This is a genomic window from Frigoribacterium sp. R86507 (genome assembly GCF_044597695.1).
Lineage (GTDB): Bacteria > Actinomycetota > Actinomycetes > Actinomycetales > Microbacteriaceae > Frigoribacterium.
Window position 1 is genome coordinate 900854 of sequence record NZ_CP139002.1, and the last position, 113843, is coordinate 1014696.

Annotated in this window: 104 protein-coding genes, 1 tRNA gene and 1 riboswitch (2 of these 106 running past the window's edge); of the genes, 53 read left to right on the forward strand and 52 right to left on the reverse strand. The window is 72.0% G+C overall.

What is annotated here, in order from left to right; all coding sequences use genetic code 11:
- From SJY14_RS04400 to SJY14_RS04445, 10 genes are all read left to right on the forward strand, one after another.
- Positions 1 to 508 carry the 3' portion of a carbohydrate ABC transporter permease gene (locus SJY14_RS04400; protein WP_152970376.1) on the forward strand. It extends 365 nt beyond the left edge of the window, so 508 of the gene's 873 nt are visible here — the last part of the coding sequence; the start codon falls outside the window, past its left edge; the stop codon is at positions 506 to 508.
- Positions 509 to 644: 136 nt separating this feature from the next.
- Positions 645 to 1400 carry a carbohydrate ABC transporter permease gene (locus SJY14_RS04405; RefSeq protein WP_218141852.1) on the forward strand — a complete coding sequence of 252 codons (756 nt, stop codon included), beginning with the start codon at positions 645 to 647 and terminating at the stop codon, positions 1398 to 1400.
- Positions 1401 to 1565: 165 nt separating this feature from the next.
- Positions 1566 to 2621 (forward strand): glycosidase, encoded by a 1056-nt coding sequence (locus tag SJY14_RS04410; protein ID WP_396599899.1) that lies wholly within the window; start codon positions 1566 to 1568, stop codon positions 2619 to 2621.
- A 108-nt stretch (positions 2622 to 2729) separates the two neighbouring features.
- A complete protein-coding gene (locus tag SJY14_RS04415) occupies positions 2730 to 4826 on the forward strand; it encodes a hypothetical protein (RefSeq protein WP_396599900.1) in 2097 nt (698 codons plus the stop codon).
- A gap of 111 nt (positions 4827 to 4937) precedes the next feature.
- A complete protein-coding gene (locus SJY14_RS04420) occupies positions 4938 to 5468 on the forward strand; it encodes a helix-turn-helix domain-containing protein (protein ID WP_396599901.1) in 531 nt (176 codons plus the stop codon).
- Positions 5465 to 5788, forward strand: coding sequence for a DUF86 domain-containing protein (locus tag SJY14_RS04425; protein ID WP_396599902.1), 324 nt, complete (start codon positions 5465 to 5467; stop codon positions 5786 to 5788). The genes SJY14_RS04420 and SJY14_RS04425 overlap by 4 nt, the downstream gene beginning before the upstream one ends.
- Before the next feature lie 40 nt (positions 5789 to 5828).
- Positions 5829 to 6074 (forward strand): hypothetical protein, encoded by a 246-nt coding sequence (locus SJY14_RS04430; RefSeq protein ID WP_396599903.1) that lies wholly within the window; start codon positions 5829 to 5831, stop codon positions 6072 to 6074.
- 129 nt (positions 6075 to 6203) lie between these two features.
- The gene (locus SJY14_RS04435) at positions 6204 to 6809 is read left to right on the forward strand and encodes a 2Fe-2S iron-sulfur cluster-binding protein (protein WP_071256349.1); all 606 of its coding nucleotides are present in this window, start codon (positions 6204 to 6206) and stop codon (positions 6807 to 6809) included.
- A complete protein-coding gene (locus tag SJY14_RS04440) occupies positions 6806 to 7933 on the forward strand; it encodes an FAD binding domain-containing protein (protein ID WP_396599904.1) in 1128 nt (375 codons plus the stop codon). Before SJY14_RS04435 ends, SJY14_RS04440 begins: the two co-directional genes overlap by 4 nt.
- Positions 7930 to 10062, forward strand: a complete 2133-nt coding sequence (locus SJY14_RS04445; protein WP_071256351.1) for a xanthine dehydrogenase family protein molybdopterin-binding subunit — start codon at positions 7930 to 7932, stop codon at positions 10060 to 10062. The genes SJY14_RS04440 and SJY14_RS04445 overlap by 4 nt, the downstream gene beginning before the upstream one ends.
- Before the next feature lie 73 nt (positions 10063 to 10135).
- Here the strand turns inward: SJY14_RS04445 and SJY14_RS04450 are convergent, their stop codons facing one another.
- Entirely contained in the window at positions 10136 to 11110 is a 975-nt protein-coding gene (locus tag SJY14_RS04450; RefSeq protein ID WP_396599905.1) for an XdhC family protein, read from the reverse strand.
- 144 nt (positions 11111 to 11254) lie between these two features.
- On the opposite strand from SJY14_RS04450, the gene SJY14_RS04455 reads away from it, so the two are divergent.
- A complete protein-coding gene (locus SJY14_RS04455; protein ID WP_396599906.1) occupies positions 11255 to 11905 on the forward strand; it encodes an NTP transferase domain-containing protein in 651 nt (216 codons plus the stop codon).
- A 17-nt stretch (positions 11906 to 11922) separates the two neighbouring features.
- Here SJY14_RS04455 and SJY14_RS04460 read toward each other — a convergent pair whose 3' ends face one another.
- Entirely contained in the window at positions 11923 to 12897 is a 975-nt protein-coding gene (locus tag SJY14_RS04460; protein ID WP_396599907.1) for a hypothetical protein, read from the reverse strand.
- Positions 12898 to 13218: 321 nt separating this feature from the next.
- Here SJY14_RS04460 and SJY14_RS04465 point away from each other — a divergent pair, with 321 nt between their 5' ends.
- Together SJY14_RS04465 and SJY14_RS04470 are read left to right on the forward strand one after the other, a co-directional pair.
- Positions 13219 to 13737, forward strand: coding sequence for a DinB family protein (locus SJY14_RS04465; RefSeq protein ID WP_396599908.1), 519 nt, complete (start codon positions 13219 to 13221; stop codon positions 13735 to 13737).
- Between the two features lie 213 nt (positions 13738 to 13950).
- On the forward strand, positions 13951 to 14496 hold the full coding sequence (locus SJY14_RS04470) for an MOSC domain-containing protein (protein WP_396599909.1): 546 nt from the start codon (positions 13951 to 13953) through the stop codon (positions 14494 to 14496).
- Positions 14497 to 14544: 48 nt separating this feature from the next.
- Here the strand turns inward: SJY14_RS04470 and SJY14_RS04475 are convergent, their stop codons facing one another.
- Positions 14545 to 14934: a DUF2256 and DUF3253 domain-containing protein gene (locus SJY14_RS04475; protein WP_054147090.1), complete on the reverse strand. Its 390-nt coding sequence runs from the start codon at positions 14932 to 14934 to the stop codon at positions 14545 to 14547.
- Positions 14935 to 15161: 227 nt separating this feature from the next.
- Here SJY14_RS04475 and SJY14_RS04480 point away from each other — a divergent pair, with 227 nt between their 5' ends.
- Together SJY14_RS04480 and SJY14_RS04485 are read left to right on the forward strand one after the other, a co-directional pair.
- Positions 15162 to 15902, forward strand: a complete 741-nt coding sequence (locus tag SJY14_RS04480) for a DUF805 domain-containing protein (protein ID WP_396599910.1) — start codon at positions 15162 to 15164, stop codon at positions 15900 to 15902.
- Positions 15903 to 16215: 313 nt separating this feature from the next.
- On the forward strand, positions 16216 to 17514 hold the full coding sequence (locus SJY14_RS04485; protein WP_396599911.1) for an MFS transporter: 1299 nt from the start codon (positions 16216 to 16218) through the stop codon (positions 17512 to 17514).
- A gap of 257 nt (positions 17515 to 17771) precedes the next feature.
- Here SJY14_RS04485 and SJY14_RS04490 read toward each other — a convergent pair whose 3' ends face one another.
- Both SJY14_RS04490 and SJY14_RS04495 read right to left on the reverse strand, forming a co-directional pair.
- Positions 17772 to 17897 carry a hypothetical protein gene (locus SJY14_RS04490; RefSeq protein WP_255349713.1) on the reverse strand — a complete coding sequence of 42 codons (126 nt, stop codon included), beginning with the start codon at positions 17895 to 17897 and terminating at the stop codon, positions 17772 to 17774.
- 114 nt (positions 17898 to 18011) lie between these two features.
- Positions 18012 to 18494, reverse strand: a complete 483-nt coding sequence (locus SJY14_RS04495; RefSeq protein WP_396599912.1) for an Asp23/Gls24 family envelope stress response protein — start codon at positions 18492 to 18494, stop codon at positions 18012 to 18014.
- 215 nt (positions 18495 to 18709) lie between these two features.
- On the opposite strand from SJY14_RS04495, the gene SJY14_RS04500 reads away from it, so the two are divergent.
- Both SJY14_RS04500 and SJY14_RS04505 read left to right on the forward strand, forming a co-directional pair.
- Entirely contained in the window at positions 18710 to 20278 is a 1569-nt protein-coding gene (locus tag SJY14_RS04500; RefSeq protein WP_396599913.1) for a cryptochrome/photolyase family protein, read from the forward strand.
- A gap of 264 nt (positions 20279 to 20542) precedes the next feature.
- Positions 20543 to 21163: a hypothetical protein gene (locus SJY14_RS04505; RefSeq protein WP_396599914.1), complete on the forward strand. Its 621-nt coding sequence runs from the start codon at positions 20543 to 20545 to the stop codon at positions 21161 to 21163.
- A 279-nt stretch (positions 21164 to 21442) separates the two neighbouring features.
- On the opposite strand, the gene SJY14_RS04510 is transcribed toward SJY14_RS04505, so the two are convergent.
- Together SJY14_RS04510 and SJY14_RS04515 are read right to left on the reverse strand one after the other, a co-directional pair.
- Positions 21443 to 22612, reverse strand: a complete 1170-nt coding sequence (locus SJY14_RS04510) for an SGNH/GDSL hydrolase family protein (protein WP_396599915.1) — start codon at positions 22610 to 22612, stop codon at positions 21443 to 21445.
- A 58-nt stretch (positions 22613 to 22670) separates the two neighbouring features.
- Positions 22671 to 24362, reverse strand: coding sequence for an ABC-F family ATP-binding cassette domain-containing protein (locus SJY14_RS04515; RefSeq protein WP_396599916.1), 1692 nt, complete (start codon positions 24360 to 24362; stop codon positions 22671 to 22673).
- Positions 24363 to 24394: 32 nt separating this feature from the next.
- On the opposite strand from SJY14_RS04515, the gene SJY14_RS04520 reads away from it, so the two are divergent.
- Together SJY14_RS04520 and SJY14_RS04525 are read left to right on the forward strand one after the other, a co-directional pair.
- On the forward strand, positions 24395 to 24529 hold the full coding sequence (locus SJY14_RS04520; RefSeq protein WP_396599917.1) for a hypothetical protein: 135 nt from the start codon (positions 24395 to 24397) through the stop codon (positions 24527 to 24529).
- A 103-nt stretch (positions 24530 to 24632) separates the two neighbouring features.
- Complete coding sequence (locus SJY14_RS04525; RefSeq protein WP_396599918.1) at positions 24633 to 25208, forward strand: hypothetical protein; 576 nt, start codon at positions 24633 to 24635, stop codon at positions 25206 to 25208.
- A gap of 42 nt (positions 25209 to 25250) precedes the next feature.
- On the opposite strand, the gene SJY14_RS04530 is transcribed toward SJY14_RS04525, so the two are convergent.
- The 9 genes from SJY14_RS04530 to SJY14_RS04570 all read right to left on the reverse strand — a co-directional run bounded on the left by SJY14_RS04530 (position 25251) and on the right by SJY14_RS04570 (position 35481).
- On the reverse strand, positions 25251 to 25673 hold the full coding sequence (locus SJY14_RS04530) for a hypothetical protein (RefSeq protein WP_396599919.1): 423 nt from the start codon (positions 25671 to 25673) through the stop codon (positions 25251 to 25253).
- Positions 25670 to 26032: a hypothetical protein gene (locus SJY14_RS04535; RefSeq protein ID WP_396599920.1), complete on the reverse strand. Its 363-nt coding sequence runs from the start codon at positions 26030 to 26032 to the stop codon at positions 25670 to 25672. Before SJY14_RS04535 ends, SJY14_RS04530 begins: the two co-directional genes overlap by 4 nt.
- A gap of 135 nt (positions 26033 to 26167) precedes the next feature.
- The gene (locus SJY14_RS04540) at positions 26168 to 26554 is read right to left on the reverse strand and encodes a hypothetical protein (RefSeq protein WP_396599921.1); all 387 of its coding nucleotides are present in this window, start codon (positions 26552 to 26554) and stop codon (positions 26168 to 26170) included.
- On the reverse strand, positions 26551 to 32010 hold the full coding sequence (locus SJY14_RS04545; protein ID WP_071256373.1) for a DUF6531 domain-containing protein: 5460 nt from the start codon (positions 32008 to 32010) through the stop codon (positions 26551 to 26553). The genes SJY14_RS04540 and SJY14_RS04545 overlap by 4 nt, the downstream gene beginning before the upstream one ends.
- A gap of 111 nt (positions 32011 to 32121) precedes the next feature.
- Positions 32122 to 32403 (reverse strand): pyrophosphorylase, encoded by a 282-nt coding sequence (locus tag SJY14_RS04550; RefSeq protein ID WP_071256375.1) that lies wholly within the window; start codon positions 32401 to 32403, stop codon positions 32122 to 32124.
- A gap of 108 nt (positions 32404 to 32511) precedes the next feature.
- A complete protein-coding gene (locus tag SJY14_RS04555; protein ID WP_071256376.1) occupies positions 32512 to 33312 on the reverse strand; it encodes a hypothetical protein in 801 nt (266 codons plus the stop codon).
- A 142-nt stretch (positions 33313 to 33454) separates the two neighbouring features.
- A complete protein-coding gene (locus SJY14_RS04560; RefSeq protein WP_396599922.1) occupies positions 33455 to 34600 on the reverse strand; it encodes an Imm26 family immunity protein in 1146 nt (381 codons plus the stop codon).
- A gap of 51 nt (positions 34601 to 34651) precedes the next feature.
- Positions 34652 to 35062 (reverse strand): hypothetical protein, encoded by a 411-nt coding sequence (locus SJY14_RS04565; RefSeq protein WP_071256379.1) that lies wholly within the window; start codon positions 35060 to 35062, stop codon positions 34652 to 34654.
- Between the two features lie 137 nt (positions 35063 to 35199).
- Entirely contained in the window at positions 35200 to 35481 is a 282-nt protein-coding gene (locus SJY14_RS04570) for a hypothetical protein (RefSeq protein ID WP_054147110.1), read from the reverse strand.
- 161 nt (positions 35482 to 35642) lie between these two features.
- Between SJY14_RS04570 and SJY14_RS04575 the strand changes: the two genes are divergently transcribed.
- The 3 genes from SJY14_RS04575 (at position 35643) to SJY14_RS04585 (ending at position 44354) form a co-directional block, all read left to right on the forward strand.
- Positions 35643 to 38468 carry a hypothetical protein gene (locus tag SJY14_RS04575; RefSeq protein ID WP_083396378.1) on the forward strand — a complete coding sequence of 942 codons (2826 nt, stop codon included), beginning with the start codon at positions 35643 to 35645 and terminating at the stop codon, positions 38466 to 38468.
- Entirely contained in the window at positions 38465 to 39874 is a 1410-nt protein-coding gene (locus tag SJY14_RS04580) for an ABC transporter substrate-binding protein (RefSeq protein ID WP_083396379.1), read from the forward strand. Before SJY14_RS04575 ends, SJY14_RS04580 begins: the two co-directional genes overlap by 4 nt.
- A gap of 76 nt (positions 39875 to 39950) precedes the next feature.
- Complete coding sequence (locus SJY14_RS04585) at positions 39951 to 44354, forward strand: FtsK/SpoIIIE domain-containing protein (RefSeq protein ID WP_396599923.1); 4404 nt, start codon at positions 39951 to 39953, stop codon at positions 44352 to 44354.
- 64 nt (positions 44355 to 44418) lie between these two features.
- Here the strand turns inward: SJY14_RS04585 and SJY14_RS04590 are convergent, their stop codons facing one another.
- Positions 44419 to 46473: a protein kinase gene (locus tag SJY14_RS04590; RefSeq protein ID WP_396599924.1), complete on the reverse strand. Its 2055-nt coding sequence runs from the start codon at positions 46471 to 46473 to the stop codon at positions 44419 to 44421.
- A gap of 131 nt (positions 46474 to 46604) precedes the next feature.
- Between SJY14_RS04590 and SJY14_RS04595 the strand changes: the two genes are divergently transcribed.
- Positions 46605 to 46790, forward strand: coding sequence for a PspC domain-containing protein (locus tag SJY14_RS04595; RefSeq protein WP_054147120.1), 186 nt, complete (start codon positions 46605 to 46607; stop codon positions 46788 to 46790).
- 51 nt (positions 46791 to 46841) lie between these two features.
- Here SJY14_RS04595 and SJY14_RS04600 read toward each other — a convergent pair whose 3' ends face one another.
- Together SJY14_RS04600 and clpS are read right to left on the reverse strand one after the other, a co-directional pair.
- Entirely contained in the window at positions 46842 to 47318 is a 477-nt protein-coding gene (locus SJY14_RS04600) for a DUF2017 domain-containing protein (protein ID WP_396599925.1), read from the reverse strand.
- Positions 47315 to 47620 carry an ATP-dependent Clp protease adapter ClpS gene (gene clpS / locus SJY14_RS04605; protein ID WP_396599926.1) on the reverse strand — a complete coding sequence of 102 codons (306 nt, stop codon included), beginning with the start codon at positions 47618 to 47620 and terminating at the stop codon, positions 47315 to 47317. The genes SJY14_RS04600 and clpS overlap by 4 nt, the downstream gene beginning before the upstream one ends.
- Positions 47621 to 47680: 60 nt before the next feature.
- A riboswitch (ZMP/ZTP riboswitch) is annotated at positions 47681 to 47764 on the forward strand.
- 44 nt (positions 47765 to 47808) lie between these two features.
- On the opposite strand from clpS, the gene glyA reads away from it, so the two are divergent.
- Both glyA and SJY14_RS04615 read left to right on the forward strand, forming a co-directional pair.
- Positions 47809 to 49113, forward strand: a complete 1305-nt coding sequence (glyA, locus tag SJY14_RS04610; RefSeq protein ID WP_071256565.1) for a serine hydroxymethyltransferase — start codon at positions 47809 to 47811, stop codon at positions 49111 to 49113.
- Positions 49110 to 50111: a bifunctional methylenetetrahydrofolate dehydrogenase/methenyltetrahydrofolate cyclohydrolase gene (locus SJY14_RS04615; RefSeq protein WP_396599927.1), complete on the forward strand. Its 1002-nt coding sequence runs from the start codon at positions 49110 to 49112 to the stop codon at positions 50109 to 50111. Before glyA ends, SJY14_RS04615 begins: the two co-directional genes overlap by 4 nt.
- Positions 50112 to 50758: 647 nt before the next feature.
- Here the strand turns inward: SJY14_RS04615 and galK are convergent.
- On the reverse strand, positions 50759 to 51964 hold the full coding sequence (gene galK / locus SJY14_RS04620; RefSeq protein ID WP_396599928.1) for a galactokinase: 1206 nt from the start codon (positions 51962 to 51964) through the stop codon (positions 50759 to 50761).
- Positions 51961 to 53064, reverse strand: a complete 1104-nt coding sequence (gene galT, locus SJY14_RS04625; protein ID WP_054146884.1) for a galactose-1-phosphate uridylyltransferase — start codon at positions 53062 to 53064, stop codon at positions 51961 to 51963. Before galT ends, galK begins: the two co-directional genes overlap by 4 nt.
- Positions 53065 to 53143: 79 nt before the next feature.
- Here galT and SJY14_RS04630 point away from each other — a divergent pair, with 79 nt between their 5' ends.
- A complete protein-coding gene (locus SJY14_RS04630; protein WP_396599929.1) occupies positions 53144 to 54010 on the forward strand; it encodes a DeoR/GlpR family DNA-binding transcription regulator in 867 nt (288 codons plus the stop codon).
- A 72-nt stretch (positions 54011 to 54082) separates the two neighbouring features.
- Positions 54083 to 55024, forward strand: a complete 942-nt coding sequence (locus SJY14_RS04635; protein ID WP_396599930.1) for an aldose 1-epimerase family protein — start codon at positions 54083 to 54085, stop codon at positions 55022 to 55024.
- A 456-nt stretch (positions 55025 to 55480) separates the two neighbouring features.
- On the opposite strand, the gene SJY14_RS04640 is transcribed toward SJY14_RS04635, so the two are convergent.
- Positions 55481 to 55553: transfer RNA gene (locus tag SJY14_RS04640), tRNA-Lys, on the reverse strand.
- 148 nt (positions 55554 to 55701) lie between these two features.
- Between SJY14_RS04640 and SJY14_RS04645 the strand changes: the two genes are divergently transcribed.
- From SJY14_RS04645 to SJY14_RS04655, 3 genes are all read left to right on the forward strand, one after another.
- Complete coding sequence (locus SJY14_RS04645) at positions 55702 to 56331, forward strand: hypothetical protein (RefSeq protein WP_043597263.1); 630 nt, start codon at positions 55702 to 55704, stop codon at positions 56329 to 56331.
- 811 nt (positions 56332 to 57142) lie between these two features.
- Positions 57143 to 57739 (forward strand): sigma-70 family RNA polymerase sigma factor, encoded by a 597-nt coding sequence (locus SJY14_RS04650; protein ID WP_396600248.1) that lies wholly within the window; start codon positions 57143 to 57145, stop codon positions 57737 to 57739.
- On the forward strand, positions 57736 to 58668 hold the full coding sequence (locus tag SJY14_RS04655) for an anti-sigma factor domain-containing protein (RefSeq protein ID WP_396599931.1): 933 nt from the start codon (positions 57736 to 57738) through the stop codon (positions 58666 to 58668). The genes SJY14_RS04650 and SJY14_RS04655 overlap by 4 nt, the downstream gene beginning before the upstream one ends.
- A 143-nt stretch (positions 58669 to 58811) precedes the next feature.
- Here SJY14_RS04655 and pstB read toward each other — a convergent pair whose 3' ends face one another.
- The 10 genes from pstB to SJY14_RS04705 all read right to left on the reverse strand — a co-directional run bounded on the left by pstB (position 58812) and on the right by SJY14_RS04705 (position 69898).
- Positions 58812 to 59591 (reverse strand): phosphate ABC transporter ATP-binding protein PstB, encoded by a 780-nt coding sequence (pstB, locus tag SJY14_RS04660; protein ID WP_054146880.1) that lies wholly within the window; start codon positions 59589 to 59591, stop codon positions 58812 to 58814.
- Between the two features lie 64 nt (positions 59592 to 59655).
- Positions 59656 to 60750 carry a phosphate ABC transporter permease PstA gene (gene pstA, locus SJY14_RS04665; protein WP_054146879.1) on the reverse strand — a complete coding sequence of 365 codons (1095 nt, stop codon included), beginning with the start codon at positions 60748 to 60750 and terminating at the stop codon, positions 59656 to 59658.
- On the reverse strand, positions 60750 to 61712 hold the full coding sequence (gene pstC / locus SJY14_RS04670) for a phosphate ABC transporter permease subunit PstC (protein WP_043597255.1): 963 nt from the start codon (positions 61710 to 61712) through the stop codon (positions 60750 to 60752). The genes pstA and pstC overlap by 1 nt, the downstream gene beginning before the upstream one ends.
- 135 nt (positions 61713 to 61847) lie before the next feature.
- A complete protein-coding gene (locus tag SJY14_RS04675; protein WP_369825316.1) occupies positions 61848 to 62948 on the reverse strand; it encodes a phosphate ABC transporter substrate-binding protein PstS in 1101 nt (366 codons plus the stop codon).
- Positions 62949 to 63175: 227 nt separating this feature from the next.
- The gene (locus SJY14_RS04680) at positions 63176 to 64117 is read right to left on the reverse strand and encodes an NUDIX hydrolase (protein ID WP_071256390.1); all 942 of its coding nucleotides are present in this window, start codon (positions 64115 to 64117) and stop codon (positions 63176 to 63178) included.
- A complete protein-coding gene (locus tag SJY14_RS04685; protein ID WP_071256392.1) occupies positions 64114 to 66285 on the reverse strand; it encodes an RNA degradosome polyphosphate kinase in 2172 nt (723 codons plus the stop codon). The genes SJY14_RS04680 and SJY14_RS04685 overlap by 4 nt, the downstream gene beginning before the upstream one ends.
- Positions 66286 to 66440: 155 nt before the next feature.
- Positions 66441 to 66659, reverse strand: a complete 219-nt coding sequence (locus tag SJY14_RS04690; protein WP_054146872.1) for a hypothetical protein — start codon at positions 66657 to 66659, stop codon at positions 66441 to 66443.
- A gap of 142 nt (positions 66660 to 66801) precedes the next feature.
- Positions 66802 to 68277 carry a hypothetical protein gene (locus SJY14_RS04695; protein ID WP_071256394.1) on the reverse strand — a complete coding sequence of 492 codons (1476 nt, stop codon included), beginning with the start codon at positions 68275 to 68277 and terminating at the stop codon, positions 66802 to 66804.
- A gap of 96 nt (positions 68278 to 68373) precedes the next feature.
- Positions 68374 to 69207 carry a mycothiol synthase gene (gene mshD, locus SJY14_RS04700; RefSeq protein WP_071256395.1) on the reverse strand — a complete coding sequence of 278 codons (834 nt, stop codon included), beginning with the start codon at positions 69205 to 69207 and terminating at the stop codon, positions 68374 to 68376.
- A 10-nt stretch (positions 69208 to 69217) separates the two neighbouring features.
- On the reverse strand, positions 69218 to 69898 hold the full coding sequence (locus SJY14_RS04705) for a winged helix-turn-helix domain-containing protein (protein WP_043597237.1): 681 nt from the start codon (positions 69896 to 69898) through the stop codon (positions 69218 to 69220).
- A 113-nt stretch (positions 69899 to 70011) separates the two neighbouring features.
- Here SJY14_RS04705 and SJY14_RS04710 point away from each other — a divergent pair, with 113 nt between their 5' ends.
- From SJY14_RS04710 to SJY14_RS04725, 4 genes are all read left to right on the forward strand, one after another.
- Positions 70012 to 70302: a hypothetical protein gene (locus SJY14_RS04710; protein WP_054146868.1), complete on the forward strand. Its 291-nt coding sequence runs from the start codon at positions 70012 to 70014 to the stop codon at positions 70300 to 70302.
- A 202-nt stretch (positions 70303 to 70504) separates the two neighbouring features.
- A complete protein-coding gene (locus SJY14_RS04715) occupies positions 70505 to 71128 on the forward strand; it encodes an FABP family protein (RefSeq protein ID WP_071256396.1) in 624 nt (207 codons plus the stop codon).
- A complete protein-coding gene (locus SJY14_RS04720; RefSeq protein ID WP_396599932.1) occupies positions 71121 to 72356 on the forward strand; it encodes a YgfZ/GcvT domain-containing protein in 1236 nt (411 codons plus the stop codon). Before SJY14_RS04715 ends, SJY14_RS04720 begins: the two co-directional genes overlap by 8 nt.
- A 33-nt stretch (positions 72357 to 72389) precedes the next feature.
- Entirely contained in the window at positions 72390 to 73505 is a 1116-nt protein-coding gene (locus SJY14_RS04725; protein ID WP_396599933.1) for an aromatic acid exporter family protein, read from the forward strand.
- Between the two features lie 16 nt (positions 73506 to 73521).
- On the opposite strand, the gene SJY14_RS04730 is transcribed toward SJY14_RS04725, so the two are convergent.
- Positions 73522 to 74298 (reverse strand): class I SAM-dependent methyltransferase, encoded by a 777-nt coding sequence (locus SJY14_RS04730; RefSeq protein WP_396599934.1) that lies wholly within the window; start codon positions 74296 to 74298, stop codon positions 73522 to 73524.
- A 41-nt stretch (positions 74299 to 74339) separates the two neighbouring features.
- On the opposite strand from SJY14_RS04730, the gene SJY14_RS04735 reads away from it, so the two are divergent.
- Positions 74340 to 75083, forward strand: a complete 744-nt coding sequence (locus SJY14_RS04735; protein ID WP_043597224.1) for a phosphoglyceromutase — start codon at positions 74340 to 74342, stop codon at positions 75081 to 75083.
- A 53-nt stretch (positions 75084 to 75136) separates the two neighbouring features.
- On the opposite strand, the gene SJY14_RS04740 is transcribed toward SJY14_RS04735, so the two are convergent.
- Positions 75137 to 75670, reverse strand: a complete 534-nt coding sequence (locus SJY14_RS04740; RefSeq protein ID WP_396599935.1) for an AAA family ATPase — start codon at positions 75668 to 75670, stop codon at positions 75137 to 75139.
- A 95-nt stretch (positions 75671 to 75765) separates the two neighbouring features.
- Entirely contained in the window at positions 75766 to 76419 is a 654-nt protein-coding gene (gene phoU, locus SJY14_RS04745) for a phosphate signaling complex protein PhoU (protein WP_043597221.1), read from the reverse strand.
- A gap of 238 nt (positions 76420 to 76657) precedes the next feature.
- Here phoU and SJY14_RS04750 point away from each other — a divergent pair, with 238 nt between their 5' ends.
- Both SJY14_RS04750 and SJY14_RS04755 read left to right on the forward strand, forming a co-directional pair.
- Positions 76658 to 77851 carry a cell wall metabolism sensor histidine kinase WalK gene (locus SJY14_RS04750; RefSeq protein ID WP_071256400.1) on the forward strand — a complete coding sequence of 398 codons (1194 nt, stop codon included), beginning with the start codon at positions 76658 to 76660 and terminating at the stop codon, positions 77849 to 77851.
- Between the two features lie 13 nt (positions 77852 to 77864).
- Positions 77865 to 78545, forward strand: coding sequence for a response regulator transcription factor (locus SJY14_RS04755; protein WP_043597216.1), 681 nt, complete (start codon positions 77865 to 77867; stop codon positions 78543 to 78545).
- Positions 78546 to 78672: 127 nt separating this feature from the next.
- Here SJY14_RS04755 and SJY14_RS04760 read toward each other — a convergent pair whose 3' ends face one another.
- On the reverse strand, positions 78673 to 79239 hold the full coding sequence (locus SJY14_RS04760) for a hypothetical protein (RefSeq protein ID WP_071256401.1): 567 nt from the start codon (positions 79237 to 79239) through the stop codon (positions 78673 to 78675).
- A gap of 166 nt (positions 79240 to 79405) precedes the next feature.
- Here SJY14_RS04760 and SJY14_RS04765 point away from each other — a divergent pair, with 166 nt between their 5' ends.
- The 4 genes from SJY14_RS04765 to rlmB are packed head-to-tail and all read left to right on the forward strand — an operon-like array spanning position 79406 to position 83646.
- A complete protein-coding gene (locus SJY14_RS04765; RefSeq protein WP_043597211.1) occupies positions 79406 to 79888 on the forward strand; it encodes a CarD family transcriptional regulator in 483 nt (160 codons plus the stop codon).
- A complete protein-coding gene (gene ispD, locus SJY14_RS04770; RefSeq protein WP_071256402.1) occupies positions 79878 to 81188 on the forward strand; it encodes a 2-C-methyl-D-erythritol 4-phosphate cytidylyltransferase in 1311 nt (436 codons plus the stop codon). Before SJY14_RS04765 ends, ispD begins: the two co-directional genes overlap by 11 nt.
- Positions 81185 to 82603: a cysteine--tRNA ligase gene (cysS, locus tag SJY14_RS04775; RefSeq protein WP_071256403.1), complete on the forward strand. Its 1419-nt coding sequence runs from the start codon at positions 81185 to 81187 to the stop codon at positions 82601 to 82603. Before ispD ends, cysS begins: the two co-directional genes overlap by 4 nt.
- Positions 82600 to 83646 carry a 23S rRNA (guanosine(2251)-2'-O)-methyltransferase RlmB gene (gene rlmB / locus SJY14_RS04780; protein WP_055974665.1) on the forward strand — a complete coding sequence of 349 codons (1047 nt, stop codon included), beginning with the start codon at positions 82600 to 82602 and terminating at the stop codon, positions 83644 to 83646. The genes cysS and rlmB overlap by 4 nt, the downstream gene beginning before the upstream one ends.
- A 74-nt stretch (positions 83647 to 83720) precedes the next feature.
- Here the strand turns inward: rlmB and SJY14_RS04785 are convergent, their stop codons facing one another.
- Positions 83721 to 85022 (reverse strand): DUF4032 domain-containing protein, encoded by a 1302-nt coding sequence (locus SJY14_RS04785; RefSeq protein WP_055974662.1) that lies wholly within the window; start codon positions 85020 to 85022, stop codon positions 83721 to 83723.
- Between the two features lie 143 nt (positions 85023 to 85165).
- Complete coding sequence (locus SJY14_RS04790; RefSeq protein WP_043597318.1) at positions 85166 to 86266, reverse strand: ABC transporter ATP-binding protein; 1101 nt, start codon at positions 86264 to 86266, stop codon at positions 85166 to 85168.
- Positions 86267 to 86539: 273 nt separating this feature from the next.
- Here SJY14_RS04790 and SJY14_RS04795 point away from each other — a divergent pair, with 273 nt between their 5' ends.
- Entirely contained in the window at positions 86540 to 87490 is a 951-nt protein-coding gene (locus SJY14_RS04795) for a DsbA family protein (protein ID WP_396599936.1), read from the forward strand.
- Here the strand turns inward: SJY14_RS04795 and SJY14_RS04800 are convergent.
- Positions 87487 to 88038: a metallophosphoesterase family protein gene (locus tag SJY14_RS04800; RefSeq protein WP_396599937.1), complete on the reverse strand. Its 552-nt coding sequence runs from the start codon at positions 88036 to 88038 to the stop codon at positions 87487 to 87489. The genes SJY14_RS04795 and SJY14_RS04800 overlap by 4 nt on opposite strands.
- A gap of 193 nt (positions 88039 to 88231) precedes the next feature.
- Here SJY14_RS04800 and SJY14_RS04805 point away from each other — a divergent pair, with 193 nt between their 5' ends.
- The 3 genes from SJY14_RS04805 (at position 88232) to SJY14_RS04815 (ending at position 92180) form a co-directional block, all read left to right on the forward strand.
- Complete coding sequence (locus tag SJY14_RS04805; RefSeq protein ID WP_055974653.1) at positions 88232 to 89365, forward strand: AI-2E family transporter; 1134 nt, start codon at positions 88232 to 88234, stop codon at positions 89363 to 89365.
- A gap of 288 nt (positions 89366 to 89653) precedes the next feature.
- On the forward strand, positions 89654 to 91612 hold the full coding sequence (locus tag SJY14_RS04810; protein ID WP_071256406.1) for an MDR family MFS transporter: 1959 nt from the start codon (positions 89654 to 89656) through the stop codon (positions 91610 to 91612).
- Positions 91593 to 92180 (forward strand): MarR family winged helix-turn-helix transcriptional regulator, encoded by a 588-nt coding sequence (locus tag SJY14_RS04815; RefSeq protein ID WP_396599938.1) that lies wholly within the window; start codon positions 91593 to 91595, stop codon positions 92178 to 92180. Before SJY14_RS04810 ends, SJY14_RS04815 begins: the two co-directional genes overlap by 20 nt.
- A gap of 89 nt (positions 92181 to 92269) precedes the next feature.
- Here the strand turns inward: SJY14_RS04815 and SJY14_RS04820 are convergent, their stop codons facing one another.
- The gene (locus SJY14_RS04820; RefSeq protein ID WP_071256407.1) at positions 92270 to 93313 is read right to left on the reverse strand and encodes an NAD(P)-dependent alcohol dehydrogenase; all 1044 of its coding nucleotides are present in this window, start codon (positions 93311 to 93313) and stop codon (positions 92270 to 92272) included.
- Positions 93314 to 93484: 171 nt separating this feature from the next.
- Positions 93485 to 94426, reverse strand: coding sequence for an ROK family protein (locus SJY14_RS04825; RefSeq protein WP_396599939.1), 942 nt, complete (start codon positions 94424 to 94426; stop codon positions 93485 to 93487).
- A gap of 82 nt (positions 94427 to 94508) precedes the next feature.
- Between SJY14_RS04825 and SJY14_RS04830 the strand changes: the two genes are divergently transcribed.
- Positions 94509 to 95432 (forward strand): carbohydrate kinase family protein, encoded by a 924-nt coding sequence (locus tag SJY14_RS04830; protein WP_396599940.1) that lies wholly within the window; start codon positions 94509 to 94511, stop codon positions 95430 to 95432.
- Positions 95433 to 95482: 50 nt separating this feature from the next.
- Here the strand turns inward: SJY14_RS04830 and SJY14_RS04835 are convergent, their stop codons facing one another.
- The 3 genes from SJY14_RS04835 to SJY14_RS04845 all read right to left on the reverse strand — a co-directional run bounded on the left by SJY14_RS04835 (position 95483) and on the right by SJY14_RS04845 (position 98027).
- Complete coding sequence (locus SJY14_RS04835; RefSeq protein WP_396599941.1) at positions 95483 to 96490, reverse strand: NADP-dependent oxidoreductase; 1008 nt, start codon at positions 96488 to 96490, stop codon at positions 95483 to 95485.
- 169 nt (positions 96491 to 96659) lie between these two features.
- Entirely contained in the window at positions 96660 to 97562 is a 903-nt protein-coding gene (locus SJY14_RS04840) for a neutral zinc metallopeptidase (RefSeq protein WP_071256408.1), read from the reverse strand.
- A 27-nt stretch (positions 97563 to 97589) separates the two neighbouring features.
- Entirely contained in the window at positions 97590 to 98027 is a 438-nt protein-coding gene (locus SJY14_RS04845) for a DUF5997 family protein (protein WP_043597192.1), read from the reverse strand.
- A 33-nt stretch (positions 98028 to 98060) separates the two neighbouring features.
- On the opposite strand from SJY14_RS04845, the gene SJY14_RS04850 reads away from it, so the two are divergent.
- The 4 genes from SJY14_RS04850 to SJY14_RS04865 all read left to right on the forward strand — a co-directional run bounded on the left by SJY14_RS04850 (position 98061) and on the right by SJY14_RS04865 (position 100260).
- Positions 98061 to 98786, forward strand: a complete 726-nt coding sequence (locus tag SJY14_RS04850; protein WP_396599942.1) for a LysR family transcriptional regulator substrate-binding protein — start codon at positions 98061 to 98063, stop codon at positions 98784 to 98786.
- Between the two features lie 51 nt (positions 98787 to 98837).
- Positions 98838 to 99620 carry an SDR family oxidoreductase gene (locus SJY14_RS04855; RefSeq protein ID WP_396599943.1) on the forward strand — a complete coding sequence of 261 codons (783 nt, stop codon included), beginning with the start codon at positions 98838 to 98840 and terminating at the stop codon, positions 99618 to 99620.
- 147 nt (positions 99621 to 99767) lie between these two features.
- Positions 99768 to 99977: a DUF2945 domain-containing protein gene (locus SJY14_RS04860; RefSeq protein WP_054146846.1), complete on the forward strand. Its 210-nt coding sequence runs from the start codon at positions 99768 to 99770 to the stop codon at positions 99975 to 99977.
- Between the two features lie 46 nt (positions 99978 to 100023).
- Positions 100024 to 100260: a hypothetical protein gene (locus tag SJY14_RS04865; RefSeq protein WP_043597179.1), complete on the forward strand. Its 237-nt coding sequence runs from the start codon at positions 100024 to 100026 to the stop codon at positions 100258 to 100260.
- On the opposite strand, the gene SJY14_RS04870 is transcribed toward SJY14_RS04865, so the two are convergent.
- On the reverse strand, positions 100253 to 101500 hold the full coding sequence (locus tag SJY14_RS04870; RefSeq protein ID WP_396599944.1) for an MFS transporter: 1248 nt from the start codon (positions 101498 to 101500) through the stop codon (positions 100253 to 100255). The genes SJY14_RS04865 and SJY14_RS04870 overlap by 8 nt on opposite strands.
- 86 nt (positions 101501 to 101586) lie before the next feature.
- On the opposite strand from SJY14_RS04870, the gene SJY14_RS04875 reads away from it, so the two are divergent.
- A complete protein-coding gene (locus SJY14_RS04875) occupies positions 101587 to 102285 on the forward strand; it encodes a TetR/AcrR family transcriptional regulator (protein WP_396599945.1) in 699 nt (232 codons plus the stop codon).
- 53 nt (positions 102286 to 102338) lie between these two features.
- Here the strand turns inward: SJY14_RS04875 and SJY14_RS04880 are convergent, their stop codons facing one another.
- Together SJY14_RS04880 and SJY14_RS04885 are read right to left on the reverse strand one after the other, a co-directional pair.
- Entirely contained in the window at positions 102339 to 103193 is an 855-nt protein-coding gene (locus SJY14_RS04880) for an ABC transporter permease (RefSeq protein WP_396599946.1), read from the reverse strand.
- On the reverse strand, positions 103190 to 104239 hold the full coding sequence (locus SJY14_RS04885) for an ATP-binding cassette domain-containing protein (protein ID WP_396599947.1): 1050 nt from the start codon (positions 104237 to 104239) through the stop codon (positions 103190 to 103192). The genes SJY14_RS04880 and SJY14_RS04885 overlap by 4 nt, the downstream gene beginning before the upstream one ends.
- A gap of 205 nt (positions 104240 to 104444) precedes the next feature.
- Between SJY14_RS04885 and SJY14_RS04890 the strand changes: the two genes are divergently transcribed.
- Entirely contained in the window at positions 104445 to 107945 is a 3501-nt protein-coding gene (locus tag SJY14_RS04890; RefSeq protein ID WP_396599948.1) for a bifunctional proline dehydrogenase/L-glutamate gamma-semialdehyde dehydrogenase, read from the forward strand.
- 141 nt (positions 107946 to 108086) lie between these two features.
- Here the strand turns inward: SJY14_RS04890 and SJY14_RS04895 are convergent, their stop codons facing one another.
- From SJY14_RS04895 to SJY14_RS04910, 4 genes are all read right to left on the reverse strand, one after another.
- Positions 108087 to 109070 carry an NAD-dependent epimerase/dehydratase family protein gene (locus SJY14_RS04895; protein ID WP_396599949.1) on the reverse strand — a complete coding sequence of 328 codons (984 nt, stop codon included), beginning with the start codon at positions 109068 to 109070 and terminating at the stop codon, positions 108087 to 108089.
- On the reverse strand, positions 109067 to 111823 hold the full coding sequence (locus SJY14_RS04900) for an alpha/beta fold hydrolase (protein WP_396599950.1): 2757 nt from the start codon (positions 111821 to 111823) through the stop codon (positions 109067 to 109069). The genes SJY14_RS04895 and SJY14_RS04900 overlap by 4 nt, the downstream gene beginning before the upstream one ends.
- The gene (locus SJY14_RS04905) at positions 111820 to 112842 is read right to left on the reverse strand and encodes a 3-oxoacyl-ACP synthase III (protein WP_071256414.1); all 1023 of its coding nucleotides are present in this window, start codon (positions 112840 to 112842) and stop codon (positions 111820 to 111822) included. Before SJY14_RS04905 ends, SJY14_RS04900 begins: the two co-directional genes overlap by 4 nt.
- A 183-nt stretch (positions 112843 to 113025) precedes the next feature.
- Positions 113026 to 113307, reverse strand: coding sequence for a hypothetical protein (locus SJY14_RS04910; protein WP_396599951.1), 282 nt, complete (start codon positions 113305 to 113307; stop codon positions 113026 to 113028).
- A 64-nt stretch (positions 113308 to 113371) separates the two neighbouring features.
- Here SJY14_RS04910 and SJY14_RS04915 point away from each other — a divergent pair, with 64 nt between their 5' ends.
- Positions 113372 to 113617 (forward strand): hypothetical protein, encoded by a 246-nt coding sequence (locus SJY14_RS04915; RefSeq protein ID WP_396599952.1) that lies wholly within the window; start codon positions 113372 to 113374, stop codon positions 113615 to 113617.
- A gap of 31 nt (positions 113618 to 113648) precedes the next feature.
- Here the strand turns inward: SJY14_RS04915 and SJY14_RS04920 are convergent, their stop codons facing one another.
- On the reverse strand, positions 113649 to 113843 hold the final stretch of the coding sequence (locus SJY14_RS04920) for an FUSC family protein (protein ID WP_396599953.1). 744 nt of this gene lie beyond the right edge of the window; 195 of the gene's 939 nt are visible here — the last part of the coding sequence; the start codon falls outside the window, past its right edge; it ends in the stop codon at positions 113649 to 113651.

Below are 113843 nucleotides of genomic sequence, written 5' to 3' on the forward strand. Positions count from 1 at the left end.
GGTCTGGCTGTTCCTGTTCAACGGCGACGGCCTGGTGAACAACCTGCTCGGACCGCTGGCCCCGACCCCGTCGTGGCTGATCAACTCGGCGTGGGCCATGCCCTCGATCGCGCTGTTCGTCACGTGGAAGCAGCTCGGGTTCTACATCCTGCTGTACCTCGCGGCACTGCAGAACGTGCCGAAAGAGCTGTACGAGGCGGCCTCGAGCGACGGTGCCGGCCCGATCCGGTCGTTCTTCACCGTCACCGTCCCGGGCGTGCGGCCGGCCACCGTGCTCGTGCTGCTCGTCTCGACCGTCACGGGGGCGAACCTCTTCACCGAGCCGTACCTGCTGACCGGGGGAGGCGGGCCGAACGGCGCGTCGACCTCGCCCGTGTTGCTGATGTACCAGAAGGGCATCGAGCAGGGGAACCCCGACCAGGCCGCCGCGATCGGCGTCGTGCTCGTGATCCTCGTGCTGGTCATCGCCCTGCTGCAGAACCGGTTCGCCGGCGGAAAGGAGGACTGACATGACCGTCTCCGACGAGACCACCGCCCGCCCCCGGCGGATCGCGAAGAAGCCGCCCCTGACCCGGGCCCAGACCACGTCGCGTGGCGTCGTGCTCGCCCTCGGCGCCCTGGCGTTCCTGTTCCCGTTCTACTACATGGTGATCGGCTCGCTGCAGACCAAGCCCGACCCGACCGTGGCCGGGGCGTTCCCGCACCCGTCGAACCTGACGGTCGAGAACTACGCCGCGATCGACAGCCGCATCGGGCTGCTGAGCGGCCTGCTCAACTCGGGCATCTTCACGGTCGGCGTGCTCGCCTGCACCCTCGTGTTCGGCGTGCTGGTCGGCTACGCGCTGGCCGTACTGCAGTGGCGCGGTCGCGGGGTCACCTTCGCGTTGGCGCTGCTGGTGCAGGTGGTGCCGTTCCAGCTGTTGATCATCCCGCTGTACGTGCTCATCGCGCGCAACTACGGGCTGAGCGACAACTACCTCGGCATGATCCTGCCGTTCGCCATCAACTCGACGGCGGTGATCATCTTCCGGCAGTACTTCCTGCAGCTGCCGAAGGAGCTCTTCGAGGCGGCACGCATCGACGGCACCGGCGAGTTCCGGCTGCTGTGGAACATCGCGTTGCCGCTCGTGCGCCCCGCGCTGGTCACGGCCCTGCTGCTGACCTTCATCGGCCCGTGGAACGAGTTCCTCTGGCCGTTCCTCATCACCAAGGAGGCGTCGATGCAGCCGCTCGCCGTGTCGCTGGCGAACTACATCAGCAACGTGGCGGCGACCGCGGCGAACCCGTTCGGCGCGACCCTCGCGGGCGCCGTCGTCCTGGCCGCACCGGTCGTGCTGCTGTTCATCGTGTTCCAGCGCTACTTCATCTCGACCGACGTCGGCTCGAGCGTGAAGGGCTGACCGACCGCCCACCACCCGAGGAGGCGCGGTGCCCGACCACCGCTCGCCGCGCCTCCTCGGCTCCCCGCCTCCAGACCGGGTCGCCGTGCCGGCGGCCCCCACCGCAGGAGGTGCGGTGCGATCCCCCTCGCGCCGCGCCTCCGTCGCTTCTCGAAAGGGCCTCCCATGGCTGACTTCCCGTACCGACTGACCCGCCTGGGCGTCGTGATGACGCCCGACCCCGACTCGCCCGACGAGGCCGAGGGGGTGCTCAACCCCGGCTCGGGGCGCGGGCCCGACGGCGAGCTCTACCTGCTGCCGCGGCTCGTCGCCACGGGCAACGTGTCGCGGGTCGGACTGGCCCGGGTCGTCGTCGAGGACGGCGTGCCCGTGGGCGTGACCCGCGAGGGCGTCGTGCTCGCCCCCGACCGCGGATGGGAACGCGGAGCGACCCACGCCGGCGTCGAGGACCCCCGCGTCACGTGGATCGAGGAACTCGGGCTGCACGTCATGACGTACGTCGCCTACGGGCCGCTCGGGCCACGCACCGCGGTCGCCGTGAGCGACGACCTGCGCGACTGGCGCCGGCTCGGGCCGGCCACCTTCGAGTACGTCGACGAGCTCGACACCGACCTCGGACTGTTCCACAATAAGGACACCGTGTTCTTCCCGTCGCCGGTCACCGCGCCCGACGGCGTGCGCAGCTTCGCCGTGCTCCACCGACCGATGTGGCACATCGGGGCGACCGTTCCGGGCGAGGGCAGCCCGCTGCCGGCCGGCGTCACCGACGGGCGGCACTCGATCTGGATCAGCTACGTGCCGGTCGACGCGGTCGCCGCCGACCCTCGGGCGTTGGCGCGCTGGGGGCAGCACCGGTTCGTCGCCGGCCCCGAGTTCGCGTTCGAGGAGCTGAAGATCGGTGGCGGCCCGCCCCCGCTGCGCGTCGACGAGGGCTGGTTGCTGCTGCACCACGGCGTCACGGGCGTGATCGACGACGCGTTCGCCCAGCAGCAGAACGTGAACTACGCGGCGGGCGGCATCATCCTCGACGCCGACGATCCGTCCCGCGTCGTCACCCGGTCGGAGGTGCCGCTGCTCGAGGCCGAGACCGCCGACGAACGCGACGGCATCGTGCCGAACGTCGTGTTCCCGACCGCCATCGAGGAGGTCGACGGCGTCCGGTACGTGTTCTACGGCATGGCCGACTCGAAGATCGGCGTCGCTCGCCTCGACCGAGCCTGAGGCCCCTCGCACACCGACGTCGAGCACGGACCGACGTCGAGCACAGCCCGACGTCGACCACGGCCCGACGACGACCACGGACCACTGACAAGAAGGAGGCGGTCGACGATGATCGCACGCAACTCACGATGGACTGGCGCGGCGCTGGCCGCGGCCCTGGCGACCGTGCTGGGGGTGACGGGGGCGCTGCCGGCTGCCGCCGCGCCTCCTGGTCCGGCGGCTGCTCCGAGCGGTACGGCTGCGCCGGCCGTCCCGACGGCCGCACCGGCCGTCGCGCCGCTGACGAACCTGGCGCACCTGGACTTCCTGCTCGACCGGACGACGCCCGCGCCCGAGGCCGGGCACTCGACCTACCGGCAGAGCACGGAGCCGACGCTCACGGTGCCGTGGACCTACGCCGACGCCCGCGACGGTGGCACCTTCGCCCGGGTGGGCGGCGGTCCGCTCGACCCCGCGACCGGGTACTGGGGGCAGGGCGCCTACAACAGCGACGACGTCTCGCGGACGGCCGTCGTGTACCTGCGCGACTGGCAGCAGACCGGTTCGGAGGCGAGCCGGGACAAGGCGTACGAGCTGTTGCGCGCGACCGCGTACTTCCAGACCACCACCGGTGACGACGCCGGCAACGTCGTGCTCTGGATGCAGCCCGACGGCACCTTCAACCGCAGCCCGGTGCCGGTCGAGTTGCCCGACCCCTCCGACAGCGGCAACAGTTACTGGCTGGCCCGGAGCATCTGGGCGTTCGGCGAGGGATACGCCGCGTTCGCCGACGAGGACCCCGAGTTCGCCGCGTTCCTGCAGCAGCGTCTGCAGCTCGGCGTGACGGCGCTGAAGCGCGAGACGCTCGCCCGCTACGGGCAGTACGACGTGGCCGACGGGGCGAAGGTGCCCGCGTGGCTGATCGGCTCCGGTGCCGACGCGTCGGCCGAGGCCGTCCTCGGGCTGGCCGCCTACTCGGCCGTCGTGCCGGGTGACGCGGCCTCGCGCACCGCGCTGACGCAGCTCGCCGAGGGCGTCGCCGCGATGTCGTCCGGCGACGGGCAGACCTGGCCGTACGGAGCCGTGCTGCCCTGGGCGAAATCCCGCTCGATGTGGCACGCCTGGTCGTCGCAGATGCCCGTCGCCCTGGCCCGGGCGTCGACCGTGCTCGGCCGACCCGACCTGCTGAAGCCCGCCGTGCTCGACCAGACGTCGTTCACGACGACGCTGCTCACCGCGAGCGGGCCCGACAACGCCTGGTACCCGACGCCCGTCGACCAGACGCAGATCGCCTACGGGGCCGACTCGCGGCTGCAGTCGGCGCTCGCCGTGGCCGGCGCCGGTGCGGGTGCGCCGGGCCTGAAGCGGATCGCGGCCGTCGCCGCGAGCTGGTACTTCGGCACGAACCGCTCGGGCACCCCCGTTTACGACCCGGCCACCGGCGTGACGTTCGACGGCGTGCAGGCCGACGGCACGGTGAACCGCAACAGCGGTGCCGAGAGCACGATCCACGGCCTGCTGTCGATGATCGCGCTCGACGGTGCGCCCGACGTCTCGGCCGAGGCGCAAGGGCTGACGAGCGTCACGTCGCGTGACGGCCTGACGGTGGTCGAGGCCGAGACGGCGGCGCCCACGACGGGCACGGTCGTCACGCCCGACTCGGCGTGGACGGGCGAGTCGCAGTACGGCGGCGGCTCGGCCCTGCGGCTCGAGCCCGGGCAGAGCGCGACGATCGCGGTGCCCGCGGGCTCCGGGTTGCGGCACGTCGAGCCGGTGCTGCTGGCCGCCGAGGGAGTGCGGTCGACGTCGGTCTGGAAGGCGGGACGCGTGCCCCTCGGGACGCTGACGACGCAGGCCGGGGCGCAGGGCGTGACCGCCGCCTCCGGGGCCTTGCTGCCCCAGACGCTCCCGGTGCCGATCGGTGCGGGAGCGACCGCGATCACCGTGACCGCCGGGCGGAACGCGACCGTGGTCGACGGCCTGATCGTGCGGCCGCTCGTCCAGCGACTCGTGCTCGCGGGCACGGCGGCCGACGGGCGGGCGACGACGACCGAGCTGCTGTCGTCGACGTCCCGGCTGCCGCTGCCGGCCTCGGTCGGCGTCCGTGGCACCCGGTCGTCGGTCTCGTCGTACGACGCGCAGGGCCGACTCGTGCAGCAGCGCGACGTGCAGGGCCGCAGCCTCGTGCTGGTGAAGCCCGGCGGCTTCGCCGTCCTCACCCGGTAGCGCCCCCGCCGAGACCCCAGGAACCCGCTCAGACCCCACGCCGCGCGCGAGGGTCTCGGCAGGTTCCTGGGGTCTCGTCGCGCGCCATGCACGATCGTATATAGTTCGATCATGATCACCACGGATGTTGGTTCGCGTTTGCGCGAGGCACGGGTCGCCGCGCGGCTGACGCAAGGCGAGGTGGGGCGGAGGGCAGGGCTGCCGCAGAGCGCCGTGTCGAGGTACGAGAACGGCTCGAAGACCCCGTCGTTGCCCGTGCTCGAGCGTCTCTTCGAGGCGTCAGGCCTCGACCTGGCGCTCACGCTCACGCCGTCTCGTCCTCGGACGTCCACGACCGCGTCCCCGTTCGTCGGGCCCGTGGGGCGCAGCGTGCAACCACGCCGTGCCGAACTGCGATCGTTCTTCGCGCACGAGGGGTTCGGCTCGCCCCAGGTCTTCGGCAGTGTCAGCCGAGGCGACGACCGCGCCGACAGCGACCTCGACGTCGTCGTCGACCTGCCCGATGGCCTCGGGTTGTTCGGGCTGGCGGCGGCTGCGCGTCGGGCGAGCGACATCGCCGGGGTCGTGGTCGACGTCGTGCCCCGCGACGGCCTGACCCCCGAGGTCGCCGAAGCGGTCTCGCGCGACGGGGTCGCCCTGTGAGCCGCCACGATCGGGCACGGCTGGACGACATCGCCGCCGCCCTGGCCGCCGTCGAGGCTCATCGGCGACGTGGCGACCTCACCGACGGGCTCGTCTTCGATGCCGTGCGGGTCCGCCTCATCGAGATCGGCGAGGCGGTGAAGGGGCTCTCGTCCGAGACGACGAGCAAGGCGCCCGAGATCCCCTGGGCCGACGTCGCCCGCATGCGTGACTTCCTCGCCCACCGGTACTTCGACACCTCGCACTCCGTGGTGGCGCACACCGTCGACCACGACCTGCCGGTGCTGTCGTCCGCCGTCGAGCGGCTGCGTCGCGGGTGACGCGCTCCGCGGACGAGGAGGCGCGGGTACGGTCGAGCGCATGAGCGACGACACGCAGACCCCCGGTCCCGACGGCGCCGGCCGTGACACGAGCCCGGGGCACGAGGTCGACCACGACCCGACCGGCATGACCGACGACGAGAAGCGGCACGACCAGCTGACCCGCGCCCCGAAGTCGGACGAGTCGGACGCAGCCCCGCGCATCACGACCGAGGACCGCGGTGACGGCGTCACCCGCATCGACGTCGCCGACACCGCGAAGGTCCGCCCGGGCAAGGCCGACTGACGCGGGGTGCCGGTCGGCGGGCCGCCTGCGGCGGCCGACCCGCGCCTCCTCGGCACCTCCCGCCGCCCTGCGCTTCGCAAACGGGACAGCACATGGGCACCCGCCTGCCCCCGGGCATACCGTGCACGCATGGTGTCCCAGGTCAGCGTAGAAACCAGTCCACCGAGCGCGGGCGCGAACCCGCCCGGCGTCCCGACGACGACGATCACGCTCGACGTCAACGGCAGCCCGCGCCGGCTCGAGGTCGACAACCGCACGTCTCTGCTCGACGCCCTGCGGGAGCGCCTCGATCTGACCGGCTCGAAGAAGGGCTGCGACCACGGCCAGTGCGGCGCCTGCACGGTCCTGGTCGACGGGCGACGCACCAACAGCTGCCTGGTCCTCGCCGTCAGCGCCGAGGGCAGTGACGTCACCACCGTCGAGGGGCTCGCCGACGGCGACGCCCTGCACCCGGTGCAGCAGGCGTTCCTCGACCGGGACGCCTACCAGTGCGGCTACTGCACGCCGGGCCAGATCTGTTCGACGGTCGGCATGCTCGAGGAGGCGCGGGCCGGCATGCCGAGCCACGTCACCACCGACATCACCAACGGCGAGATCGACCTCGACGACGAGGAGGTCCGCGAACGTCTCAGCGGCAACCTGTGCCGGTGCGGGGCCTACATGAACATCGTCCCGGCCGTGCACGACGCGGCCTGCGCGCACGACGCCGATGCGACCGAGGGAGCCACCCGATGAAGACCTTCGAGTACGAGCGAGCGACCGACGTCGCCTCCGCCGTCGCCACCCTCGACCGCACCCCGAACGCCAAGCCCTTGGGCGGCGGCACGAACCTCGTCGACCTGATGAAGCTAGGCGTCGAGCGGCCCGACCTGCTCGTCGACGTCAGCCGCGTCGACTTCGGAGGGGTCGACGAGCTGCCCGACGGCGGCCTCCGCATCGGCGCGGGGGTCCGCAACAGCGACCTCGCCGCGCACCCTCTCGTCCGCACCCGCTACCCGGCGCTGACACGGGCCCTCGTCAGCGCGGCCTCGGGTCAGCTGCGCAACCAGGCGACGACCGGCGGCAACCTGCTGCAGCGCACCCGGTGCACCTACTTCATGGACACCACGAAGCCCTGTAACAAGCGCGAACCCGGCACGGGCTGCGGCGCCGTCGCCGGGCTGTCGCGCGAACTCGGCATCCTCGGCGTCAACGACCTCTGCATCGCCACGCACCCGGGCGACATGGCCGTCGCCCTCGCGGCGCTCGACGCGGTCGTCGTCTTCGAGACCGTCGAGGGCGAGCAGCGCCTGCCGATCGACGAGTTCTTCCGTGAGCCGGGCGACGACCCGACCCGCGACACGAACCTGCCGGGCGGAGCGCTGATCACCGCGGTCGAGCTGCCGTCCCTGCCGGTCGCCACGAACTCCACGTACCGCAAGGCGCGTGACCGCCGGTCGTACGCCTTCGCCCTCGGCTCGGTCGCCGCCGCCCTCTCGGTCGACGAGGCCGGTCTCGTGACCGACGTGCGCATCGCCCTGGGCGCCGCGTCGCCCGTGCCCTGGCGTGCCCGCAAGGCCGAGGAGGCGCTGGTCGGCTCTCCGGCGACGCCCGCCTCGTTCGCGGCCGCCGCGCAACTCGAGCTGGCCGCCGCGACGACCACCGAGCAGAACGCCTTCAAGGTGCCGCTGCTGACCCGGCTCGTCGTGGGCGTGCTGAGCGAGCTCGCCGGCCTCGACCACGAGGGTGACGACCCGGCCGAGGACGTCGACCCGTCGCCGTTCCGCCCGACCGGCGCCAACGGGTCGCCCCGTCGCGTCGCGGCCGACGTCGAGCCCGGCACCCGGAATGCCACCGGCACCGAGGGGAGCGCGTCGTGACCGCCGTCGACGTCGTCACGCCGGTCGACACGAGCGTCCCCACCGGTCTCGGCGCCCCCGTCGCCCGGCTCGAGGGTCGGGACAAGGTGACGGGTGCCGCCCGGTACGCCTACGAGCACACGCCCGACGGCGTGCTGTACGGCTGGATCGTGCAGTCGACGGTGACGACCGGCACGATCACCGGCTCGAACCGCGACGAGGTGCTCGCGATGCCCGGCGTGCACGACGTCATCACGTACGAGCAGGCTCCACACCTCGAGGACGCCGAGGACGGCGAGCTGCTCGTCCTGCAGTCGGCCGAGGTCGCCTACCGCGGCCAGCCCGTCGCGCTCGTGGTGGCCGACACCTTCGACACCGCCCGCGAGGCCGCGTCGGCGCTCGCCTTCGAGTACGACGAGGGCGGCATCGACGTCGTGCTGAGCACCGACCACCCCAGCCTCTACGCCCCCGAGACCGTCAACGCGGGCTTCGAGACCGACACCTCGCAGGGTGACGTCGACGCGGCGATGGCCGATTCGTCCGTCGTGATCGACGAGACGTACGAGACGGCGGCCCTGTTCAACAGCCCGATGGAGCCGCACGCCACGGTCGCCACCTGGTCCGACGGCGAGCTCGACGTGCTCGACTCGAACCAGGGCACGAGCGGCGTCGCGACGTCTCTCGCCACGCTGTTCTCGCTCGACCCGTCCGCCGTGCGCGTCCGTGCCCAACACGTCGGCGGCGGCTTCGGTTCGAAGGGCTCGGCCCGCCCGGTCGTCGTCCTAGCCTCGATCGGAACCATGCTCACCGGTCGTCCGGTGAAGGTCGCCTACACGCGACAGATGATGTTCGCGATCGCGGGCTACCGCACGCCGACGATCTCGCGCATCCGCCTCGCCGCCGACTCCGAGGGGCACCTTTCGGCGCTCTCGCACCAGACGTACTCGCACTCGTCGACGCTGCAGGAGTTCACCGAACAGACCGCCGAGCCGACCCGCCACCTGTGGGCCGCTCCCAGCCGTCTGATGACGCACCGGCTCGCCCGACTCGACGTCCCGACGCCGCGCTGGATGCGTGCGCCCGGCGAGGCGCCCGGCATCTACGCCGTCGAGTCCGCGATGGACGAGCTGGCGCTCAAGCTCGACCTCGACCCGGTCGAGCTGCGCGTCCGCAACGAGCCCGAGGTCGACCCGCACACCGGGCAGCCGTTCAGCAGCCGGCACCTCGTCGACTGCCTGCGGCGTGGGGCCGAGCTGTTCGGCTGGGACGGCCGCGACCCGCGTCAGGCCGTGCACCGGGTCGGACGCTGGCTGGTCGGCACGGGCGTCGCCGCCGCGACGTATCCCGCGAGCGTGATGCCCGCGGGTGCCCGGGTCACCGCGCTGCCGGGTGGTCGCTTCGAGGTCGGCGTCAACGCGACCGACATCGGCCAGGGGGCCCGCACCGTGATGGCGCAGATCGCCGCGGCCGAGCTGGGGGTGCCCCTCGACCTGGTCGACCTGCACATCGCCGACAGCCGGCTGCCGACCGCAGGCGTGGCCGGCGGCTCGTCGGGCACGGCGTCGTGGGGGTGGGCGGTGACCAAGGCGAGTCGGCAGGTGACCGAGTTGCTCTCGCAGGGCCAGCCCGTGCCTCCGGAAGGTCTCGAGGTCGTCGTCGACATCGAGGAGGACATCGCCGCGATGAGCGACCACTCGCGCTTCGCCTACGGCGCCCAGTTCGTCGAGGCGCGCGTGGACCTCGACTCGGGTGAGGTCGTCGTGCCGCGGATGGTCGGCGTCTTCGCGGCCGGGCGCATCATGAACGCCCGCACGGCCCGGTCGCAGTTCGTCGGCGGCATGACCATGGGCCTGTCGATGGCGTTGCACGAGCACGGCATGCTCGACCCGACCCAGGGCGACTACGGCAACCACGACTTCGCGACGTACCACGTGGCGGCCAATGCCGACGTGGGCTCGATCGAGGTCGAGTGGCTCGACGAGGAGGACCCGCACCTCGCCCCGATGGGCGGCAAGGGCATCGGCGAGATCGGCAACGTCGGCGCGGCCGCCGCCGTGGCCAACGCCGTCGCCCACGCGACCGGCATCCGGGTGCGCGACCTGCCGATCCAACCCGACAAGCTGCTCGCCGGCCTGCCGACGCGGTACTGACACCGAGACCCCACGAAGTCGCCGAGACCCCCGTGCGCGCACGAGGGTCTCGGCGAGTACCTGGGGTCTCGCCTCAGCGGATCAGGTGGATGCTGCCGTCACGGTCGCGCAGCGGGGCCCGTGAGGCACCCGAACGCACGGCGAGCACCTCGGCCAGGATCGACACGGCGGTCTCCTCGGGCGTGCTCGCGCCGAGGTCGAGCCCGATGGGGGAGTGCAGGCGGGCCAGTGCGTCCGGCCCCACGTCACGCGACCGCAGTGCGGCCATGCGGCGGTCGTGGGTCGTCCGCGAACCCATCGCCCCGACGTACGCCGCGGGCGAGGCCAGCGCCGCCTCGACCAGGTCGGCGTCGAACCGTTCGTCGTGCGACAACACCGCGATCACGGTGCGCTCGTCGACCTCGGTGCGCGCCAGGTAGTTCGGCGGCCACTCGACGACGACCTCGTCGGCCGACGGGAAACGCTCGCGGGTCATGAAGACCGGGCGCGGGTCGCACACCGTCACGCGGTAGCCCAGCACCGCCCCGGCGTTGCAGAGGGCGACGGCGAACTCGACCGCCCCGAAGACGAGGAGGCGCGGCGGCGGCACCGAGCGCTCGCTGAAGACCCGCAGACCCTCGCAGTCGTCGACGGTCGGCACGACCTCGCCGGTGCGGACCGGTCCGAGTACGACGTGGGCCGACGCCTCCCGCCCGGCGGCCGCGTCGCGGAGGGCGGCGATCGTCTCGGCGTCGTCGGGGGTGACGAGCCGGGCGAGCACCTCGATGCGCCCGCCGCAGCTGAGCCCGACCTCGAACGCCGTCTCGTCGCTGAACCCGAACGTCTCGAGCTGCGGCGTGCCGTCGTCGAGCACCCGCGTGCAGATCTCGTAGACCGCGCCCTCGACGCAGCCGCCCGAGATGCTGCCGATCACGGTGCCGTCGACGGTGACGGCCATCGACGTGCCGACGGTCCGGGGCGCGCTGCCCACGACCGACACGGCGGTCGCGACCGCGAGGCGCTCGCCGGCGTCGAGTCGCGCCAGCAGGCGGTCGGCGATCTCGAACACGGGACTCCTCGGGGGCGGCGTCGGGTGGCGCCAGGTCTCGATGGTGCCACGGCCCGGGCCCCGGGGCACACCGCGCCGCCGGACGTTCGCCGCGTGGACCGTCGGACGATCGGCCCCGGCGCACGGCCTGACTAGCCTGATCGCATGCCCGACGCCGCCCGCCCGACGACCGCCGACGCGCCTCCCGCGACGGTCGGCCTCCTGCTCGCGGCCGGTGCCGGGACGCGCATGGGCCGCCCCAAGGCGCTCGTGGTCGACGAGCGCGGGCCCTGGCTGACCCGGGCCGTGGGGACGCTGCTCGACGGGAGCTGCGACCGCGTCGTCGTCGTGCTCGGTGCGGGCGCGACCGAGGCGCGAGCGCTGCTGGCCGCCGACCCGCGCCTCCTCGGGGTCGACGGTCGGGCGAGGGTGTCGGTCGTCGTCGCGGACGACTGGGCCGACGGCCTCGCGGGGTCCCTGCGGGCCGGGCTGGAGGCGCTCGCCGCGGGGGACCCCGAGGAGGCGCGGCTCGCCGTCATCACGCTGGTCGACTACCCGGGTCTGCCGTCGTCCGCCGTCGCGCGGTTGCTGTCACCCCCGGCCGCCGACGTACCGCTGGGCCAGGCTGCGCTGCGCCAGTCCGTCTTCCACGGACGCCCGGGTCACCCCGTCGTGGTCGGTCGCTCCCATTGGTCGGCTCTCGCGGCGTCCCTCACCGGGGATCGCGGGGCGGGCCCGTACCTGCGAGCCCACGCCGCCGACCCGGTCGACTGCTCCGACCTCTGGGACGGCCGCGACGTCGACGCGCCCGCCTGACCCGGCTTCACCTGGGTTCAGTTGCACTTCCCGCTGCCGCTGTAGCACGGGGTGTAGTTCGCGGGCAGGGGTTCCTGGCGCGGTGCGGGGGACTCCCACCGGTCGCCGGGGACGGGTGCGCCGACGGCACCGATCACGACCAGCCCGGCGACGACGACGGTCGCCACGACGACGCCTCGGTGCCCGGCGGTGATCGCGGCGAACAGCGCCACGACCAGGCATGCCAGGCAGGCGACGAGGGTCGTCAGCCAGCTCTGTGCGGCTTCCTCGCTGACCGTCACGGGTGAGCCGAGGAGGCTGAACTCGGCGGAGAACCACTGCCCGGCGAGCGAGAGCGTGAGCACGATGCCCGCCGCGAGGGCGAGCGCCTCGACGATCACGGCGACGCGGTGCACGAGGTGTCGGGGCGCCCGGGCCGCGGGGGCGTCGACGGTCGCGTGCTCGGCCGGACGTGCTCCGTCGCCGGGCGCGCGCTCGGCGGGCCGTGCTCCGGCACCGGACGACCCGTCGCCGCTGCCACGGCCCGACCGCGCGGCGAGCACGACGAAGGAGGCCAGGCCGACGGTCGTGACGAACGGCAGGCTGACGAAGACGACCGTGGGCAGCGTGTAGAGGGAGAAGCCCGCCCGGAGGCCCGACGTGATGCCCGACCCGACGGTGAGCTCGACGCCGGCCCGGGCCACGGCCGCCGCGGCGACGTAGAGCCAGGCCCGGCGTGACGCGGGGACGTCGGACCACCGCCACGCGACGAGCACGGCCAGGACGGCCCACACGACGAAGGGCACGAGCGAGGTCTGCGCGAGCGCGGCCGGCAGCTCGAGCAACGACGCCACCACGCGGCCGGCCGAGGCCGTCACGGTGAAGAGTGCCCCGCCGATGACGAGCAGGGCCGCGGTGGTGGCGATCACCCAGGCCACCTCGCGGCGGTCGACCCGCCGCCGAAGGTTCGCCGCCGCCCCCGCGAGCCGGCCCTCGTGCTGAGTGTTCGTCATGGGTCGACGCTAGTGGCGGGTCGCGGGGCCGACGTCATCCCGGAGGCGGATGTCGGTCGTGCGACGGCCCCGGCACGAGCCGCCGTCCTGCGAGCACGTCCCCGCCCCGCCATGCTCCGCCCCGCCCTGCCCTGCCCCGCCCTGCCCTGCCCCGCCCCGCCCCGCCCCGCCATGAACCCGGTTTCGAACCGCGCACCCGGTAGCAACTGGGTGCAGGGTTCGAAACCGGGTTCATCGCGGGGTCGCGGTTGGCGCCGGGGGCACCGACGTCGGCAGGATCTCGATGGTGCGTGCCGGGCCTTGCGTCCTAGCGTCGGTCCCATGCCGATCACTCCCGACACGAAGAACTGGACCTGGGTGCTCGAACGCCCCTGCGCCGACTGCGGCTTCGACCCCGCCGAGGTCGCGTTCCGCGACGTGCCGGGCCTCGTCCGGGAGAACGCCGCCGCCTGGCCCGCCGAGCTCGCCCGGCCCGACGCCCGCACCCGGCCCGACGACGCCACGTGGTCGCCGCTGGAGTACGGGGCGCACGTGCGCGACGTGTTCCGGATCTTCGACACGCGCCTCCGGCTGATGCTGGCCGAGGACGCGCCGACCTTCGCGAACTGGGACCAGGACGCCACGGCGCTCGACGACGACTACGCCGCCCAGCAGCCCGCGGTGGTGGCCGACGAGCTCGCGGCCGCCGCCGCCGTCGTGGCCGACGCGTTCGAGTCGGTGCCCGACGACCAGCTCGGTCGCACCGGCCTGCGCAGCGACGGCTCGGCCTTCACGGTCGACTCGCTCGCCCGCTACTTCGTGCACGACCCCGTGCACCACCTGCACGACGTCTGCCGTTGACCGGCGCCCCGGCAGGCAGAGCCGACCCGAGGCACCCCGGGCCCTCGTCGCACCGCCGACCGAACGTCGCACCGCCTGTTTCGACGGTGCGATGTCCATTCGGCGGTGCGACACCACCCGGGCCAGCCCCCGACCCCGGCCGACGCCGACGCCGACCCCGCCCGGGCACCCGCACCCTCGACCCCGGCACCCGACGCGGGCAGACTGGGCGACATGACCCGCGCCTCCGTCCTCTCGGTCAACGTCGACGACGCCCACCGGTTCAGCAAGCCGCCCGTCGAGCGGGTCACCCTGCTCGCCGGGCTCGGCGTCGAGGGCGACGCCCACCTCGGACGCACGGTGCAACACCGCTCTCGCGTCGCCCGCGACCCGAACCAGCCCAACCTGCGGCAGGTGCACCTGATGCACGCCGAGCTCTTCGCCGAGCTGGCCGCCCACGGCTACGACGTCGGGCCCGGCGACCTCGGCGAGAACGTCACCACGCACGGGGTCGACCTGCTCGGCCTGCCCGTCGGCACCGTGCTCACCCTCGGTCAGGAGGCGCGGGTCGAGATCACCGGACTCCGCAACCCGTGCCTGCAGATCGACCGCTTCGAGTCGGGCCTGCTGAAGGCCGTGGTCGGACGCGACGAGGCGGGCGAACTCGTCCGCAAGGCGGGCGTCATGGGCGTCGTGCTCACCGGGGGAGAGGTGCGACCCGGCGATCCCGTCGGCGTCGACCTGCCCGCCGAGCCCTGGTCGGCGTTGCAGCCCGTCTGATCCCCGTCGTTCGGCCCGCGCGTCCCGCTCACGGCGTCGCCGCGAGGCTCACGACCGGTGCCGACGGATGCGGATCGGACCCTTCGCCGTCGACGGGTCGACGACCGACCCGCCCTGCGTGATGTCGACCTCGCCCGCGGCGACCAGGCGTCGGGCCGCGCGGCGCACGGGCTCCATGAGGCCGCGCCAGGCGTCCTCGTCGTCGGGGTGCAGCGACCGCGCGACGTCCGACGGGCAGATCGTCGAGGTCGCCGCCCGGGCCGCCAGCAGGTCACGGATGCGCTGCTCGAGCTCGCGGTCCTGGGCCGTCACCTTGCGCTTGCGGCACGCGTCGCTGCAGTACGCGACCTCGTCCCAGTTCGACGCCCACTTCTTGCGCCACTCGATGGTGCGTCCGCACGATCGGCAGGTCTTCGGGTCGGGGGTCGCGGCGCTCATGCTGACAGTCAACGCGGGAGGCGCGGTGAGCGTTCCCGGGGACGCGCCCGTCGGTCCCTCCGCTGCGGACCGGACCCGCGCCTCCTGACCGTGCGGCATCGCGTGTCGTGCACCGCCCCGCGACGGGTCGAGGTGCCTTGCACGAGACGCGGTGCGACGCTGCGTCGGGGACATCTCGTCCGCGTGGGGGATGGAGGCGCGGGCACGGTCGGCGTACCGTCGTGCGGATGACCAGGGGCACGGCAGCAGGCCGAACGAACGGGGGCACGGCGGCAGGCGCGACGAGCGGCTCGTGGTTCGAGGTCGACCGGCTGCCGCTGCCCGGGGCCACGCCGATGCAGGCGGTGCGCCGGTTCGTCGGCAACGCCTACGTGGTGCACGCCCGGGCGGGCCGCGCCGAGTTCTGGTGGATCTCGCTCTTCCAGACCGTGCTCGGGCTCGTGGTCAACCTCGGCGTCGGGTCGCTCGTGCGCGGGGCGAGCGTGGTCTCGTGGTCCGTCGGGGCCTACGGCTCGTCGTTGTTCGCGCCCTGGCCGGTCGTCGTCCTCGGTCGCCCGGCCGGTGCGGGCCCGGGCGCCAGTCTGAGCCAGGGTGCCTCCCTCGAGGTCGGGCAGTTCTCGATCGGACCGTTCGGGCCCGCGGGCCCGGCGTGGGGAGGCATGACCTGGGTCGCCCTGGTCTGGGGGCTGTGGTGCCTGATGACCTTCGTGCCCATGGCGACGTTGACCATCCGGCGCCTGCACGGCGCCCGGGCCTGGGGGTGGGGCTGGTTCTGGCTCGGGGCGCTGATCCCGTTCCTGCAGATCGTCGTCGTGTTCCTGCTCGCCCGCGAGACCCAGCCGCCGAGCGCCCGTTTCCTCGAGCGCGACCGCGACCGTGACCGCGACCGCGCGCGTGACCGCGCACCCGACGCGGTCGACGACGCCGGAATCGAGCCCCCGCGGCCCGACCCGCCCCGCGCCTCCTGACGCCACCGCACCGCGTTTCGTGCACCGCACCGCGACTAGACGAGGTGCGGTGCACGAAACCCGGTGCGGTGCCGCACGCCGGGCCCCTGGCCAGGCCGGTCGGCAGCGGGTAGACTCGACCTCGGTCGGGCGGTACTCCCGGCCCCGGGCGTGCACGACAGCGCGCAGTCGGGATCACCATCCTCCCCGAGTCACCCACGGTCACCAGCGGCACGAGTCGCGAGGGCCGTGCCGCCGACAGATCGTCACGATCAGCCGGCCCGTGGCCGCCATCGGGTCGAGAGAACGGCGCCCGCCGACCACCCCAGGTTCCATGACACTCGCACCCCCGCGCCCCACGGCGCCCACGTCCACCCCGTCCGCCCGTTTCCCGTGGGCCGGCCTGATCGCCATCGCCGTCGCCACGTTCCTTTCGATCTCGGGCGAGATGCTGCCGACCGGCCTGCTGCCCGAGATGAGCGCCGACCTCGGCGTCACCGAGTCGAGCATCGGCCTGCTCGTCAGCGTCTTCGCCTTCACGGTCGTCCTCACCAGCACCGGACTGACCCACCTCACCCGCCGCCTGCCCCGGCACCTGATCGTGGTCGGCCTGATCGTCGTCCTCGCGATCAGCGCTGGCCTCACCGCCATCGCGCCGACCTACGAGCTCGTGCTCGCGAGCCGCGTGCTCGGTGGTCTCGCCCACGGCATGTTCTGGGCGATCGGTGGTGCCTACGCCGGTCACCTCGTGCCGCGGGCCCAGGTCGGCCGGGCGCTCGCGGTCGCGATGAGCGGCGGCACCCTCGCGTTCGTGCTGGGCGTCCCGCTCGGCACGGCGCTCGGTCAGGCCCTCGGCTGGCGTGAGGCGTTCGGCATCCTCGCCGGGCTCATGGCGCTCGGCGCGGTCTTCGTCTACAAGTTCCTGCCGCCGGTCGGTCGGGGCACGGCGCACGAGTCGACGCCGGAGCCGGTGACCGACGCGGTCCCGACGCTGGTCGACGGCACCGCGCCTCCGACGGGTGCTGCCGTCCGTCGTCGTCGCGCGCTGCCGAAGCCGAGCGTGCTCGGTGTCGTGCTGAGCTGCGTCATCACGGCGGTGTTCATGATCGGGCACTACTCGTTCTTCACCTACATCACGCCGTACCTCGTGCGGTCGACCGGGGTGCCCGAGCAGGGCCTCGCCGGGTGGCTCTTCGCGTTCGGCATCGCCGGGGCCGTGGGACTCGGCATGGTCGGCTGGTTCCTCGGGGCGCGGCCGCGGGTGAGCATCCCCATCGGGGTGGCCGTGGTCGGGCTCGCCGTGACCGGCATGCTGCTGTTCGAGGGCATGCTCGTGCCGTCGCTCGTGGCGTTCGTGCTGTGGGGCGTGACGTTCGGGGCGCTGCCGCCGCTGTTCCAGACGCGCATGCTGCAGGTCGCCCCCGAGCGGATGCGCGACCTGGCGAGCGCGTTCTACACGACCGGCTTCAACGCCGGCATCGGCGGAGGAGCGCTGATCGGCGCGCTCGTGCTCGACGGGTCCGGGCTCGACTCGCTGCCCGTGCTCTACATCGTGGTGGCCGCGGTGGTGCTGGTCGCGGTGCTCGCGAGCGACCGCCTGCTCGCGCGCCGCTCGGCCGGCCGCGTCGCCTGAGCCGCGCGCCGCTCGGCCCGCCGCACCGCCTGAGCCGCGCGCCGCTCGGGCTGCCGGCCTCGGCGTTCGCCGTCAGCACCGCAGGACGACCGCGCTTTCCCTGATCCGGCACGTACCGGATCGTCGGTGCCTTGATCCGGTACCTACCGGATCAAGGCGGGAGAGATGCCGCCCCCCGGGACGACGAAAGACGCAGGAGGCGCGACTCGCGTGAGTCGCGCCTCCTGCGTCCGAGGCGTTGCGGGGCGTGCGGTGGGTCAGCGGCGCCGACCGGGCTGCTGGTAGCCGCCGGCCTGGCCGTTGCCGCCGCCGCGCTTGTTCATGATCTTCTTGATGACGAAGCCCACGATGAGCGGGGCGAAGCGTCGGAGCAGTGATGCCATGGGGTGCCTCCTGGGGCGATGGTGCACGGGTCGTGCGGTCGAGCCGGTCGGCTCGGTGGGGTGCGGCCCGCGATGGTGCGGGAGACGATCGTGTCGGGACGACCGCCGCAGCTACTACTGAACCCGCTGCGCGTCGGCTTTGTCGCCCTTGTCGTCGTCGTCCTGGCCGGCGATGAAGATGTCGCTGACCTCGATGTTGATCTCGACGACCTCGAGCCCGACCAGCTGGGTGATGGCGTCGGCGACGGCCCGGCGGACGTCGTCCGCGACCTTCTGCACCGACAGCGGGTAGTCGACGACGATGCTGAGGTCCGCCGCGGCCTGGGTCTCGCCGACCTCGACCTTGACGCCCTGGCCGTGGTCCTGCTGGCCGACGGCGTTGCGCAGCGCACCCACGGCACGCGAGGCGCCGCCACCGATCGAGTGGACGCCGGGCACCTGGCGGGCGGCGATGCCCGCGACCTTGGCGACGACGCCGTCGGCGATCTGCGTGGTGCCCGCGGCGTCGGACGACACGGTCGACGCACCGTCGACGCGTGCGACGCCGTCGACGCGCGAGCTGGTGGTGGCGGTGGTGGGAGTGGCGGTGTTCGACATCTCGGGTCCTCTTTCGGCTGGGGGAGTCGTACGGATGGTCGTGCGGTGGTCGTCGTGCGAGCGGGCCGTGGTCCGTCGGGGCCGTGACCCGACCGGGCCGGGCCCGGGCGAACCGGGGCGACCCGGGCTGCACGTCAATGAGACGCCGGGTCCACCCCGTTCGTCACGGTGAACATGCTGGCAACCCGCTGAGTGCCCGCGTCTACTGTCGGGGCATGCAGCGCACCCGGTGGATCTTCCTCGACCAGCTCGGCCCGCACTTCGACGACGGCGACCCGATGCTGCTGATCGAGAGCCGTTCGTCGTGGCAGGGTCGCACCCTGCACCGCGCCAAACTGCAGCTGATCCTGTCCGCCATCCGGCACCGGGCGGCGGAGCTGGGCGACCGCGTCGACTTCCGGCAGGTCGAACATTATTCCGAGGCCCTCGAGGGGCGGGACGACCTGCAGGTGATCGATCCCACGTCGTACCGGGCCCGCCGCCTCGTGCGGTCGGTCGGCGCCGAGGTGCTGCCGAGTCGCGGCTTCGTCTCGAGCGAGGCCGAGTTCGCCGAGTGGGCCGCCGGTCGCCAGGGCGGTCGCGGCTCGGGCCGGTCCGGCGGGGCGACGGCGGACGCCGACGACGCCCGTCGAGGAGGCGCGGGTCGACCGACCGGCGCGTCCGGTGGTCGACCGGCACCGCGCCTCCTGATGGAGGACTGGTACCGGGCCGTGCGCCAGCGCACGGGCCTGCTGATGGAGGGTCCGCAGCCCGTCGGAGGCCAGTGGAACTACGACCACGACAACCGCGAGAAGCCGCCGAAGGGTGCCGCCACCCTCGGCCTGCCGCCGCAGGAGTGGCCCGCCGAGGACGACATCGACGCCGAGGTGCGGGCCGACCTCGAGCGCTGGGAGCGCGAGGGGGTCGTCCGGCTCGTCGGCGACGACGCGCCTCGCCGGTTCGCCGCGACCCGGGCCGAGGCGACGGCCGCCCTGGCGGACTTCGTCGAGGTGCGGCTGCCCGACTTCGGCCCGTTCGAGGACGCCACCCTGTCGGGCGACTGGACGATGGCGCACTCGCTGCTCAGCGCCCCCATGAACCTCGGACTGCTCGACCCGCGCGAGGTCGTCGAGGCCGCCGTCGCGTCGTACCAAGCTGGCGACGCCCCCCTGCGCAGCGTCGAGGGGTTCACCCGGCAGATCGTCGGCTGGCGCGACTGGGTCTGGCACCTCTACTGGCACCTCGGAGAGGACTTCGCGACGACGAGCAACGCGCTCGGGGCGACGCAGCCCCTGCCCGAGGTGTTCGCCGGGCTCGACGTCGAGGCGGTCGAGGCCGAGTGCCTCGGCGACACGCTCGACGGGCTGCGACGGCACGGTTGGAACCACCACATCCAGCGGCTGATGATCCTCGGCAACTGGGCCCTGCAGCGCGGGGTCGACCCGGCCGCCCTCAACCAGTGGTTCGTCGACATGTACGTCGACGGCACGCCCTGGGTGATGCCCGCGAACGTCGTGGGCATGTCGCAGCACGCCGACGGCGGCATCGTCGCGACCAAGCCGTACGCGTCGGGTGGCGCCTACATCAACCGCATGACCGACCACTGCGGCTCGTGCCGGTTCGACCCGAAGAAGCGACTCGGCGAGGACGCCTGCCCGGTGACCGCCGGGTACTGGGCGTTCCTCGACCGCGTCGAGCCGGTGCTCGCGGGCAACCCGCGCATGGGTCAGCAGTTCGCCGGGCTGCGCGGGCTCTCCGACCGTGAGGCCGTCGTCGAGCAGGAGCGCACCCGCACGACCTGGTGACGCGCGGCGCGGTGGCGTCGGCGTCGGGGCCGGGCCATCGCCTCCCCTCGCGAGCACCGGTCGGAGTGGAACCACCCCTGTGCCGTCGAACCACGCACCTGTGTGGTTCGACGGCACATCGGCGGTGCGGCTGTGGCGGCGGCGCTGGCGGCGCTGGCGGCGGCGGTCGAGTCGGCCCCGTCGGGGTCCTCGGAGGCGCCCCTCGTTAGGGTGACGTCAGCACCGGGCGCAGCGAGCCCGCGGCAGATCACGAGGGAGTCCCCGATGACCACGACCATGCGCAGAACGGCCGTGACGGCCACCACCACGGGCGTGCTCGCCCTCGGCCTGCTGCTCGCCGGCTGCACCTCAGGAGGCGCGGGTGGCGGTGACGACGCCGGTTCCGGCGGGTCGTCGGCCGGCTCGGGCGGCTCGGGGTCGACCGCGTCCGGCGAGGGCACCTTCGACGACCTCGCCAGCTGCGACGACGTCGGCTCGGCGCTCGGCGGTGTCGTGGACGGCCTCGAGCTGCGCGACGACAGCACGTTCTCGGGCGACCAGGCGAACTGCCAGTGGGCGACCCCGACCACCGAGGCCACCGACGCGGCCGACGTGACGGCGATCGTCGTCCTCGCCCAGCGCCAGGAGTTCAGAGCCGACGACATCAGCGCCCAGACCTCGCAGATCGAGGGCACCGAGGGAGTCGAGACCGTCGAGGACTCGCGCGTCGGTGCGTTCGGTGGCCAGGCGTTCTCGCAGACGGTGACGCAGCAGGGCATCACGGCCTCGGCCAGCACGATCCTCTCGCCGCACGGCCTGATCGCCGTCACGGCGACGGGTGCGGGCGACGCCGCCCCGCTCAGCACCGACGAGACGCTCGACGCCGCCTACGGCCTCTTCGACTGAGCCGCGCCGGGGCGGGCGCCGTCCTCGTGACGCGCCCGCGCCTCCTCGTCCACCCATTCCTCTGCCGACACGTCGCTCGAGTGGGCAGAAGATGCTCTCCGTCCGGCTGCGAGCGACATCTCCTGCCCACTCGACGTCACGTGCGGGCGAGCGCGGGCGGGCACGGGCGCCGAGTGGGCAGAAGATGCTCTTCGCCGACGGGTGAGCAGCATCTTCTGCCCACTCGGCGCAGCGACGCCCAGCCGAGCCGAGCCGAGCCGTGCCGTGCCGAGCCGCGGCTCAGCGGACGCTGAGCTGCTCAAGCACGTAGTCGGCGATGACGCGCTGGCCGGCGTCGTTCGGGTGCACCCCGTCGGCCGAGAGCAGCGAGGCGACCCCGTCGGCCGGCAGCGCGTCCGCGAGGTCGATGTAGGCACTGCCGGTCTCGTCGGCGAGGCGCTGCACGACCGCGTCGTACTCGGACGCGTCCCCGGCCAGTCCCTCGGTGAGGTTCGTCCCGGGCACGAACTCGCCCATCAGCATGACCGACGGCGGGTCGTCGAGGCTCTGCAGGCCGTCGATCAGGGTGCGGTAGTCGTCCTCGAACTGGTCCGGCGTGCGGCTGAACGCGTCGTTGGCGCCGAGCGTGATCGTGACGAGGTCGGGTTTCGTCGCGGCGATGGAGTCGAGGTACCCGGGCAGGTCGGCCGTGAACGTGCGGGCCGTGGCGCCGGAGCGGGACGAGTCGAAGAGCGTGATGCCGCGGTCGCGATCCCCGTCGAAGGCGGTCAGACCCTCGATGTCGACGGGCGTCTCGGCGTGGATGGTCACGGTGTGGGCCCCCGCGTCGAGCCCGGTCACGGACGAGATGCCGCTGGTGGCCATCGAGTCGCGCGTGTCGACCTCGACCGCGTCGCCGTCGTCGACCGTGTAGCTGAAGGTGCCGCGGCCGCTCGACCACCAGAGGTCGAGGTCGGTGCCCGTGAACGGGTACGTCGTGGTCGCGCCGGCGCCGAGCGTGACCGAGCGGTAACCGAGGTCGGCGGTGCGGGACGAGGCCGACACCGAGCCCTCGCTGCTCGAGGCCCAGCGCGCCCAGGTCGACGCCGGGGGAGCGACGGCGAACGCGGCCGGCCGGTAGCCGACCCCGCCCGGCACGTCGTCGGTCGGGTAGCGCTCGCGCAGGCCGTCGAGGGTCAGGTCGATCCAGCGGGAGTCCACGGTCGAGGCGCCCATGCCCTCGGAGATCGAGTCGCCGACGGCGACCCAGCGGGCGGAGTAGTCGTCACGGTCGTCGAGGGCGGTGGCCCAGTCGGCGAGCTCCGAGGAGGCGCGGGTCGGCAGGGCAGACGAGGTCCCGTCCGCGGAGGCGCCGCCCGTGGGCTCGCTCGGGGTTGTCGGGTTCGCGGTGCAGCCCGTAAGCAGGGCAAGGGCGACGGCGACCGCGACCAGTCGGGTGGTTCGGGTCATGACGACGACGGTAGTCGAGGCCCGGGGGAGTCGTTCACCGGCAGCGTCGTCGGCGGGCTCACGATTCGGTGACGGTGCCGCCCTCGACCCTCCAGTGGCGGTCGAGCCGGACCGTCTCGAGCATGCGCCGGTCGTGGGTGACGAGCAGCAGTGTGCCGTCGTACGACTCGAGGGCCTGCTCGAGCTGCTCGATGGCGGCGAGGTCGAGGTGGTTCGTGGGTTCGTCGAGCACGAGCACGTTGACGCCGCGGGCCTGCAGCAGGGCGAGGCCGGCCCGGGTGCGCTCGCCGGGCGAGAGCTCGTCGACCGGGCGCGAGACGTGGTCCGCCTTGAGCCCGAACTTGGCGAGCAGCGTCCGCACCTCGGCCTGGGGCCAGTCCGGCACGAGCGCCTCGAACGCGTCGGCCAACGGCACGTCGCCGGCCAGGAGTGCGCGGGCCTGGTCGATCTCGCCGACGGCGATGCTGGCTCCGCGACTCGCGCCTCCTTCGCTCGGCTGCTGCCGGCCGAGCAGGCCGCGCAGCAGGGTCGACTTGCCGGCGCCGTTCGGGCCGGTGATGCCGATGCGGTCGCCACCGTCCACCTGCAGCGACACCGGACCGAGCACGAACTCGCCCGTGGCGGGATCGCCCTGGCGGAACACGGCCCCGCTCAGGGTCGAGACGACCGAGCTCGACCGGGGGGCCGCGCCGATGGTGAACTCGAGCTGCCACTCTTTGCGCGGCTCGTCGACCTCGTCGAGGCGGGCGATGCGGCTCTCCATCTGGCGGACCTTCTGGGCCTGCTTCTCGCTCGACTCGGCCGACGCCTTGCGGCGGATCTTGTCGTTGTCGGGTGCCTTCTTCATCGCGTTGCGGACGCCCTGGCTCGACCACTCGCGCTGCGTCCGGGCACGACCGACGAGGTCGGCCTTCTTCTCGGCGAACTCGTCGTAGGCCTCGCGGGCGTGACGGCGGGCCGTCTCGCGCTCGTCGAGGTAGGCGTCGTAGCCACCGCCGAAGACCCGGTTCGACGACTGCGCGAGGTCGAGTTCGAGCACCTTCGTGACGCACCGGGCGAGGAACTCGCGGTCGTGGCTGACGAGGACGATGCCGCCGCGCTGCCCCTGCACGAAGCGCTCGAGTCGTTCGAGGCCGTCGAGGTCGAGGTCGTTGGTGGGTTCGTCGAGCAGCGCGATGTCGAAGCGGCTGAGCAGCAGGGCGGCGAGGCCGACGCGGGCGGCCTGGCCTCCGCTGAGGCCGGTCATGGGGCTGTCGAGGCCGACGGCTCCGTCGCCGTCACGGTCGAGGCCGAGGTCGGCGAGCACCTGGGGCAGACGCTCGTCGAGGTCGGCGGCGCCGCTGGCGAGCCACCGGTCGAGGGCGGTCGAGTAGACGTCGGCCGGCTCGAGGCCGTCGGGGCGCGGGGCCGGATCGAGGTCGCCGAGGGCTGCCGCGGCGGCGTCCATCTCGGCGGTCGCCTGCGTGCTGCCGGTGCGGCGGCCGATGTAGTCGGCGACGGTCTCACCGGGCACACGCTCGTGTTCCTGCGGCAGCCAGCCGACGAAGGCGTCGCCGGGGTTGAGGGTGATCGTGCCGGCCTGCGGCTCGTCGACCCCCGCGAGGAGGCGCAGCAACGTCGACTTGCCGGCCCCGTTGACGCCCACCACGCCCACGACGTCGCCCGGGGCGACGGTCAGGTCGAGGTCGTCGAACAGGGTGCGGTGCCCGTGGCCACCGGCCAGGCCCTTGGCCACGAGTAAAGCGCTCATCCGGCCATTCTCGCGTACCGCAGGAGGCGCGGGTGGCGTCACCCGCGCCTCCTGCGGTCGGTCTCGCTCGTGTCGGTGGGGCCGCGGTGGACGCCCCGCCGAGCGTGGTGCTGCGCGGGGCCGAGCTCGAGTCCTTCCGGGCGTGGGTCGCGGCGCTGCCGTCCTGACCGAGGGTCCTCTGTCGTCACCGGACCGGTCTGTCCTGGGCTGCTAGCGTCGACGGGGCGGTCGGCATCCGGCCGCGACAAGCCACTTGTAGGGGAGACCACCATGTCGACGACGACGAACACGCGAACGCGGGCCTTCGGGGCGATCGGGGCCGTGGCGCTGAGCGTGTTGCTCGCCGGGTGCTCGGCGGGCTCGTCCGAGGAGGCGGCCGGAGGGGGTGACTCCGCCGAGACGAGCGCCTCGACCCCGGCGGCGACTCCGGGCCAGGCGTCGTGCGACCTCGAGGGTGGCGTGACCGGGACGGTCGAGCTGACCGAGACGGCCGACGCCTACGAGGTCGTCTTCACGGGACTGCCCGTCGACGGCGACACGGACAACGCGACGTTCATGCTCGTCCTCAGCGGCGACTACGAGACGGTGTTGTCGTCGGACTACAGCGCCGGCACCTTCCGCTCGGCCACCGTGACGGTCGGAGTCGACGGCGAGCGGGTCGACGTGCCCGACGCGGCCACAGCCTCGGGTGACGTCGTCACGGCCGTCTACCCGAAGAGCACGGGAGCCCTGGCCGACGTCGAGCCGACCCGCTGGTACCCGAACGTCATCTACTCGGTCAGCGGCACGTCGGACTCCGTCCGGTGCGGCAACGGGACGGTCTTGCCCTACGAGCCGCTGAGCTGAGGCTCGAGGCGGCGCGGCGCGGCTCGACGCGTGGGGCCCTCGTCAACCTTGCGTCGCGGGTGCATAACCGTAGACGAGAGGTGACTTGCCGAACAGTTCGAAGGCACCACGGGCCGACCACGATCCCTCACCGATCGTGAACACGTAGTGGCCACCCGGAGTGAGCCGAGCGGCGATCTCGGCACTGTTGTCTTCGGTGACACCCTCCTGCAGTAGCAGGACTCCGCAGTCGTCGGTGCGGATCTCGACCTGGGCCCGCGAGCTGCCTGCTCCGATCCGGGAGACCGAGGAGCGGACCCCGCCTTCCGCGGACGTCACCGTGCACGTGACGTCGGTCTGATGCGTTTCGTCGTACCGGATGAGTGCGGTGGGAGCCACGACGAACAGGCCCACGCCGATGATGAGTGGACCCAGGACGATCGCGGCGACGATCAAATTGTTCTTCGACCGTTTGGGGGACCTCATCCCCGCTTCTCGGCGCCGGGCATCGAACGCCAGGAGTATCCGGCGAAGACTCCTCCGGCGATGACGCCGAAGATCCAGGCGTACTGGACGGACCCCACGACGTCCTGCAGGGCGACGATGGCGATGAGCACGAGCGGGACGAGAAGCAACGCCCCGATGGCGACGGCCCGGTTCCGAGGCGGGAACGCGAAGATGAGCGCACCGTAGGCGACGCCGGCCACGAGGGTCACGAGCGTTGGCACGAGCCCCGCGCCGGCAGCCGTGACCGTCACCAGGACTCCGACGACCACCCCGGCGACAGCGATGACAGCTGCCACCGGCGTGAGCGGTTTCTTGGCTCGTGCAGTCGTATTCTTCATGACCCAGTCGTCCGACTGCGAAGGCGGTCTGCCTCGGCTGCTTCTACCAGTCGGTCTGGGCCCACGATCCCCAGCTTCATGCATCCTCGACGGGTCTCGCAACGATGTCCTGGGGAGGATGCGCTCGCGCTGCCGTCACCAGGCGCCGCCTGCTTGGAGGTAGGCCTGGGCGAGCACGGCCTGAGCGCCGAGGAACAGGACGAGGAACGGGACGAGGATGGCGATCGCCAGGATCTTCTGCGGTCGGGTGGGGGCGGGCGCGCTCGCCGGCGTCTTTCCTCGCCACCACGTGATCGTGAGGACGATCGGGATCGCGACGAGCGAGTACACCGGCACGCCGAACTCCCTCGCCAGCCTGTTGTAGGTGACGGTGGTCGTCCAGGGCACCTGGACGAGGACCACGATCAGCAGGGCCGTGGCCACCAGCGCCGCGATCCCGTTCACGAGCCTGATGCGGTTCATGAAACCGTGGTCGTGGTCGTGGTCGTGGTCGGCGTCCGTGGTCGTCACGTCTGTGGTCACGGGAGGGCTCCTGTCTGTTCCAGCACGAACTGCGTGCCGTCCATCATCCATGAGGCATGCTGACCGGCCCAAGCCGTTCCGACGTGGGCGGCCACGTTCGTGGCACCCAACTCCGCTGCGCCGGGGAAGTGTGTCATCACGCTGCCACCGACGACGTCGAACCCGATATCGGCGACCGAGTAGTCATCACCCGTTATCCCTCGCTCCGCCAATCCGCCGCCGGCGCTCCCGAGACTGCCGATGCCGTATCGGACCACAGGCCGGAGGGCGGACATGGCCGCGGGCAGAGCGTCGGCTGCTGCCCCGGCGTTCGCAGTGAGGCCACCGCTCACGAACCCGCCGACGAACGATCCGCCGGCATCCGTGAGGTCCCACTCGCTCTGCGGGGTCGTCACGTAATAAGTCCCCACGTTGCCGGCACCGCCCACGACGGCATTGGAGATGGTGTTCCTGCCGATCTGAGAGGTGACGGCCCGGGTCGTGGCGCTGAACGCCTTTTGGCCGGCGTTGGCCATTGCGGAGCCCACGCGGCCTCCAGCATTCGTCAACGCCGAGCCTGCGCGGCTGGCCCCGCTGCTCAGGAGGCTCGCAGCACGGCCACCGAAGGCACTCGCGAACGCACTGGCACCGGCGCTCGCCCCACCGAGCACGCCCCCGATCAGGGCGTCCGTCCCGGCTTTGCTCCAGTCGACCTCGCCCGTGGTGGCCTTCTGCGAGGCGACCGAGATGCCCCCCGAGAGCAGGGCGCCGGACGCCGCCATCAACGCGATGCCCGCCGGTCCGCCGACGCCCGTGGCCATGAGCGCGACACCTCCCACGATGGCGGCACCAGCGACGACGTACTCCCAGTTGTCGTCCCACCAGTCGCCGGCGTTGGCCCAGGCGCCCTGGGTGGCCTTCGCGTAGTCAGCGAGGTCGGCGTCGGTGGCCGGCCGCAGTCCGAGGGGGTCGAGGGCGTGCAGGGGGTCGTTGCCCGCGTACGAGTACGGGTTGCCCGCCCAGGCCGCGCCGGTCACCGGTGCGAGCGGGTCGACCGAGAGGAACCCTCGGGCGGTCGGGTCGTAGACCCGGGCCCCGAGCCAGTCGAGCCCGGCGACCTGCAGACCACCGGTGGCCGTGAGCGTCATCCCACCGGGCAGCTCCGGTCCGGCCGTCGAGGAGGCGCGGTCGGCGCCCCAGGGGTCTGTCGCGTCGGTCGCGTGGGCACCCCGCCAGGCCGAGGCGAGCCAGTCCTCGCCGACGCGGGTCGCGCCTCCCGGAAGCGTCGTCACCGACGAACCGCCGAGCGAGACGAGGGAGGGGAGGGGGCTGGCGCTGTCCCACCAGACGTCGGCTCCGTCGACGGTCGCGAGCTCGCCCAGGGCGTCGACCCAGAGCGACGTGCGCTCGACCACTCGGGCGTCGGCGTCGCGGCGCGTGATGTCGGTCAACCAGCCGAGGGCCGACCAGGCGTACTCGGTGTACGTGCCGTCGTCGGCGATCTCGCGGACGCGTCGGCCGAGGCCGTCGTGGACGTACTCGACCCGTCGCCCATCGGCCAGGTCGCGGCTGGTGATCTGCCCGGCGGCGTCGTGGGTCGACGTCGTGGTGACGCCGTCGTGGGTCTCGGCGACGAGACGGCCCGCCAGGTCGTACGTCCAGGTGGCGAGGCCGCCGGAGCCCGTGCGCAGCGTCGTCAGCTGGCAGGCGTCGTCGTAGCCGTACTCGACCGTGCCCGAGGGGCCGTCGATGCGAGCGATGCGGGCTGACGCGTCGCGGGTGATCGTGGTCGTCGTGGCGCCGTCGACGCCGGTGGTGGTGTGCTCGGCGAGGGCGCCGTCGTCGTACGACCACGCCTGGAGCAGGTCGCCGCCGGTCGAGGCGACGATGCGGCCCGAGGCGTCGTACGACACGGTCGACTCGACTCCGGCGTGCACGATCGATACGACCCGCCCCGCGAGGTCGCGGCGGTACTCGGTGCGGGTGCCGTCCGGGTCGACGCGCGCGGTGCGGCGGCCGTCGGCGTCGTACTCCCACGCGATCGCCGAGTCGCCTCGCGAACGACGCACGAGCCCACCGCGCCGGTCGTACTCGAGCCGGTGCTCTACGTCGTGGCCCGCTCCGTTCGTGTGGTCGGTGACCGTGATCGCGCGGGTGACGGGGTCGACGCTGACCGTGCTCGTCTCGCGCCCGTCGACGCTCGTCGTCGCCGGTCGTCCGGCGGCGTCGTGCAGCCACTCGGTGACGTGCCCGTCGGGGTCGCGTTGCCGCAGCTGCCGTCCGGCGGCGTCGTACTCGGCGGTCGTCGTGCGGCCCAGGGGGTCGACGACGCTCGTGACACGGTCGGCCGCGTCGTATTCGCGACGCGTGACACTACCGAGCGGGTCGGTGATCGCGACGACGCGGCCGCGCAGGTCGTACTCGTAGCGGGTGACCCCACCGAGTCCGTTGACGGCTTCGACGAGTTGGCCGGCGGCGTCGTAGCGGAAGCGGCGTTGCCCGTAGCGGGTGTCCTGGGTCGAGGTGAGTCGTCCGGCGGCGTCGTAGCCGAACCGGGCGGTGCCCTGGCCGGGCACCCGGCGGGCCACGATGCGTCCGGCGGCGTCGTGGTCGATGCGTTCGACCTCGCCGGTGGGCAGGGTGCGGGCGACGACCCGGGAGTCGGCGTCGTAGGTCAGGGTGGTGCGTGCTCCGAGCGGGTCGGTGCTCGCGGCGGCGCGTCCGCAGGCGTCGTACTCGTAGGTCGTGCGGGCGCCGGTGGGGGTGACGACGGCGGTGACGCGTCCGGCGAGGTCGCGTTCGAGGCGGGTGAGGCCGCCTTCGCCGTCGACGAGTTCGACGACGCGTCCGCACCGGTCGTAGGTGGTCAGCTCGGCTGATCCGTCGGGCGCCTCGGTCGCGACGGGGCGGCCGTATTCGTCGAACCGGACGGTGGTCGTGGTGAACGCGTCGCGCAGGGTGCCGGTGCCGTCCGCCTGGTCGACCCGCGCCTCCTGACGCACGCCGGTGGGATCGACGGTCGCGGTGAGGGCGCCGGTGACGTCGTACTCGCGGGTCCAGTCGTGACCGGCCGGGTCGGTGACCGTCCGCAGCCGCGAGAGAGCGTCCCAGCCGAAGCGGTTCTCGCCGCCGTCGGGCAGGACGATCGCCGACAGGTTGCCCTGATCGTCGAACCGCCGCGAGACGACGCGACCGAGCGGGTCCGTGGTGGTCTCGAGCTCGCCGTGGGGGCCGTAGCCGTACTCGGTGCGCGCACCGAGGGGGTCGACCACGGCCGTCACCCGGGCACCGGGCCCGTGCTCGAACCGCCAGGTCGCCCCGTCGGGGTCACGGCGCGCGGTCAGCAGCCCCGCGGCGTCGTACGTGAAGGTCGTCCGTGCACCGGACGGGCTGGTGGCGACGACCGGTCGGCCCGTGTGGTCGCGCTCGATCCGCGCGACGTCGCCCACGGCGTTCGTGGTCGCGACGAGGTCGCCGAACGCGTCGTAGACGCAGACGACCGTGACTCCGGTCGGGTCGACCACGCGCTCGAGCAGACCGTCGCGCCAGATCAGCTCGGACCGCCCGCCCTCGGGGTCGACGATCACCGACGGGTCGCGGTCGTCGCCGTCGTACTCGTACTGCACCACCGAGCCCGACTCCGTGACGAGGGTCGTGACGCGGTCGAGGTCGTCGTACCCCCAGGTGAGGTCGGCACCCGATGCGGTGACCGTGCGGACCTTGCGGCCGCGGTCGTCGTAGCCGTGCACCGTCGTCGACCCGTCGCGCTCGACGACCGAGACGAGGTTGCCGTGCGGGTCGTAGCTCATCGACTGGCGGTGGTCGTCGGTGTCGAGCACACCGACGAGGCGGCCCTTGGCGTCCGAGATCCAGGTGTTCGAGCGGCTGCCGTCGGTGTCCGACACCACGGTGACACGGCCGCGCAAGTAGGCGAAGCGCACGGTGCGACCGTGCGGGGTGAGCTGCTCGACGACGCGTCCGCGGTCGTCGTACGTGTTGACGGCCTCGACCACTCCGGAGGCGCTGGTCACCTTCTCGATCAGCCCCGCGTCGTTCCAGCCGTAGCGTCGGGTGCCGACCTCGCTCGTCGCGCCGACCAGGCGGCCGGCGTCGTCGTAGGCGTACTCGACCCGGCGGCCGTCCGAGCCGGTGGCGACCGCGACGCGGCCGTCGACGTAGTCGATCTCGATCCAGCGTCCGCGGGCGTGGGTGAGGCGCGCGGGCAGGCCGTCGGGGTGGCGGGCGACCTCGACGGCCGTACCCGCGCCTCCTTCGCTGCCCAGCCAGAGGCCGGACGGGGTGAAGCGCCACCGGCTGCCGGCGTTGTCGCGGACGACGAGCGTCGAGCCCTCGGCGGCGAGCCAGAAATTCTCGCCGACGCCGCGGTCCCAGCCCTCGCCGAGCCGCGGGAACAGCACCTGGCGGCCGTCGGCCATCGTGAACGCGGCACCCTCGTCGTCGAGGGTGAGGCGTGTCTCGAGCACCGACGCCCAGCCGGGGCCGAAGAGGCCGACGTGCGGGTCGAGGCTGTTGTACATGCGGCTGAGGCGCAGTGTGCTGTTCGCGCCCGAGAACGCGAGGTCGACCTCGGTCTCGAGGAAGTTGCCCGTGGTCGTGTTCACCGGGTCGACCGAGTAGCCGCTCGTGGGGGCCCCGCCGAAGGCCTGGGTCGGTTCGATGAGGAGGTCGTCGCGGCCGAGCGCGATGCCGGAGGCCTGCAGGGAGGCCGCGATGGCGGCGTTCGACAGCGTCGAGACCGATCCCTCACCACCGGCCTGGGCGAACTTGTCGGCGACGGTGGTGGCCCACGCCGCATCGTTGGCGTTGGCGCCGAGCCAGTCCGAGAGGGCTCGCACGAGGCCGTCGGCGGTGAACGAGCCCCAGTCGCACTGGGTCGCGAACGTGTCGAGGGCGGCGGTCAGCGTGCCCGGCCGCGAGGCGAGCTCGCCGTCGAGGGCCGTCGTCGTCGAGGAGAAGGACCGGAGGTTCGCGGGGAGGGCCGACGAGGTGGGCCCGGCCGAGCCGCCGCCCGTCGGGACCTCGCGTGCCGGCGGCACGTAGGTCGAGCTGAGGACCAGCTGGTCCTCTTTCTTCGTGGTGGGGGGTTGCTCGACGCCGTCGAAGCCGTCGATGAACTTGTCCCAGCCGCTGCGGGCCTCGAGGCGCTCGTAGTACTCCCGCGCCTCTCGCCGGCGGGCGTTCTCCCGCTTCGCCGACTCCATGATCTGGTCGACGAAGTCCGCGGCTTCGCGGAGGGTCTGGCAGAGACCGGACGCACCCACCGCGGCGGTGTCGGCGTTCTCCTTGAACAGGTCGGCGAACAGCCCCGCGAACTCTTGCGAACCCGTGGTCACCGCCGCGGCGCGCGAGGCGGTCTGCCCCTCGACGTCGGTCGCGGCGTTGGTGAACGCCGATTTCAGGTTGTCGGCCGCCCAGAAGCTGAACTTCAGCGGTTCGTTGCCGTGCAGATCGGTCATGTCGTCGTTTCCCCCGGTGCAGATGGATCGATCAGCCGCCGCGTCCCCAGGCCGCGGAGGCAGGAGACACCGGCCGCTCCCGTGGGGAGCAGCCGGTGTCTGCGGTGATGCCTAGGCGCCGCCGCCGGCGGAGAAGATGTTCTGCGAGATCTTGTCGAGCTGGGTGCGCAGCTGCTCGAGTTCGGTCTTGGCCTTGTCGAGGGCGGCCTTGGTCTCGGGCCAGGTCGAGCCGCGGAAGGTGGCGGCGAGCGGGCCGTCCCAGATGTTGGGGTCGGACAGGATGCGGCCCTGGGCGTCGAGCTGGCTGATCTGGTCGGTGAAACCGCCGTTGATGATGCCCTGGACCTGGTTGATGGCCGTCTTGGCCTGCTCGGTCGAAAGAACGCGTGACATGGTTACCCCCTGATGGATTGGCCGGTGAGCGAGACGCGCCCCCGAGGCTCGAACGGCTCGACTTTAGCCTGAAATCGTGCCGAGGGTGCAGAACAGTCTGTTGGTCTTTCAGCCGCGGGCGGTCGGGGCCCACGGGGCCGAGGGCAACGGGCCGCCGGTACGGCTGAAATGGACGGCCGCCGCGACGGCCCGGTCGCGGTACGCCGCGGGGGAGGGGTTGGCTGGCACCGGCTGGCCGGGGCCCGGGGCCGCGACGGCGTCGACGATCTCGTACCAGGGACCCGTGCGGACGTCCATCGTGTGCAGCACGGCGACGGGGACGTCGGCCGGCCGCAGGACGTCCAGCCCGGCGGTGTCGCGGCGCAGCTCGATGCTGCTCGGGACGTTGCCCTTCGGCCCCCGGATCACGGTGCGCAGCCGCTTCTCGGACGGGTCGATCACCTCGAACTGCTCGCGTCCCATGCGCCACAGCAACACGGTGCGGCCGGGCACGGTGGCGGGGTCGGACGGCAGGGCTGCGGATTCGCGAGCTTCGTGTCGGGCGCGGCTGGCCGTGCCGAGGGCGTGACCGAACAGGGCGGCGCCAGCGAAGGTCAGCACCATGAGGATGTTCGGTGGTCCCGACGAGACCATCGGGATGCTCGCGGTGCTGGCCAGGACGATCGGCATCGTGGTGGCCCGGGTCCGGTCGCGCAGCCGGCCCAGCAGGAACGACGCGGCGAGGAGCACGAGCCCGAGGGTGATCACGAGCCCCGGCGTGGCACCGCCCACAAGGGCGATGGCGACGCCGGCGACGAATCCCAGGGCCGAGAGAAGGAGGCGCGTGGACGACGGCATCGCGACCGCCGTCGTCGGGGTCAGCCGCCGGGGTCTCGTCTCGGTCGGTGCCGAGGTGCGGTCGGTGCTCATGGTCCCCCCTGGGTGCCGGCCGTGGGTCGGAGCGTCCGTGCTCGTCGGGACTTCGCCCCCGTCGAGCGGCCCCGGACCCGATCTTGGCACGAACAGGTCTGTCGGGGTGCCCTCAGTGGCAAGGTGAAGACGCCGCCGGGTGTCATGGGTGGTCACCTGGCGGCTCGGATGCGGCCCGGAAGACGGTGGCGGCGCGCTGGGCGTCCGCGGGCAGCAGCTCGTCGAAGCGATCCTCCCAGGGGGCCGTGCCTGCCAAGGCGCGGACAGCTGCAGCGATTCCCGCCGGGGCTCTCGTCGTCCGGAACTGCAGATCTTCGACTTCTTCGGCTGTCGCAGGCCGGCGACGTTCTTCGGAAAAATCCACCACGAACCACGAGTCTGCATCGCCGATGGTCACCTTGTACGCGGGAAGCCATCTGTCTGCATCGACGGGGGCTGTTCCAACGACCTGCCAACCCATGTCGACGAACAACGTGCTCATCGTCTGACCAGCGAGAACCACGTCGTGCTGAAGCGCTTCCTCAGCGTCGCGTTCGGCCGAGGTCTCGTCAGTTCGGAAGTCGTAGACGACGAAGTAGAAGTTCTTCTTCCTGAGGACGCCGACGACATGCGCCACGTACGCCGTGCCGTCACCCACCGGGATGGTGAACAAGTCACCCTGGGTCAAGTTCACAGCGCGCGTCCTTCCGCATCGTGTGGATTGCTTCTGCCTGAATCCCGTGGCAGATCGCTCAGTCGGGGAACAGGTCGTGCGCAGGGGCAGGGCCTCGATCTCGACGACCGAGGCGAGCCGCCGTCGCCTCGCGTCGAAGCTCTCTTCGTACCACTCGTCGGGAGCCGTGCTCACTCGGTAAGCAGGCAGGTACCGGTTCGGATCGCCGTCGGACCTGCCGATGACATCCCACCGGCCCTCGGTGAAAAGCGTGTCGAGGACGAGAGCGGAGAAGAGTGGGGTGGCTCCCTGCAAACCATCGATGGCTCGATCACGGTCGTCGACCACGACGTCGAAAACGACGACGTAGTTCTGGTTCAGGCCGTGGTCTGCCATGACGTGAGCGAGGTAGTACTTGCCGCCACCAAGAGGGATGGTGAACGCGTCACCGGTGTGCGGACGAGCGGTTTCATTCGATTCCATCTGGACTCCCAATACATCGCGGCTCGCAGCCGACGATCTGGGCTGGGTGTCTTCACACTTCGCGAACACGTCCTCCTTCCAGCCTTGTCCTCTGAGGTTCCCTGCCCGGGGCAAAGCCCTAACGCGCAGGACGACAGCGCCGATGATGAGCACGCGATCCTGGACCAGGATCTCGCTGCCCACCCTCGCGTAGACGTTCGCTCGTCAGGGGATGTGTTTCGCGCGCCTCCGGATGTCATCGACCAGAACGACGTACTCGCGCGAGCGTTCGACGTCCGGTGTGCCGTCTGCGTGGATCAGGTACCGGTCGGCCAGGGTGCCTGAGCCGACGCGGAGGCTGGCGACGATGTCGGTGCCGATGCTTTTCACCTCCGCCTGGTCGGACAGGACCCGGAGGGCCTGAGCGTGATCGCGATAAAGAGCAGCGAATTCGCGTTCGCCGATGGCGTCTACGAGTTCAGCGAAGCGATCGAGCAGGGCGGCCAGCTGGAGGTGTTTCGTCATGTTCATCGGATGGGCCACGAGGTCGTCGGCGGCGGCGTCGAAGGCCTCCGTCAGCGCGTCGGCGGTCGCGTCGTCGAACGGGACCGGCTCGTTGCCGTCCGGATCAGCCACGGTGTTCTCCCCCTCGATACCGTGCCGTGGTCGAACGTCCCCGCCTCCCGAGCGTGTTGCGTCGGGTGGCGGGGACGTCCGGTGATGCTGGTGGTGCGTGGTGCTGGCGGTGTTGCGCGCCGGGTGGTGCTCTCCGGTCAGGCGCCGCCGCCGGCGGAGAAGATGTCCTGCGAGATCTTGTCGAGCTGGGTGCGGAGCTGCTCGAGTTCGGTCTTGGCCTTGTCGAGGGCGGCTTTGGTCTCGGGCCAGGTCGAACCGCGGAAGGTCGCAGCGAGGGGGCCGTCCCAGACGTTGGGGTCGGACAGGATGCGGCCCTGCGCGTCGAGTTGGCTGATCTGGTCGGTGAAACCGCCGTTGATGATGCCCTGCACCTGGTTGATGGCCGTCTTGGCCTGCTCGGTCGAAAGAACGCGTGACATGTGGGACTCCCCTGTGGTTGATGACGCCCCCGCGTGAGACCTCCCCCGGGGGCTCGAACGCGTCCGACAGTACCTCATCTTGGGGGTGCTCGACCGATCAGTCTGTGGAGGGTCTCCAGTAGGGTGGCGGAAGGATTGTCATCACGAGGGGACTGGTCGTCATGACCTGGGGAGCACCACACAAGGGCGCCGTCGCGCGCTCGAACCGAGCGACGCACGGCGTCGTCGCGCCACGGAAGCACGGCCGGGCGTTCGCCCTGGTCGGCGTCGTGGGGGTCGTCGCCGTCGTGGCGACGGGCTGCACCTCGGCCACGCCCGCGGTCGCCACCCCGACCCGCCTCCTGCAGACCGTCGAGACGTCGCTGTCGAGCGACGGATCGATCACCGCCGTCGACAGCACCGCGATCTCGGTCGACGACAGCACCGGCACGTCTTCGTCCGCGACCACCGTGTACACGCCGTCCGACGTCGCCGACGACCTGCCGATCCGCGTCACCACGTCGTACCGCACCGCTGACGGCTCCGGCTCCGACCTGGCCGACCTCGAGGGGCACGACGGCCGGGTCGAGATCGACCTCACCGTCGAGAACCTCACCGTCGCCCCGCAGCAGCTGACCTACGACGCGGCGGGCACTTCGCGCACCGATCCGGCCCTGGTCGGCGCACCGCTCAGCATCGCGGCCTCGACCGTGCTGACCGGGGTCTCGCCGAGTGCCGTCGTGACCGACTCCTCGGCCGGCGGTGCCACGACCGACGGCATCGTCAGCGCCGACGCCTCGGGCGACGCCGTGGTCCAGTGGGGCGCCCTGCTGGCCCCGCCCCGCTCGGGAGCGAGCACGACGCTGCACCTCGTCGTGGACGCCGACGACCTCGCGGCTCCGACCTTCGACCTCGCCGCGCAGGCGGGTCTGTCGACCGATCTCTCGGTCGACGGCGTGCTCGCGTCGGCGTTCGACTCGAGCCCGACCTCCGACCTGGCCCTGCAGCAGCGCACCATCGACCTGGTGTCCGACGTCAACCTCGTGCTCAGCCGCGCCGGCGAGACCATCACCGAGGTGCGCACCAACCTGGTCAGCACGTCCGACACCCTCGGCGTCCGGACGGCCGAGCAACTGCGCGACAGCAGCTCGTCGCTGGCGAGCACCATGCAGGGGCTCACCGGGCAGCTGACGTCGCTCGAGGCCGACCTCGGCTCGACGGTCACGTCGACCCAGTCGACCGTCCGGTCGCAGCTGCAGACGACGGTCGCCAGCGTCGACTCGCTGCTGGGCGACACGACGGCGACGGCCCCGACCGTGACGCTCGACGGCGAGGGGTGCGCGACGGTCGTCGCCCCGCCCGCCCAGGCCTCCAGCGTCTACGGCAGCCTGCTGCAGGTGTCGGCGCAGCTCGACGGATACGCCCAGTCGAACGAGGCCTGCCGCGACGAGGTCGCCGCGGCCCTCGACCGTACGGTGGGCCCGGCCGAGCCCGACCTCGAGTCGTGTGTCGACCAGCAGTCGTTGACCTGCTCGCTGTTCGCGTCGTCGTACCTCGTCACGGACTCCCTCATCGGCCTCGTCGACCAGGGGACCGACCTCGCCGACTCGCTGCAGCCCGAGCTCGCCCAGAACGCCATCGACCGCTACACCGACCTCGAGGCGAACCTGACGGCGATCCAGACCGAGCTCTCCGGCCTCGCCACCGACCCCTCGCGGGCGGACGTGGCGACGTCGTTGGCCGCCCTCGACACGGCCGTCGAGTCGGTCGCGACCGGTGCGGGCACGGTCCGCGGCCAGGTGAGCGACCTGCACGACCGTGCCTCGCGGGCCCGTCAGCAGATCGGCGACGCCGACACGCTCGGCTCGATGCAGGCACAGAACGCCGGGATCGCTGACGAGCTCTGCGAGGTCGTGCGCGCCGACGGTGACGAGACCGGTCTCTCGCTCGACCAGGTCGAGCGCCTGCGGTCGTACCTGACCGATCAGGGCTGCCCGGTCGCCGACGACGGGTCGGGCGAACCCGCTCCCGAGCCCGCCACCCTCCGGCCGCCTTTCCCGTACTCGCAACCGATGGACGCCCGCCTGACGGACCAGGCCGCGGCGTGGGACGCCGTGGTCACCGCGACGGACACCCGCGACACCACGCAGGGGCTCGGCGCCTCGCTGGCGGCCCTCGACGAGCGCGTCCAGACGCTGCGCGACGCGGTGGACGACGTCGACGACGCGGTGGAGGGCAACGACGGCTCGGTCGGCGGCTCGGTCGACCGACTGCGCGCCGAGACCGATGCCGCCCTGACCGACGGAGCGCGCCTCCTCGACCGCCTGAACGACGTCAAGACCCAGCAGGACGCCCTCGCCCAGCAGGTCGAGGACGCGTTCGAGAGCGCCGGCGGCGAGGCCGACGCGCAGGTGAAGGCCGTCGTCGGTCAGCAGGTGCGCGTCGTCTCCGAGCAGGGCGCGATCAGCCGTCAGTCGGTGGTCGACGCGTTCGACCGCTCGATCGCCGGTCTCTCGTCGACGTCCGACGTCGTCGTGGGTGACTCCAAGGCGACGATCGAGCAGCAGCGCGGGGCCCTCGGCGAGCAGACCGCGGGTCTCACCGCGGCCCTCGACCAGCAGACCGCCGCGTCGCTCGAACGCATCGGCCAGAGCACGGCGTCGTCCACCCGCGACGTCGAGGGCGCCCGCACGTTGCTGGCCGCCGACCTCGCCGCCGTGTTGCTCGACCTGGGCGACCGCGAGGTCGACGGCTCGGGCATCCTCGGGGCGATGGCGACGAGCGCCGCGAAGGCCGACACCGCCGACTACCAGCTGGCCCTCGCCTCGAAGAACGCCTCGGGCTATGCCAACGTCCGCGCCGACGACATCGCCGGCATCATGCTGCGCCATGCGCAGTTCACGGCGTCGGTCGAGGCGGCCGCGAGCCTGCCCGCCTTCCACCTCGATGTCCCCTCGGGCGCCACGTCGACCACGCTCTATGCCTTCACGATCGGAGCCACCCGATGAGCCACGCGGCCGACGACGTGACCTCCGAGACGACCACCGACGAGGTCGGCGACACGGCGACGGGCCGTCGGCGCACCCCGCGCCGCACCCTCGTCGCCATCGCGGCCGGGGTCGCCGTGGTTGCCGCCGCCTCGGTGGCCGCCGGGGTCGCCGTCCGCGCCGACCGCGAACCCGAGGCGGCCCCCGTGCCGGCATCGGTGCCCGTCGCGCTGACCGCTTCCGGCCTGCCCGACGACACCCGGCTCGGCGTCGTCCTGACCCTCGGTCAGGGCGAGGGGTCCGAGTGGAACGGTGCCGCCCAGGGGGCCCGGGTCGCCGAGCGCCGCTTCGAGCTCGGCGGCACCGACGTCTCGCTCGTGACCGTCGACGACGGCGGCACGGTCGACGGCGCCCGAGCGGCCGTCGAGTCGCTCGTCGACCAGGGGGTCGCCGGCATCGTCGTCGCCTCCGCGGGGCCGCACGTCTCGGGTGCCCTCGACGCGGCGAGCGATGCCGGCGTGCCCGTCGTGCTGCCCTACGGCGCGTCCGACGAAGCCGACGGCGTCTCGGGCGCCTGGTCGACCTCTCCGTCGCAGGCCACCACCGGGGCGGCCCTCGCCGCGGCCCTGGGCGACGCCCGGAGCACGCTCGTCGTCGACCTCGGGGGCGGCTCACCGGTCGGCGTCGAGGTCGCCCGCGTGCTCACGGCGTCGACGATCGGGGACGACAACGCCGTCGCCGACGAGGTCGCCCGACTGACGGGTTCCGCGGCGCCGCTCGACGACCCCGACGCCACGACCGAGGCTCCCGAGCCCGTCACCGACCCGTCCGACGCCGTGGTGCTCAGCGGCTCGGCCGCGCGTCAGGCAGGCCTCGTCTCGGCGCTGCAGGCCACCGACCTCCGGGTGCCCGTGCTGCTGACCCCCGACGCCACGAGCCCCGCCTTCTCGACGGCGCTGAGCGCAGGCGGCGGCAGCCTGTCGAGCGGCTTCGTCACGGTCGGGGTCGACTCGGACGACGCCGTCGCGCTGCGCTCCGACGCCGCGGGGCGGTCGATGTCGGCCTACCTCGGCGCCGTCCGGGTGCTCGCCTCCGACGACGCGGCGACCAACCTGACCGACGACCAACCCTTCTCGGCGGTCGCCGCCCAGGCCGACTCGCGCAGCCACGACGCCGTCGTGGCCCTGGTCCGTGCCGTCGCGACCGCTGACAGCGTCGACCCCGCCGAGGTGTCCTCCGCCTTGTCGTCGCTCTCGCTCGGAGCGGCCGACGGCGTCGCGGGCCCCGCGCTCGACTTCACCGCGGGCACGGCCGCCGGCGGCGGCGAGCTCGAGGTGCTGCACGCCTCGTCGCAGCCGCTCGGACTGCGACCGACCGCCGACGGCGAGTCGCGCATCGTCTGGTTCGCCGACCCGGCCACGAACTGACACCCCCGCGGGCCGGTCGGCCGACCCGCAGCGCGTCGCCCCGACGCCGCCCCGACCGCACGAGAGGACGACCCGCATGCGCCTGGTGATCGAGCTGGACGACCAGCGGCAGAGCGTCGAGGTCGACCGGTGGCGCGGTGCCGCCACCCTGGCCGAGCTGGTCGAGTCGACCGGGGCCACGGTCGCCGCCGACGGTGACCTCTACGTCGACGGCTCGGCCGTCCCGGTGGCGACGCCGCTGCGCGAGCTCACTCTGCTCGAAGGGTCCCGCGTCGCCCGCACGCCCAGCCGTCGGCCGGCCCGAGTCACCGGCTGGAGCGTCACCCTCGCCGGAGGCCTGACCGTCGGCCCGGTCGTCGAGGTGCCCCGGGGTCGGCCGCTCGTCGTCGGCCGCGCGCCCCAGGCCGACCTCGTACTGCCCACCGCCAGCGCGTCGTGGGAGCACTGCACGATCGAGCTCGACCAGGGCGACCCCGACGCGGGCGACGACGCCGGGGCGGGCGACCGTGCCGCGACCGACGGCGTCCGCATCCGCGACGCGGGCTCGACCAACGGCACCGTGGTCGCCGGCGAACGCGTCGACGCCGACGGCGTGCACGTCGACGAGGCCACCACCGTCCTCGTCGGCGGTGCCGTGCTGATCGTGCGGCCCGAGCTCGCCGAGACGCCCGCCCCGGCACCCGGCGCCCTGCGCAACCTGACCCCCGCCGCGACCGCACCGTTCAACCGTCCGCCCCGCCCCGGTCGCGTGGACGACACCGAGCCGGTGCTCCCGCCGACGCGCAAGGACGTCCCGCCCGCCTCGAAGTTCAGCATCATCACGGTCGCCGCACCGCTGGTGCTGGCCGGGGCGATGGTCCTGCTGCTCGGCGACGCCCGGTTCGCGCTCTTCGCGTTGCTCAGCCCGGTCATGGCGATCGGCATGTGGTTCGAGCAGAAGCAGCGCCGCAAGAAGAACCTCAAGGAAGAAGAGGAGCGCTTCGACGCGGCCGTCGACGACTTCCGCGGCGAGATCGCGACGGCCGCCGCCCACGAGGTGCGGCGTCGACAGGAGCTCGCGCCCGACCCCGCGACCGTCTTGCGTCGCGCCGCCCTGCCCACGACGCAGCTCTGGCAGCGGCGGGCGGCCGACGACGACTTCCTCGCCCTGCACGCCGGCATCGGCGACGTGCCCTGGCGCCCGCAGGTCGACGACCGCGGCGTCTCTAGGCAGGACGAGGCCGTCAAGGAGGCGCTGGCCGCGGGCCGTCTGCCGGCCGCCCCGGTCGTCGTGGACCTGACCGACGCGGGCGTGGTCGGCATCGTCGGCGACCGCGCAGGCGCCCTCGCCCTGGCGCGCAGCCTGCTCGCCCAGGCGACCGTGCACGGCGGCCCCGCCGACCTCACCGTCGGCGTGTTCTGCGACCGCGGTCGTGAGGCCGACTGGGAGTGGGCGTCCTGGCTGCCGCACACCCGCCGCGCCGGCAGCAGCACGGGCGAACGGTGGATGTCGAACCAGCGCGAGGCGAGCGCGTCGATCCTCCGCGGCCTGCGCGAGTCGGTCGACGAGCTGCCGACCCCGGCCCTGCTCGTCGTCCTCGACAGCGAGGTGCTGACCGAGGGGCGCGACGCCCCCGCCCGGTCGCTGCTCGGCCACGGCCGCTCGGTGCCCGGCCTCACGCTGCGTCCGCACGAGCGCCCCCACCGGGTCAGCGGGATCGTGATCGCCACCACCGAGGAGCAGCTGCCGGCCGCCTGCACCTCGGTCATCGTCGTCGGCGAGGACGCCGCCGCGACGGTCCACCGCCCCGAGGACCGCTCGCGCGTGGACGACGTCGTCCTGGCCGGCGTCGCCCTCGCCGACGCCGAGGACTGCGCTCGCCACCTGGCCCACCTCGACGACCCCGAGCTGATCGTGCCCGGTGCCTCGCTGCCCTCCCTCGTGCGCCTGCCCGAGCTGCTCGGCACCGAGGCGGCCGACGCCGCGACCATCCGCACGCTCTGGTCCGAGCCGTCCGGCGTCTCGACGCCGATCGGCTCGGCCGAGACCGGCGTGCTCACCCTCGACCTCGTGAAGGACGGCCCGCACGGCCTCGTCGGCGGTACGACCGGTTCGGGCAAGAGCGAGTTCCTCCGGTCGCTCGTCGCCGGCCTCGCGGCGCGCAACGACCCGACCCGCCTCAACTTCGTCCTGATCGACTTCAAGGGCGGGGCCGCGTTCAAGGCCTGCGAACGCCTGCCGCACACCATCGGCACGATCAGCAACCTCGACGAGCAGCTCGCCGACCGCGCCCTGCGTTCGCTCGAGGCCGAGATGGAGCGCCGCCAGCGCGTCTTCGCCCAGGCGGGCGACGACGTCGACAACCTGGACGCGTACCTGGCGACGCGTCCTGCGGAACCGATGCCGCGCCTCCTGCTGGTGGTCGACGAGTTCGCGATGCTCGCCAAGGACTTCCCCGACGTGCTGACCTCGTTGGTCAGCGTCGCGGCCGTCGGGCGCACGCTCGGCGTGCACATGATCCTCGCCACGCAGCGGCCCGCCGGCGTGGTCAACGACGACATCCTGGCCAACACGAACCTCCGCGTGGCGCTGCGGGTGCAGAGCCGCGAGGACTCGAGCAACGTGATCGGCGTCCCCGCGGCCGCGGGCATCGGCCGGGCCCAGACCGGCCGCGCCTACGTGAAGCTCGGCCAGGACGACATCACGCCGGTGCAGACCGCCCTCGTCACCGGTCGCGCCCAGACGGTCGCGGCCGAGCCGGTCGAGGTGCGTCCGATCGGGACGTTCGGCGTCCCCGACCGGCCGCCCGCGCCTCCGAAGGCCCGGGCGTCCGACGCGAACGACCTCGACCTCCTGATCGACGCGATCGTGAAGGCCGACGCCGAGGCGGGCTTCGCGCCGCCGCGCAAGGTCTGGCCGGAGGCGCTGGGCGAGCGGGTCGCGCTGGCCGGTTTCGAGACGGCGCAGGACGGCGCGGGCGCATCTGACAGTCCCGTGTCGGAGACGGCCCCGGCCTCGGCGCCGGTCCCGGCCTCGGCCCCGGTCCCCGTCGTCGGGGGAGTCCGCGGCCCCCTGGTCGCCGCGGCCCTCGTCGACGAGCCCGACCTGCAACGCCAGAGTCCGGCCGGTTGGCGCCTCGACGAGGGCAACCTCATGCTGATGGGGATCGCCGGCAGCGGCACCACGACCACGCTCGCCACGATCGCCCTGACCACGGCGCTCGAGAGCCCGCCCGACGAGCTCGACCTCTACGTGCTCGACCTCGGCTCGCGCGGGCTCGCCCCGCTGGCCGACCTGCCGCACACCGTCGCCTACGTCGGCACGGGCGCCGGTGCGAAGGAGCAGCAGGCGCGGTTCCTCCGGCACCTGCGCACCGAGCTCGAGCTGCGCCGTGCCGCACCGGGGACGAGGAGGCGCGCGATCGTTTTGCTCGACGGCCTCGCCGCCCTGCGCGACGAGTACCAGGACTACGAGGGCCAGCAGCTGCTCGACGTGCTGTACCGCGTCTACGCCGACGGTCCGGGGCTGGGGCTCTCGTTCGCGGTCTCGACGACGCGCGCCAAGGCCGTGCCGTCGGCCATGGACGAGGTGACCACGCAGAAGTGGCTGTTCCGCCTGGCCGACCAGTACGACTACGCGACGTACGGCATCCGCGGCGGCAGCGTCCCCGCGGCCGTTCCGGGGCGCTGCGTGAGCGCGCTGACCGGTCTGCAGATGCACGTGGCGACGCCCCCGGGCACGCTCGAGCAGGCCGTGGCCCGGGTGCGCGAGCGCTGGGCCGGCACGCCGCAGAAGGCCAACGCCATCGGACAGCTGCCCGACGACGTGCGCGTCGACGAGCTCGACGTCGCCCCCGACTTCTCGGGCGAGCCGTGGCTGCTGCCCATCGGCCTCGGCGAGGACGACCTCACGCCCGCGACGCTCGAGGTCTACGAGGGCGAGCACGTCCTCGTCGCCGGACCCGCGCGGTCGGGCAAGTCGACCGTGTTGTGCGCCCTCGCCGAGTCGATCCGGTCGCTGCCGGGGGGCTCGGCAGCAGCTTCGCCGGGTGGCCGGCCCGCACTCTGGGCCATCGTCGACCGACGCTCGCCGCTGGCCTCGGCCGCCCTCGACCGGGTCGCCGTCGGAGCCGACGAGGTGCCGGCCCTGCTCGCCTCGCTGCGCCTCGAACGCGGCCCCGTCGTGCTGCTGGTCGACGACGCCGAGCGCTTCGACGACACCGACCAGGCGATCGCGTCGCTGCTGTCGTCGAACCGGTCGAAGCTCACGGTGATCGCCGCCGGGCGCTCGGCCGACCTGCGCACCCTCTACAGCCACTGGACGAAGACCGTCCGCAAGGCCCGCTGCGGTGTGCTGCTGCAGCCCGACGTCGACTACGACGGCGAGCTGCTCGGCGTGACGCTGCCGCGGCGTGCGCCCGTCGCCCTCACGACGGGACGCGGCTACGCCTGCGTCGGAGGCGCGGTGCGGCTCGTGCAGACCATCAGCCCCAGCGCCTGACGGGCGTCGGCGCCCGTGGCTCGGAGGTTCACCGCGCCGTCGTTCGTCGGGTGAGCCCCGCGGGTCACTCGCGGGTCGTGATGCCGAACGTCGGGCTCTCGAGGTTCGTGAAGTTGCCGACCGTCGCGCGCAGCACGCATTGCGGGGCGACCGACAACGCGGTGACGACCAGGCCGTCGGACGAGACGGCCAGCGCTCCCGAGCAGCCGTCCGAGAACCGGACGCCGCTCTCGCCGCCGGCCACGTCGGTCAGCATCGTGGACGGCGACCCCGTGCTCGGGCTCGCGTAGAGCGGGTTGAGCTGGTCGGGGCCGCTCGGCCACACCGGCAGCAGGGTGACGGGCAACGTCGTCTGGCTGACCGTGCGCGACGGGGTCGACACCTGCACGTCGACCAGACGCTGCACCGGGTAGGCCGTCCCGGTCACGGCCGGGTCGGAGACGGCGTCGGCCGTGGCCGTCGAGGCCGTCTGCAGCCACTCGTCGAGCGCGGCGGCGTCGGCGAGCTCGAGCGGCACCGTCGCCTCGACCTCGACCCGGCCGCCCGCGGGCACCTCGAGGTCGGACAACGTCCAGCCACAGGCCACCGTCAACCCCGTCAGCGACGGTTGGTTGCGCGCGGCCGACACCGTGCCCGAGGGCGCGCGCCAGTCGACCGGCGGACAGCTGTCGCCCTCGGTCGCCCCCGGCACGACCTCGAGCAGCGGTCCGCTCAGCGGCGCGGCCTGCGCCGAGTAGGTCACGGTGAGCGTCACCGTCCCGGCGTCGGGATCGGAGGTCGCCGTCCGGCTGACCCCGAGACCGCTCGGCAGGGCGGGGTCCTGTTGGTTCGACCGGGCCGCCTCGGCGCCGGGCCCACCGTCCGGCTTCGGGGCCGACGAGCCGGGCACCAGCACGACGAGCGCGACGACGAGGGCGGCGGCCACCACGATGCCACCGGCACCCCACGCCGCGACGCGGTTGGTCAGCCACTCCGGGCGGTGCCGCAGCAGGGCCTCGACCCGGGTCGTCGGGGGAGCCTCCGTGACCGGAGCGGGGGCGACGACCGGGCGGCGGAGGGGCCGCACGACGGTCGCCGAGCCGTTCGTGCCCAGGTCGGGGCGCGCCTCCTGGTCCGCGGCTTCGCCGTCGCGGGGTGCGTGGTCGTCTCGACCCGCGCCTCCGTCGGGGGAGTCCGGGCCGGTTCCGGCGACGGAGCCGGCCGCGGCACCACGCACGATCGTGGCCGGTCGCTCGATCTCGTCGAAGCCGTCCGGGGCGGTCGCCCGGGGGAGGGCGGCCAGACCCGCATGGGCCTTCGTCAGCCGACGGAGGCGCGCGGCGGCGACCGGGGCGGCCGGTCGGGCGGACGGGTCCTTCGCGAGCATCGCCTCGACCGCGGCCCAGACGTCGTCGGGCACGTCGATGCGGGGCGGGCTCGAGGTCACGTGCCGGTAGGCGATCGAGAAGTCGGTGCCGGGGCCGGCGAAGGGCGTGCGGCCGGCGAGCAGCTCGTAGAGCATCACCCCGGTCGCGTACACGTCGCCCGCGGGCCCGGATCGACCCGTGCTGATCAGCTCGGGGGCCATGTACTGCGGGGTGCCGAGCAGCCCCGTCGTCTGGCGGTCGCGCTCGCCGACCACCGAGGCGATGCCGAAGTCGGTCACGCGCACCGCACCGGTCAGCCCGGGACGCCAGGTCTCGGCGAGCAGCACGTTGTCGGGCTTGACGTCGCGGTGCGAGACGTCGAGGGCGTGGGCCGCGGCGAGGGCGTCGAGCACCTCGGCGGCGACGGTGAGGGCGTCGGCGGCGGCCAGGGGGCCGTCGGCCGCGACCACGTCGCCGACCGAGCCGCCGGGCACGAGGTCCATGACGATGGCCAGGCGCTCGCCTTCGACCACGAGGTCGCGGACGCGCACGATGCCGGGATGGCGCAGCGAGACGAGCACGGAGCGTTCCCGCACGAAGCGTTCGACCAGGCCGGGATCGGCCGCGTGCTCGGGCTTGAGCAGCTTGGCGGCGACCTCGTCGACGTCGGGCGCGACCGTCGCGCGCCAGACCTCGCCGGCGGCGCCCGACCCGATCAGCTCGACCAGACGGTACGACGCGCCGAGGGCGTCACCGGACCGCGACTGCGCCACTGCTTCCCCTTGCCTCGACACGACGACGGGGCCGACCTGTCTGCCCCCGGCATCATCCTAGGGCGGCGGCCGCGAGCCGTCCGGCCGCGGCTCCCGGGCGTCGGGCAGGCGTGGCTGGCATGCTCGGGGGCATGGCCTCCCTCACTCGTCCCCGCCGCGGCAAGATCATCGCCGGAGTCTGCGCCGCCCTCGCGAACCGCTTCGGCATCAGCGCCTTCCTGGTGCGGCTGATCTTCGTGCTGTCGATCATCCTGCCCGGGCCGCAGGTGCTCGTGTACCTCGTGCTCTGGGTCGTGTTCCCGAAGGAGAACCGCTAGCCCCTCGCGACTCGAGGTCGCGCGTCGCGCGTCGGAACGCAGGGCGCCGGGTCAGCCCTTGGGCAGGGACCGCAGCAGCGCCTCCTGCAGGTAGCCCAGCCAGTCGAAGACGTGGCCCATCGCCTGCAGCTGCCGGTCGCCGCTCGCAGGGACGCCGTCACCCGTGACCCCGAGGCGCTCGCCGAGGGTCAGGCGCAGGTCGTTCAGGGTGCGCAGCCACGACTGTTGCGCGACACGGTCGAGCGTCGAGCCCGGTTCGCCGAGCACCGCCAGCACCGCGCGGCCGTTCTCGAGCTTGCGCCGTGTCAGGTCGTCGGCCGTGAACCGTCGGAACTCGGCGGCCGCCTCGGCGTCGTCGCGGTACGCCGCCGGCAGGAGGCGCGCCAGGGCCGGATCGCCCTCGTCCCCGTTCTCGAGCAGCGACACCAGTTGGCCGACCAGGTCGGTGAGCAGCGCCCGCTCGTCGGCGTCGAGCCGCACGCGGATCTCGTCGCCGCCCCGCGGGCGGACGAACGGCACGAGCGTCACGCCTCGTCCTGCTTCGCGAGGGTCGCCCAGAGGCCGTAGTCGTGCATCGCCTCGACGTGGCGCTCCATCTCTTCGCGGTTGCCCGTGGCGACGACCGCACGGCCCTCGGTGTGCACGCGCATCATCAGGCGTTTCGCCTCGGCCCGGCCGAAGCCGAAGTAGGTCTCGAAGACGTGGGTGACGTAGGTCATCAGGTTGACCGGGTCGTCCCAGACGAGCGTCACCCAGGGGGTGTCGGGCGAGGTCAGGAGGCGCGGGTCGGCCTCCGTTCCCGTGCGGGTGTCGTCGAGGGTGAGGCTCACCCGTCCAGGGTGTCACACGGTCGCCGAGCGGGTTCCCGCTCGGAGGTCGTCTTGTTATGCTGGGCGGGTCGCGACTGGCGTTCAGATGGTCACCATCGGGGAGCGACTGACACACGAGCGTGGCCGTACGCCTGGGCCACGACATCCGACCCCCGTCCGTCCCGTGTGCCAAGGAGTCCTCCGTGACCATCTCCGACCAGACCGCCGCTTCGTCCGCCGAGTCGACCGACCGCCAGCCGTCGACCTTCAACCAGCCGCTCTCGGTCGTCGACCCCGAGATCGCCGCCGTCCTCGAGCAAGAGCTCGGGCGCCAGCGCGACTACCTCGAGATGATCGCGTCCGAGAACTTCGTGCCGCGAGCCGTCCTCGAGTCGCAGGGCTCGGTGCTGACCAACAAATACGCCGAGGGCTACCCGGGTCGCCGCTACTACGGCGGCTGCGAGTTCGTCGACGTCGCCGAGAACCTCGCCATCGAGCGCGCCAAGTCGCTGTTCGGCGCCGACTTCGCCAACGTGCAGCCCCACTCGGGCGCCCAGGCGAACGCCGCCGTGCTCGCCGCGATCGCCGACATCGGCGACACGATCCTCGGCCTCGAGCTGTCGCACGGCGGTCACCTGACCCACGGCATGAAGCTCAACTTCTCGGGCAAGATGTACAAGGCCGTGGCCTACGAGGTCGACCCCGAGACCTACCTGATCGACATGGACGTGGTCCGTCGCCAGGCGATCGAGCACCAGCCCAAGGTCATCATCGCCGGCTGGTCGGCCTACCCCCGTCAGCTCGACTTCGCGGCCTTCCGCGCCATCGCCGACGAGGTGGGCGCCTACCTCTGGGTCGACATGGCGCACTTCGCCGGCCTCGTCGCCGCGGGCCTGCACCCGTCGCCCCTGCCGCACGCGCACGTCGTCTCGTCGACCGTGCACAAGACCCTCGCGGGTCCTCGCTCGGGCGTGATCCTCTCGAACCACGAGCCGCTGTTCAAGAAGCTCAACTCGGCCGTGTTCCCCGGTCAGCAGGGCGGCCCGCTGATGCACGTCATCGCGGCCAAGGCGACGGCGTTCAAGCTCGCCGCCGAGCCCGAGTTCAAGGACCGTCAAGAGCGCACCATCCGCGGCGCCCAGGCTCTGGCCGCCCGTCTGACGGCCGCCGACGCCAAGGCCGCCGGGGTCGACGTGCTCACCGGTGGCACGGACGTGCACCTGGTGCTCGTCGACCTGCGCGCCAGCGAGGTCGACGGCAAGCAGGCCGAGAACCTGCTGCACGACGTCGGCATCACAGTGAACCGCAACTCGGTGCCGTGGGACCCTCGCCCGCCGATGGTCACCTCGGGCGTGCGCATCGGCACGTCGGCGCTCGCCACCCGCGGCTTCTCGGACGACGAGTTCGCCGAGGTCGCCGACATCATCGCGCTCACGCTGATGCCGTCGCCCGACATCGAGGCCCTCGCGGCCCGTGTCAAGGCACTGACCGACGCGTTCCCGCTCTACGCGTGAGCGCTGACGTCACGGCCGGGGCTCCGATGGGCGTCGAGGTCGAGGCGGGCGTCGGGGTCGAAGCCTCGTCACGGGGTGCGGTGGGCGTCGAGCGCACCCGTTTCGTCGCCGGCGACGACTCGTCCGCGGTGAAGATCGACGGCACGGCTCTGGCGGCTGCCGTCAAGGACGACCTGCGCCTCCGGGTGGACGCCCTGAAGGCCCGCGGCATCGCGCCGGGGCTCGGCACGATCCTGGTCGGGGCGAACCCCGGCTCGTTGTCGTACGTCGCGGGCAAGCACCGTGACTGCGCCGAGGTCGGCATCGAGTCGATCCGCATCGACCTGCCCGACACGGCGACGGAGGCCGAGATCCGTCAGGCCGTCCTGACGATGAACGCCGACCCCGCGGTCACCGCGTTCATCATCCAGCTGCCGCTGCCCGCCGGGATCGACCCCACGGCGATGCTCGAGTTGATGGACCCGGCCAAGGACGCCGACGGCCTGCACCCGGTCAACCTCGGCGAGCTCGTGCTGGCGGTGCCGGGTGGCAAGGGCTCGATCGACACGCCCCTGCCGTGCACGCCGCGCGGAATCGTCGAGATGTTGCACGCCTACGACATCCCGATCGCGGGGACCCACGTCACGATCATCGGGCAGGGGCTGACGGTGGGGCGCCCGCTCGGGCTGCTGCTGACCCGTCTCGAGGCGACGGCGACGCTGACGCACTCGCGGACGGTCGACGTGGCCGCCGAGGTGCGCCGGGCCGACATCGTCGTGGCCGCTGCCGGGGTCGCCGGGCTGGTCAAGCCGGACTGGGTGAAGCCCGGAGCCGCCGTGATCGACGTCGGCATCACCCGCGTGCTGAACGAAGAGACCGGCAAGTACAAGCTCCGCGGAGACGTCGACCCCGCGGTCGCCGCGGTGGCGGGCTTCCAGTCGCCCGTGCCGGGTGGGGTCGGACCGATGACCCGGGCCATGCTGCTGAAGAACGTGGTCGAGGCCGCCGAGCGCCCCTGACGCCCCCGCTTCACCCACCACGCCAGAAGATGGGCACAGCGCCAGGTTTTCCCCTGGTGCTGTGCCCATCTCGTGGTGCGGTGTTCATCCCGTGGTGCCGGGCTCGTCGCGTGGTGCTGTGGGCGACTCGTGGTGCAGTCGTCATCCCCGTCGTGCTGGGTCGGGGGCGTGCCCTCATTCCGCCACGAACTAAAGATGCCGCCATGCAATCGTGTGGCGGGGTGTTTACCTCGTGGCGGGGAACGCCGCCGCTGCCCCACCACGCCAGAAGATGGGCACAGCGCCAGGTTTTCCCCTGGTGCTGTGCCCATCGCATGGTGTTGTGACCGTCTCGTGGTGCTGGGCTCGTCGCGTGGTGCGGTGTTCATCCCGTGGTGCGGTTGGAGTCCGCGTGGTGCTGCGTCGAGGTCGTGCCCTCATCCCGCCACGAACTAAACAAGCCGCCACCTGATGTCGTGGCGGGGTGTTTACCTCGTGGCGGGGAACGCCGCCGCTGCCCCACCACGCCAGAAGATGGGCACAGCGCCAGGTTTTCCCGTGGTGCTGTGCCCATCTCGTGGTGCGGTGGCCGTCTCGTGGTGCTGTGCCCATCTCGTGGTGCGGTGCCCGTCTCGTGGTGCGGTGCCCGTCTCGGGGGCAGCGTCGCGTCAGGCGTCGCGGCGGGCGCCCTCGGCGGCGTGCACGGTGAACACGGTCGGAGCCGTGTAGCCGGCCTCGGCGAAGGCGGCGACGATCGCGGCCTCGACGTCGGCACGGGCTTCGGTGGGGACGAGCGCGATGGCCGACCCGCCGAAACCGCCACCCGTCATGCGGGCGCCGACGGCACCGGTGGCCTGGGCGGTGGCGACGGCCAGGTCGAGCTCGGGCACCGAGATCTCGAAGTCGTCGCGCATCGAGACGTGCGAGGCGTCGAGCAGGTGGCCGATCGAGCGCGGGCCGTCGGTGCGCAACGTGCGGACGGTGTCGAGCACGCGCTGGTTCTCGGTGACGACGTGGCGGACGCGACGGAAGGTCTCGTCGTCGAGCAGCTCTTCGGCCCGACCGAGGTCGTCGGCGTCGAGGTCGCGCAGGGAGTCGACGCCGAGGGTGGCGGCGCCCTTCTCGCACGACGTGCGGCGCTCGACGTAGCCGCCGGTGGCGTGCGCGTGTTCGACGTGGGTGTCGACGACGAGCACCTCGAGGCCGGCGGCGGCGAAGCCGAGGTCGACGACGTCGGCGTCGAGGCTGCGGCAGTCGAGGAACACCCCTGAGTCGGCCTTGCCGAGCAGTGACGCGGACTGGTCCATGATGCCCGTCGGGGCGCCGACGACCTCGTTCTCGGCGAGTTGTCCGACCGCGGCCAGGGCCGAGCGGTTGACGTCGAGCGACCAGAGCTCGGCGAAGGCCACGGCCACCGAGCACTCGAGTGCGGCGGACGACGAGAGTCCGGCACCGACGGGCACCTCGGACTCGACGAACAGGTCGAGGCCCGGGACGCCCGACAGGTCGATAGTCGAGAGGTCGCCCCCGGCCGCGGCGAACGCGGGGGAGTCGGCCCGGTCGGGCGCGACCGACAACGCCCAGGCGATGCCGAGGGCGTAGGCCGACCAGCCCGACATCGAGGCCGGGTCGAGGTCGTCGAGCGACACCTCGTGCACACCGCCCTCGAACGACGAGGCAACGCGCAGCAGGCGGTCGTCACGGCGGCCGACCGTGACGGTGGTGCGACGGTCGATGGCGAAGGGCAGCACGAAGCCGTCGTTGTAGTCGGTGTGCTCGCCGATGAGGTTCACGCGGCCCGGGGCGGACCAGCGCCCGGCGACCTCGGTGTCGAAGACCTCGCTGAAGCCCTGGGGAGTGGTGGTGTCGGTCATGATCGCTCGATCGCCTCTCGGATTCGGTCGGCCTGCACCTCGGGGACGAGGTCGCCCACCCAGGCTCCCATCGCCGCCTCGGAGCCTGCCAGGAACTTCAACTTGCTCTCGGCCCGACGAGGCGAGGTGATCTGCAGCATCAGGCGGACGGTGTCGCGGCCGACGCCGACGGGGGCCTGGTGCCAGGCGGCGATGTAGGGCGTCGGGTCGTCGTACAGGCCGTCGACACCGCGCAGGAGGCGCCGGTACATGACCGCGAGCTCGTCGCGTTCGTCGTCGGTCAGCGCCGCGAAGTCGGGGGCGTGGCGGTGCGGCAGCAGGTGGATCTCGATCGGCCAGCGCGCGGCGAACGGCACGAAGGCCGTGAAGTGCTCGCCCGCGAGGACGACGCGCGGGCCGGAGCGTTCGCGGTCGAGCAGGTCGGCGAACAGGGTCGGGCCGTACGTCTCGATGCTGTCGAGCAGTCGGGTCGTGCGCGGTGTGACGTAGGGGTAGGCGTAGATCTGGCCGTGCGGGTGGTGCAGGGTGACGCCGATGGCCTGGCCGCGGTTCTCGAACGGGAACACCTGCTGGATGCCGGGCAGGGCCGACAGGGCGGCCGTGCGGTCGGCCCAGGCCTCGACCACCGTGCGGGCGCGCGACTCGCTCAGGTCGGCGAACGACCCGTGGGTCTCGGGGCTGAAACAGACGACCTCGCACCGGCCGACGCTGCGGAGGGTGCGTTCGAGGCCGATGCGGGTCAGGTCGTCGAGGCCCTCGGGGGCGTCGTCGCTCTCGAGCAGCGGCCCGAACGACGGCGAACGGTTCTCGAAGACGGCGACGTCGTAGACGTCGGGGATCTCGGACGGGTTCGTCTCGCTGGCCGGCGCCAGCGGGTCGAGCTCGGCCGGGGGCAGGAACACGCGGTTCTGCCGCGACGCGGCGATCGAGACCCACTCGCCGGTGAGGACGTCCTGTCGCATGGTCGCCGTGTCGGGACGCGGGTCGAGCGTACGGGCGTCGACGCGTCGCTCGGCCGTGAGCGTGGTGTCGGCGTCGTCGAAGTAGATGAGTTCGCGACCGTCGGACAGGACCGTCGCGCGTTTCGTGATGGACGACATCGCGCCTCCTTCAGTTCGGGGCACTCGCGACCACGATTTGCAGTTGCGAAAGTACGTGAAAGCATACGAAACTAGCCGGGTGAACGGCAACTCGACCCCGCCCCCGGTGCCGCAGTCCGCGCCGCTGCCGGGCGAGCGGCGTCGCGACCGCATCGCCGACCTCGTCGGGCGTCGCGGGTTCGTCCGCACGGCCGAGCTGGCGCGCGAGTTCCGGCTGTCCGAGGTGACGATCCGCACCGACCTCGAGAGCCTCGCGGCCGACGGTCTGCTCTCGCGAGTGCACGGCGGGGCGCTGTCCGTCGACCGGCCCGCCGAGCGACCGTTCGAAGAAGAGAGCTCGGTCTCGACCGAGGCCAAGCGGGCCATCGGGGTCGAGGCCGCGTCGCTCGTGCGCTCGGGCGACTGCGTCGTGCTCGACGTCGGCACGACGACCACGCAGATCGCGTTGGCCCTGCTCGAGCGGCACGACCTCGAGGGGGTCGTGGTCGTGACGAACGGCCTCACCATCGCGCTCGCGCTCGAGCAGGCGGTGCCGCGGTTCACCGTGATCGTGTCGGGCGGCACCTTGCGACCGCTGCAGCACTCGCTGGTCAATCCACTGGCGACGAGCGTGTTCGCGAGCGTGACGGCCGATCTGGCGTTCATCGGCTGCACCGGCGTCCACGCGACCCACGGCGTGACCAACGTCAACCTGCCCGAGACCGACCTCAAGCGCCTCATGACCCAGACGGCCCGGCGGTCGTTCATCGTGGCCGACGGCAGCAAGCTCGGCGAGGCCCACCTGGGCGTCATCGGGCCGCTCGAGACCTTCGAGGGGCTCGTCACGGCGGGCGCCGACGACGGTGCCGTCGCCGAGCTGCGTCGAGCCGGCCTCGCCGTCGTGACCGCAGGAGGCGCGGGCGAGGTCGACGCGCCTCCTCGCGACCCGGCCCCCTCGCGTCCCTGAGTCCAGGGGTCCTCACCACGGGGCCGCACGAGATCCCGGACGCCGCCGACACTCGAGAGCAAGACTGGAACGATGACGACGAGCAACCCGACCGGAGAGCAGTACGACCTCACCCTCGAGCACGAGGGGCACCACGTCACGGGTGTCGTCACGCAGGTGGCGGCGGGCATCCGCGCGCTGGCCGTCGACGGCGTCGCCCTGACCGAGACGTTCGGCGCCGACGAGGCGCCGCCCTCGGCCTGCGGCATCACGCTCGTGCCCTGGCCGAACCGCGTCGCCGGCGGCCGGTGGTCGCTCGACGGGCGCGAGCAGCAGCTCGACCTCACCGAGCCGGCCAAGGGCAACGCCAGCCACGGGCTGCTGCGGTACACGGCCTACCGGGTGGTCGAGCGCGAGCCCCACGCCGTGACGCTCGGGGCGACGGTGTTCCCGCAACACGGCTATCCCTTCCAGCTCGACACGACCGTGCGGCACGAGCTCGTCGCGGACGGCATGGTCGTCACGCACACGATCACGAACGTCGGCTCCGACCGGGCCCCGTTCGCCGTCGGGTCGCACCCGTTCTTCCGGGTGGGCGACCACGACCCGGCGACGCTGATCGTCACGCTGGCGGCGGCGACGCGGTACGAGACGGATGAGGCGAGCATCCCGGTCGGCACGTCACCCGTGGCGGGTACCGAGTTCGACCTGTCGCAGGGGCCGCGCCTGGGCGACCTCGACCTCGACACGGGCTACCGCGACGTCGAGCCCGACGCCGACGGCGTGCGCACGACGACGTTCACGGCCCCCGACGGTTCGGCGACCGAGCTCTGGCAGGACGCCTCGTTCGAGTACGTGCAGGTGTTCACGCCCCGCAACTTCCCCCGTGATGGCGTGAAGGGGCTGGCCGTCGCCGCCGAGCCGATGACGGCACCGGCCAACGCGCTGGCCTCGGGGGAGGGTCTGCGCTGGCTCGACCCGGGCGAGACCTGGACGGGCAGCTGGGGTGTGCGGTACCGGGCGACCGGCGTCTAGCGGCCCTTTCCGTGGTGGACCGGCGAGCGCATTGTCCGGATTGCGCGAAGCTGGGACCGGTCGGCGTGCGTCCGCGTACCGTTCACTGCTGTCTCCCCAGGGCCCCCCTGACCCTGACGTACCCCGTAGCGACCCAGACGGCTTGCCCGACACCTGTCGCGGGGAGGCAGAGCGCCCCTCCCGGCCCGAACCGGAGGGGCGCTTTCTCTCGTCCTCGACAGAAAAGCCGACACCTGACGTCTTGAGGGCGTATGTTCTGCGCGTACCAGGTGGGTGGGACCCACCTGAAATCGGGGGACAGGATTCGGGTTCAGTCTCTCGTGGTGGGGCCGCCGCATTCGGGTGCGACGTCGGCCCCGCCTTCCCGGGTGGCGGGAAGCCGCCTCTGGAGTCGCGGGAACGCGGGCTCGAAAGCCGGACGATGTCGAACATCGCAGGGACTGCGACGGATACAGGTGGGCCCCGTGGGGCTCGAACCCACGACCCGCGGATTAAAAGTCCGATGCTCTACCAACTGAGCTAGAGGCCCGTGCGCGTCCAGTTTACGGGATGCCGCGCCTCCCGGTCGCCAGGCCGACCCGCGCCTCCTCGGTGGAGCCGGCGTCGCCGGGTGCCGACCGTGGTGCCGTGGGCGAACGTCCGGCTCGGTGTCGGTGGTCGCGCCTATCGTGGGTCCGGTGCCGAGACCATTCCACCGCCCGACCCAGTTCTCGGGGTCCGAGTTCGAAGCCTTCCAGGGCGGAGACGACCCCGCGACGATGAACCGCGTCGCCCACGAGTCGGCCTCGGCCCTCGTCGCCCGCGTCAAGCACGACCCGAGCCCCGAGATCCTCGACCGGCTCGTCACCTTCACCGACCAGCACGGCATCGACGCGGTCGCCGAGTTGTGGGCACGGGCCAGCCCGCACAGCCTGCCCGGCGCCCTGTGGCGCATCTACCTCGTGCGGGCCGTCATTCGGCAGAACCCGGTCGAGGTCACCCAGCTCTTCGAGCGCGGGGTCGAGGTCGCCACCACGATCGACCCGGTCGTCGCCGGGGCCCCGGCGCCGGCCAGCCCGGAAGAGATCCTCGAGCTCGCCGACCTGATCCTCCGCGGCGTCTTCGTCGGGGACTTCGCCATCGCGCTCGAGCGAGGTGCCGCGTTCTGCCGCCTCGCCGCCGCCGGAGCCACTTCGGTCGCCGACGACCAGGACGCCGCCGGGTCCGACCGCGCCGGCGAACTCACGCGCCGCGCGCTGCGCTTCAGCGAACTCGGGGTCGACCTCGTCGCCTGCGCCCACCTGTGGCGCGACGACAGCCTCGACTGATCGACGCTCAGCGCGTGTCCTGATCCCGAGCCGGGCTGCAGGCGATCGGGCGGGCTCGACACGCGCGGACCCGTGCGGCGTTCGCACGACGCGAACTCGTCGGACCGCTCGGCCCGAGACGGGTAAAGTCTCTCTGGTCGGGCCGCAGTAACCCCGGGCTCCAAATTTAGCCGCTTCGAGCGGCCTCGCGCCGAGAGGCGTTTCTGCGGTCCGGCACCTCTTCCTCCCGAGACGAGCTCTCGGTCGAGAGCTGGCGTGACGACCGACCGTCGCCCTCCTCGTGACGCGACCCGCGCCTCCTCGTCCCGTCCGGGTGCGCTCGCGCGGCTTCGCCCACGTTGTGCACATCGCGACAACCGGCCAGTGTTCGACGGCTGCGACGGGAAAGTGAGCGGCGCGTACGGGCCCGGATGTCGGGTTCGGCGCGCCTCACGGTCCGCCGCCGGTCGGGTTCGGCCCGGAGCACCGACCGGGCGACACGACCACACGCGAATGTTCGCCCAATCCGCCCGGCCCCCGGTGCCGAACCATCTACGTGAGGGATCCACGATCCCCCGCCGACACCCGTCCTCCCTAAGTTTCGGGCGTCGGCGGTCTGGTCTCCCTGCGATGCACCGGACCTGAACGCCATCCCAGACGGCCGCATCGCAGGGGGTCCCGCCCGCACCACGAACACTGCACCACGAACACCGCACCACGAACACGGCACAACGAACACCGCACCACGAAGCACCACCCGCCCCACATCACGATCCGCCCCGGATCGCGAGCCACGAACCGACGAACAGTGCGACCGGAGGTGAACCCTGACATGCTCGAACTCGTGACCCGAGAGACAGAGACGCCCGAGACCGGGCACACCCCGTCGACTCCCGACGAACTGTTGCCGCGAGTCGCACAGGGCGACCAGGCCGCCTTCGCCGCGCTGTACGACCAGACGGCGCCCCGCGTGCTCGGCCTGGTGAAGCGGCTGCTCAAAGACCACGCCCAGTCCGAAGAGGTGACCCAAGAGGTCTTCCTCGAGATCTGGCAGAACGCCACGCGCTTCGACTCCACCCGGGGCAGCGCCGCCAGCTGGATGCTCACGATGGCGCACCGCCGGGCCGTCGACCGCATCCGCGCCTCCCAGGCCGGTCGTGACCGTGACCTGAAGATCGGCGTGCGCGACCTCGAGACCGACTACGACTCGGTCACCGAGTCCGTCGAGATCCGCATCGAGCACGAGCGGGTCGAGCGGGCACTCGGACGCCTCACCGAACTGCAACGGCAGGCGGTGAAGCTCGCCTACTACGGCGGCCTCAGCCACAGCGAGGTCGCGAAACTGTTGGACGTGCCGATCGGCACGGTCAAGACCAGACTGCGCGACGGCATGATCCGTCTGCGCGACGAGATGGGGGTGGCTTCGTGACCGACCACGACGAGCCCACGCGAAACCGCCACGCGGACGACGCGGGCACCACGAACGTCGACACCGACAACCTGTCCGGTGCCTACGTGCTCGACGCATTGAGCGACGACGAACGACACGCGTTCGAGGCCCTCCTCGACGACACATCAGACCAGCACGACGACACCAGGACGGAGGTGGCCGAATTGAGAGAGACCGCATTGTTGCTCGCCCACGCGGCCCGGCCCGTCACCCCGTCGGCCGAGCTCCGCGCCAGCGTGCTCGACCTCATCGCGTCGACGCCGCAACGGGCGCCGCTCACGGCGACGGCCCCGACGGCAGACCACGACATCGCGACGACCGCAGGAGGCGCGGGTGACGACGACCACGAACGTCGCGTCGAGCGCACTCCCGCCCCCGAGATGGAGCCCAGCGAGTCCGAGGGTGCCCGCGTGCTCACACCGACCGGGGCCGCGCACCGTCGCTGGTTCACGCGTCCCGTCGCCGTCCTCGGTGCGGCCGCCGCGGCTGCCGCGCTCTTCTTCGGCGGTGGAGCCCTCGTCGAGGGCCTCGGTCAGTCCGGCCAGCAGCAAGAGCAGCAGGCCTCCGGCATCGACGAGATCTACGCCGCGAGCGACTTCCAGCGCTCGGTGGCCGACGTCAGCACCGGGGGCAAGGCGACACTCATCTGGTCGAACGAACTCGGTCGCTCGGCCGTCGTCGTCGACGGGATGACCTCGCTGCCCGGCGACCAGACCTACGAGCTCTGGTACATCAACGACGACGGCGCCGTGCCCGCGGGCACCTTCGACGCCTCGTCGAACGCCCCGGCCACGCACGTGCTCAAGGGCGAGATGAACGCAGGCGACACGGTCGGCATCACGGTCGAGCCCGCGGGTGGATCGTCGTCGCCGACCAGCGACCCGGTCGTCGCGATCCCCAGCGCCTGACCCGGCACGCCTGACCCGACCCGCCTGACCTGCCACCACACGCGAGAGGCGGTCCACCACCCGGTGGACCGCCTCTTCTCGTGCCCGCCCCGCCTACGCGCGACGTGCGGGTGCGCCTCACCCCGAGGAGGCGCGGTGCCGGATCAGCCGAAGCGACCCGACACGTAGTCTTCCGTGGCCTGCACGCTCGGGTTCGAGAACATCTTGGCGGTGTCGTCGTACTCGATCAGCTTGCCGGGCTTGCCGGTGCCGGCGATGTTGAAGAACGCCGTCTTGTCGCTGACGCGGCTGGCCTGCTGCATGTTGTGGGTCACGATGACGATCGTGTACTGCTGCTTGAGCTCCTCGATGAGGTCCTCGATGGCGAGCGTCGAGATCGGGTCGAGGGCCGAGCAGGGCTCGTCCATCAGCACGACGTCGGGGGAGACCGCGATGGCCCGTGCGATGCAGAGCCGCTGCTGCTGACCGCCCGAGAGGCCCGAGCCGGGCTTGTCGAGGCGGTCCTTGACCTCGTTCCAGAGGTTCGCGCCCTGCAGCGACGACTCGACGAGGCCGTCCTGGTCGCTCTTGGACATGCGGCGGTTGTTGAGCTTGACGCCCGCGAGCACGTTGTCGCGGATGCTCATCGTCGGGAACGGGTTGGGGCGCTGGAACACCATGCCGACCTGACGGCGGACGAGCACGGGGTCGACGCCGGGGCTGTACAGGTCGTTGCCGTCGATCAGCACCTCGCCCTCGACGTAGGCGCCGGGGATGACCTCGTGCATGCGGTTGAGCGTGCGGAGGAAGGTCGACTTGCCACAGCCCGACGGGCCGATGAACGCGGTGACCGTGCGGGGCTCGATGGTGATGTTGACGTCTTCGACGGCCTTGAACTTGCCGTAGTAGACGTTGAGGTCGTTGACCTCGATGCGCTTGGACACGGTGATTCCTTCGGGGTGGGAGCCGGACGGGGGCCGGGGTCGAGTACGGGTCGGGGCGGCCGGGTCAGCGGCCGAGCTTGGGGGCGAACACGCGGGCGATCAGGCGGGCCAGCAGGTTCAGCGCCATGACCATCAGGATCAGGGTGAGGGCGGAGGTCCAGGCCCGGTCGATGAAGGCCGCCGCGTCGGTGCCCTGGCTCACGTACGAGCTGTAGGCGAACACCGGCAGCGACTGCATGCGACCGTCGAAGAGGTTGTAGTTCATGCTGGCGGTGAAGCCGGCCGTGATCAGCAGCGGAGCGGTCTCACCGATGATGCGCGCGATGGCCAGCATGACGCCGGTCGTGATGCCCGCGACCGAGGTGGGGATGACCACCTTGACGATGGTCAGCCACTTCGGCACGCCGAGGGCGTAGGCGGCCTCGCGCAACTCGTTCGGCACGAGCTTCAGCATCTCTTCCGTGCTGCGTACGACGACCGGGATCATCAGGACGGCGAGTGCCACGGAGCCTGCGGCGCCCATGCGCACGCCTTCGCCGAAGAAGATCACGAAGAGGGCGTAGGCGAACAGGCCGGCGACGATCGACGGGATGCCCGTCATGACGTCGACGAAGAACGTGATCGCGCGGGCCAGACGACCCTGGCCGTACTCGACGAGGTAGATGGCGGTCAGCAGGCCGATCGGCACCGAGATGACCGCGGCCAGGGCCGTGATCAGCAGGGTCCCGGTGATGGCGTGCAGGCCACCGCCGCCGGCTCCGACGACGTTGCGCATCGACATCGCGAAGAAGTCGGCGTCGAACCGGTTGGAGCCCGACGTCACGACCGTGAAGAGCAGGGAGACCAGCGGGACCAGCGCGATGATGAACGCGGCACTGACGGCGGTCGTGACGACGCGGTCCTTCGCGCGGCGGATGCCCTCGATCTGCATCGCGACGACGAAGACGAGCACGGCGTAGAGCACGGTGCCGAGGATGATCGCCCCGACCCAGTTGAAGGACTCGGTGACGCCGGCCGCGTTCAGCAGCGCGAAGACGACTCCCATGACGACCCAGCTGCCGAGCAGGATGACCAACGGGGCGGCCTTGGGCAGACGGCCCGTCGTGAGGGCGTTGACCGAGGGGCTGGACCGGCGCACGCCGGCGGTGGTGGTGGCCATCAGTTCGCTCCCGAGAAGGCCTTGCGGCGGTTGATGACGTAGCGGGCGATCGAGTTGACGATCAGGGTGATGACGAACAGCACGAGGCCGGTCGCGATCAGGGTGTTGATGCCGATGTCGTGCGCCTCGGGGAACCGCAGGGCGATGTTCGCCGCGATCGTCGAGGAGTTCGTCGAGGTCAGGATCGCGGGGTTGATGACGAGCGCCGGCGAGAGCACGAGGGCCACCGCCATGGTCTCGCCGAGAGCGCGACCGAGGCCCAGCATCGCGGACGAGATGACACCGGGGCGGCCGAACGGCAGAACGGCGATCTGGATCATCTCCCAGCGGGTGGCGCCGAGGGCCAGGGCGGCCTCTTCGTGCAGCACCGGCGTCTGGAGGAAGACCTCGCGGCTCAGGGCCGTGATGATCGGCAGGATCATCACGGCGAGCACGATCGAGGCGGTCAGGAGGGTGCGACCCGTGCCCGAGACGGGGCCGGCGAAGAGCGGGAACCAGCCGAACGTGCTGACCAGCCAGTCGTAGAAGGGCTGGATCGCGGGGGCGAGCACGATGCTGCCCCAGAGGCCGAAGACGACCGACGGCACGGCGGCCAGGAGGTCGATCACGTAGCCGAGTCCCTGGGCGAGCTTGCGGGGCGCGTAGTGCGAGATGAAGAGCGCGATGCCGATGGCGACGGGGAGGGCCATCAGGAGGGCGAGGGCGGCGGCGTAGACCGTGCCGAACGCCAGCGGTCCGACGTACTGCCAGAACGATCCGGGGTAGCCCGAGAGCGAGACGTCCTCGGGAGCCGCGGTGAGGGCCGGGATGCTCTGCACGATGAGGAAGAGCGCGACGGCCGCGAGGATCGCGAGGATGAGACCACCGGCGACGACCGTGCTGCCCGAGAAGATCCGGTCGGCAGGACGTCGCTTGGGCTTCGGGACGACGGCGGGGGCCGAGGTCGTGGCGGGGGCGGTCATCGGACGGGGTCCTCCGGAGGCTCGGGTGGGGTTCGGGGGGTGGTGCGTGGTGCTGGGGGTGGTGCGTGGTGCCTGTCAGGCCGATGGCCCGGGAACGCACGCGGTGCGTTCCCGGGCCCCCGGGGTGGTGCCGTGTTACTTGATCAGTGCGATGGCGTCGGCGACCTGACCCGAGAGCGTGCTCGAGATCGGGGCCGAGCCGGCGGCGTCGGCCGCGACCTTCTGGCCGTCTTCGCTGGTGACGTACGAGAGGTACGCCTTCACGAGCTCGCCCTTGGCGGCGTCCTCGTACGACTCGCACGCGATCAGGTAGCTGACCAGGACGATCGGGTAGACGCCCGCGGCGGTCGAGGTGCGGTCGAGCTCGATGGCGATGTCACCGTCGGTGCGACCCTCTTCTTCGGGCGACTCGTCGACGATGGCGGCAGCGGCCTCGGCCGAGTAGCCGACGAAGTCGTCGCCGACCTTGACCTTGGCGACACCGAGGTCACCGGCGCGCGAGGCGTCGGCGTAGCCGATGGTGCCGGTGCCGTTGGTGACGGCGTCGATCACGCCGGTGGTGCCCGAGGCACCCTCGCCGCCGAACGCGGTCGGCCAGGTGCCGTCGGCCTCTTCGGTCCAGGTGTCGGCCGCCGTGGCGTGGAGGTAGTCGGTGAAGTTCTCGGTGGTGCCCGAGTCGTCCGAGCGGTGGACGGCGGTGATGCCCGTGCTGGGCAGGTCGGCGTCGGGGTTGTCGGCCTTGATCTCGGCGGCGTCCCAGGTGGTGATCTTGCCGCTGAAGATGCCGGCGATGGTGGCGGGCGTCAGGTTGAGCTCGTCGACGCCGTCGAGGTTGAAGACGACCGCGATGGGCGAGACGTAGGCGGGCAGCTCGACGATGCCGGTGTCGGGCGTGCAGCCGGCGAAGGTGCTCGACGAGATCTCGTCGGTCTTGAACGCGCGGTCGGAACCGGCGAAGTCCGCGGCGCCCGAGATGAAGCTCTCGCGGCCGCCACCCGAACCCTGCGGGTCGTAGTTGATGGTGACGTCGGGGTTGGCGGTCTGGAAGCCCGCGACCCAGGCTTCTTGCGCAGCCTGCTGCGACGAGGCGCCGATGCCCGAGATGGAGCCGGAGAGGTCGCTGGCCGATGCGTCGCCCGAGGGCGAGGCGCCGCCTTCGTTGCTGGCGCAGGACGCGAGGAGCATGGTTCCGACCGCGGCGATCGCGACGATGCTGCCGGTGCGCTTGAAGTTCACAGGGGGGTCCTTTTCGGGATGTGATGGCTGGGTGCTGTGGGCCAGGTGCCGACCCGTGCGAGACGCTACGGCGACGGGTTAACCACGGTCGCCTGCCCCGGTGAACGGAAGGTGAACGAGGGGGGAACATCGGCCGGGACAAGCGCGTCCCGACAGAGGTCGGCCCCCGCCCGTCGCAGACGGGGGCCGACCGTCTCGACGACGAAGGGGAGCCGAGGAGGCGCGGGTCAGGCGGCCGGGCCGTGGGTCTCGATCGCGACGAGCGCCGTGTCGTCGACCGAGACGTGCAGCACCGTGAACTCGGCCGTGCCGAGCGACGAGGCACGGCGCAGGTCGATGCGGTCGCCCCCCTTGGTGCCCAGCGAGATCTGCCGGATGACCTCGGGCAGCACGGGGCCGTGGCTGCAGATGACGGCCGCGACCTTCTTCTTGAGTCGCTTCTTGACGACCCCGGCGACGTCGTCCGTGCCTTGTTCGAAGGCGTCCTGGCTGATCGCGTCGGTCTGTCGGACGCCGACCCGGGTCAGCTCGGACAAGGGCTCGAGCGTGGCCAGGCACCGCGCCGCCGTGCTGCTGACGATGCGCGTCGGGGCCCAGGCCGCGATGACCGGTGCGACCGACTTCGCCTGGCGGCGGCCCTGGGGCAGCAGAGGGCGCGTGGCGTCCGAGCCGTGCCAGTCGGACGGCGACGTCGTCTTGGCGTGACGGAGGGCCACGATCGGGAAGGTGCGAGCCCTGCCCGTCCTCACCCGGTCGGCGAAGCGCTGGAGCACGTCGGCGTCGCGGGCGTAGGTCAGCATCGCCTTCGCCTTGTCGATGCCGACCCACTCGATGGCGGCGACCTCGTGGTTGGGCGTGAACGCCCCGGCCTGGGCGACGGACTCGTCGGTCACCTCGGCGGACCAGTAGTGCACGACCTTGTCGCGACCGCCGGGCAGCAGGTACTCGGCCGTGCCGAGCGGGGCGCCCAGCGTGACGCGGTAGCCGGTCTCTTCGTGGATCTCTCGAACGGCCGTCTGGGGCGTCGCCTCACCCGGGTCGACCTTGCCCTTGGGCAGTGAGACGTCGCCGTGGTGGTCGCGGTGGATCAGCAGCACCCGGACCTTGCCCTCGACCAGCCGCCAGCAGACGGCGCCCGCGGCGACGACGGTCGTCGAGGTGACGGTCATCGCTTGGAGCGCTTCCGCTGCGTGATGGCCTTCATCTGGGCGTTCTGCAGATCGGTCAGCGATCGGCCCTCGGCGTCACGGGCGTGGCGGGTCCAGGTGCCGTCGGACTCGAGCCACCAGGAGGCGGTCTCTTCCGACATGGCCTGCTCGAACAGGTCGGCGACCTCGGTGAGGTGGTCGGCCTGCGTCAGGCGCACCAGGGCCTCGACGCGACGGTCGAGGTTGCGGTGCATCATGTCGGCGCTTCCGATGAAGACCTGCGGGTCGCCGTCGTTGGCGAACCAGAACAGACGGCTGTGCTCGAGGTAGCGCCCGAGGATCGACCGCACACGGATGTTGTCGCTGAGCCCCGGCTCGCCCGGCTTGATCGTGCAGATGCCGCGCACCCAGACGTCGACGGGGACGCCGGCCTGGCTCGCCTTGTAGAGCGCGTCGATGATCTGCTCGTCGACGATCGAGTTGATCTTGATGCGGATGCCCGAGGGGCGCCCGGCCTGCGCGTTCTCGATCTCGTTCTGGATCTGCTTGAGCAGACCGCGACGGAGGTAGCGGGGAGCCACGAGCAGTCGCTTGAACTTCTTCTCGATCGCGTAGCCCGAGAGCTCGTTGAAGAGGCGGGTCAGGTCTTTGCCGACCTGGTCGTCGGCGGTGAACAGGCCCATGTCTTCGTAGATGCGGCTGGTCTTCGGGTTGTAGTTGCCCGTGCCGATGTGCGTGTAGTGCTTCAGCGTGCCCTTCTCCTGGCGGATGACCAGGGCGAGCTTGCAGTGGGTCTTGAGCCCGACGAGGCCGTAGACGACGTGCACGCCGGCCTTCTCGAGCTTGCGCGCCCAGGTGATGTTGTTCTGTTCGTCGAACCGCGCCTTGACCTCGACGAGCGCGAGGACCTGCTTGCCCGCCTCGGCGGCGTCGATGAGGGCCTCGATGATCGGGCTGTCACCGCTCGTGCGATACAGCGTCTGCTTGATGGCCAGCACGTTGGGGTCGGCGGCGGCCTGTTCGAGGAACGCCTGCACGCTGGTCGCGAACGACTCGTACGGGTGGTGCACGAGGATGTCCTGCCGCGCGATGCTGGCGAACATGTCGGGCTTCATGTTCGGCTCGGTCTGCTGCAGCTGGACGGCCGTGGTCGGCAGGTGCTTGGGGTACTTGAGGTCGGCCCGCGCCATCTTGGTGATCTCGAACAGGCCGGCCAGGTCGAGGGGGGCCGGCAGCTTGTAGACCTCTTGGTCGGTCACGTCGAGTTCGCGCACGAGCAGCTCGAGGGTCACCGGGTCCATGTCGTCGGTGATCTCGAGGCGGATCGGCGGACCGAACCGACGGCGCAGCAGCTCGCGCTCGAGGGCCTGGATGAGGTTCTCGGATTCGTCCTCGTCGACCTCGACGTCCTCGTTGCGGGTGACGCGGAACACGTGGTGCTCGACGACCTCCATGCCGGGGAAGAGGTCTTGCAGGTGGTTGGCGATCAGGTCCTCGAGGGGGATGAACCGCACGCGCCCGCTGTCGTTGTCGGGCAGCTGCACGAAGCGCGGCAGCATCTGCGGCACCTTGAGGCGCGCGAACTCCTGTCGCATCGTCTTGGGGTTGCGGACGCGGATGGACAGGTTCAGCGACAGCCCCGAGATGTAGGGGAAGGGGTGGGCCGGATCGACCGCGAGCGGCATGAGCACCGGGAAGATCTGCTCGGCGAAGATCTCGCGCATGCGCACCCGGTCGGCCTCTTCGAGGTCGGACCAGTTCTCGATGTGGATGCCCGCGTCGTCGAGGTCGGGCTTGACCAGGTCGAGGAACGCCCGGGCGTGACGTTCTTGCAGCTCGTGGGCCTTCTTGTTGATGTCGGCCAACACCTCGTTCGGCCCGCGCCCCACGTTGGTCGGCACGGCGAGGCCCGTCGCGATGCGGCGCTTCAGGCCGGCGACGCGCACCATGAAGAACTCGTCGAGGTTGCTCGCGAAGATCGCCAGGAAGTTGGCTCGTTCGAGCAGCGGCGTGGTCGGGTCCTCTGCGAGTTCGAGCACGCGCTGGTTGAACGCCAGCCAGCTCAGCTCGCGGTCGAGGTAGCGCTCGGCGGGCAGGGTGCCGTCCTCGAAACTGACGATCTCGTCGAAGTCGTCGAGGAAGTCTGGGGTGACGCCGGCGCCGTCGACGCGGGGTTCGCTGCTGTCCATCGCACCATCGTGCCACCCCCGACCGCCTCTCAGCGTCGTCCCGGGTAAACGCGAGATGACGTGTGGATACCCGGCGGCCGGGGGAGGAGCGGTCGGGCGAACGACGACGCCCCCGCCGGGTCGGCGGGGGCGTCGTCGTGCGGGTGGTGTCGTGCCTACTTCTCTTCGTTCTTCAGGGCGAGGCCCAGGGCGAAGAAGGTCGGCGCCCAGTGGCCGATGAAGATGCCCCAGCGGTCGGACTGCGCCTTGTCGGACGAGTCCTTGCCCTGCGAGGCGATCCAGGCCACGAGGGCGATGACGATGGAGGCGAAGCCTCCCCAGTAGGCGTGCTTGCTCTGGAGGCCGAGATCGGAAAGGAACTTGACGGGGTTCATGGTGTTCTCCTGACGATGGGATGCGTGCCGTGCGCGGTGCCTCAATCCACTCCACGGTGCTGTGAGCGCGATGGCAGATCCGCTCGGCCCCCTGGAGTAAGCCCCGCCGAGCCGTTCATGTACCCCGGTTGTACCCCTCGGTTCAGGTGAGCGGAGTGGCGACGCTCGACGTGAAGGTGGCGCCGTCGGCGGTCACGTCGCTGATCAGGCCGCCCACCCGCACCGGCACCGGTGCGAGCGAGCCGTAGACGCCGCTGTTGCCCGCGGCGTCGACCCCCTGGGCGGTGAAGGAGGCCGAGCCCGGTGTCGTCGTGCTGACCGTCCAGCCGCCGTCCTGCCAGTCACCGACGGTGAACTGCGGCGCGGACTCGAGGGTCCATTTCTGTCCGGACAGCGTGTACCGGCCCGACTCCGTGTCGTAGAGGCCGAAGCTGCAGCCCTCCGGACGCAGGTCGGTCGAGGCGATGCAGCCCGCGACCCAGGCGTCGACGGCGGCGGTCGCCGCCGTGGTGCCCGCCGGCGTGAGGGTGGTGGTGAGCAGGGTCGGCTGGGCGGCGACGTCGGCACCCTCGACCACGGCCGTGGCGGCGGTGGCGGAGTACGACTCGTTCTCGCCGGCGAGGGCGACCTCGTAGCTGCCGGGGAAGGCCTTGAGGCTCACCGAGCCGTCGGACCCCCGTGTGACGGGCGTGTCGTCGACGGCGATCTCGGCCGACGCCGGGCCGGCGACCTGCACCGAGACCGTGCCGAGGTCGACCGGCTGGAGCGCCCAACGGTCGAAGAACAGCAGATCGCGCCCGTCGCGCACGAGGGTGAAGTCCTGCGCGTGGGTCGACCCGTCGGCGCGGTGCACGACGGCCTCGACCTGCGCGTCGTCTCCGTCGGTCGAGACGGCGCCCACCTGGAACCCGTCGACCTGATCGTCGGCCGCGGCGTAGGCGTCGTCGGTCAGCAGGACGTCGCCGTCGGCGACCTCGGTGCCGTCGAGGGCCAGGGCACGTTCGACCTCTCCGGCCTGGACCGCGCCGAGGTAGTCGCGGACGGTCGCCTCGGGCCGGTGGGAGGCGCTCATCGTGGCGAACGTCACGGCACCCGCCACGACCAGCACGAGAAGCAGAGCCGCTCCGCCGATGAGGCCGATCAGCAGTCGCCGACGTCGCGCGGCCTGCTCGGGCGTCCTCGGTGCCGGGGGAGTCGGAGCCTGCGCGTACGCGAACTGCTGGGTCGGCTGGCCATGGGCATCCTGCCCGGGCGCCTCCTGCGGCTGTCCGTACGCGCCGTGGGGTTGCTCGTACGCACCCTGCGGCTGTCCGTACGCGCCGTGCTGTTGCTCGTACGCACCCTGCGGTTGTCCGTGGTCGCCCGGTTGCGGCGCCGAACCGTAGAGCTGGTGTCCGTAGCCGGACGGCTGCTGCCCCTGCCCCTCGGGCTGCTGCCCGTACGGCAGGCCCTGGTACGGGAACGCGGCAGGCGCTGCCGCCGGCTCGTGCCCCTGCCCCTGAGTCTGCTGCCCCTCGTGCTGCTGCCCCTCGTGCTGCTGCCCCTGGTGCTGCTGTTCCTCGGGCGGCGGCCCGTCGTGCCCCTGGTGGTCGCCGCTCGGTCTGGTCTGATCGGTCATGATGCCCCCTCGATCGCTGTCATCCGACCCGCAGCATATCGGTGGACCGGATCGGCGCGCACCCCCCGATCGAGAACGGGCCTCCGTGGGCAGCGCTCAGCGCGTGAGCGTGTACTGCACGTCGACCGCGTGGTCCGTGAACCCGCGAGCCGCGTAGAGCCGGAGGGCAGCGGTGTTGTCGCCTTCGACGTACAGCGCCGCGGTGTCGGCCCCGCGCTCGCGGAGGCGGGCGAACCCGGCGTCGACCACCGCGCCTCCGAGTCCTTCGCCCTGGTGGTCGGGCGAGACGCCGACCGCGTAGAACTCACCGGGCTGACCCTCGTCGAGCTTCAGCCAGCAGAAGGCGAGCAGTTCGTCACCGCGCCAGAGCAGGACGAAGTCGCCGGCGTCGAACCACGGCTCGGCCTGCCGGGCGTCGAGGTCGGACTGGACGAGCGAGCCCTGCTCGGGGTGGTCGGCGAACGCCCGGGCGTTGAGGTCGAGCCAGGCCCGATCGTCGACGCCCGGTCGGAACGAGGCGACCCGGTCGCCGTCACGCAGGCGGGGTGTGCGGGGCTCGGTGGGGACGTCGGCACGCTGTTGCAACAGGCGCCGCGTCTCGGCGAGGCCGAAGCGCGCGGCGAGCACGCGCGAGCCCGGGTGGTCGCCATGGGCCCAGAGCAGCAGCGGACCCTCGGTCTCGTCGACGAGTCGCTGCAGCAGCTCGGCACCGCGCCCTTGCCGGCGGTCGTCGGGGTGCACGACCAGTTCGGCCTCGCCGTCGCGCAGAACCGCTGCGGCGTGCGGATCGCCGACCACGGTCGCCACGCCCGACCGGACGTCGACCAGCGTCTGGTCGGAGAACGGCGGGCTGCCGTCGGCCTCGGTGGCCGCGCGAGCGAGCGTGGGCACGAAGGAGGCGCGGGTCGCGTCGGCCGCGCCCGTCACCACGCCACCGTGCTCACGAGACGACCGCCTGGGCGTCGTCGTCGTAGACGTTGAACCGGTAGCCCACGTTGCGCACGGTGCCGATCAGCGACTCGAGGTCGCCGAGCTTGGCCCGGAGGCGCCGGACGTGCACGTCGACCGTGCGCGTGCCGCCGAAGTAGTCGTAGCCCCAGACCTCGCTGAGCAGTTGCTCGCGCGTGAAGACGCGGGACGGATGCGTGGCGAAGAAGCGCAGCAGCTCGAACTCTTTGAAGGTGAGGTCGAGGGGTCGGCCGTGCACCTTGGCCGAGTAGCTGGCCTCGTCGATGACGACACCCGAGGCGTGGATCTTCGAGCCGTTCTGCGACTGCGCGAGACGACCCGTGACCAGGCGGATGCGGGCGTCGATCTCGGCGGGACCGGCGGTCTCGAGGATGACGTCGTCGACGCCCCACTCGCTGTTGACGGCGGTCAGCCCGCCCTCGGTGAGCACCAGGACGAGCGGCACCGTGACGCCGGTGGTGCGCAGGATCTTGCACAGCGACTTGGCGCTGGCGAGGTCGGCGCGGGCGTCGACGAAGATCAGGTCGCTCGAGGGCGCGTTCACCAGTTGCGCGGGTTCGGCCGGGATCTGCCGGGTACGGTGGCTGAGAAGAGCGAGCGACGGCAGGACGTCGGGGCCGCCCGCTGAGGTCAGTACCAAGAGCTGCGCCACACGACCTCCAGTGAATGTACTGTCGAGCAGTCTAAAACATGAGACCCCGCCACTCCGACCATCCGATGCTAGGGCAGGTCGGCAGAACGGCGGACACGAACGAGGGACGAACGGTGCAGGCAGGCGAACGAGACGTCGACGCGACGACGGCACGGCTCAAGCCGATCACGGTCGTCCCGGTCTGGGCCGCCACGCTCGTCGTGGCCGTGCTGATCGGCCTGCGGTCGCCCGCCTCCGAGTACTGGGACCACGTCGTCCTCGCCCTCGGCGGGGCCATCGTGCTCACCTTCGTGCTGCAGCTGGCCACGAGCCAGAAGGACGGCCTGGTGTCGCGCACGATGCTCAGCACCTGCGGCAGCCTGGTCATCCTAGCCGTCGTGACGGGCGTCTTCGCGCTCGTGTGACCACCGGCCCCACGGCTCGTCTGAACGGTCGCCCCGAAGGACTGGGCACGTCGGTGGTCGCCGGGTAGGCTCGACGACATGGATTCCCTGCTCGCACTCGAGGTGTTCTACATCGGGCTCCTCGGCCTCGCCACCCTCGCCATCGGCTTCGTCTCGGTCGTCGTCCTGCTCAAGTTGTTCAAGGGTCAGCGCTGACCGCTCCATGATCGACATCCCCACCGACCTGCCGTCCGAGCTCGTCCCCCTCTCGTGGTTGATCGGCGTCTGGCAGGGCACCGGCGTCGTCGACTACAAGATCGGCGAGGGCGACCCCGACGCCGAACCGGGCACCGAACGTCGCACCCACGAGTTCGGCCAGCGCATCAGCTTCAGCCACGACGGCCTGCCGTTCCTCAACTACAGCTCGTTCACCTGGCTGCTCGACGACGAGCACACGCCTCTGACGAGCGAGACCGGTTACTGGCGCCTCGAACGCCCGGCCGAGCCGGGTGACCGCGGCCCGGGCATGCTGCCCGGCGTCGGCGTCCAGCCGTTCACCTCGGCCCGCGCGGTCGAGATCCTGCGCACGCCCGACGACGGCTTCGGCCTCGAGGTGCAGATCGCCCACCCGACCGGCGTCAACGAGCTCTACCTCGGTCGGGTCAAGGGTCCGCGCATCGACCTCGCCACCGACGCCGTCGTCCGGTCGAGCAACGCGAAAGAGTACTCGGCCGCCACCCGCATGTACGGCCTCGTCGAGGGCAAGCTCTTCTGGGCGTGGGACATCGCGGCCCTCGGCCAAGAGCTGCGTTCTCACGCATCCGGGCAGCTGGCGCGCGTTGACTGACGTCGGCGACCCGACCCTCGAGACCACGGGCCCCGTGGTCTCGCCGTTCTCGTCGCGCGACGGCTTCGTCGACGACGGTTCGGGCGTGGCGGCGCACTACGGCAACCCACTCGGCGAACAGCGCCTGCTCGCCCGGGGGGCGGCGGTCGTCGACCTGTCCGACCGCGGCGTGCTGACCGTGACGGGGCCCGACCGGCTCAGCTGGCTCAACTCGCTGACGAGCCAAGCCCTCGTCGCCCTCGCGCCGGGAGTCTCGACCGAGACCCTATTGCTCGACGCCAACGGACGTCTCGAGCACGCAGCCCGCGTCCTCGACGACGGTGAGACCACCTGGCTGCTCGTCGACCGCTCCGAGGTCGACCCCCTCGGCACCTGGCTCGACCGGATGCGCTTCATGCTGCGCGTCGAGGTCGCCGACCGCACGGGCGACGTCGCGACGATCGGCTCGATGCACGACCTGCTCGGCGGTGGCGACGGCGCCGACCCGCTCGTCCCGGTCATGACGTCGCACGACACGGCGCTCGTCTGGGTCGACCCCTGGCACGAGGTGACCGCCGGCGGGCACAGCTACGCCGACTCCGACCGTCACCCGGGGCACGACTGGACCTACCGCGAGAGCCTCGTCCGACGCTCCGACCTCGACGCACTCGCGGCCCTCCCGGCCGAGCGGCTCGCCGTGGCGGGCACCCTCGCACTCGAGGCCCTGCGCATCGAGGCCTGGCGTCCCCGCCTCTCGACCGAGGTCGACGAGCGCACCATCCCGCACGAGCTCGACTGGATGCGCAGCGCGGTGCACCTCACCAAGGGCTGCTACCGCGGTCAAGAGACCGTCGCCAAGGTGCACAACATCGGCCACCCGCCGCGGCGGCTCGTCATGCTCCACCTGGACGGCAGCGACGGCGTGCTGCCCGAGCGCGGTGCCGAGGTCGTGCTGGCCCCGGTCGCGGGCGGCGCCTCCGACGAGGCCGACACCGCAGGAGGCGCGGTGCCCGTCACCGAGGCGACCGCACCCAGGTCGGTCGGTCACGTCACGAGCGTCGCCCTGCACCACGAGCTCGGTCCCGTCGCCCTCGCGCTCGTCAAGCGCGGCACCGACGAGTCCGCCCCACTGGCCGTCGTCGTCGACGACCTGATGATCGCGGCCGCGCAAGAGATCGTCGTGCCCGCCTCGGCCGGTGCCGCCGCGGGTGTTCCCCGGCTGCCGCGCCTCGGCGCCGTCCGCCGCTGACGGCCCGGTGAGGCAGTGCACCCGGGCCCGGTCGTGACCGGGCCGACGCGCGGCGGCGGGCTGCGACGCGGTTGGCACCGCGCCTCCTCGTCCTTCGACGTGCGCGACGCGACGGCGCGCACGATCGCGTCCGGTCCGGCGATCGTCCAGATCGTGCTCGCGGTGGCCGGGGCCTACGCCATCACGCACTACGGGCTCGGGCACGCGATCCCCCTGCTGGCCGTCACCATCACGATCTCGTCCCTCGGCCTGGCCCGCGACGCCCGCCCGCGACGGGTGCTCGAGAACGCCGTCGGCGTGCTGATCGGCATCGCGCTCAGCGAGGTGCTGCTGATGGTGGTGGGCAAGGGGCTGTGGCAGATCGCCCTCGTGCTGTTCGTGACGCTGCTGGTCGCGCGGTTCTTCTCGTCGAGCAGCGCCTTCGCCGCGGCGGCCGCGACCCAGTCCATGCTTGTCATGCTGCTGCCCGACCCCGACGGCGGGGCGTTCGTCCGCAGCATCGACGGCGCCGTCGGGGGAGCGGTGGCGTTGCTCGTCACGGCGATCGTGCCCCGTGACCCGGTCGGCCTGGCCCGCCACGACGCCCGGCGCCTGTTCGACGAGGTCGACCGGGCCTTCGCGGCGCTGGTCGGCGCCCTCCGCACCGACGACGCCCCGCGGGCCGACGACGCCCTCGAGCGGCTGCGGTCGACGCAGCCGGTGCTCGACGACTGGTCGTCCACCCTCGAGTCGGCCGAGTCCATCGCCCGACTGTCGCCGTTCCTGCGGTCTCGGCTGCCGGATCTGCGGCAGCAGGCGACCGTCCGGCGCTACGTCGACCTCGCCGTGCGCAACCTGCGGGTGGTCGCGCGGCGGCTCGACACGCAGCTCGGCGACGGCGTCGACCGGTCGGCTCTGGCCGACCTGCTCGAGTCGACCTCGCGCGCGGTCGCCGTACTCGGCCGCTCGGTGCACGACGTCGAGCAGCGGCCCGTCGCCCGCGAGGCCCTGTCGGCCGTCGCCCGTCGACTCGACCCGACGGTCGTGCTGCCCGGCGCGCCCGTGACCGAGGCGATGGTCGTGCTGATGCTGCGCCCGCTGCTCGTCGACCTCCTGATGGCCACCGGACTGGACCACGACGAGGCCCGAGCGCGGCTCGCCCGCGTCTGAGGAGTCCCGCCCAGGGTCAGTCGCGTGGGGCGACCGCGGCCCAGGGCAGCGAGAGCTCGCCGAGCCGCCACCGTGACCGCCCGCCCTGCACCGGCCAGCCCGCGTCGCGCAGCCCCTGCACCGTCGCGAGCCACCGCTGGACCGGTCCGTAGACCGAGAGCGGGGCCGCCACCGCCCACTGCCGGTCGAGGTCGACGAGCAGGTCGTGCACCCGCTCGCCCGGGACGTTGCGGTGGATCAACGCCTTGGGCAGCCGTTCGGCCACGATCGAGGGCAGCTCGAGCCCGGCGAGCCGCAGCGAGATCGTGAAGGTCGTCGGCCCCACGGGCGTCACGTCGACCCAGCTCGCCACGCGCCCCACCTCGTTGCAGGTGCCCTCGACGAGGACGCCACCGGGCTGCAGCCGTGCCGTCATGAGCGCCCAGGCGTCGGCGACCTGCGCCTCGTCGTACTGTCGCAGCACGTTGAACGCCCGGATCACCGCCGGTCGCCGGTCGCCGTCGAGCGGCACCTCGAAGCCACCTCGCCGGAAGCTCACGCCGGGCCGAGCCGACAGGCTCGCCAGTCGGACGCGCTCGGGCTCGATCTCGATGCCCACGACCTCGACGTCGTCACGCACCTTCAGGAGGCGCTGGTGCAGTTCGAGGGGAGTCGTCGCGCTCGCCCCGTACCCCAGGTCGACGACGAGCGGGTCGTCCGCCCGCCGGAACGACGGGTGCGCGGCGATCCAGCGATCGACGCGCCGCAGGCGGTTGGTGCCGGTCGTGCCGCGCGTGACGGAACCGATGGGCATGCGCCAAGTCTGCCATCGGGCCGTCGCGATACGCTGGCGGCATGACTTCGACCCTCATCCTCCTGCGTCACGGTAACAGCGAATGGAACGCGAAGAACCTCTTCACCGGATGGGTCGACGTGCGGCTCACCGAGCAGGGCCGCCGCGAGGCCAAGCGTGCCGGCGAGCTGCTGCGCGAAGCCGACCTGCTGCCCGACATCCTCTACACGTCGCGCCTGACCCGGGCGATCCAGACCGCCGACATCGCCCTCGAAGAGGCCGACCGCCTCTGGATCGACGTCAAGCGCTCGTGGCGTCTCAACGAGCGCCACTACGGTGCGCTCCAGGGCAAAGACAAGGCGCAGACGCTCGAGCAGTACGGCCCCGAGCAGTTCCAGACCTGGCGTCGCTCGTTCGACGTGCCGCCGCCCCCGCTCGACGACGACAGCGAGTTCTCGCAGGCCCACGACAAGCGCTACGCCGAACTCGGCATCGACGCCCCGCGCACCGAGTCGCTCGCCCTCGTCATCGAGCGCATGCTCCCCTACTGGCACAGCGACATCACCGAGAGCCTGGCCGCCGGCGACGTCACCCTCGTCGTCGCACACGGCAACTCGCTGCGTGCGCTGGTCAAGCACCTCGACGGCATCAGCGACGACGAGATCGCCGAGCTGAACATCCCCACGGGCATCCCGCTCGTCTACGAGCTCGACGACGACTTCGTGCCGACCGGCCCGGCCCGCTACCTCGACCCCGAGGCCGCCGCCGCCGGTGCCGCCGCGGTCGCGAACCAGGGCAAGAAGTAGCACCTCCTGACGTCCCCGCGCCCCGTTCTCGGGGTCGCGGGGCGCTTCGGCGTTCAGACGAATCGGGCGCTGATCTGCATCACGAGGTCGTCCATGTCGACGGGCGCGCTCGTGTCGACGCGGATGACCGGCCACAGCCCGAGGGGCTCGGCACCGGCCACCCACGTCGGCCAGGCGACCCGGGCCGACTCGGCGGTGCCGTGCGCCGGGTGACGGCCGCCGGCCGCGAGCCGGTCGACCACGCGCTGCAGGGCCACCTCGGGGTCGACGTCGCACCACACCTCGACGGTGCGGGGCGACCCGGCACGCTCGACGCCGGCCCGCGCGAACTCGAGGTCGCGGTCCCGGTGCCAGGACGCGTCGACGACCACGCCCGCCTCGACCTCGCCCGCCATCGCCCAGACGGTGTCCATCGCGATGCCGCCGAGGGCCTCGGGGGCGATCATCGGCCCGGCCAGGTCGACCAGCGCCTCCTTGACGGGGTCCTTCGCGAGCAGCGGGCAGCCGAGCACGCCGGCCAGCGTGGCCGAGAGGGTGGTCTTGCCCGATCCGGGCAGACCGTTGACGAGGATCGCGACTGAAGCCATGCCCCCATCCTCGCGGACGGCGGAGGCCCCGACCGAATGCAGGAGGCGCGGTGCCCGTCGAACGGACACCGCGCCTCCTGCAGGTCAGCAGTCGATCAGACCTCGGGTGCGACCCAGTCGCCGGTGGCGAGGTACTGGACCTTCTTGGCGATCGACACCGCGTGGTCGGCGAAGCGCTCGTGATAGCGCGACGCGAGGGTGGAGTCGACCGTGTCGACGGCCGCGCCCTTCCAGGTCTCGCCGAGGACCTTGTCGAAGACGCTGAGGTGCAGTTCGTCGATGCGGTCGTCGTCGTTGCGGATCTCTTCGGCGAGGCGGACGTCCTCGGTCGTGAGCAGCTCGGTGAGCTTGTTCGCGATGGCGACGTCGAGCTCGCCCAGCTCTTTGAAGGTCGGGCGGAGCGACTTCGGCACGACCTTCTCGGGGAACCGGTAGCGGGCGAGCTGGGCGATGTGCTCGGCCATGTCGCCCATGCGCTCGAGCGAGGCGCTGATGCGCAGCGCACTGACCACGATGCGCAGGTCGCGGGCGACCGGGTTCTGGCGGGCCAGGATGTCGATGGCCAGCTCGTCGAGGGCGATGGCGCGCTCGTCGATCTTGTCGTCGTCGGCGATGACCTGCTCGGCCAACGAGACGTTCGACTCGTTGAAGGCCGTGGTCGCGTTCGCGATCGAGACGGCGACGAGGCCGGCGATCTCGACGAGACGCTCCTGCACCTCCAGGAGTTCCTGCTGGAATACCTCGCGCATGTCGTGTTCGACCCTCTCGTCGTGGGGGCTCGGTGGCCCTGGGAGCACGGTGGCTGTGAGCGACGTGCGGGACGCACGCTCGGCTCGTGACGTGGGGGCAGAGTCGCCCGCACAGTCCCGACGATGCTCTCCGGTGAAGGTTAACGACCGGTGATCACCGCCTGAACTCTGACCAAAGTACAGCGGATGGGGCGACCCCCGTTCGTCCACCCGCCGGGGGGTCACTACTGTGAACGACATGGAATCCGCCTGGCTGGTGCCGTTGTCGCTGGCCTTCGGGGTCGTCGTCGGCGCCGCGATCGTGGTGGTCGTCGTCTCGGCCCACCGACGAGCCGTGCGTGCCGCGGCGCTCGTCGACGTCGCCCTGCCCGACGGCATCGACGCCGTGCTCGACGCCCTCGAGTCGGCCGGCCTCGTGGTCGACCCCTCGGGGAACGTGCTCAAGGCCTCGGCCGCGGCGCGCCAGCTCGGACTGGTCTCGGCCCAGCAGCACCTCGTGCACCCCGAGGTCGAGACGATCGTCGACGCGGTGCGTCGGCACGGCGACCCCGTGGTCGAAGAACTCACCCTGCCGCGCCTGCCCGGCAGCGAGGCCACCATCGCCGTGCACGTGCGGGCCGCGGCACTCGGCGGACGATTCGTGCTGGTGCTCGCCGAGGACCGCACCGAGGGGCGCCGGCTCGACGACATGCGCCGTGACTTCGTCGCCAACATCAGCCACGAACTCAAGACGCCCATCGGCGCCGTCGGCCTGCTCGCCGAGGCGCTCGAGTCCGCGTCGGCCGACCCCGAGCAGGTGCGCCACTTCGCCGCCCGCCTGACCCGTGAGGCCGGCCGGCTCGGTCGCCTCACCCAGGACATCATCGAGTTGTCGCGTCTGCAGGCGACCGACGCGCTCGAGACCAGCGACTCGGTCGACGTCCGCACCGTGGTCGACACCGCCGTCGACCGCAACCGCGTGGGTGCCGAGGCGCGGGGCATCGACCTCGTGGTCCGGGGTGGCAAGCACGCGCACGTGAACGGCGACCAGGCGATGCTCGTCACGGCCGTCGACAACCTCGTCGCGAACGCCATCAACTACTCGCCCGACGGGTCGCGGGTCGGCATCGGGGCCACCCTCGACACGGGCGGGGTGGTCGAGATCTCCGTGACCGACCAGGGCTACGGCATCCCCGACGACGAGCTCGACCGGGTCTTCGAGCGGTTCTACCGGGTCGACCCGGCCCGGTCGCGACGGACCGGCGGCACGGGCCTCGGGCTCGCCATCGTCAAGCACGTGGTGCAGAACCACGGCGGCGACGTGCGCGTCTGGTCGCAGGTCGGCAAGGGGTCGACCTTCACCCTGCGCCTGCCGGCCGCGGACGTCGACCCCGACACCCGATCGATCCCGACCACGGCCGCCTCGGCACCAGAGCACCAGGAGACACGATGACCATGGAGACCCGATGACCCACATCTTGATCGTCGAGGACGAAGAGTCCCTCAGCGAGCCGCTCGCCTACATCCTGCAGCGCGAGGGCTACCAGGTGAGCGTGGCCGAGGACGGCCCGGCCGCCGTCACCGCCTTTGACAAGACCGGTGCCGACCTCGTGCTGCTCGACCTCATGCTCCCGGGCATCCCGGGCACCGAGGTCTGCCGCGTGATCCGCACCAAGTCCCAGGTGCCGATCGTCATGCTCACCGCGAAGGACAGCGAGGTCGACATCGTGGTCGGTCTCGAGCTCGGTGCCGACGACTACGTCACCAAGCCGTACTCGACCCGAGAGCTGCTCGCCCGCATCCGAGCCGTGCTGCGCCGCCGCGTCGACCCCGACGACCTGTCCGACTCGATGCTCGAGGCAGGCGACATCCGCATGGACGTCGAGCGGCACGTGGTGACGGTCCGCGGTGACGACGTCGCCATGCCCCTCAAGGAGTTCGAGCTGCTCGAACTGCTCATGCGGAACGCCGGTCGGGTGCTCACGCGTGGTCAGCTGATCGACCGGGTCTGGGGGTCGGACTACTTCGGCGACACCAAGACCCTCGACGTGCACATCAAGCGCATCCGCTCGAAGATCGAGGCCGTGCCGTCCGAGCCGAAGGCGCTCGTCACCGTGCGCGGCCTCGGGTACCGCATCGAGGCCTGACCAGGGGCACGGGCCGACGGCCCGCTCGGACCGCGTCGAGGGCCCAGGAGGCGCGGTGCGCGTCGGACGCGAGAGGCCCGGCACCGCACACGGCGGGCCGGGCCTCTCGGCTGACGGGGGAGGGATGCTACGGCGTCGGCGACGAGGACGGCGCCTGCTCGGTCGCCTCGGGCAACGGCGTCGACGAGGGCGTGGCCTCGGCGGACGGCGTGGGCGAGGGCAGCAGGGTGGCGTATTCGCCCAGTGCGCCGGTGAGCACGGGCACGACGAACGACTTGCCGGTCTCGGTGCCGTACTGGACGAAGATCGTGACGAGGGCACCCGGGTCGGAGTCGAGGGACTCCATGAGGAACTGGTCCTGACCGGGCTCGGTGCCCAGCGAGACCTGCGACGAGCCGTCGACCTCGACGGTCTGGGTCTTCTTGCCCGAGGTCGTGGGGTACTCGAACGAGACCTCGGCGGCCTCGTCGCTCGTGTTGAGCACGACCATGCTGAGGCTGGCGGTGCCGCCGTCACCCTCGCTGGCGGTGAGGGCGATCGCGTTGCGCACCTGGATGTCGCCGACGTTCACGCTCGTGCCGTCGCTCGCGTCGTACTGCTTGGTGGTGGCCTGCGGGCTGATGAAGTTGCACCCGGCGGCGGTCAGGACGACCGCGGCACCGACGGCGGCGGCCGAGACGAACCGCGTCGTCAAGCCGCGCGACTTCAGGGTTGGGGCTCGCACAGGTGTCCTCCAGGATCAGCGTCACGACAAACGTACGTCGTCCAGCTTATCCGCGCCCACGGGAGTCGGTTCCTTAGGGCAGCCTTACCAACGCTGGCTTATGGTATCCTGGGTGTCGCAGAATGGAGCCTGATTCATGCAGTTCGAGGTCGGCGAGACCGTTGTATACCCGCATCACGGGGCAGCGACAATCTCAGAAGTCAAGAAGCGGATCATCAAGGGCGAAGAGAAGCTGTACCTCAAGCTTCGCGTCACCCAGGGTGATCTGACCATCGAAGTACCCGCAGACAACGTCGACCTGGTCGGCGTGCGAGACGTCATCGGCAAAGAAGGGCTGGACCGCGTCTTCGACGTGCTCCGCGCCCCATTCACCGAAGAGCCGACCAACTGGTCGCGCCGCTACAAGGCGAACCTCGAGAAGCTCGCCAGCGGTGACGTCATCAAGGTGTCCGAGGTCGTCCGCGACCTCTGGCGTCGCGATCAGGACCGTGGCCTCTCGGCCGGCGAGAAGCGCATGCTCGCCAAGGCTCGTCAGATCCTGATCAGCGAGCTCGCGCTCGCCGAGAAGACCGACGAAGAGAAGGCGTCGAGCGTTCTCGACGAGGTCCTTGCGTCCTAGCACTCCCGACGACCGCTCGGTCGACGACGGTGGGGTCCACACCCCGTCCGGCGTCGGTCGGGCGGTCGTCGTCGTTGCGGCCGGCAGCGGCACGCGCCTCGCCCTCGGAAGGCCGAAGGCCTTCGTCGAGGTGGCCGGGCGCAGCATCCTCGAACGTTCGCTCGACGCGGTCTTCGCGTCGGTCGTGCCGACACAGGTCGTCGTCGTCGTGCCCGCGGCACTCGTCGACGAGTCCCGCACCCTCGTCGACGCCGTCGCCGGCCCGGCCCGCGGCTACGCCTCCGTCGTCGTGGGTGGTGCCACGCGCCAGCAGTCCGTCGCGGCCGGCCTGACGGCCCTGGGGCCCGACGTCGAGACCGTGCTCGTCCACGACTGTGCCCGACCGTTCACCCCCACCGCCCAGTTCGACCTGGTCGCCGCCGCCGTCGAGGCGACCGGCGACGGCGTCGTCCCGGGCCTGCCGGTGACCGACACGATCAAACGCGTCGACGGTGACGCGGCCTTCGTCGTCGACACCGTCGACCGCAGCGAACTCGTCGCCATGCAGACGCCTCAGGGCTTCCCCCGCGCCGCCCTCGACCACGCGTACGCGACGGCATCCGTCGAGCACACGGACGACGCGGCGCTCTTCGCCGCCGCGGGCCGGCGCGTCCGCATCGTGGCGGGCGACCCCGTGGCCTTCAAGATCACCACCCCGTGGGACTTGCGACGGGCCGAGACGATCGTCGCCGAGAGCGAGGCGACCGGGCCGGGGCGCGAGGCGACCGGTCGACCGGCCCCGCGCCTCCTGACCGGGGTCGGCACCGACGTCCACGCGTTCGACGCGGCGCAGCCGATGCACCTCGGGCTGTTGCACTTCCCGGGCGAAGCGGGCCTCGCGGGCCACAGCGACGGCGACGCGGTCGCCCACGCGATCGTCGACGCCCTGCTCTCGGCCGCGGGTCTCGGCGACATCGGGTCGAGTTTCGGCACCGACGACCCCCGCTTCGCCGGGGCGTCGGGCGACGTCTTCCTCACGGCGACCCTCGAGCTGCTCGCGGCGGCGGGGGCCGCACCGGTCAACGTCGCCGTCCAGGTGATCGGCAACCGCCCCCGGCTGTCCTCCCGCCGCGTCGAGATGCAGGACCAGCTGACCCGCGTGGTCGGGGCGCCGGTCAGCGTGTCGGCCACGACGACCGACGGGCTCGGCTTCACCGGTCGGGGCGAAGGCGTGGCCGTGATCGCGACGGCGCTCGTCGCGCGCGACGGGTCGTCCGCGGGCGACACGGCAGAAGCTGCGTCAAATAGGCTGATCACGTGACCATCAGGCTCTACGACTCCCGTCAGCAGACGCTCGTCGACTTCGTCCCGCTCGTGCCCGGCCAGGTCGGGCTCTACGTCTGCGGACCCACCGTGCAGTCGTCGCCCCACATCGGGCACCTGCGCTCGGCCCTGGTCTACGACCTCTGGCGCCGCTGGTTCACCTACCGTGGCCTCGACGTCACCCTCGTGCGCAACGTCACCGACATCGACGACAAGATCCTCGCGCTGGCCGCCGACACGACTGAAGAGTGGTGGGCTCGCGCCTACCGCTACGAGCTCGAGTTCACCGCGGGCTACCAGGCGCTCGGCATCCTGCCGCCGACCTACGAGCCCCGGGCGACCGCCAGCGTCAGCGAGATGCAGCAGATCATCACGACGCTGCTCGAGAAGGGGCACGCCTACGTCGCCCCCGACGGTTCGGGCGACGTCTACTTCGACACCGCCAGCTGGCCGACCTACGGCGCCCTGACCAACCAGTCGATCGACGACATGGCGCCCGCCACCGACGCCGACCCCCGGGGCAAGCGCGAGCCCCGCGACTTCGCGCTGTGGAAGGGCCACAAGGCCGACGAGCCCGAGTCCGCCTCGTGGGCCTCGCCCTGGGGCGAAGGGCGACCCGGCTGGCACATCGAGTGCTCGGCGATGTCGGCCCGGTACCTCGGCGAGGCGTTCGACATCCACGGCGGTGGGCTCGACCTGCGGTTCCCGCACCACGAGAACGAGCTCGCGCAGTCGACCGCGGCCGGCATGGGCTTCGCCTCGCACTGGATGCACAACGGCCTCGTCGCCGTCGAGGGCCAGAAGATGTCGAAGTCCCTCGGCAACTCGATCTTCGCCGCCGACTTCCTGGCGCAGGCCCGGCCCGTGGTCGTGCGCTACTTCTTCAGCGCCGCGCACTACCGGTCGACCATCGACTACCACGAGGGCGCGTTGCTCGAGGCCGAGGCCGCGCTCGACCGCGTCGAGACGTTCCTCGAGCGGGCACAGCGCCGCCTCGCCGACACGCGCTTCGCCGGGGTCGGTGCCCGCGTCGTGCCCGACGAGTTCGGCGAGGCGATGGACGACGACCTCAACGTCCCCCAGGCCGTGGCCGTGCTGCACGACACGGTGCGCGCCGGCAACGTGGCCCTCGACGACGGCGACCTCGACACCGCCGCGCGCGCCTGGCAGCACGTGGCCGCCATGGTGGCCGTGCTCGGCATCGACCCGACGGCGCCCGAGTGGCGCGCCGGAGACGAGGGCGACGCGCACCGCGCGCTCGGCACGCTCGTCGACGTACTCTTGGCCGAACGCCAGCAAGCCCGGGCCGATCGCGACTTCTCGCGGGCCGACGAGATCAGAGGCGTCCTGACGGGCGCCGGCATCACCATCGAAGACACCCCCAGCGGGTCGCATTGGAGCCTCGAACAGTGAAGAACACCAGCGGAGCACGCAAGGGCCGTCCCGGCAGCAGTGCCGTGCGGCAGGGCAGCAAGGGCAAGCAGGTCGGCAGCGGCGGGCAGGGGCGCCAGGCGCTCGAGGGCAAGAAGCCCACTCCCGCGGCCGAGGACCGCCCCTACCACCCCGCGGGCAAGGCCAAGGCGGCGCGCGACCGGCTCGAGGCGGCGCGCGGTCGTGGCGGAGCCGGCCCCCGCGCCGGGTCGCCGATCGCCGGTCGCGGCGGACCCGACGCACCCCGACGCCGTCCGAAGTCGGCCGACGACCACGAGATGGTCACCGGTCGCAACTCGGTCGTCGAGGCCCTCCGGACGCGCATCCCGGCGACGACCCTCTACATCGCCGCCCGCATAGAGATGGACGAGCGCACCAAAGAGATCCTGCAGCTCGCCACCCGTCGCGGCCTGCCGATCCTCGAGGTCATGCGCCCCGAGCTCGACCGCATCACCGGGCACGACTCCGTGCACCAGGGCGTCGCGCTCAAGGTTCCGCCGTACGAGTACGCGCACCCCGTCGACATGCTCGAGGCCGCGGTCAAGCGTCAGCAGAAGCCGCTCTTCGTCGCGCTCGACGGCATCACCGACCCGCGCAACCTCGGGGCGATCATCCGATCGGTGGCCGCGTTCGGCGGGCAGGGCGTCATCGTCCCGCAGCGTCGTTCGGTGGGCCTGACGGCGTCGGCCTGGAAGACCTCGGCCGGTGCGGCCGCGCGCATCCCCGTCGCGATGGCGTCGAACCTGACGCAGACCCTCAAGTCGTTCAAAGAGCAGGGCGTGTTCGTCGTGGGCCTCGACGGTGACGGCGACGTCATGCTGCCCGGCCTCGAGCTCGCCGACCGCCCGATCGTGGTCGTCGTCGGCAGCGAGGGCAAGGGCCTGTCGCGCATCGTGGCCGAGACCTGCGACGCGATCGTGTCGGTGCCGATCTCCGGTGCCGTCGAGTCGCTGAACGCCGGCATCGCGGCCTCGGTCACCCTGTACGAGATCTCGAAGCTGCGCGCCGAGCGCAAGAAGAAGTAGGCACGGGCACCCGCGAGACGCGGGGCCTCGAGGAGGCGCGGGTCGGCTGTCGCCGGCCCGCGCCTCCTGCGTCCTCAGACCTTGCTGCGCCAGTCCTCGTCGGCGTCGGCCTCGTCGGCCTCGAGCCGGGCGGCCTCCGGCAGCGTGATCGACTCGGTCGCCGGCTCGATCACCATCTGCTCGTCGCGACGGTGCCGCAGCACGTCGTTGATGTACGAGGTGAGGGCCTCGGCGATCGGCACGTCGCGGTTCTCGGCCTGCGACTGGTACCAGCGGTGCTCGAGCAGCTGGTGGAACACCTCGGCCGGTTCGAGTCGCCCGCGGAGGTCGCGGGGGATCGACCGCACGACGGGCTCGAAGACGCGCGAGGCCCACTCGTGGGCGATCATCTCTTCGTCCGAGTCCGACTGGTCGGTGCGCATGCGGTAGGCGTCGAGATCGTTCAGCAGGCGACGGGCCTGGTTCTCCTCCACGTCGAGGCCGGTGAGCCGCAGCAGGCGGCGCGAGTGGTGCCCCGCGTCGACGACCTTCGGCTGGATCTTGACCTGGCTGCCGCCCTCGGCCGTCTTGATCGCGAGTTCTTCGATGTCGAAGCCCAGGTCGTTCAGGCGCTCGACGCGGTCGTTGATGCGCCAGCGTTCCGAGCTGTCGAAAGTCTCGGCACCGGTCAGCTCGGTCCAGAGGCTGCGGTACGCGGCGACGATGCCGTTGCTCACGTCGACCGGGTCGAGATTGTCGTCGAGGCGACCGCCGGCCTCGAGGTCGAGCAGCTCGCCGGCGATGTTGACGCGGGCGACCTCGAGGTCGTTCTCGCGCTGACCGTTCGAGAGGCCGCCCGGGTAGAGCTTGCCGGTCTCGGCGTCGACGAGGTACGCGGCGAACGCCCCGGCGTCACGGCGGAACAGCGTGTTGGAAAGCGACACGTCGCCCCAGTAGAAGCCGATGATGTGCAGCCGGACGAGCAGGAGGGCCAGCGCGTCGACGAGGCGACGGGCCGTGTCGGGGCGCAGCGTCTGCGAGTACAGCGCCCGGTACGGCAGCGAGAACTTCAGGTGCCGGGTGACGAGCACCGGGTTGAGCGGCGACCCGTCGGCGTCCTGGCGGTTGGTGATGACGGCGAGGGGATCGACGCACGGGATGTCCATGCGCTGCAGCGTGCGCAGCATCTCGTACTCGCCGCGGGCCATCTCGCCCGACGTCTCCTTGATCGCGATGACGAAACCGCTGAGGTGCGCGAAGCGCACGAGGTGCCGCGAGATGCCCTTGGGCAGGGTCGCGATGGCCTCGTCGGGCCATTCGTCGAGCGGCAGGGACCAGGGCAGGTCGAGCAGCGCCGGGTCGGCGGTGGCCGAGGTGATGTTGAGGGAGTCGGGCATGAGGGCCTCTCGTGCGGGGGATCGTCGCCTGAGGCGAGGCGGCGGGGGGAGGTCAGGAGGCGCGGGGCCGGAACGCGGGACGGCCCGCCGGGTCGATCGGAGGAGTGCTCCGAGCGGACTCGACGGGCCGACCCGACGGGGTGCTACGCGCTGACGACGGCCTTGTCGCCGAGGCGCTCGCCGCTCTCGGTGTCGAAGACGTGCACGTGGTGCGCCTGCGGGGTGACGTAGATCGTCTCGCCCAGCTTGGGGTGGTTGCGACCGTCGACGCGGACGACGACGTCGACGCGGTTGCCGTCGACCTCGGTGTGACCGTAGAGGTAGCCGTCGGCGCCGAGCTCTTCGACGACGTCGACGGTGACCGCGAGGCCTTCGCCGGTCGTGTTGACCACGACGTCCTCGGGGCGGACGCCCACGGTGACGCTCTTGCCGTTGGCCTGGCCGACGGTGTCGCGGTCGACCGCGGTGACGGCGGTGCCGAACTGGATGCCGCCGTCGACGACGTCGGCGGGCAGCAGGTTCATGGCGGGCGAACCGATGAAGCCGGCGACGAAGACGTTCTGCGGCTTCTCGTACAGATCGCGCGGCGTGCCGACCTGCTGCAGGACGCCGTCCTTCAGCACGGCGATGCGGTCACCCATGGTGAGGGCCTCGGTCTGGTCGTGCGTGACGTAGACCGTGGTGACGCCCAGGCGACGCTGCAGCGAGGCGATCTGGGTGCGGGTCTGCACACGGAGCTTGGCGTCGAGGTTCGACAGCGGCTCGTCCATGAGGAACACCTGGGGCTGACGCACGATCGCGCGGCCCATGGCGACGCGCTGACGCTGACCACCGGAGAGGGCCTTGGGCTTGCGCGAGAGGTAGGGCTCGAGGTCGAGCAGCTTGGCGGCCTCGAGGACGCGGGTGGCGCGCTCTTCTTTGCCGACGCCGGCGATCTTCAGGGCGAAGCCCATGTTCTCGGCGACCGTCATGTGCGGGTACAGCGCGTAGTTCTGGAACACCATCGCGATGTCGCGGTCCTTCGGGGGGACGTCGGTGACGTTGCGGTCGCCGATGTAGATGTCACCCGAGTTGACCTCTTCGAGGCCCGCGAGCATGCGCAGGGTGGTCGACTTGCCGCAGCCGGAGGGGCCGACGAGCACGAGGAACTCGCCGTCGGCGACCTCGAGGTCGATGCCGTCGACCGCGGCTCGCGTGGAGCCGGGGTAGAGACGAGTTGCCTTGCTGAACGTGACTGACGCCATGATCTTCTCCTTCACCGGCAGGTACGTGCCGGACGATCCGTTGTGAATGGACGGTGATCAACCTCAGAGGTCTGCGGTGACCACCACCGATCAGCATGCCATGAAAATCTCTCGGATCGCCACGGGAGCGCCTCTCCTCCACCCTCTCTCGCCCGCGCCTGGCGGACTTCTGCCAGGCTCGCCTCGTACCATGTTTCGTGGCCACGACTCGTGGCGACCGTCCCCACCACCCGCTCGACGCGACCATGCGAGGCCGTCGCGCACCGGAGCCCCATGACTGACCTGAATCCCGACGACTCGTCGTTGACCAAGAACCAGCGGCGCGCGGCGGCCCGCCAGAAGGCCCAGCTCGCCCGTCAGAAGCAGAAGCGTCGCCAACGCGCCGGCAAGTGGGCGCTGCAGGGCGGCCTCGCCCTCGTGGTGATCGCCATCGTCGTGGGCGTCGTGCTGGTGATCACGAACAGCATCCGTCCGGCCGGCCCCGGCCCCGCCAACATGGCGAGCGACGGAATCAAGATCGGTCAGGGCTTCGAGGCCGTGCAGACCGGGGCCCTGGGCCCCGACGACGAACCCACGGCGTCGGCCACCACGGCGTCGAGCGACACGGTCGACATCGTCGTCTACCTCGACTACCTCTGCCCCATCTGCGGCGAGTTCGAGCAGGCCAACAACGACTACATCAGCGGGCTCGTCGAGTCGGGGGCGGCGACGGTCGAGTACCACCCGGTCGCCATCCTCACGAACCAGTCCCTCGGCACGAAGTACAGCAACCGGGCGGCCAACGCGGCGGCCTGCGTGGCGAACTACTCGCCGAACTCGTTCTTCGACTTCAACACCGCGATGTTCGAGCAGCAACCCGAAGAGGGCACCCGTGGTCTCGACGACTCGCAGCTCGCCGACATCGCGACCGGCGTCGACGGGGTGACGAAGGCGAGCGACATCACGAGGTGCATCGACGACGACGAGTTCGGCTCGTGGGTGACGGCGTCGACACAGCGGGCCATCGACGGGCCTCTGCCCAACAGCGACCTCGACGCCCTGACGGGCACCCCGACGGTCCTCGTCAACGGTCAGAAGTACGACGGCAGCCGGCCGTTCACGGTGCAGGAGTTCCGCAGCTTCGTCGTCACGGCCGCCGGCAACAGCTACACCGAGTCGGGCACGGCCAGCCCGTCGCCGACCCCGGCCGAACCGGCGGCCCCTGCCGAGACGCCCGCCGGCTAGGTCGTCATGCGGGGGTGCGGAAGCACCCCCGTACGGTCGCGTGCGGCCACGGGCAGTTCGTGCAGCACCACGTCGCGCACCTCGCCTGCGTCGAGGGTCAGCGTGAGGTAGGTGGCGTGCGGCTGGCGCCGGCGGTCCGTGGGCGACCCCGGGTTCACCAGGCGCAGGCCCGCGGGCGTCGTCGTGTCCCACGGGATGTGGCTGTGCCCGAACAGCAGCAGGTCGGTCTCGGGGAAGAGGCGGTCCATTCGTCGCTCGCGCGCCTCCTTGGCTCCCGTCTCGTGCACCACGGCGAGGCGCACGCCCTCGATCGTCGTGCGGGCGACCTCGGGCAGGCGGGCGCGCAGCCCGTCGCCGTCGTTGTTGCCCCAGACCCCGATCAGGAGGCGCGCTCGGGCCTCGAACTCGTCGAGCAGCGGTTCGCCGGTCCAGTCGCCCGTGTGCACGACGACGTCGGCCCGCTCGACCGCGGTCCAGACGACCCCCGGCACGGCCTTGGCCTTCTGCGGGACGTGGGTGTCGGACACGACGAGGACGGAGGTCGGCATGCCCTCCACGCTAGGCGCGCGCCGAGTCGTGAGGGCACCGATCCGGCCCGATATTCTCGTGACGGGGTTGGCTGTCCTAGTCGGGCCGATCACCCCCGACGATTCCTCCGGCCCACCGGCACCGGACGCATGCGACCGCGCCCCGCCGGCACCCCTCTCGACCCCCCGCACCACCAGAAACGAGGACGACACCGTGGGACTCTTCCGCAGCCAAGAAGCCGAGGTGGCCCGTGAGGACGCCGCCGTCCGGCACTCCCTCTGGGCCGACGCGTTCGGCACGCTCGCCACGCGCGCCGTGCAGATCATCGCCGTCCTGATCGTCGCGATCGGAGTCATCTACGTCTTCCTCAGCCTGAGCCTGGTCACCCTTCCGGTGCTGCTCGCGCTGATCTTCGCGTCGGCCATGCTGCCGGTCGTCGCCTTCCTGCGGCGGCACAAGGTGCCCTCGGTGCTCGCGACCCTGATCTGCCTGTTCGCCGTGCTGATCATCCTCGGGCTCGTCGCCTGGCTGATCGTCTGGGCCGTCGAGAGCCAGGCCAGCTCGCTCGCCGACTCGGCCACCTCGGGCTTCAACAAGCTGCAGGACTGGATCACGACCCTGCCCTTCTCGATCAGCGACCAGCAGATCGACGACGTCCGCAACGCGGCCGTCGACTTCGTCACGAGCTCGCAGTTCGGCTCGGGGGCGCTCGCCGGGGCCTCGGCCGTCGGCAGCTTCGCGACGGGTCTCGTCCTGATGATCGTCGTGCTGTTCTTCTTCCTCAAGGACGGCCCGGCCATCTGGGAGTTCCTGCTCCGCCCGTTCAAGGGCGAGAACTACGCCCGGGCCCGTCGCATCGGCGACAAGACGGTCACGACGCTCGGTGGCTACGTCCGCGGTACGGCGACGGTCGCCGCGGTCGACGCGATCGGTATCGGCGTCGGCCTCTGGATCGTCGGGGTGCCCCTGGCCCTGCCTCTCGCGGTCATCGTGTTCCTGACGGCGTTCATCCCCCTGGTCGGAGCCACGGCCGCGGGCATCCTCGCGGCCCTCGTCGCCCTCGTCGCGCTCGGCCCGGTCCAGGCGCTGATCGTCGTCGGCATCGTGGTCGTCGTCAACCAGCTCGAGGGCAACTTCCTGCAGCCGGTGCTCATGGGCCGCACGCTGCAGCTGCACGGCCTGGTCATCCTCGTCGCCCTGACCGCCGGCACGATCCTCGGCGGCGTCGTCGGTGCCGTCATCGCCGTGCCGCTCATGGCCGTCGTCTGGGGCATCACCCAGGTCTGGAACGGCGAGCACCAGCCGGCCGAGATGTTCCGGCAGAAGCGGCCCGAAGAGGTCCGCTGACCCGGAAGACCCTGACGGAGGCGCGGTGCGAGGAGTTCTCGCACCGCGCCTCCTGCGTTCCCCCCGCGACCGCGTCGCGAGGTTCGAGAAAGATTTCTGCAGCAACTGCAGCGAAATGGTTGCGGATCGTCAACGAAAGCGTATGGTTGACATTCTGCAACCAAAGGACCCGACCAACGGCGGTCAGTCCCTCACCATCTCGAACCACCGGAGCGCACCTTGTCGCAGACCACGACCGCCGCGGGTACCAAGCCCGCGGCACCCCACGAACCGGGCGAAGCGCCCGGCATGAGCCACCGCGAAGTCCTCACGGCCCTCTCGGGCCTGCTGATGGGCATGCTCGTGGCGATCCTCTCGTCGACCGTCGTGTCGACCTCGCTGCCGCGCATCGTCAGCGACCTGAACGGCAGCCAGACCTCGTACACCTGGGTCATCACCGCGACCCTGCTGGCGACCACCGTCAGCACGCCGCTGTGGGGCAAGTTCAGCGACCTGACGAACCGCAAGGTGCTGCTGCAGGTCGCGCTCGTCCTGTTCGTGCTCGCCTCGGTCGCGGCCGGCTTCTCGCAGAACACCGCGACGTTGATCACGTTCCGCGTGTTCCAGGGTCTCGGCGCCGGCGGCCTCACCGCCCTGGTGCAGGTCGTCATGAGCGACATCATCAGCCCGCGTGAGCGCGGCCGGTACATGGGCTACCTCGGCGCCGTCATGAGCGTCGGCACCATCGGCGGCCCGCTGCTCGGCGGCGTGCTCACCGACAGCATCGGCTGGCGCTGGAACTTCTTCGTCGGCGTGCCCGTCGGCGTCGCGGCGCTCATCGTCATCCAGCGCACCCTGCACCTGCCCCCGAAGCCCAAGAAGGCCGTCGTCGTCGACTACTGGGGCGCCGGCCTGATCGCCGGCGGCGTCTCGCTGCTGCTCGTCTGGGTGTCGCTCGGCGGCAAGCAGTTCGAGTGGGCCTCGACCACCAGCTGGCTGATGGGCGTCGGTGCGGCCGTGCTGCTCGCCCTCGCCGTCGTCGTGGAGTTCCGCTCGAAAGAGCCGATCATCCCGCTCACGCTCTTCACGAACCGCACCTTCACCTTCGCGGTCGTCGCCTCGCTCAGCGTCGGCGTCGCGATGTTCGGCACCAGCGTCTTCCTCGGGCAGTACATGCAGCTGGCCCGCGGTCAGTCGCCGACCATGGCGGGCATCCTGACCCTGCCGATGGTGCTCGGCCTGCTCATCTCGTCGATGGTCGCCGGTGCGCTCATCTCGAAGTACGGCAAGTGGAAGCCCTACATGATCGTCGGCTCGGTGCTGCTCGCCGCCGGCCTGTTCCTCATGTCGACCATCGAGTACGACACGAACTTCGCGATCGTCTCCGTCTTCATGGCGATGATGGGGCTCGGCATCGGCATGGTGATGCAGAACCTCGTGCTCGTCGTGCAGAACTCGGTCGACGTCAGCGTCGTGGGTGCGGCCTCGTCGAGCGTCGCGTTCTTCCGCAGCCTGGGCGGCACCATCGGCGTCTCGGTCATGGGCGCCGTGCTCGGCACCAAGGTCTCGGGCTACATCGGCGACGGCCTGGCCGACGCCGGGGTCGACCCGAGCGCGCTCGGGAGCGGCGGCTCGACGAGCATCCCCGACCTCAGCACCGTGCCCGGCCCGATCCGCACGATCATCGAATCGGCCTACGGGCAGGGCGTCGCCGACGTCTTCCTCATCGCGGCCCCTCTGGCGATCATCACCATCGTGTTCGTCTGCCTCTTGCCGAACGTCGAGCTCGGCACCAAGACCGGCCTCCAGCGCGCGGCGGCGAAGACGGACGGCCCGACCGACGGTCCGACGTCGGCTGCCGCCTCCGAGAAAAACGACGGAGGCGCGGCTCCGGTCGACGCGAACGCCGCGTCCCCGGCCGCCAAGGGAGTCGCGGCCACGGCCGGCCTGGCCCCCGCCGTGTCGAGCGCCCCGGCGACGGCCTCCACGCCCGCCACGGCGTCCGCCCCGACCGCCACGGCGTCCGCCCCGACCTCGGGCCTCTCCGGTTCGCCCGCACCGGTCTCGCCCGTCGACGGAGGGGACGGCGTCGCCGAGGCGCAGCGCCGTCACCACAGCCACACGACGACCGCCACCGGTACCATCGACACGATCATCGCGACGGGCGCCGCCGAGGTGGCGGGTCACCCGGTGCCCGCCGACGAACTGGCCGAGAGCCCGGTGTTCTCGTCCCTGGTCGAGGAGAAAGATGTCGCAGCCGACCGTTGACGGCCAGCCCGAGGGCGCGGTGCTCGACGCGGCGCGCCCCTCGCGGGGCGATGTTGCCGACCGGGCCGCACCGCGCCTCCTCGGGGCCGAGGGGCCTGGCCAGGCCGCACCGCGCCTCCCGGGTCCTGACGACGACGGGCGTGAGGGCCTCATGGCCGGCGTGGTCGACGAGATCGGCTCGATGATGGTCGAGGCCAAGCGCACGATCGCGGCAGCGGCGTCGCGCTTCGACCCGGACGTGCCCCCCACGGCCTTCTACGTGCTGCGGTACGTGATGAAGCACCAGCCGTGCAGCGCCGGCGACATCGTCAAGGCGATGGCGATGGACAAGAGCGCGGTCAGCCGGCAGGTCACCCTGCTGCGCGAGGCCGGGTTCGTCGACGTGGTGCCCGATGCGGCCGACGGACGCGTCATGACCTTGCGCAGCACCGAGCGCGCCGAGAGCCGCATGCTCGAGGTGCGGCACGAGAACCGTGCCGTGTTCCGCAACCACGTCGAGGGCTGGTCCGACGACGAGCTCGCCGAGTTCGCCGGGTGGCTGCGCCGGTTCAACACCCCCGCCGGGTAGGCCCGGACCCGTCCGACGCCGGCCGCGACCCGCACCGACGAAGGCCCCCTCCCGTGGCGGGAGGGGGCCTTCGTGCGTGCAGGCAGGTGCTAGATCGTCGCGGTGTCGATCACGAAGCGGTAGCGGACCTTGCTGGCGACGACGCGCTCGTAGGCCTCGTCGACCTCGTCGGCGCCGATCGTCTCGATCTCGGCGCCGATGTGGTGCTCGGCGCAGAAGTCCAGCATCTCTTGCGTCTCGGGGATGCCGCCGATGTTCGAGCCGGCGAGGCTGCGACGGCCGCCGATCAGCGACCCGGCGCGGAACGACTGGGGGTTCTCGGGCAGGCCGACGAACACCATCGTGCCGTTGAGGCGCAGGGTGCGGGCGTAGGCGTCGATGTCCATGTCGGCCGAGATCGTGTTGATGATCAGGTCGAACGAGTTCTTGAGCTTTCCGAAGGTCTCGGGGTCGCTCGAGGCGTAGTAGTGGTCGGCGCCGAGCTTGAGGCCGTCGTCCTGCTTGGACAGCGTCTGGCTGATGACGGTGACCTCGGCGCCCATGGCGTGCGCGATCTTGACGGCCATGTGACCGAGACCGCCCATTCCGACGACCGCGACCTTCGTGCCGGGGCCCGTGCCCCAGTGCTTCAGCGGCGAGTAGGTGGTGATGCCGGCGCAGAGCAGCGGCGCGGCCTCGTCGAGCGCGATGCCCTCGGGGATCGACAGCACGTAGTTCTCGTCGGCGACGATCTGCTTGGCGTAGCCGCCGTAGGTGGGCTCGCCCGAGTACTGGCGGCCGTTGTAGGTCGCGACGTTGCCCTTGACGCAGAACTGCTGCTCGCCCGCGAGGCAGTTCTCGCACTCGCGGCAGCTGTCGACGAAGCAGCCGATGCCGACGCGGTCGCCGACCTTGTGCTTGGTGACGTCGGAGCCGACCTCGGTGACGATGCCGGCGATCTCGTGGCCGGGCACCATCGGGAAGATGGCCTTGCCCCACTCTTCGCGGGCCTGGTGGATGTCGCTGTGGCAGATGCCGGCGAACGCGATGTCGATCTGGACGTCGTTCGGGCCGACGTCGCGCAGTTCGACGGTGGAGTGCTCGAAGGGGGCGCCGGCGGACGGCGTGAGCAGGACGGGGACGGTGGTGGGCATGAGATGACCTCTCTGCGAGTGGTGGTGCGGTGGTGGTGCGCGCCTCGAGGGCGCGACGGATTCCGACGACGTTGTGGGATGCAACCCAGCCTAGGCCGGGCCGCCGACGGTCGTTCCCAGAGAAGCGACCGACCCCGGGAGGCGCAGGTCACCGACCGCAGGAGGCGCGGCTCAGCCGAGCAGCTCGGCCCGCCAGACGAGCGCGGCGGCCCCGACCAAGGGGCTCTCGTCGCTCAGGCCCGAGCGGACGACGCGGACGCGACGGGCGTACTCGTTCACCGGCGCCTCGTGCACGGTGGCCCGGACCAGGTCGAGGTAGTCGTCGCTGACGCGCGAGAACCCGCCGCCGATCGCGACGACGTCGAGGTCGAGCAGCGTGGTGACCGACGAGACGGCCTCGCCGACGGCGTTGGCCGATCGGTGGACGGCCGCGACGGCGATCTCGTCGCCCGCGACGTAGCCGGCCGCCAGGTCTTCGCCGCGCTCGCCCTGCCAGCCCTGCTCGCGGGCCCAGGCGACGACGTTCGGGCCCGAGGCGATGACCTCGAGGGTGGCCGCCCAGGCGTTCTCGCCTGCGGGGCGGTCGGCGATCTGGATCTGGCCGATGTGACCGGCGTTGCCCGTGCCGCCCGAGAGCAGGCGGCCGTTGACGATGAGGCCGCCGCCGACGCCGGTCGAAACGGTGATGGCCAGGGCGTTGTCGGCGCCCTGCGTGGCGCCGACCCAGTGCTCGGCGAGGGCGAGGCTGACGCCGTCGAGCCGCAGGGTCACGGGGGCGGCGTCGGGCAGGGTCGAGGCCGCGAGGGCCGCGACCTGCTCGCGCAGCGGGTAACCGCGCCAGGCGTGCAGGTTGATCGGCGACACCGTGCCGTGCACGAGGTCGACCGGCCCGGCGCTGCCGATGCCCGCCCCGACCAGCACGTCACCGTCGGGCAGGGCGTCGAGGGCGTGTGCGACGACCGCGCGGACCGCCTCGGCGAGTTCGTCGGACGTCGACCCGGCGCCGGTGGGGCGTCGGTCGCGACTGCCGTCGAGGAGGGTTCCGTCGGAGGCGACCAGCGCCGCTTCGACCTTCGTTCCGCCCACGTCGACGGCCAGTGCGTAATCGGTCACGTCGGCCAGCGTAGCGGGGGAGTGCGACCCGACAGCGTGCCGGAATAGGGTGGCTGCCGGCACGCTGACGAAAGGCACCCCCATGGACACCACCGACGGTCGGGTCGTCGTTCTCGGCGACGCCCTCATCGACGAACTCCGCACCGACGACGGCTCGACCGACCACGTCGGCGGGGCCGGCCTCAACGTCGCCGTGGGGCTCAGCCGCCTCGGCGTCCCCACGACGCTGCTCGCCTCGATCGGCGACGACGCCGACGGCGAGTCGATCCGCGCCTTCCTCGCCGAGCACGGCGTCGAACTCGTCGCGACGATCAACCCCCTCGGCACCGGTCGGGCGGTCTCGCTGCGAGTCGACGGCGAGCCGAGCTACGTCTTCACCGACGCCGCCGTCGCCCGCGGTCTCGACTTCTCGCCCGAGCAGCTCGCCGTGCTCGACGACGCCCCCGTGGTCGCCGTCAGCTCCTACCCGTTCGACGACGCTCCGCTCACCGAGCGGCTGCTGCGGGTGGTCGGCACCGACCCCGTGCGGCTCGTCGTCGACCCGAACCCGCGGCCGGGGTTCCTGCCCGGTGGGCCGGCCCAGATCGCCGACTTCGCCGCCGGCTTCGAGCGGGTCGCGGCCTCGACCCTGCTCGTCAAGATCGGCGACGACGACGCCGAACTCGTCGCCGGGCGCTCCCTCGACGACTGGCAGGAGGCGCTGATCGCGGCGGGCACCGGGGGAGTGCTCGCGACCCGCGGCTCGGCCGGGGCGAGCCTGGTGCTGGCGGCGTCGGCGGACGGGACGGACGGCACCGCCCTCACGCGGGGCATCTCGTCGGCCGAGGGCGAGGTCGTCGACACGATGGGCGCGGGCGACGCGACCTTCGCGTCGATCGTCGCCTCGCTGCTCGCCGAGCGGCGCGAACCGGGCTCGGTCGACTGGTCGGCCGCCCTCGAGCGGGCCATGGACGTGGCGGCGGCGACGGTCAGGGCTCCGGGGGCGTTGCTGCGGCTGCCCCGCTGACGCCCGCGGGGTCTGCCGACCCGCGCCTCCTGCGCTCTGTCGGCGGAGGCTCAGCCGAGCGACTCGGCGACCGCCCGAGCCTTGCCCGACAGGTACCAGTGCGACCGTGCTCCGGTCTCGACCGGCTGCATGCCCACGACGACCTTGCCGCGCGAGTGCTGCTCGGCGAGGTCCTCGAACGCCTGGGCGATGTAGTCGAACGGGTAGAAGCCCGAGACGAGCACGCGCAGCTTGTTCTCGGCGATGAGCTTCGCCAGGGCCGACAGGATCATCGCGGGCTCGGTGTCGTCGCGCTCGGCACCGATGAAGCGGATCTCGCGCTCGAGACGGTCCTCGCTCGAGCTGAACCGCGTCGGCAGCACGCCGAGGTCGGCGCTGAGCGCCGGATTGTCCCCGCCGAAGTTGTCGATGAACGCCGTCACGTGGCGGTCGGTGCCCGCGGCCTTGTCGATGCGCTCGCGCAGGCCCTCGCCGTAGTCGACCGGCACGACGCCGATCGAGCGCAGGTAGTCGTGGTTGCCCGGGCTGCAGGTGCCGATCACCTTGGCGCCGAGCTGCAGCGCGAGCTGGCACTCGATGTGGCCCACGCCACCCGCCGCGGCCGTGATCACGACGACGTCGTCCGGCCCGAGGTGCAGGCTGCGGACGGTGTCGTACGCCGTGGCTCCCGCCAGGTAGAGCCCTCCGGCGACCTCCCACGGGACGTGCTGCGGCTTGGGCACGACGGCGCTCGCCGGCACCGCGATGTAGGTGGCGTGCGCGCCGCCGCCGACCGCATGGCCGATCACCTCGGCACCGACCGAGAAGTTGCGCACCGCCGCGCCGCGCTTCTTCACGATGCCGGCGAAGCACGAGCCCTCACGGGCCGGGAAGTCGAGGGGCAGCCGGTCGACGAAGTCTCCCTGACGGATGAAGTTCTCGATGTGGTTGAGGCCCGCGCAGATCACCTCGACGACGACCTCGTCGTCGGCCGGTGTCGGCAGCGGCTGCTCGACGAAGTGCAGCTGGGCGACGTCTCCGTACCCGTCGAACTCGATGGCCTTGCCCGGTCGTGCCATGACGCGCCTCCACTGCTGTCGTCGCGGCGGCGCCTGTGCCGTCGCGAGGGTGAGTGAATTGTGCGCCCTCGAGGTCGTCGTCGTCCGGCGGGCTCGCTTCGAGTTGCCTGGATGCGCCGTGCCGGCGGCGGCGGTGTCGCCGGTCAGGAGGCGCGGATCGGCCTCGCCGTCAGAGCTGGTCGGTCGGCACCGAGAACGTGTCGCAGGCCGTCGCGCCCTGGCTCCGGCCGGTCTCGAACCACCTCTGGCGCTGCTCGGCCGAGCCGTGCGTCCAGGTGTCGGGATCGACCTGGCCGCCGCTGGCGGACTGGATGCGGTCGTCGCCCACCGCGGCCGCCGCGTCGAGCGCGTCGGCGACCTGCTGGTCGGTCACGGGCTCGAGGAACGTGGTGCCGTTCGTGTCCTGCACGGTGGAGGCCGCGCCGACCCAGGCCCCGGCGTAGCAGTCGGCCTGCACCTCGAGACGGATGGTGTCGGAGCCCGGCCCCGTGCCACTGCGGTCGGCACGGTCGAAGGCACCGGTCAGCTGCTGGACGTGGTGGCCCCACTCGTGGCCGACGACGTACATCTGGGCGAGGGGGCCGCCGCTGGCGCCGAACTGCGACCGCAGCTGCTCGAAGAAGTCGGTGTCGACGAACAGGGCCTCGTCGGGCGGGCAGTAGAACGGGCCCGTGGCACTCGTCGCCCCGCCGCAGCCGGTGTCGGTCGAACCGCTGAAGAGGAAGAAGTCGGGTGTGCGGTAGTCGGTGACGCCGAGGGCCGGGGCTTCGGCGGCCCAGTACGCGTCGAGCGAGTCGGCCGCGCCGACCATGCGGCAGTCGACGCTGTCGTTGGCCTGCGCGCCGGTGGTGCACTCGGACGACAGGTCGCCTTCGCTGACCGGCTGGGCGCCGCCGCCGGCCATGCCGCCGCCGAGCAGCCCCGACACGTCGACGCCGGTGGCCTGGCTGATGAGGAAGACGGCGATCAGGCCGACGATGCCGATGCCGCCGCCGGCGACACCCACCGTGCGACCGCGACCGCGCCGCTTGACCTTGCTGCCGTCGAGGCGCGCGTCGTCGTTGAAGGACATGTCGCCGACGGTAGCGCAGGGCGGGGGTCAGTGCCCTTCGGCGGCTTCTTTCGCCTCGCGCTCTTTGCGGAGGACCTCGCGGCCGGCGTTGCGCTCTTTGACGCGCAGTTCTTCTTCGCGCACGTCGGCGTGGATGCCGCGTTCGGTGCGCAGCCAGTCGGGCATCTCGTCGAGCAGGGCGTGGATCTCGTCGGTCGTCATGACGTCGTCGACGCCGGCCCGGGCGAGGCCCGAGGTCGAGATGCCGAGCTTCTGGGCGACGACGGGCCGCGGGTGGGGGCCGGTGCGGCGCAGCTCGGACAGCCACTCGGGCGGGTTCGTGCTGAGCTCGGCGAAGGCCTCGCGCGTGACGGGGGCGGCCTGGAACTCGGCGGGCGTGGCCGGCAGGTACACCCCGAGCTTCTTGGCGGCCGTGAAGGGCTTGAGGGTCTGCGGCTGCTTGCCGGACGGCGCGTCGGAGGTCATCTGCCCAGGGTACCGGGCCGATACCCTCGACCCATGACGACCGAGCCGACCCGCGCCCCGTTCCGCATCGGGGTCGTCCCCGGCGTGACCCTGTCGAAGTGGTCGAGGCTGTGGGAGGAACGCCGCCCCGAGACTCCGCTGACCTTCGTGCCGCTCGCCGACGCCGACGCGGTGCCCGCCCTCGACGACGCCCGGGGTGACGACCGGGTCGACATGGTCCTGGCCCGCCTGCCGATCGAGGTCGAGGGGTTGTCGGTCATCCGCCTCTACGACGAACGGGCCGTCGTCGTCGTGCCGAAGGACCACGCCGTCGCCGCGGCCGGCGTCGAGGACGAGGTCGAGGCCGCCGCGTTCGCCGACGAGCACCGGCACGACCTCGACCCGTCCCTCTCGCTCGCCGATGCCGTCGCCGTCGTCGCGACCGGGGCCGGCGTCGCCGTCATGCCGCAGTCGCTCGCCCGGCTGCACGCTCGCAAAGAGGTGACCTACCGCTACGTCGCCGACCTGTCGCCGACCACGATCGCGTTGGTCTGGCCCGAGGGCGAGCTCACCGACGACCTCGACGACTTCATCGGGGTCGTGCGGGGCCGCACGGCCCGCAGCTCGCGATCGAGGAGGCGCGACGAACCCGAGCAGGAGGCCGCGGCCCGCAAGGGGTCGGCTCCCGACCCGCGCGGGGCGAAGCCGAAGCGCACCCCGCCGAAGGGCCGTGGGCCGCAGCGCGGCACGGGCCGCAGCCGACCCCGCCGAGGGCGCTGACCCCTCTCGCGCCGACCCCTCCGCCTCCGACAGGTCTGACAAACTGAGCGGATGTCGAAGGAGACCCGCATGTCGAAGAAGATCTGTCTGCTCACCGGTGCCGGCCGCACGAACTCGATCGCGAACGGCATCGCCCATGAGCTCGCCGGCGACGGCTGGGACCTCGCACTGACCACCTGGGACGGTTACGACGCCGCCATGCCCTGGGGCCTCAAGGCCGTCGACGTGGGCTCGCTCGTCGGCGAGCTCGAGGCCACGGGTGCGCGCGTGGCCGTGTACCCGGCGGATCTGGCGGACCCGGGGACTCCCGCGCGCCTCCTCGGGGCGGTGAACGACGACCTGGGCCCCGTGACGGCACTCGTGCTGTCGCACTCGCACAGCGTCGACTCGTCGATCCTCGACACGACGCTCGAGAGCTGGGACGCGCACTACGCGGTCAACGTGCGGGCGGCATGGCTCGCGATCAAGGCATTCGCCGAGCAGTTGCCCCCGGCCGACCGGCTCGACGACGGGGCGCGCATCGTCGCCCTCACCAGCGACCACGTCGTCCACAACCTGCCCTACGGGTCGAGCAAGGGCGCCCTCGACCGGCTCGTCGTCGCGGCAGCGCGTGAGCTCGGGCACCTGGGCGTCTCGTCGAACGTGCTGAACCCCGGCCCGATCGACACGGGGTGGATGGACGACGCCATCCGCGCCAGCGGCATCGAGCGTCAGCCGACCGGTCGTCTCGGGACGCCCGCCGACATCGGACGGGTCGTGCGCTTCCTGCTGTCGCCCGAGGGTCGCTGGATCTCGGGCCAACTGCTCAAGGCCGACGGCGGCTTCTCGGTCTGAGCGGGCCGGGCCGCCGCCCGACCGGAGATCGCCGCACCGTGTACCCCGTGACGCTGGGTGGCGGGTCGGCGCGGGCGGGGTACCGTCCACGCCACCACCGCGCGGCACCGGACGCCGACGGTCGGATCGACACACCAAGGAGGCGCGATGTCGTTCAGCAAGGGAGACCACGTCACCTGGAACACCCCCCAGGGCGAGACCCACGGCACGGTCGTGGAGAAGCGCGTGAAGGAGTTCCAGCTCGACGGGCAGAAGTTCAAGGCCTCGGACGACGAGCCGTACTTCGTCGTCGAGAGCGACAAGAGCGGGGCGAAGGCCGCCCACAAGGGCTCGTCGTTGAGCCCGAAGAAGAAGTAGCAGCAGCACCCCACCCACCACCGCCCCACCCCACGAGGAGAACACCATGGCCGACCTGAACGACGTGCGCTGGAACGACGAAGCCCGCGACAAGATCCTGACCGACGCCGACAACGTGCTGCGCGACGCCGTCCGCGACGCCGCCGCCGCCCACTCGGGCGAGTCGTGGGAGGAGTCCTTCAAGGCGATCAACGACGCCGTCAAGGACCGCTTCATCGACTACGAGCCCGGCCCGGACGTCCGCAAGTACGCCGAGGCGATCGAGCGCGGCGACTTCAGCTGACCCGCGCCTCCTGGCCGGCGTCGACCCGTCGCACCCGTGAGCTGAGCGACACGGCCACCGCGACGGCGACCACGAGGCCGGCCAGGACGGCGAGCGTCGCCGGCGTGCCGACGAGTTCGGTGAGCGGTCCGACGACGACCTCGCCGACGGGCACGCCGGCCAAGGAGGCCAACGTCAGGCACGAGAAGACGCGACCCAGGTAGGCCCCCGGCACCTGCCGTTGGACGACCACGTCGAGCGGCACCGTGAAGACCTCGAGCCCGACGCTGGCGGCGAAGAGGCCGAGGCTGATCCAGAAGAACCAGTGCAGCGGGTCGAACACGACCGGGTCGGTGCCGTAGGCGAACGACAGCAACACGAGCGGCAGGGCGAGCGCCGCGGCTCCGAGGCAGGCCGCCCAGAGCCGGAGCCGTCCGCGTAGCGCACCGGCCCAGTACGCCCCGACGATCAGGCCGAGGGTCTGCAGGGCCCCCGCGAACCCCCAGAGCAGGCGACCGAACGACTGGTCGGCCACGAGCGGGCCCACCACCTGGACCCCGCCGGCGAAGGCGAACTGGAACGTGAACGCCAGCGCCGCGGTGGCGACCAGCCAGCGCGTGCGCCAGACGAAGCCGAGCCCGCTGCCGAGGTCCTCGAGCACCGACGTCCCTCCGGAGGCGCGGGCGCCGTCCCGAGGCAGCACCACGAACACGACTGCCGCGACCGCGAAGACGACCGCCCCGACGGCCAGGGCCACGCCCGACCCGGCGGTCGCGACCACGGCGCCGCCCACCGCCGTGCCGATCACCAATCCGACGTTCATGCCGACGCGGCTGAGCACCGTCGCGTCCCGGAGGCGGTCGTCGGGCACGGTCTCGCGCAGCAGGGCGCTCGTCGCGGGGCCGAAGAAGGCGGCCGCGGCGCCGTTCACCGCGCCGACCGCCGCGAGGGTGGGCAACGTCTCGGTCTGCGTCAGCATGAGGGTGGCCGCCACGACGAGCGACGCCGCCGACAGCCACGACGAGGCCATCGCGACGGTGCGCTTGGAGAACCGGTCCGCGAGGGCCCCGCCGACCAGCACCAGGGCGATGTTGGGCACCGACCGCGCGACGACCACGAGCCCGAGGTCGACGGCGTCGGCCCCCAGGTCGATGGCCGCGAAGACGATGGCGAGGGGCGCGAAGCCGCTGCCCACCCACGAGAACAGGCGCCCGACCCAGAGGGCCCGGAAGGCAGGCGTTCTCAGCAGCGACCACGGCACCGCTGAACTCTATGCCGACGCACCGTGTGCGGACGCCTCGTCCTGAGGCGTCGTCATCCGCGCGGGGACGACCTAGGCTGGCCCCGATGGACGCCCCCGCCTCCGAGCCCGACACGACCCGCGCCGACGTCACCGACGTCCCGCCGGTCGGCGTGGTGCGCGAACCCGGTCGGTACCGCAAGGGCATCGCCAAGCGCGAGGCGATCCTCGACGCCGCCCTGCCGGTGTTCGGCAAGGTCGGGTTCCACGGCGCCACCCTGCGCGAGATCGCGCGCCGGTGCGGCGTCTCGCACCAGTCGCTGATGCACTACTTCCCGACGAAGGACGAGCTGCTGATGGCCGTGCTCCGTCGGCGCGACGAACGACTGCGACGCCACTTCGACGACGACGGGGGCATGAGGGTCGACGAGCTCGTCGCGCTCGCCGAGTACAACGTCGACGTGCCCGTCGTCATCTCGCTGTTCATCACGGCGTCGGCCGAGGCCACCTCACCCGACCACCCGGCGCACCAGTACTACGCCGACTACTACGAGCGCATCGTCTCGTCGACCTCGGCTTACCTCGGGCTCGCGCAGGCTCGCGGCTGGTTGCGCGACGGCTACACCGCCGAGTCGGCCGCCCGCGTCGTGCTCGCCGTCCAGGACGGGCTGCAGCTGCAGTGGTTGTACGAGCGCGACGCCGTGGACGTCCCCGCCCTGATGCGCCTCGTGATCGGGAGCGTCCTCACGGTGCCGACGAGCGAACTCGACGCCGCCGTGCGCGAGGCGGCTGGGCACACGGGCTGACCCGCGCCTCCTCGGTGGACGCTCGGTGGCCGGTGGCCGGTGGCCGGCGCCCGCTACTTCGCGCTGATGCGCTGGAACTTGCGGATGCACAGCGGCACGAAGACCACGAGCATCACAGCGATGCCGAGCAGGACGGTGGCGTAGGGGTGCTGCATCGTCCAGATGTCGGGCACCGGGGTGGCGCCCAGGTTGCCGAACGAGGTGCGGGCCGCCTGGACGAGCGACGACACCGGGTTCCACTCGGCGAAGACGCGGAGCGCCGTGGGCAGCGTGTCGCTCGGCACGAACGCGTTCGAGACGAACGTCAACGGGAACAGGATCATGAACGACGCGTTGTTGATCGTCTCGGGCGTCTTGACGCTCATGCCGAGCAGGGCCATCACCCAGCTGAACGAGTAGCTGAACAGCAGCAGCAGGGCGACCCCGCCCACGAATGATGCCGGTGACGCGTTCACCCGCCAGCCGACCGCGAGGCCGGTGAGCATCATGATGACCATCGAGATCGTGTTGAGCGCAAGGTCGCTGTTCGTGCGACCGATCAGCACGGCCGACGGGCTCATCGGCAGGGTGCGGAACCGGTCGATGATGCCCTCTTTCAGGTCTTGGGCCATCGCGGCACCCGAGAAGGTCGAGCCGAAGACCACGGTCTGCGCGAAGATGCCCGCCATCAGGAACTGCGTGTAGTCGGTGCCCTGGACGGCGATGGCGCCGCCGTAGACCTGGCTGAAGAGCAGGACGAACATGATCGGCTGCAGCACGGCGAAGATGAGCATGTCGGGCGAGCGCTTGACCTTGATCAGGTTGCGCTTGGTGACGGTCCAGCCGTCCGAGGCCCAGGTGCCGACGCCCGTGTCGGTCGACGGGACGAGCGTCTGCGCGAGGGCGGAGGGGGTTCCGATGGTGGTCATGCCCGTGTCTCTCTCTTCTTCGCACCGCGCCGACCGCGACCCCGACCGCCGGTCGGGTCGTCGTCGGGGGAGTCGTGGTCGTCTGCCGCGTGGTCGTCTGCCGCGCGGTGGCCGGTGAGCTGCAGGAAGACGTCGTCGAGGGTGGGGCGTCGCATGCCGGCGTCGTGCAGCTCGATGCCGGCCGCACCGAGGTCGGCGAGCGTCCGTTGCAGGGCGGTCGGGCCGTCGGTGACCGCGACCTCGAGTTGACGGCCGTCGGCCCCGACGGCCGGCTCGGAGTCGCCGTGGCGCCGGAGCACCTCGACCGCCTGGTCGGCCCGCGCCTCGTCGACGAGGGCGACGACGAGCCGGTGCCCGCCGACCTGGGCCTTGAGCTGGTCGGCCGTGCCCTCGGCGATGACGGCCCCGCCGTCGATGACCGAGATGTCGTCGGCCAGCCGGTCGGCCTCCTCGAGGTACTGGGTGGTCAGCAGCACCGTCGTGCCACCGTCGACGAGCCCGGTGATGATGTCCCACAGCGCGAGGCGGCTGCGCGGGTCGAGGCCCGTCGTCGGCTCGTCGAGGAACAGCACGCGGGGGTTCGTCACGAGCGCCCCGGCGAGGTCGATGCGTCGTCGCATGCCGCCCGAGAAGCCCTTGACCGGGCGGTCGCCCGCGGCGGCCAGGTCGAAGACGTCGATCAGCTCGCGGGCACGGTCTCGACTGACGCGGCTGCCCAGGTGGTACAGCCGCCCGATCATGTCGAGGTTCTCGAAGCCGGTGAGGTTCTCGTCGACCGCGGCGTACTGCCCCGAGACGCCGATCGAGCGGCGCACGGCCTGGGCGTCGGCGACGACGTCGAGCCCGGCGATCGTGGCCGTGCCGGAGTCCGGCCGTTCGAGCGTGGTGAGCATCTTGACGCCCGTCGTCTTGCCCGCGCCGTTCGGCCCGAGCAGCGCCTTGACGGTGCCCTCGGGCACGATCAGGTCGAGCCCGGTCAGGGCGTGGACCGGGCCCGACTTCGACCGGTAGGTCTTCGTGAGGCCGCGTGCCTCGATCATCGCCATGGGTGCTCCCGGTGCGTGGGGCCCGTCCATCCGCAGACGGGTCGGTCTTGGCGGCCGCTGTGCACCGCCTGAACGCGCCCAAGGTAGCGCTGTCCGGCCTCCGCCGCCAGTGCCGATCGGCCCCCTGTGGAGAAGGAGGCGCGGCGCACGTTACGGTCTCGTGTCAAACCTTGCCAGGTGGCAAGTTCCGCCCTACATTCATCCCATGACCACCATCGACGAGACGGCGGGGCCGTCCACCGCTGAACAGCTCCTGCCCGTCGGCATCGGCGACGACGCCGTCGCCCTCGCCCGCCGCTGGGCGCACGAGGCGTCCGGCGCCCCGAGCACCGGCTCGGCCCATCTGCTGGCCCAGGTCCTCAAGGACGAGTCCGGACTCGCCTTCACGATCGGCTTCGTCGACCGGGTCGTCCGCCCCGAAGACCTCGGCGTCGCCGCCCGCAACCTTTCGACCCTGGCCAAGCAGGCACCGGCCTTCCTGCCGTGGCACATGCGCTCCGCCGTGCGCCTCGGCGGCGTCATGGCGCCCGTGCTGCCGGGCGTGGTCGTGCCGATCGCCCGTCGCGTCCTGCGCGGCATGGTCGGCCACCTCGTCGCCGACGCCCGCCCCGCCAAGCTCGGTGCCGCGATCGCGAACATCAAGAAAGACAGGACGCGGCTGAACCTCAACCTGCTCGGCGAGGCCGTACTCGGCGACGCCGAGGCCGAGCACCGCCTCGCCGGCACCCGGGCGCTGCTCGCCCGCGACGACGTCGACTACGTCTCGATCAAGGTCTCGTCCATCGTCAGCCAGCTCTCGATGTGGGCCTTCGACGAGACCGTCGAGCGCGTCGTCGAGAAGCTCACCCCCCTGTACGAGCTCGCCGCCCGGTCGCCGAAGCCGAAGTTCATCAACCTCGACATGGAGGAGTACCGCGACCTCGACCTGACGATCGCCGTCTTCACGCGCCTCCTCGACCAGCCGCAGCTGAAGGGCCTCGAGGCCGGCATCGTCCTGCAGACCTACCTGCCCGACGCCCTGGGCGCCCTGCAGCACCTCACCACGTGGGCGACCGAGCGGGTCGACGCCGGCGGGGCCGCGATCAAGGTGCGCATCGTCAAGGGGGCGAACCTCGCGATGGAGACCGTCGACGCGACCGTGCACGAGTGGCCGCTCGCGACCTACGGCACCAAGCAGGACAGCGACACGAACTACAAGCGCGTGCTCACCTGGGCCTTCACGCCCGAGCGCACCCGTTCCGTCCGGGTCGGCGTCGCCGGCCACAACCTGTTCGACATCGCCTTCGCCCACCTGCTGGCCGAGGCCCGTGGCGTGAGCGACCGGGTCGAGTTCGAGATGCTGCTCGGCATGGCCGAGGGACAGGCCGAACTGGTCAAGGCCGACGTCGGGGGTCTGCTGCTCTACACGCCCGTCGTGCACCCCCGTGAGTTCGACGTCGCCATCAGCTACCTGATCCGCCGCCTCGAAGAGAACGCCTCGAGCGAGAACTTCATGTCCGCCGTCTTCGAGCTCGCCTCGAACGAGGCCATGTTCGAGCGCGAGAAGGGCCGGTTCCTCGCCTCGCTCGCCGAGGTCGACGGCGACACCCCGGCGCCGCACCGCGTGCAGAGCCGCCTCGACGCAGCTCAGGCGTTGCAGCCCCGAGAGGCCGGCAGCGGCTTCGACAACGAGCCCGACACCGACCCCGCCCTGGCCGACAACCGCGCCTGGGGTCGCGAGATCGCCGCCCGCTCGGCCGACTCGCGCCTGGGCGTCGAGCTGATCGAGTCCGCCCGGGTGACCGACGAGGCCACCCTCGACGCGATCGTCGCCGAGGCCGTCGCGGCGTCCGCCGACTGGGCGGCTCGCGGAGGCGCGGGTCGGGCCGCGGTCCTGCGCGAGGCCGCGGCCACGCTGTCGGCGCGCCGTGCCGACCTGATGGAGGTCGCCGCGAGCGAGACCGGCAAGACCGTCGCCGAGGGCGACGTCGAGGTCAGCGAGGCCATCGACTTCGCCAACTGGTACGCCCACCTCGCCGAAGAACTCGACCGGGTCGACGGCGCGACGTTCGTCCCCGAGCGACTCACCCTCATCACGCCGCCCTGGAACTTCCCGCTGGCGATCCCGGCCGGCTCGACCCTCGCCGCGCTCGCCGCGGGCAGCAGCGTCGTGATCAAGCCGGCCGGTCAGGCCAAGCGCAGCGGTGCCGTGATGGTCCAGGCCCTCTGGGACGCCGGCGTGCCCCGCGAGGTGCTCAAGCTGGTCGACGTGGACGAGGGCGACCTCGGTCGTCACCTCGTGTCGCACCCGTCGGTCGACCGCGTCATCCTCACCGGCGCCTTCGAGACGGCCGCGCTGTTCACCAGCTGGCGCACCGACCTGCCCCTGCTCGCCGAGACCAGCGGCAAGAACGCCATCATCGTCACCCCGAGCGCCGACCTCGACCTGGCCGCGTCCGACGTCATCAAGTCGGCGTTCGGCCACGCGGGCCAGAAGTGCTCGGCGGCGAGCCTGGTGATCCTCGTCGGCTCGGTCGCCACCTCCGAGCGCTTCCGCCGCCAGCTCGTCGACGCCGCGTCGACCCTGCGCGTCGGCCTGCCCTCCGACCCCACGACGCAGATGGGCCCGATCGTCGAGCCGGCCCACGGCAAGCTCGAGCGGGCCCTCACCACCCTCGGCACGGGCGAGAGCTGGCTGGTCGAGCCGAAGCGACTCGACGACACCGGACGCCTCTGGTCGCCCGGCGTGCGCGCCGGCGTCGCCGCGGGCAGCGAGTTCCACCTCACCGAGTACTTCGGCCCGGTGCTCGGCATCATGACGGCGAAGACCCTCGACGAGGCGATCGAGCTGCAGAACGCGACCGACTACGGCCTGACCGCGGGCCTGCACACCCTCGACCCCGCCGAGCTGTCCACCTGGCTCGACCGCGTCGAGGCGGGCAACCTCTACGTCAACCGCGGCATCACCGGGGCGATCGTGCGGCGACAGCCGTTCGGCGGCTGGAAGAAGTCCTCGGTCGGCGCCGGCGCCAAAGCGGGTGGACCGAACTACCTCGTGCACCTCGGCTCGTGGCAGCCGACGACGCTGACCGAACCGCAGGAGGCGCGCCCGGGTCGTGAGGCCCTGGCCGCCCTCGAGGCCGCGTCGCCGTTGCTCGGGGCGTCGGCTGCGTCGGCCTCCGATGACCTGCGGGCCGCCGCCGCCAGCGACGAGCACTTCTGGACGACCGAGTTCGGCGTCGCCCGTGACGTCAGCGACCTCGGCCTCGAGCGCGACCTGCTGCGCTACCGCCCGCTGCCCGTCACCATCCGCGCCGCCGACGGGGCCGCCCCGGCCGACGTGGTCCGCGTGCTGCTCGCCGGCCTGCGCTCGGGTGCGCCGCTCACGGTGTCGTCGTCGGTCGAGCTGCCCGGCGCCCTCGTCCGGGCGCTCGGCCTCGCGGCCTCCGACGTCGTGCACGAGGACGACGCCGCCTGGCACGGCCGGGTGCGTGCGGGGCGCCTGTCGACCGAGCGCGTGCGGTTGGTGACGGACGCGGGCGACGTGACCGGCGCCTCCTCGGCCCTAGCGGACGCCCTGGGCGGCGACCCGTCGGTGGCCGTGTTCGCGGCTGCCGTCATGCCGACCGGGCGCCTCGAGCTGCTACCGTTCCTGCGCGAGCAGGCCGTCGCGATCACAGCGCACCGCTTCGGCAACCCCGACGCGTGGAGCGCCTCCGTCATCTGACCCTGCCGGCGCACGCAGACGTCCGAACCCGCCGACCCCCTCGGGAGTCGGCGGGTTCGCGTCATTCGTGGCGGGTGATCGTCGACCTGCCGGGCACGACGGGAACCCGCCGATTCGAGGGTGGTCCGGGGTGGCCGCCGCTCAGACGGCGGGCTGCCCGGCGGCGTACCAGGCGGCGAGCCGGCGCAGACCCTCGTCGACGCTCACCGCGGGCGTCCAGCGGAGGTCGTGCTGCGTGCGCCGCTGGTCGAACCAGTGCGCGGTGGACAGCTGCTCGGCGAGGAACCTCGTCATGGGTGGTTCGTCGGTGCCCGGTCGCACGGCCCAGACGCGCTCGACCAGTGAACCCGCGGCACGGGCGACCCCGGCCGGCACCCGCAGCCGAGGGGCGGGCACCCCGGCGGCCGCGCAGATCCCGGCCATCAGGTCGGCGACGGTGCGGGGCTCGCCGTTGGTGATCACGTACGACTTGCCGCTGACCTCGTCCACGCGCTCGAGGGCCGCGGCGATGCCGGACGCCGCGTTGTCCACGTAGGTGGAATCGATCAGGGCGGCGCCGTGATCGAGCAGCGGCAGGCGCCCGGAGCGGGCACGGTCGACGATGCGCTCGACGAGTTGGGTGTCGCCCGGGCCCCAGACGAGGTGCGGGCGGACGGCCACGACGCGCAGGTCGGCGTCGGCCGCCCCGAGGGCGACGCGCTCGGCCGCGGCCTTGGTGCGGGCGTAGTCCCCGCGGGCATGGCCGGGCGAGGCGGGCAGGGCGTCGTCGCCGACGATCGACGATCCGGCGTGCGCCACGGACGGCGACGAGACGAAGACCAGCCGCGACACCGAGGAGGCGCGCATCGCCTCGACGAGGGAGCGCGTGCCCCCGACGTTGACGGCCTCGAACTCGGCGGCGTCACCCGTGAGCGACACCTTCGCGGCGAGGTGGACGACGGCGTCCTGGTCGCGGACGGCGGCGGCGACGGCTCGCGGGTTCGTCATCGACCCGAGCACGTCGCGGGCGTCGGCCACGCCCGAGGCCCGACGTTGGAAGGTGGTGACCTCGTGCCCGGCATCGGCGACGGCCCGGGCGACGGCGCCGCCGAGCAGGCCGCTCGCCCCGGTGACCAGCACCCTCACGGGCGGCGCATCCGACCGCCGGAGAGCACCGACGTCGCCCACGCGGCGAGGCCGGTGCGGTCGATCTTGCTGTTGTGTCGCACGTCGGTCGGCAGCTGCGGCACGACGAGCACCGCGGCCACGGGCCGACCCGACGCCGACTTCACGGCCGAGCGGACCGAGGCCGCCAGGGCCGCGGACGCCAGCCCCGGGTGACGAGCCGGGGGGATGGTCTCGGCCACGACGACGACCTGCTGCGTGCCGGCCGGGCCGATGCCGACGACGGCGGCGCGGGCGATGCCGGCCCGCGCCTCCACGGCCTGTTCGGACGCGACCGGCGTCAGTACGCCGGTCTCCGTCGTGATCACGTGGGGCAGACGGCCCTCGACCCAGAGTCGACCCTGCGCGTCGAGGTGCCCGACGTCACCGGTGCGGTGCCAGCGGGTCTCGGCGGTCGAGCCCAGGCGGCTGATGCGGTGCGTCAGCCAGAGACGGTCGTAGTGGTCCTCGACGTGGGGCGCCGAGACGACGATCTCGCCGGTCACGCCCGCGTCGTCGGTGAACGCCGAGGAGGCGCGGCCCGCGTCGTCGAGCGGAGCGATCCGCACCGTCGTGGTCGCGCCGGGCAGCCCGACGCAGACACCGCCGGCGTCTGGCGCGCCCGCGGCGACGGCGGCCGACCGGTCGGCCGCCGCGGAGCGCACGCCCTCGAGCGTGACGTCGGTCATCAGCAGGCCCTCGGTCATGCCGTAGGGCGTGTGGGGCGTCGCGTTCGGCATGAGGTCGCCGGCCGCGGCCAACAGCGTCTCGGAGACGGGCGCACCCGCCGACAGGAACGTCTCGACGCCGGCCAGGGCGCGGTGGTCGGCGGCGTCGAGCTCGTCCGACGTCGCGACGACGTTGGTGAGCGCGGCGGGGGAGAGGAACACCACGGTGGCGTCCACCGCCGACGTGGCGGCCGCGACGGCACGGGCGGTGAGGGTGCGCGGCTTCGTGACGTCCATGTCGGGCGTGACGCTCGTCGCCCCGAGGGCGGGGCCGAGCAGGGCGAACGGGGCGAAGCCGGCCACCAGGCCGGTGCCCGGACCGACGCCGTACTGCGCGGCCAGGGCGTCGCGCAGGGCGGTCAGCTGGCCGTGCCGGTAGACGACGCCCTTCGCGGGGCCGGTCGAGCCCGAGGTGAACAGGATCGCGGCCTCGGCGTCGGCCGTGGGGGCGTCGGACAGTTCGGCGAGGGCGCCGTGGGCGCGGCGGCCGAGGGCGGCGATCTCGGGCAGCGACGCCTCGACGCCGAGCATTCGAGCGGCCACGGGCGACAACGTCGTCGTCGAGATCTTGCGGCCCGGCCAGCCGAGGGCGGTCGCCGCCGTGAGCCCCGGCAGCTGGCCGATCACGTGGTCGGGCCAGGCGCCCCGGACGGCGCGGGTCAGGCCGCGCACGCCGAGCCCGGCGTCGGCCACGACGACGACGGCACCGAGACGGACGCAGGCGTAGAGCACGGCGGTCAGGTCGGCACCGGGCTGCACGAGCAGCGAGACGCGGTCGCCGGGACGCACGCCGTGCCGGCGCAGACCGAGGGCGATCTCGTGGACGCGACGGGCGAGCAGGCTCCAGCTGACCGAACGCGGGCCGTCGGCACCCGCGGGGGCCATCTCGACGAGCGCGGTGGCCTCGCTGTCGGCCAGGGAGTCGAGGTACGACCAGAGCGGGCGGTCCTGCGGGGAGGCGACCCGCGCCTCCTCGGCGGCGACGGCGGCGGCTCCGGCCGGGGCGTCGACGGCTGCTGCGCCGTCGGGCAGCCGGTCGCCTAGCCAGGTGAGCACGGCCCCGGCGTAGTCGACGTCCTCGGCGACGAGGTGGCCGGCGCCTTCGAAGCGGTGCACGTCCGCGTGCGGCAGACGGTCGACCAGGTCGTCGAGGTACCGGTCGGAGAAGATCGGGTCGCGCGGGCCCCAGAGCATCAGGGCCGGCACGGTGAGCTCGCGCAGGCCCTCGGCGATGCGGTCGAGCTCTGGGCTGCTGACGTGCTCGGCGTCGACCGGGATGTCGGCCACGAAGCCGCCGATGCCACCGCGGCGGTCGGCCTGGCGGTACGGAGCCCGGAAGCCGTCCTTCACCTGGGGCGAGAGCGGCGGGTGGGCGAGACCGAGGGTCACGTCGAGGAAGCCGGTCGTGCCGACGGTCGCCCGGCCCAGCACGCCGCGGGCCAGGGTGAGGCGCAGGGGAGCCGGGATCTTCTCGCCCTCGGGCTGGTGGATCGCGGTGTTGAGCAGCATGAGCCCGGCGAGCTGGTCGGGGTGGTCGACGGCCCAGCCCATCGAGACGACGCCGCCCCAGTCGTGGCCGAGGGTGACGACGGGCCCGGTGACCTCGAGGGCGTCGGTCAGGTCGCCCAGGTCGGCGACGCGGCGGGCCAGCGTCTGCGGCGAGCCCGTGCGCTCGGAGAAGCCCATGTCGAGCTGGTCGACCGCGACGACGCGCCAGGCGGGCCCCCCGGCGGCGGCCGTCTCGACCGTGCGGGCGACGAGGCGGCGCCAGAGGTACGACCAGGTCGGGTTGCCGTGCACGCAGAGGATGGTGCCGACCGGCTCGGCACCGACGGTGGCCAGCGCCTCGGCGTTGTCGAGGACGTGCCAGGTGCGGGAGGCGCGGTGTGCCCCGAGCCCGTACGGCACGTCGACGAGACGCGACCACGACGGGTCGAGCCCGTCGAGACCCGCGGGGGGACGTGACGCCGGCGCCGTGGCGGAGGCGGACCGCGGGAGCCGACTCACCAGGCGAGTTCCATCATCGCGGTGTTGATGCCCGAGCCGACGCCCATCAGCAGCACGCGGTCGCCCTTGCTGAGGGTCTTGCTCTCTTCGACCAGGGTGATCGGGATCGACGCCGGGCCGACGTTGCCGAGGGTCGGGTAGGTGAGCGGGACGAGCTTCTTGTCGATGCCGGCGGCCTTGACGAAGGCGCCGGTGTGCACGTCGCTGACCTGGTGCATGATGTAGCGGTCCATGCGCTGCCAGTTCCAGTCGCGCTTGGCTTCTTTCCAGGCCGAGACGACGAGTTCCATGCCGCGCTTGAGCAGGGCCTTGGCATCGGTGAACATGCCGTCGACGCTGCCGACGCACAGGTCGTAGTTCTCGGTGGCGGCACGGGTGACGCCGCCGACGATGCGGTGGCCCTCGGGGTGCAGGTCTGCACGGCCGATCACGGCGGCGGCGGCCCCCGAGCCGAGGGTGAGGCTGGCGAACTCGCTCATGAAGTCGTCGCGGCCGTAGCCCTTGGTGAGCAGACGGTCGATCGTGTTGACCTGGACGTCGTCGGCGTCCTCGCCGTCGATGATGACGGCGTAGTCGATCTGGCCGGCGTCGATCAGCTGCGCGGCGAGGGTCATGCCGTTGACGAAGCCGAGGCAGGCGTTGGCGATGTCGAAGTTGGTCGCCGACGAGGGCAGGCCGAGGCCGTGGTGCAGGCGGACCGCGACCGAGGGCTCGAGGTGGGGGCGCGTGACCGACGTGTTGATCAGCAGGCCGACCTGGTCGGGGCGGATGCCGGCCTCGGCCATCGCGCGTTTGCCCGCGTCGATCGCCGCCGAGTCGAAGCTCTGCCCGGTGCTCCAGTTGCGGCGCTCGTACACGCCGGCGACGCGCTGCAGCAGACCCGTCGGCAGCTTGAGGCGCTTGAGCACGGGGGCGAGCTTCTCGTCGATGCTCTCGGAGGTGGTGACCCGGTCGGCCATGGTGCTGGTGACCGACAGCAACGCGACGTTGCTGTGCCGGGTCGTAGCGTTTCCGTTCAACGGAACTCCCTGTCGAGTTGTGGCGGGGTGGGGCTGCACGCGCGCGCGGGGTCGCGAGCGGAGCCGAACGTCGTGGGCACCGGTTCGGTGCATCCGCCAGCTTACGGCGACGGACGCTGGGTGGTTGCCAGGTTGACGGGGCACGTCCATGCCCTGAACGGCATGTGACCGGGGGTTCCGGCGTCAGGCCTCGGGGTCGCGCGGCAGCCGGACGATGCGGCGCCGGTCGTCACGCGTCCACCAGACGAGGTCGGCCACGGCCCAGGTGATGGCACTCAGGCCGGCAGCCAGGACGATCACGGTGACGACGGTGACGTGGCCTCTGCCGACCGTCAGGGCGGCGACGATGCTCGCGATCACGACGAGCGCGCAGAACGTCGTGACGAGGGGCAGGGCGATGCCGCCGCGCTTGGTGAGCAGCCAGTTCGGCACGTCGGGGTCGACGTGGACGTCGCGTCGTCGCACGGTGCCTCCTCGGCGGATCGGGGTCCCGGCGATCGTAGCCCGCGCACCTTGTACCCTCGGGTGCATGAGCGACCTGCGGCGACCCTGGTTCACCCTGACGAAGACGGGCGCCGTGGTGCCCGCCGTGTTCGAGGTGCTGATCGGCCTGTTCGGCCTCGTCGTGCAGGTGCTCAACATCGCCTCGGGGGTGCCGGTCCAGGCGCTGACCGTGATCATCCTGGTCGTGGCCGTGCTGCTGGTCGCGCAGGGCGTCGCCGACCTGGTCTGGTGGAGCAAGGACGGCCGTCGGGCGAGGGCGCGCCAGGTCTGACCGCAGCGTGGGTGCCGTCCCGGCCACCCGTTCAGACGGTCGCCTCCGGGCGGGGCCGCCGCAGTCGGTGCGTCGCGAGCAGCACGACGACCACCACGCCCACCCCGATGGCGGTGTCGGCCGTGCGGGCCGCCACGAGGGCGCCCACGTCGACGGGTGCGCCGCCGAGTGCCCGCATGCCGAGCGCCATGGGCGTGATGAACACGAGCGCCAACCCGTAGTTGCG

Bases quoted from the DNA above. Each gene is read 5' to 3' on its own strand.
- SJY14_RS04765 (WP_043597211.1), top strand. From the start codon at position 79,406: ATGCAGTTCGAGGTCGGCGAGACCGTTGTATACCCGCATCACGGGGCA.
- SJY14_RS04535 (WP_396599920.1), bottom strand. From the start codon at position 26,032: ATGAAGAATACGACTGCACGAGCCAAGAAACCGCTCACGCCGGTGGCA.
- SJY14_RS04865 (WP_043597179.1), top strand. From the start codon at position 100,024: ATGGCCGACCTGAACGACGTGCGCTGGAACGACGAAGCCCGCGACAAG.
- SJY14_RS04410 (WP_396599899.1), top strand. From the start codon at position 1,566: ATGGCTGACTTCCCGTACCGACTGACCCGCCTGGGCGTCGTGATGACG.
- SJY14_RS04575 (WP_083396378.1), top strand. From the start codon at position 35,643: ATGACCTGGGGAGCACCACACAAGGGCGCCGTCGCGCGCTCGAACCGA.
- SJY14_RS04890 (WP_396599948.1), top strand. From the start codon at position 104,445: ATGACCACCATCGACGAGACGGCGGGGCCGTCCACCGCTGAACAGCTC.
- SJY14_RS04545 (WP_071256373.1), bottom strand. From the start codon at position 32,010: ATGACCGATCTGCACGGCAACGAACCGCTGAAGTTCAGCTTCTGGGCG.
- SJY14_RS04420 (WP_396599901.1), top strand. From the start codon at position 4,938: ATGATCACCACGGATGTTGGTTCGCGTTTGCGCGAGGCACGGGTCGCC.
- SJY14_RS04460 (WP_396599907.1), bottom strand. From the start codon at position 12,897: ATGACGAACACTCAGCACGAGGGCCGGCTCGCGGGGGCGGCGGCGAAC.
- SJY14_RS04585 (WP_396599923.1), top strand. From the start codon at position 39,951: ATGCGCCTGGTGATCGAGCTGGACGACCAGCGGCAGAGCGTCGAGGTC.
- SJY14_RS04440 (WP_396599904.1), top strand. From the start codon at position 6,806: ATGAAGACCTTCGAGTACGAGCGAGCGACCGACGTCGCCTCCGCCGTC.
- SJY14_RS04555 (WP_071256376.1), bottom strand. From the start codon at position 33,312: ATGAGCACCGACCGCACCTCGGCACCGACCGAGACGAGACCCCGGCGG.
- SJY14_RS04835 (WP_396599941.1), bottom strand. From the start codon at position 96,490: ATGGCACGACCGGGCAAGGCCATCGAGTTCGACGGGTACGGAGACGTC.
- SJY14_RS04790 (WP_043597318.1), bottom strand. From the start codon at position 86,266: ATGGCGTCAGTCACGTTCAGCAAGGCAACTCGTCTCTACCCCGGCTCC.
- SJY14_RS04735 (WP_043597224.1), top strand. From the start codon at position 74,340: ATGACTTCGACCCTCATCCTCCTGCGTCACGGTAACAGCGAATGGAAC.
- SJY14_RS04850 (WP_396599942.1), top strand. From the start codon at position 98,061: ATGACGACCGAGCCGACCCGCGCCCCGTTCCGCATCGGGGTCGTCCCC.
- pstC (WP_043597255.1), bottom strand. From the start codon at position 61,712: ATGACCGCCCCCGCCACGACCTCGGCCCCCGCCGTCGTCCCGAAGCCC.
- SJY14_RS04880 (WP_396599946.1), bottom strand. From the start codon at position 103,193: ATGACCACCATCGGAACCCCCTCCGCCCTCGCGCAGACGCTCGTCCCG.
- SJY14_RS04855 (WP_396599943.1), top strand. From the start codon at position 98,838: ATGTCGAAGGAGACCCGCATGTCGAAGAAGATCTGTCTGCTCACCGGT.
- SJY14_RS04505 (WP_396599914.1), top strand. From the start codon at position 20,543: ATGACCACGACCATGCGCAGAACGGCCGTGACGGCCACCACCACGGGC.
- SJY14_RS04430 (WP_396599903.1), top strand. From the start codon at position 5,829: ATGAGCGACGACACGCAGACCCCCGGTCCCGACGGCGCCGGCCGTGAC.
- SJY14_RS04490 (WP_255349713.1), bottom strand. From the start codon at position 17,897: ATGGCATCACTGCTCCGACGCTTCGCCCCGCTCATCGTGGGCTTCGTC.
- SJY14_RS04650 (WP_396600248.1), top strand. From the start codon at position 57,143: ATGCTCGAACTCGTGACCCGAGAGACAGAGACGCCCGAGACCGGGCAC.
- SJY14_RS04875 (WP_396599945.1), top strand. From the start codon at position 101,587: ATGGACGCCCCCGCCTCCGAGCCCGACACGACCCGCGCCGACGTCACC.
- SJY14_RS04810 (WP_071256406.1), top strand. From the start codon at position 89,654: ATGAGCCACCGCGAAGTCCTCACGGCCCTCTCGGGCCTGCTGATGGGC.
- galT (WP_054146884.1), bottom strand. From the start codon at position 53,064: ATGTCGTCCATCACGAAACGCGCGACGGTCCTGTCCGACGGTCGCGAA.
- SJY14_RS04750 (WP_071256400.1), top strand. From the start codon at position 76,658: ATGGAATCCGCCTGGCTGGTGCCGTTGTCGCTGGCCTTCGGGGTCGTC.
- SJY14_RS04885 (WP_396599947.1), bottom strand. From the start codon at position 104,239: ATGGCGATGATCGAGGCACGCGGCCTCACGAAGACCTACCGGTCGAAG.
- SJY14_RS04800 (WP_396599937.1), bottom strand. From the start codon at position 88,038: ATGCCGACCTCCGTCCTCGTCGTGTCCGACACCCACGTCCCGCAGAAG.
- SJY14_RS04715 (WP_071256396.1), top strand. From the start codon at position 70,505: ATGATCGACATCCCCACCGACCTGCCGTCCGAGCTCGTCCCCCTCTCG.
- SJY14_RS04740 (WP_396599935.1), bottom strand. From the start codon at position 75,670: ATGGCTTCAGTCGCGATCCTCGTCAACGGTCTGCCCGGATCGGGCAAG.
- SJY14_RS04830 (WP_396599940.1), top strand. From the start codon at position 94,509: ATGGACACCACCGACGGTCGGGTCGTCGTTCTCGGCGACGCCCTCATC.
- SJY14_RS04915 (WP_396599952.1), top strand. From the start codon at position 113,372: ATGAGCGACCTGCGGCGACCCTGGTTCACCCTGACGAAGACGGGCGCC.
- SJY14_RS04525 (WP_396599918.1), top strand. From the start codon at position 24,633: ATGTCGACGACGACGAACACGCGAACGCGGGCCTTCGGGGCGATCGGG.
- SJY14_RS04580 (WP_083396379.1), top strand. From the start codon at position 38,465: ATGAGCCACGCGGCCGACGACGTGACCTCCGAGACGACCACCGACGAG.
- SJY14_RS04465 (WP_396599908.1), top strand. From the start codon at position 13,219: ATGCCGATCACTCCCGACACGAAGAACTGGACCTGGGTGCTCGAACGC.
- SJY14_RS04480 (WP_396599910.1), top strand. From the start codon at position 15,162: ATGACCAGGGGCACGGCAGCAGGCCGAACGAACGGGGGCACGGCGGCA.
- SJY14_RS04470 (WP_396599909.1), top strand. From the start codon at position 13,951: ATGACCCGCGCCTCCGTCCTCTCGGTCAACGTCGACGACGCCCACCGG.
- SJY14_RS04500 (WP_396599913.1), top strand. From the start codon at position 18,710: ATGCAGCGCACCCGGTGGATCTTCCTCGACCAGCTCGGCCCGCACTTC.
- SJY14_RS04570 (WP_054147110.1), bottom strand. From the start codon at position 35,481: ATGTCACGCGTTCTTTCGACCGAGCAGGCCAAGACGGCCATCAACCAG.
- SJY14_RS04510 (WP_396599915.1), bottom strand. From the start codon at position 22,612: ATGACCCGAACCACCCGACTGGTCGCGGTCGCCGTCGCCCTTGCCCTG.
- SJY14_RS04530 (WP_396599919.1), bottom strand. From the start codon at position 25,673: ATGAGGTCCCCCAAACGGTCGAAGAACAATTTGATCGTCGCCGCGATC.
- SJY14_RS04845 (WP_043597192.1), bottom strand. From the start codon at position 98,027: ATGACCTCCGACGCGCCGTCCGGCAAGCAGCCGCAGACCCTCAAGCCC.
- SJY14_RS04495 (WP_396599912.1), bottom strand. From the start codon at position 18,494: ATGTCGAACACCGCCACTCCCACCACCGCCACCACCAGCTCGCGCGTC.
- SJY14_RS04680 (WP_071256390.1), bottom strand. From the start codon at position 64,117: ATGACCGTCACCTCGACGACCGTCGTCGCCGCGGGCGCCGTCTGCTGG.
- SJY14_RS04635 (WP_396599930.1), top strand. From the start codon at position 54,083: ATGACGACGAGCAACCCGACCGGAGAGCAGTACGACCTCACCCTCGAG.
- SJY14_RS04795 (WP_396599936.1), top strand. From the start codon at position 86,540: ATGACTGACCTGAATCCCGACGACTCGTCGTTGACCAAGAACCAGCGG.
- SJY14_RS04755 (WP_043597216.1), top strand. From the start codon at position 77,865: ATGACCCACATCTTGATCGTCGAGGACGAAGAGTCCCTCAGCGAGCCG.
- SJY14_RS04785 (WP_055974662.1), bottom strand. From the start codon at position 85,022: ATGCCCGACTCCCTCAACATCACCTCGGCCACCGCCGACCCGGCGCTG.
- SJY14_RS04690 (WP_054146872.1), bottom strand. From the start codon at position 66,659: ATGAACCCCGTCAAGTTCCTTTCCGATCTCGGCCTCCAGAGCAAGCAC.
- SJY14_RS04515 (WP_396599916.1), bottom strand. From the start codon at position 24,362: ATGAGCGCTTTACTCGTGGCCAAGGGCCTGGCCGGTGGCCACGGGCAC.
- SJY14_RS04695 (WP_071256394.1), bottom strand. From the start codon at position 68,277: ATGACCGATCAGACCAGACCGAGCGGCGACCACCAGGGGCACGACGGG.
- SJY14_RS04730 (WP_396599934.1), bottom strand. From the start codon at position 74,298: ATGCCCATCGGTTCCGTCACGCGCGGCACGACCGGCACCAACCGCCTG.
- SJY14_RS04860 (WP_054146846.1), top strand. From the start codon at position 99,768: ATGTCGTTCAGCAAGGGAGACCACGTCACCTGGAACACCCCCCAGGGC.
- SJY14_RS04435 (WP_071256349.1), top strand. From the start codon at position 6,204: ATGGTGTCCCAGGTCAGCGTAGAAACCAGTCCACCGAGCGCGGGCGCG.
- SJY14_RS04455 (WP_396599906.1), top strand. From the start codon at position 11,255: ATGCCCGACGCCGCCCGCCCGACGACCGCCGACGCGCCTCCCGCGACG.
- SJY14_RS04415 (WP_396599900.1), top strand. From the start codon at position 2,730: ATGATCGCACGCAACTCACGATGGACTGGCGCGGCGCTGGCCGCGGCC.
- SJY14_RS04485 (WP_396599911.1), top strand. From the start codon at position 16,216: ATGACACTCGCACCCCCGCGCCCCACGGCGCCCACGTCCACCCCGTCC.
- galK (WP_396599928.1), bottom strand. From the start codon at position 51,964: ATGACCGACACCACCACTCCCCAGGGCTTCAGCGAGGTCTTCGACACC.
- SJY14_RS04840 (WP_071256408.1), bottom strand. From the start codon at position 97,562: ATGTCCTTCAACGACGACGCGCGCCTCGACGGCAGCAAGGTCAAGCGG.
- SJY14_RS04685 (WP_071256392.1), bottom strand. From the start codon at position 66,285: ATGGACAGCAGCGAACCCCGCGTCGACGGCGCCGGCGTCACCCCAGAC.
- phoU (WP_043597221.1), bottom strand. From the start codon at position 76,419: ATGCGCGAGGTATTCCAGCAGGAACTCCTGGAGGTGCAGGAGCGTCTC.
- SJY14_RS04405 (WP_218141852.1), top strand. From the start codon at position 645: ATGGTGATCGGCTCGCTGCAGACCAAGCCCGACCCGACCGTGGCCGGG.
- pstA (WP_054146879.1), bottom strand. From the start codon at position 60,750: ATGGCCACCACCACCGCCGGCGTGCGCCGGTCCAGCCCCTCGGTCAAC.
- SJY14_RS04475 (WP_054147090.1), bottom strand. From the start codon at position 14,934: ATGAGCGCCGCGACCCCCGACCCGAAGACCTGCCGATCGTGCGGACGC.
- SJY14_RS04595 (WP_054147120.1), top strand. From the start codon at position 46,605: ATGGCCTCCCTCACTCGTCCCCGCCGCGGCAAGATCATCGCCGGAGTC.
- SJY14_RS04550 (WP_071256375.1), bottom strand. From the start codon at position 32,403: ATGTCACGCGTTCTTTCGACCGAGCAGGCCAAGACGGCCATCAACCAG.
- SJY14_RS04815 (WP_396599938.1), top strand. From the start codon at position 91,593: ATGTCGCAGCCGACCGTTGACGGCCAGCCCGAGGGCGCGGTGCTCGAC.
- SJY14_RS04820 (WP_071256407.1), bottom strand. From the start codon at position 93,313: ATGCCCACCACCGTCCCCGTCCTGCTCACGCCGTCCGCCGGCGCCCCC.